The organism is Micromonospora rhizosphaerae (genome assembly GCF_900091465.1).
GTDB classification, from domain to species: Bacteria; Actinomycetota; Actinomycetes; order Mycobacteriales; family Micromonosporaceae; genus Micromonospora; species Micromonospora rhizosphaerae.
The window spans coordinates 166,878-280,601 of record NZ_FMHV01000002.1 but is presented as its reverse complement, the minus strand read 5'-3'; the positions used below and the strand labels follow the sequence as shown (position 1 = coordinate 280,601).

The 113,724-nt window shown below is 73.3% G+C and carries 101 protein-coding genes and 7 pseudogenes (2 of these 108 running past the window's edge); 71 read left to right on the top strand and 37 right to left on the bottom strand.

From position 1 onward, the window contains the following. A protein-coding gene (locus tag GA0070624_RS01420; protein ID WP_176731552.1) for a sugar phosphate isomerase/epimerase family protein crosses the window boundary here: on the top strand, positions 1-727 show its 3' portion. 80 nt of this gene lie to the left of the window's left edge; 727 of the gene's 807 nt are visible here — the last part of the coding sequence; its start codon lies off the left edge, out of view; the stop codon is at positions 725-727. A gap of 102 nt (positions 728-829) precedes the next feature. Here the strand turns inward: GA0070624_RS01420 and GA0070624_RS01415 are convergent, their stop codons facing one another. The 3 genes from GA0070624_RS01415 to GA0070624_RS01405 are packed head-to-tail and all read right to left on the bottom strand — an operon-like array spanning position 830 to position 2,862. Then, a complete protein-coding gene (locus tag GA0070624_RS01415) occupies positions 830-1,405 on the bottom strand; it encodes a CGNR zinc finger domain-containing protein (RefSeq protein ID WP_091335907.1) in 576 nt (191 codons plus the stop codon). Between the two features lie 19 nt (positions 1,406-1,424). Beyond that, positions 1,425-2,591 carry a glutathionylspermidine synthase family protein gene (locus GA0070624_RS01410; protein ID WP_091335905.1) on the bottom strand — a complete coding sequence of 389 codons (1,167 nt, stop codon included), beginning with the start codon at positions 2,589-2,591 and terminating at the stop codon, positions 1,425-1,427. A 1-nt stretch (position 2,592) separates the two neighbouring features. Then, positions 2,593-2,862, bottom strand: a complete 270-nt coding sequence (locus GA0070624_RS01405) for a hypothetical protein (protein ID WP_245718614.1) — start codon at positions 2,860-2,862, stop codon at positions 2,593-2,595. Positions 2,863-3,014: 152 nt separating this feature from the next. On the opposite strand from GA0070624_RS01405, the gene GA0070624_RS01400 reads away from it, so the two are divergent. Further along, positions 3,015-3,935: a proline dehydrogenase family protein gene (locus GA0070624_RS01400; RefSeq protein WP_091347908.1), complete on the top strand. Its 921-nt coding sequence runs from the start codon at positions 3,015-3,017 to the stop codon at positions 3,933-3,935. A gap of 1 nt (position 3,936) precedes the next feature. Here the strand turns inward: GA0070624_RS01400 and GA0070624_RS01395 are convergent. Beyond that, positions 3,937-4,107 (bottom strand): annotated as a pseudogene (locus GA0070624_RS01395) (VOC family protein); the annotation flags it as partial. Between the two features lie 40 nt (positions 4,108-4,147). Here GA0070624_RS01395 and GA0070624_RS01390 point away from each other — a divergent pair. From GA0070624_RS01390 to GA0070624_RS01340, 11 genes are all read left to right on the top strand, one after another. Then, positions 4,148-4,939, top strand: a complete 792-nt coding sequence (locus GA0070624_RS01390; protein WP_091335900.1) for an alpha/beta fold hydrolase — start codon at positions 4,148-4,150, stop codon at positions 4,937-4,939. After that, entirely contained in the window at positions 4,932-5,498 is a 567-nt protein-coding gene (locus GA0070624_RS01385; RefSeq protein WP_091335898.1) for a TetR/AcrR family transcriptional regulator, read from the top strand. The genes GA0070624_RS01390 and GA0070624_RS01385 overlap by 8 nt, the downstream gene beginning before the upstream one ends. Further along, positions 5,498-5,833 carry a YrdB family protein gene (locus tag GA0070624_RS01380; protein ID WP_091335896.1) on the top strand — a complete coding sequence of 112 codons (336 nt, stop codon included), beginning with the start codon at positions 5,498-5,500 and terminating at the stop codon, positions 5,831-5,833. The genes GA0070624_RS01385 and GA0070624_RS01380 overlap by 1 nt, the downstream gene beginning before the upstream one ends. A 91-nt stretch (positions 5,834-5,924) precedes the next feature. Beyond that, complete coding sequence (locus tag GA0070624_RS01375) at positions 5,925-7,232, top strand: hypothetical protein (protein WP_091335894.1); 1,308 nt, start codon at positions 5,925-5,927, stop codon at positions 7,230-7,232. A gap of 52 nt (positions 7,233-7,284) precedes the next feature. Next, complete coding sequence (locus GA0070624_RS01370; RefSeq protein ID WP_091335892.1) at positions 7,285-8,673, top strand: efflux RND transporter periplasmic adaptor subunit; 1,389 nt, start codon at positions 7,285-7,287, stop codon at positions 8,671-8,673. Next, the gene (locus GA0070624_RS01365; protein ID WP_091335890.1) at positions 8,670-9,554 is read left to right on the top strand and encodes an ABC transporter ATP-binding protein; all 885 of its coding nucleotides are present in this window, start codon (positions 8,670-8,672) and stop codon (positions 9,552-9,554) included. The genes GA0070624_RS01370 and GA0070624_RS01365 overlap by 4 nt, the downstream gene beginning before the upstream one ends. Next, positions 9,551-10,735: an ABC transporter permease gene (locus tag GA0070624_RS01360; RefSeq protein WP_091335888.1), complete on the top strand. Its 1,185-nt coding sequence runs from the start codon at positions 9,551-9,553 to the stop codon at positions 10,733-10,735. Before GA0070624_RS01365 ends, GA0070624_RS01360 begins: the two co-directional genes overlap by 4 nt. Positions 10,736-10,957: 222 nt before the next feature. Continuing rightward, positions 10,958-11,167, top strand: a complete 210-nt coding sequence (locus GA0070624_RS01355; RefSeq protein WP_073834429.1) for a helix-turn-helix domain-containing protein — start codon at positions 10,958-10,960, stop codon at positions 11,165-11,167. Positions 11,168-11,375: 208 nt separating this feature from the next. Then, on the top strand, positions 11,376-11,477 hold the full coding sequence (locus GA0070624_RS01350; protein ID WP_007465623.1) for a 30S ribosomal protein bS22: 102 nt from the start codon (positions 11,376-11,378) through the stop codon (positions 11,475-11,477). A 119-nt stretch (positions 11,478-11,596) separates the two neighbouring features. Then, positions 11,597-12,670, top strand: coding sequence for an NAD-dependent epimerase/dehydratase family protein (locus tag GA0070624_RS01345; protein ID WP_091347906.1), 1,074 nt, complete (start codon positions 11,597-11,599; stop codon positions 12,668-12,670). Positions 12,671-12,951: 281 nt separating this feature from the next. After that, entirely contained in the window at positions 12,952-13,827 is an 876-nt protein-coding gene (locus GA0070624_RS01340) for a lysophospholipid acyltransferase family protein (protein WP_091347901.1), read from the top strand. A 97-nt stretch (positions 13,828-13,924) separates the two neighbouring features. On the opposite strand, the gene GA0070624_RS01335 is transcribed toward GA0070624_RS01340, so the two are convergent. The 3 genes from GA0070624_RS01335 to GA0070624_RS01325 form a co-directional block, all read right to left on the bottom strand. Beyond that, positions 13,925-14,800 carry an HAD family hydrolase gene (locus GA0070624_RS01335; protein ID WP_091335886.1) on the bottom strand — a complete coding sequence of 292 codons (876 nt, stop codon included), beginning with the start codon at positions 14,798-14,800 and terminating at the stop codon, positions 13,925-13,927. Between the two features lie 124 nt (positions 14,801-14,924). Further along, a complete protein-coding gene (locus GA0070624_RS01330; RefSeq protein WP_091335884.1) occupies positions 14,925-15,797 on the bottom strand; it encodes a DUF5667 domain-containing protein in 873 nt (290 codons plus the stop codon). A 285-nt stretch (positions 15,798-16,082) separates the two neighbouring features. Continuing rightward, on the bottom strand, positions 16,083-17,099 hold the full coding sequence (locus GA0070624_RS01325) for an ECF subfamily RNA polymerase sigma factor, BldN family (protein ID WP_091335881.1): 1,017 nt from the start codon (positions 17,097-17,099) through the stop codon (positions 16,083-16,085). 554 nt (positions 17,100-17,653) lie between these two features. Here GA0070624_RS01325 and GA0070624_RS01320 point away from each other — a divergent pair. The 8 genes from GA0070624_RS01320 to hemB all read left to right on the top strand — a co-directional run bounded on the left by GA0070624_RS01320 (position 17,654) and on the right by hemB (position 26,314). Next, the gene (locus tag GA0070624_RS01320; RefSeq protein WP_245718612.1) at positions 17,654-19,291 is read left to right on the top strand and encodes an AMP-binding protein; all 1,638 of its coding nucleotides are present in this window, start codon (positions 17,654-17,656) and stop codon (positions 19,289-19,291) included. Then, the gene (locus GA0070624_RS01315; protein WP_091335877.1) at positions 19,281-19,535 is read left to right on the top strand and encodes a glutaredoxin family protein; all 255 of its coding nucleotides are present in this window, start codon (positions 19,281-19,283) and stop codon (positions 19,533-19,535) included. The genes GA0070624_RS01320 and GA0070624_RS01315 overlap by 11 nt, the downstream gene beginning before the upstream one ends. Positions 19,536-19,578: 43 nt before the next feature. Then, on the top strand, positions 19,579-20,229 hold the full coding sequence (locus GA0070624_RS01310) for an HAD family hydrolase (protein ID WP_091335874.1): 651 nt from the start codon (positions 19,579-19,581) through the stop codon (positions 20,227-20,229). A gap of 401 nt (positions 20,230-20,630) precedes the next feature. After that, positions 20,631-21,401, top strand: coding sequence for a redox-sensing transcriptional repressor Rex (locus tag GA0070624_RS01305; RefSeq protein ID WP_091335872.1), 771 nt, complete (start codon positions 20,631-20,633; stop codon positions 21,399-21,401). Further along, a complete protein-coding gene (locus GA0070624_RS01300) occupies positions 21,398-22,771 on the top strand; it encodes a glutamyl-tRNA reductase (RefSeq protein ID WP_091335870.1) in 1,374 nt (457 codons plus the stop codon). The genes GA0070624_RS01305 and GA0070624_RS01300 overlap by 4 nt, the downstream gene beginning before the upstream one ends. Then, positions 22,768-23,736 carry a hydroxymethylbilane synthase gene (hemC, locus tag GA0070624_RS01295; RefSeq protein WP_091335868.1) on the top strand — a complete coding sequence of 323 codons (969 nt, stop codon included), beginning with the start codon at positions 22,768-22,770 and terminating at the stop codon, positions 23,734-23,736. The genes GA0070624_RS01300 and hemC overlap by 4 nt, the downstream gene beginning before the upstream one ends. Then, on the top strand, positions 23,733-25,313 hold the full coding sequence (locus tag GA0070624_RS01290; protein WP_091335866.1) for a bifunctional uroporphyrinogen-III C-methyltransferase/uroporphyrinogen-III synthase: 1,581 nt from the start codon (positions 23,733-23,735) through the stop codon (positions 25,311-25,313). Before hemC ends, GA0070624_RS01290 begins: the two co-directional genes overlap by 4 nt. A gap of 17 nt (positions 25,314-25,330) precedes the next feature. Beyond that, positions 25,331-26,314 (top strand): porphobilinogen synthase, encoded by a 984-nt coding sequence (gene hemB / locus GA0070624_RS01285; RefSeq protein ID WP_091335864.1) that lies wholly within the window; start codon positions 25,331-25,333, stop codon positions 26,312-26,314. On the opposite strand, the gene GA0070624_RS01280 is transcribed toward hemB, so the two are convergent. After that, positions 26,308-27,477: a hypothetical protein gene (locus GA0070624_RS01280; protein WP_091335862.1), complete on the bottom strand. Its 1,170-nt coding sequence runs from the start codon at positions 27,475-27,477 to the stop codon at positions 26,308-26,310. The two genes, hemB and GA0070624_RS01280, sit on opposite strands and share 7 nt — an antisense overlap. Positions 27,478-27,479: 2 nt before the next feature. Then, positions 27,480-28,064, bottom strand: coding sequence for a sigma factor-like helix-turn-helix DNA-binding protein (locus GA0070624_RS01275; RefSeq protein ID WP_245718611.1), 585 nt, complete (start codon positions 28,062-28,064; stop codon positions 27,480-27,482). A gap of 62 nt (positions 28,065-28,126) precedes the next feature. Between GA0070624_RS01275 and GA0070624_RS01270 the strand changes: the two genes are divergently transcribed. After that, positions 28,127-28,423, top strand: a complete 297-nt coding sequence (locus tag GA0070624_RS01270; RefSeq protein ID WP_141714915.1) for a helix-turn-helix domain-containing protein — start codon at positions 28,127-28,129, stop codon at positions 28,421-28,423. 56 nt (positions 28,424-28,479) lie between these two features. On the opposite strand, the gene GA0070624_RS01265 is transcribed toward GA0070624_RS01270, so the two are convergent. The 3 genes from GA0070624_RS01265 to GA0070624_RS01255 all read right to left on the bottom strand — a co-directional run bounded on the left by GA0070624_RS01265 (position 28,480) and on the right by GA0070624_RS01255 (position 34,189). Beyond that, the gene (locus GA0070624_RS01265) at positions 28,480-31,749 is read right to left on the bottom strand and encodes a lamin tail domain-containing protein (protein WP_091335855.1); all 3,270 of its coding nucleotides are present in this window, start codon (positions 31,747-31,749) and stop codon (positions 28,480-28,482) included. A gap of 96 nt (positions 31,750-31,845) precedes the next feature. Next, positions 31,846-32,862 (bottom strand): GNAT family N-acetyltransferase, encoded by a 1,017-nt coding sequence (locus GA0070624_RS01260; protein WP_091335853.1) that lies wholly within the window; start codon positions 32,860-32,862, stop codon positions 31,846-31,848. A 73-nt stretch (positions 32,863-32,935) separates the two neighbouring features. Continuing rightward, on the bottom strand, positions 32,936-34,189 hold the full coding sequence (locus GA0070624_RS01255) for a lytic transglycosylase domain-containing protein (RefSeq protein WP_091335851.1): 1,254 nt from the start codon (positions 34,187-34,189) through the stop codon (positions 32,936-32,938). 56 nt (positions 34,190-34,245) lie between these two features. On the opposite strand from GA0070624_RS01255, the gene GA0070624_RS01250 reads away from it, so the two are divergent. Together GA0070624_RS01250 and GA0070624_RS01245 are read left to right on the top strand one after the other, a co-directional pair. After that, the gene (locus tag GA0070624_RS01250) at positions 34,246-34,467 is read left to right on the top strand and encodes an FmdB family zinc ribbon protein (protein WP_091335849.1); all 222 of its coding nucleotides are present in this window, start codon (positions 34,246-34,248) and stop codon (positions 34,465-34,467) included. 157 nt (positions 34,468-34,624) lie between these two features. Next, positions 34,625-37,390: pseudogene (locus GA0070624_RS01245) on the top strand (ATP-binding protein); the annotation flags it as partial. 204 nt (positions 37,391-37,594) lie between these two features. Here GA0070624_RS01245 and GA0070624_RS01240 read toward each other — a convergent pair. After that, the gene (locus tag GA0070624_RS01240) at positions 37,595-38,134 is read right to left on the bottom strand and encodes a phospholipase (protein WP_091335845.1); all 540 of its coding nucleotides are present in this window, start codon (positions 38,132-38,134) and stop codon (positions 37,595-37,597) included. Between the two features lie 174 nt (positions 38,135-38,308). Further along, positions 38,309-39,970, bottom strand: coding sequence for a glycoside hydrolase family 10-like protein (locus tag GA0070624_RS01235; RefSeq protein WP_091335843.1), 1,662 nt, complete (start codon positions 39,968-39,970; stop codon positions 38,309-38,311). Positions 39,971-40,287: 317 nt separating this feature from the next. On the opposite strand from GA0070624_RS01235, the gene GA0070624_RS01230 reads away from it, so the two are divergent. Beyond that, positions 40,288-41,778 carry an amino acid permease gene (locus GA0070624_RS01230; RefSeq protein ID WP_245719108.1) on the top strand — a complete coding sequence of 497 codons (1,491 nt, stop codon included), beginning with the start codon at positions 40,288-40,290 and terminating at the stop codon, positions 41,776-41,778. A gap of 130 nt (positions 41,779-41,908) precedes the next feature. Then, positions 41,909-42,919, top strand: coding sequence for a LacI family DNA-binding transcriptional regulator (locus tag GA0070624_RS01225; protein ID WP_091335839.1), 1,011 nt, complete (start codon positions 41,909-41,911; stop codon positions 42,917-42,919). A 160-nt stretch (positions 42,920-43,079) separates the two neighbouring features. Here the strand turns inward: GA0070624_RS01225 and GA0070624_RS01220 are convergent, their stop codons facing one another. From GA0070624_RS01220 to GA0070624_RS01210, 3 genes and pseudogenes are all read right to left on the bottom strand, one after another. Continuing rightward, positions 43,080-43,805 (bottom strand): methyltransferase domain-containing protein, encoded by a 726-nt coding sequence (locus GA0070624_RS01220; RefSeq protein ID WP_091335837.1) that lies wholly within the window; start codon positions 43,803-43,805, stop codon positions 43,080-43,082. A 141-nt stretch (positions 43,806-43,946) separates the two neighbouring features. After that, positions 43,947-44,192: pseudogene (locus tag GA0070624_RS01215) on the bottom strand (hypothetical protein); the annotation flags it as partial. Between the two features lie 38 nt (positions 44,193-44,230). Further along, on the bottom strand, positions 44,231-45,868 hold the full coding sequence (locus tag GA0070624_RS01210) for an ABC-F family ATP-binding cassette domain-containing protein (protein ID WP_091335833.1): 1,638 nt from the start codon (positions 45,866-45,868) through the stop codon (positions 44,231-44,233). 89 nt (positions 45,869-45,957) lie between these two features. On the opposite strand from GA0070624_RS01210, the gene GA0070624_RS01205 reads away from it, so the two are divergent. The 4 genes from GA0070624_RS01205 to GA0070624_RS01190 all read left to right on the top strand — a co-directional run bounded on the left by GA0070624_RS01205 (position 45,958) and on the right by GA0070624_RS01190 (position 49,565). Continuing rightward, positions 45,958-46,728, top strand: coding sequence for an ROK family protein (locus GA0070624_RS01205; RefSeq protein ID WP_091335831.1), 771 nt, complete (start codon positions 45,958-45,960; stop codon positions 46,726-46,728). A gap of 89 nt (positions 46,729-46,817) precedes the next feature. Next, entirely contained in the window at positions 46,818-47,186 is a 369-nt protein-coding gene (locus tag GA0070624_RS01200) for a tetratricopeptide repeat protein (protein ID WP_091335828.1), read from the top strand. Positions 47,187-47,294: 108 nt separating this feature from the next. Further along, positions 47,295-47,549, top strand: coding sequence for a Smr/MutS family protein (locus GA0070624_RS01195; protein WP_013736060.1), 255 nt, complete (start codon positions 47,295-47,297; stop codon positions 47,547-47,549). Positions 47,550-47,732: 183 nt separating this feature from the next. Continuing rightward, the gene (locus GA0070624_RS01190; protein ID WP_281180939.1) at positions 47,733-49,565 is read left to right on the top strand and encodes a SpoIIE family protein phosphatase; all 1,833 of its coding nucleotides are present in this window, start codon (positions 47,733-47,735) and stop codon (positions 49,563-49,565) included. A gap of 32 nt (positions 49,566-49,597) precedes the next feature. Here the strand turns inward: GA0070624_RS01190 and GA0070624_RS01185 are convergent, their stop codons facing one another. Together GA0070624_RS01185 and GA0070624_RS01180 are read right to left on the bottom strand one after the other, a co-directional pair. Beyond that, on the bottom strand, positions 49,598-49,960 hold the full coding sequence (locus GA0070624_RS01185; protein WP_218105092.1) for an ATP-binding protein: 363 nt from the start codon (positions 49,958-49,960) through the stop codon (positions 49,598-49,600). Further along, a complete protein-coding gene (locus GA0070624_RS01180) occupies positions 49,936-50,631 on the bottom strand; it encodes a TetR/AcrR family transcriptional regulator (protein WP_091335824.1) in 696 nt (231 codons plus the stop codon). The genes GA0070624_RS01185 and GA0070624_RS01180 overlap by 25 nt, the downstream gene beginning before the upstream one ends. A gap of 189 nt (positions 50,632-50,820) precedes the next feature. Between GA0070624_RS01180 and GA0070624_RS01175 the strand changes: the two genes are divergently transcribed. From GA0070624_RS01175 to GA0070624_RS34525, 3 genes are all read left to right on the top strand, one after another. Then, positions 50,821-51,471, top strand: coding sequence for a DUF2306 domain-containing protein (locus tag GA0070624_RS01175; protein ID WP_176731965.1), 651 nt, complete (start codon positions 50,821-50,823; stop codon positions 51,469-51,471). Between the two features lie 119 nt (positions 51,472-51,590). Then, positions 51,591-53,606: a beta propeller repeat protein gene (locus GA0070624_RS01170; RefSeq protein ID WP_141714914.1), complete on the top strand. Its 2,016-nt coding sequence runs from the start codon at positions 51,591-51,593 to the stop codon at positions 53,604-53,606. Positions 53,607-53,980: 374 nt separating this feature from the next. Next, positions 53,981-54,400, top strand: coding sequence for a DUF2267 domain-containing protein (locus GA0070624_RS34525; RefSeq protein ID WP_176731551.1), 420 nt, complete (start codon positions 53,981-53,983; stop codon positions 54,398-54,400). Between the two features lie 77 nt (positions 54,401-54,477). On the opposite strand, the gene GA0070624_RS01160 is transcribed toward GA0070624_RS34525, so the two are convergent. After that, positions 54,478-55,572 (bottom strand): C40 family peptidase, encoded by a 1,095-nt coding sequence (locus tag GA0070624_RS01160; protein ID WP_245718610.1) that lies wholly within the window; start codon positions 55,570-55,572, stop codon positions 54,478-54,480. A gap of 150 nt (positions 55,573-55,722) precedes the next feature. Further along, a complete protein-coding gene (locus GA0070624_RS01155) occupies positions 55,723-58,101 on the bottom strand; it encodes a M28 family peptidase (protein ID WP_091335814.1) in 2,379 nt (792 codons plus the stop codon). Between the two features lie 288 nt (positions 58,102-58,389). Here GA0070624_RS01155 and GA0070624_RS01150 point away from each other — a divergent pair, with 288 nt between their 5' ends. The 7 genes from GA0070624_RS01150 to GA0070624_RS01120 all read left to right on the top strand — a co-directional run bounded on the left by GA0070624_RS01150 (position 58,390) and on the right by GA0070624_RS01120 (position 67,101). Continuing rightward, positions 58,390-59,640, top strand: coding sequence for a PP2C family protein-serine/threonine phosphatase (locus tag GA0070624_RS01150; protein ID WP_176731550.1), 1,251 nt, complete (start codon positions 58,390-58,392; stop codon positions 59,638-59,640). Further along, the gene (locus GA0070624_RS01145; RefSeq protein WP_091335812.1) at positions 59,637-61,373 is read left to right on the top strand and encodes a sensor histidine kinase; all 1,737 of its coding nucleotides are present in this window, start codon (positions 59,637-59,639) and stop codon (positions 61,371-61,373) included. The genes GA0070624_RS01150 and GA0070624_RS01145 overlap by 4 nt, the downstream gene beginning before the upstream one ends. Beyond that, a complete protein-coding gene (locus tag GA0070624_RS01140) occupies positions 61,370-61,822 on the top strand; it encodes a response regulator (protein ID WP_091335810.1) in 453 nt (150 codons plus the stop codon). Before GA0070624_RS01145 ends, GA0070624_RS01140 begins: the two co-directional genes overlap by 4 nt. Further along, on the top strand, positions 61,815-62,624 hold the full coding sequence (locus GA0070624_RS01135; protein ID WP_091335807.1) for an inositol monophosphatase family protein: 810 nt from the start codon (positions 61,815-61,817) through the stop codon (positions 62,622-62,624). Before GA0070624_RS01140 ends, GA0070624_RS01135 begins: the two co-directional genes overlap by 8 nt. 191 nt (positions 62,625-62,815) lie before the next feature. Beyond that, a complete protein-coding gene (locus GA0070624_RS01130) occupies positions 62,816-63,853 on the top strand; it encodes a coiled-coil domain-containing protein (RefSeq protein ID WP_091335805.1) in 1,038 nt (345 codons plus the stop codon). A gap of 36 nt (positions 63,854-63,889) precedes the next feature. Then, entirely contained in the window at positions 63,890-65,437 is a 1,548-nt protein-coding gene (locus tag GA0070624_RS01125; protein WP_091335803.1) for a fused MFS/spermidine synthase, read from the top strand. Positions 65,438-65,508: 71 nt separating this feature from the next. Next, complete coding sequence (locus tag GA0070624_RS01120; RefSeq protein ID WP_091335801.1) at positions 65,509-67,101, top strand: serine/threonine-protein kinase; 1,593 nt, start codon at positions 65,509-65,511, stop codon at positions 67,099-67,101. A gap of 7 nt (positions 67,102-67,108) precedes the next feature. Here the strand turns inward: GA0070624_RS01120 and GA0070624_RS01115 are convergent. Beyond that, positions 67,109-67,432: pseudogene (locus tag GA0070624_RS01115) on the bottom strand (TrkA C-terminal domain-containing protein); the annotation flags it as partial. A 14-nt stretch (positions 67,433-67,446) separates the two neighbouring features. On the opposite strand from GA0070624_RS01115, the pseudogene GA0070624_RS01110 reads away from it, so the two are divergent. Then, positions 67,447-68,091 (top strand): annotated as a pseudogene (locus tag GA0070624_RS01110) (glycerophosphodiester phosphodiesterase family protein); the annotation flags it as partial. A 105-nt stretch (positions 68,092-68,196) separates the two neighbouring features. Here the strand turns inward: GA0070624_RS01110 and GA0070624_RS35480 are convergent. Next, the gene (locus GA0070624_RS35480) at positions 68,197-68,421 is read right to left on the bottom strand and encodes a hypothetical protein (protein WP_245718608.1); all 225 of its coding nucleotides are present in this window, start codon (positions 68,419-68,421) and stop codon (positions 68,197-68,199) included. Positions 68,422-68,847: 426 nt separating this feature from the next. Beyond that, positions 68,848-69,078 (bottom strand): GntR family transcriptional regulator, encoded by a 231-nt coding sequence (locus GA0070624_RS01105; protein ID WP_091335799.1) that lies wholly within the window; start codon positions 69,076-69,078, stop codon positions 68,848-68,850. 169 nt (positions 69,079-69,247) lie between these two features. Between GA0070624_RS01105 and GA0070624_RS01100 the strand changes: the two genes are divergently transcribed. The 8 genes from GA0070624_RS01100 to GA0070624_RS01070 all read left to right on the top strand — a co-directional run bounded on the left by GA0070624_RS01100 (position 69,248) and on the right by GA0070624_RS01070 (position 75,510). After that, the gene (locus tag GA0070624_RS01100; protein WP_091335797.1) at positions 69,248-69,553 is read left to right on the top strand and encodes a DivIVA domain-containing protein; all 306 of its coding nucleotides are present in this window, start codon (positions 69,248-69,250) and stop codon (positions 69,551-69,553) included. Further along, positions 69,550-69,708 carry a hypothetical protein gene (locus GA0070624_RS34520; RefSeq protein ID WP_176731549.1) on the top strand — a complete coding sequence of 53 codons (159 nt, stop codon included), beginning with the start codon at positions 69,550-69,552 and terminating at the stop codon, positions 69,706-69,708. Before GA0070624_RS01100 ends, GA0070624_RS34520 begins: the two co-directional genes overlap by 4 nt. A 254-nt stretch (positions 69,709-69,962) precedes the next feature. Further along, positions 69,963-71,168 carry a substrate-binding domain-containing protein gene (locus tag GA0070624_RS01095; RefSeq protein WP_091335795.1) on the top strand — a complete coding sequence of 402 codons (1,206 nt, stop codon included), beginning with the start codon at positions 69,963-69,965 and terminating at the stop codon, positions 71,166-71,168. A gap of 3 nt (positions 71,169-71,171) precedes the next feature. Further along, complete coding sequence (locus GA0070624_RS01090; protein ID WP_091335793.1) at positions 71,172-71,915, top strand: ABC transporter ATP-binding protein; 744 nt, start codon at positions 71,172-71,174, stop codon at positions 71,913-71,915. Further along, complete coding sequence (locus GA0070624_RS01085) at positions 71,912-72,640, top strand: ABC transporter ATP-binding protein (protein WP_091335792.1); 729 nt, start codon at positions 71,912-71,914, stop codon at positions 72,638-72,640. Before GA0070624_RS01090 ends, GA0070624_RS01085 begins: the two co-directional genes overlap by 4 nt. Beyond that, the gene (locus GA0070624_RS01080) at positions 72,637-73,527 is read left to right on the top strand and encodes a branched-chain amino acid ABC transporter permease (RefSeq protein WP_091335790.1); all 891 of its coding nucleotides are present in this window, start codon (positions 72,637-72,639) and stop codon (positions 73,525-73,527) included. Before GA0070624_RS01085 ends, GA0070624_RS01080 begins: the two co-directional genes overlap by 4 nt. After that, positions 73,524-74,639, top strand: coding sequence for a branched-chain amino acid ABC transporter permease (locus GA0070624_RS01075; protein WP_091335788.1), 1,116 nt, complete (start codon positions 73,524-73,526; stop codon positions 74,637-74,639). The genes GA0070624_RS01080 and GA0070624_RS01075 overlap by 4 nt, the downstream gene beginning before the upstream one ends. A 124-nt stretch (positions 74,640-74,763) precedes the next feature. Beyond that, positions 74,764-75,510 carry an SDR family NAD(P)-dependent oxidoreductase gene (locus tag GA0070624_RS01070; RefSeq protein WP_091335786.1) on the top strand — a complete coding sequence of 249 codons (747 nt, stop codon included), beginning with the start codon at positions 74,764-74,766 and terminating at the stop codon, positions 75,508-75,510. 71 nt (positions 75,511-75,581) lie between these two features. Here the strand turns inward: GA0070624_RS01070 and GA0070624_RS01065 are convergent, their stop codons facing one another. Beyond that, positions 75,582-76,391 (bottom strand): hypothetical protein, encoded by an 810-nt coding sequence (locus GA0070624_RS01065; protein ID WP_091335784.1) that lies wholly within the window; start codon positions 76,389-76,391, stop codon positions 75,582-75,584. A gap of 143 nt (positions 76,392-76,534) precedes the next feature. Between GA0070624_RS01065 and GA0070624_RS01060 the strand changes: the two genes are divergently transcribed. The 4 genes from GA0070624_RS01060 to GA0070624_RS01045 all read left to right on the top strand — a co-directional run bounded on the left by GA0070624_RS01060 (position 76,535) and on the right by GA0070624_RS01045 (position 82,055). Continuing rightward, the gene (locus tag GA0070624_RS01060; RefSeq protein ID WP_091335782.1) at positions 76,535-78,412 is read left to right on the top strand and encodes a BTAD domain-containing putative transcriptional regulator; all 1,878 of its coding nucleotides are present in this window, start codon (positions 76,535-76,537) and stop codon (positions 78,410-78,412) included. 113 nt (positions 78,413-78,525) lie between these two features. After that, complete coding sequence (locus GA0070624_RS01055) at positions 78,526-80,658, top strand: RecQ family ATP-dependent DNA helicase (protein WP_091335780.1); 2,133 nt, start codon at positions 78,526-78,528, stop codon at positions 80,656-80,658. Between the two features lie 175 nt (positions 80,659-80,833). After that, positions 80,834-81,064 (top strand): heavy-metal-associated domain-containing protein, encoded by a 231-nt coding sequence (locus GA0070624_RS01050; protein WP_091335778.1) that lies wholly within the window; start codon positions 80,834-80,836, stop codon positions 81,062-81,064. A gap of 103 nt (positions 81,065-81,167) precedes the next feature. Then, positions 81,168-82,055 carry a hypothetical protein gene (locus GA0070624_RS01045; protein ID WP_342672737.1) on the top strand — a complete coding sequence of 296 codons (888 nt, stop codon included), beginning with the start codon at positions 81,168-81,170 and terminating at the stop codon, positions 82,053-82,055. A gap of 23 nt (positions 82,056-82,078) precedes the next feature. Here GA0070624_RS01045 and GA0070624_RS01040 read toward each other — a convergent pair whose 3' ends face one another. The 3 genes from GA0070624_RS01040 to GA0070624_RS01030 form a co-directional block, all read right to left on the bottom strand. Continuing rightward, positions 82,079-82,495 (bottom strand): helix-turn-helix domain-containing protein, encoded by a 417-nt coding sequence (locus GA0070624_RS01040; RefSeq protein ID WP_091335777.1) that lies wholly within the window; start codon positions 82,493-82,495, stop codon positions 82,079-82,081. A gap of 131 nt (positions 82,496-82,626) precedes the next feature. Next, positions 82,627-83,781, bottom strand: coding sequence for a class I SAM-dependent methyltransferase (locus GA0070624_RS01035; protein WP_091335774.1), 1,155 nt, complete (start codon positions 83,779-83,781; stop codon positions 82,627-82,629). A 361-nt stretch (positions 83,782-84,142) separates the two neighbouring features. Further along, positions 84,143-85,789: a DEAD/DEAH box helicase gene (locus GA0070624_RS01030; protein WP_091335772.1), complete on the bottom strand. Its 1,647-nt coding sequence runs from the start codon at positions 85,787-85,789 to the stop codon at positions 84,143-84,145. Between the two features lie 304 nt (positions 85,790-86,093). Between GA0070624_RS01030 and GA0070624_RS01025 the strand changes: the two genes are divergently transcribed. Next, positions 86,094-86,747, top strand: a complete 654-nt coding sequence (locus tag GA0070624_RS01025; protein WP_091335769.1) for a ferritin-like fold-containing protein — start codon at positions 86,094-86,096, stop codon at positions 86,745-86,747. A 98-nt stretch (positions 86,748-86,845) separates the two neighbouring features. Here GA0070624_RS01025 and GA0070624_RS01020 read toward each other — a convergent pair whose 3' ends face one another. Further along, the gene (locus tag GA0070624_RS01020; RefSeq protein ID WP_091335767.1) at positions 86,846-87,073 is read right to left on the bottom strand and encodes a DUF3107 domain-containing protein; all 228 of its coding nucleotides are present in this window, start codon (positions 87,071-87,073) and stop codon (positions 86,846-86,848) included. Between the two features lie 65 nt (positions 87,074-87,138). Next, on the bottom strand, positions 87,139-87,777 hold the full coding sequence (locus tag GA0070624_RS01015; RefSeq protein ID WP_091335765.1) for a TetR/AcrR family transcriptional regulator: 639 nt from the start codon (positions 87,775-87,777) through the stop codon (positions 87,139-87,141). Positions 87,778-89,289: 1,512 nt separating this feature from the next. Here GA0070624_RS01015 and GA0070624_RS36700 point away from each other — a divergent pair. The 6 genes and pseudogenes from GA0070624_RS36700 to GA0070624_RS00985 all read left to right on the top strand — a co-directional run. Further along, positions 89,290-90,867, top strand: a pseudogene (locus GA0070624_RS36700) (hypothetical protein); the annotation flags it as partial. A gap of 47 nt (positions 90,868-90,914) precedes the next feature. Next, positions 90,915-91,889 carry an alpha/beta fold hydrolase gene (locus GA0070624_RS01005; protein ID WP_091335761.1) on the top strand — a complete coding sequence of 325 codons (975 nt, stop codon included), beginning with the start codon at positions 90,915-90,917 and terminating at the stop codon, positions 91,887-91,889. A gap of 5 nt (positions 91,890-91,894) precedes the next feature. Then, positions 91,895-92,806: a DUF3152 domain-containing protein gene (locus GA0070624_RS01000; RefSeq protein WP_091347887.1), complete on the top strand. Its 912-nt coding sequence runs from the start codon at positions 91,895-91,897 to the stop codon at positions 92,804-92,806. Between the two features lie 266 nt (positions 92,807-93,072). Next, complete coding sequence (locus tag GA0070624_RS00995; RefSeq protein WP_091335760.1) at positions 93,073-93,825, top strand: DUF3152 domain-containing protein; 753 nt, start codon at positions 93,073-93,075, stop codon at positions 93,823-93,825. A 70-nt stretch (positions 93,826-93,895) separates the two neighbouring features. Then, positions 93,896-95,116 carry an adenylyltransferase/sulfurtransferase MoeZ gene (gene moeZ / locus GA0070624_RS00990; protein WP_176731548.1) on the top strand — a complete coding sequence of 407 codons (1,221 nt, stop codon included), beginning with the start codon at positions 93,896-93,898 and terminating at the stop codon, positions 95,114-95,116. 45 nt (positions 95,117-95,161) lie between these two features. Then, a pseudogene (locus GA0070624_RS00985) lies at positions 95,162-96,055 on the top strand (prenyltransferase/squalene oxidase repeat-containing protein); the annotation flags it as partial. Between the two features lie 264 nt (positions 96,056-96,319). Here GA0070624_RS00985 and GA0070624_RS00980 read toward each other — a convergent pair. Then, positions 96,320-97,561 (bottom strand): glutamate-5-semialdehyde dehydrogenase, encoded by a 1,242-nt coding sequence (locus tag GA0070624_RS00980; RefSeq protein WP_091335758.1) that lies wholly within the window; start codon positions 97,559-97,561, stop codon positions 96,320-96,322. A gap of 10 nt (positions 97,562-97,571) precedes the next feature. Beyond that, complete coding sequence (proB, locus tag GA0070624_RS00975; protein WP_091335756.1) at positions 97,572-98,729, bottom strand: glutamate 5-kinase; 1,158 nt, start codon at positions 98,727-98,729, stop codon at positions 97,572-97,574. A 13-nt stretch (positions 98,730-98,742) separates the two neighbouring features. Here proB and GA0070624_RS00970 point away from each other — a divergent pair, with 13 nt between their 5' ends. From GA0070624_RS00970 to GA0070624_RS00955, 4 genes are all read left to right on the top strand, one after another. Further along, positions 98,743-99,057, top strand: a complete 315-nt coding sequence (locus tag GA0070624_RS00970) for an MGMT family protein (protein ID WP_091335754.1) — start codon at positions 98,743-98,745, stop codon at positions 99,055-99,057. Positions 99,058-99,089: 32 nt separating this feature from the next. Next, positions 99,090-100,586: an MFS transporter gene (locus GA0070624_RS00965; protein WP_425413481.1), complete on the top strand. Its 1,497-nt coding sequence runs from the start codon at positions 99,090-99,092 to the stop codon at positions 100,584-100,586. A gap of 27 nt (positions 100,587-100,613) precedes the next feature. Beyond that, entirely contained in the window at positions 100,614-102,095 is a 1,482-nt protein-coding gene (locus GA0070624_RS00960) for a pyridoxal phosphate-dependent decarboxylase family protein (RefSeq protein WP_091335753.1), read from the top strand. A gap of 179 nt (positions 102,096-102,274) precedes the next feature. Beyond that, positions 102,275-102,586, top strand: a complete 312-nt coding sequence (locus GA0070624_RS00955) for a hypothetical protein (RefSeq protein ID WP_091335751.1) — start codon at positions 102,275-102,277, stop codon at positions 102,584-102,586. A gap of 418 nt (positions 102,587-103,004) precedes the next feature. On the opposite strand, the gene GA0070624_RS00950 is transcribed toward GA0070624_RS00955, so the two are convergent. Next, positions 103,005-104,255 (bottom strand): hypothetical protein, encoded by a 1,251-nt coding sequence (locus GA0070624_RS00950; RefSeq protein ID WP_091335749.1) that lies wholly within the window; start codon positions 104,253-104,255, stop codon positions 103,005-103,007. Then, the gene (locus tag GA0070624_RS00945) at positions 104,248-104,814 is read right to left on the bottom strand and encodes a SigE family RNA polymerase sigma factor (RefSeq protein WP_176731546.1); all 567 of its coding nucleotides are present in this window, start codon (positions 104,812-104,814) and stop codon (positions 104,248-104,250) included. Before GA0070624_RS00945 ends, GA0070624_RS00950 begins: the two co-directional genes overlap by 8 nt. A gap of 125 nt (positions 104,815-104,939) precedes the next feature. Between GA0070624_RS00945 and GA0070624_RS00940 the strand changes: the two genes are divergently transcribed. Next, entirely contained in the window at positions 104,940-105,509 is a 570-nt protein-coding gene (locus GA0070624_RS00940; protein ID WP_091335747.1) for an NADH-quinone oxidoreductase subunit B, read from the top strand. A gap of 36 nt (positions 105,510-105,545) precedes the next feature. Further along, positions 105,546-106,862, top strand: coding sequence for a DUF2252 domain-containing protein (locus GA0070624_RS00935; RefSeq protein ID WP_091335746.1), 1,317 nt, complete (start codon positions 105,546-105,548; stop codon positions 106,860-106,862). A gap of 11 nt (positions 106,863-106,873) precedes the next feature. On the opposite strand, the gene GA0070624_RS00930 is transcribed toward GA0070624_RS00935, so the two are convergent. Both GA0070624_RS00930 and lpdA read right to left on the bottom strand, forming a co-directional pair. Beyond that, a complete protein-coding gene (locus GA0070624_RS00930) occupies positions 106,874-107,917 on the bottom strand; it encodes a glucose 1-dehydrogenase (RefSeq protein ID WP_091335744.1) in 1,044 nt (347 codons plus the stop codon). A 73-nt stretch (positions 107,918-107,990) separates the two neighbouring features. Beyond that, positions 107,991-109,391, bottom strand: a complete 1,401-nt coding sequence (gene lpdA, locus GA0070624_RS00925; protein ID WP_091335741.1) for a dihydrolipoyl dehydrogenase — start codon at positions 109,389-109,391, stop codon at positions 107,991-107,993. Positions 109,392-109,519: 128 nt separating this feature from the next. On the opposite strand from lpdA, the gene GA0070624_RS00920 reads away from it, so the two are divergent. Together GA0070624_RS00920 and nuoH are read left to right on the top strand one after the other, a co-directional pair. After that, positions 109,520-110,356 carry an NADH-quinone oxidoreductase subunit C gene (locus GA0070624_RS00920; protein WP_091335739.1) on the top strand — a complete coding sequence of 279 codons (837 nt, stop codon included), beginning with the start codon at positions 109,520-109,522 and terminating at the stop codon, positions 110,354-110,356. Beyond that, positions 110,356-111,318, top strand: a complete 963-nt coding sequence (gene nuoH, locus GA0070624_RS00915; protein ID WP_091335738.1) for an NADH-quinone oxidoreductase subunit NuoH — start codon at positions 110,356-110,358, stop codon at positions 111,316-111,318. Before GA0070624_RS00920 ends, nuoH begins: the two co-directional genes overlap by 1 nt. 91 nt (positions 111,319-111,409) lie before the next feature. On the opposite strand, the gene GA0070624_RS00910 is transcribed toward nuoH, so the two are convergent. Continuing rightward, positions 111,410-112,456 (bottom strand): glutathione S-transferase family protein, encoded by a 1,047-nt coding sequence (locus GA0070624_RS00910; RefSeq protein WP_091335736.1) that lies wholly within the window; start codon positions 112,454-112,456, stop codon positions 111,410-111,412. A 105-nt stretch (positions 112,457-112,561) separates the two neighbouring features. Between GA0070624_RS00910 and GA0070624_RS00905 the strand changes: the two genes are divergently transcribed. From GA0070624_RS00905 to GA0070624_RS00895, 3 genes are all read left to right on the top strand, one after another. Beyond that, the gene (locus GA0070624_RS00905) at positions 112,562-112,984 is read left to right on the top strand and encodes an ester cyclase (protein ID WP_091335734.1); all 423 of its coding nucleotides are present in this window, start codon (positions 112,562-112,564) and stop codon (positions 112,982-112,984) included. Between the two features lie 65 nt (positions 112,985-113,049). Next, the gene (locus GA0070624_RS00900) at positions 113,050-113,631 is read left to right on the top strand and encodes a NuoI/complex I 23 kDa subunit family protein (RefSeq protein ID WP_091335732.1); all 582 of its coding nucleotides are present in this window, start codon (positions 113,050-113,052) and stop codon (positions 113,629-113,631) included. After that, positions 113,628-113,724, top strand: the beginning of a protein-coding gene (locus tag GA0070624_RS00895; protein WP_245718606.1) for an NADH-quinone oxidoreductase subunit J family protein. It continues 551 nt past the right edge of the window; the window shows 97 of its 648 coding nt (coding positions 1-97); its start codon is at positions 113,628-113,630; its stop codon lies off the right edge, out of view. The genes GA0070624_RS00900 and GA0070624_RS00895 overlap by 4 nt, the downstream gene beginning before the upstream one ends.

Here is a 113,724-nt window from a genome sequence, read left to right as displayed (position 1 = left end):
GGCGCTCGGCTACGACGGCCTCGAGGTGATGGTCTGGACCGACGTCGTGAGCCAGGACCCCGGCGCCCTGCGCGGGCTCTCCGACCACTACGGCGTGCCGGTGCTCTCCGTCCACGCGCCCTGCCTGCTGGTCACCCAGCGGGTGTGGAGTCCGGATCCGTGGGAGCGGCTGCGCAAGGCCGCCGAGTTGGCGGAGACCCTGGAGGCGCCCACCGTCGTGGTGCATCCGCCGTTCACCTGGCAGCGCGACTACGCCCGGAACTTCGCCGACGGCCTCGAGCGGATCGCCGGGCAGTTCGGCGGACTGCGCTTCGCGGTGGAGAACATGTACCCGGTCCGGATGGCGGGACGGCAGTTCGTCCCGTACGTCCCCGGCTGGGACCCCACCGAGACCGGCTACGCCTCCTACACCCTCGACCTGTCGCACTGCGCCGCCTCGCGCACCGATGCCCTGGAGATGGCGGACCGGATGGGCGCCGGGCTGGCGCATGTGCACCTCGGCGACGGCACCGGCGAGGGGCGCGACGAGCACCTGGTGCCGGGGCGCGGCAGCCAGCCCTGCGCCGAGCTGCTCCGCTCGCTCGCCGGCCGGGGCTTCACCGGCTCTGTCGCGGTGGAGGTGACCACCCGGGGCGCGAAGAGCCGCGCCGTCCGTGAGGACGACCTCCGCGAGGCCCTCGCCTTCGCCCGCGCCAACCTGACCGCCCCCTCCCCGGTCGACGCCTGAGCCGGCCGTTTCTCCGCGGTGATCAAGAGGCCTGCGTCCTCCGGACGCCGGCCTTCGGACGCAAACCTCTTGATCAACCGTCTGAACCGCGGGCGGGGCGGGTCAGAGGGCCGGGGCGAGGGAGTCGGCGGTGGCGGCGACGGTGACCTGGTCGCCGATGGCGGCCCGCTTGCGGGCCCGGTGGGCGGCCACGTGGGAGCGGGTGGCGCAGCGCTCCGAGCAGAACCGCCGGCAGCAGTTCGACGAGGTGTCCAGGTAGACGTTGCCGCAGCGCTCATCGGCGCAGACGCCGAACCGGGCGCTGCCGTACTCGCAGAGCCAGACCGACAGGCCCCAGACGGCGCCGGCCAGGAACTCCGCGCTGACCGAGGCGCCCCGGCTGGTCACGTGCATGTGCCAGTCGCTGGAGTCGTGGCCGGAGATGCGCGGCTGCACCGGGAACGACTCGAGCAGCGCGTTCAGTTCCGCCACCGCCTGGGCGTCCCGCCCCGAGGTGCCGTACTCGAAGACGTCGCGCAGGCGCTTCTGTGCCCGCCGGAAGATCGCCAGGTCCCGCTCGGCGACCTCGTCGCGCATCCACGCGTTGTCGTCCGGGAAGAGGGCCCGCAGGTCGTCGAGGTCGTCCAGACGGGCGTTGACGAGATCAACGCCGGTCCGGGCGTACGCGTCGAAGTTCACGACACCAACGGTAGACGACTCACGGGCTTCGCGGCGCGTCGATGTAGTGCGGCAGAAACCGCGCGTAACCGTCCGTGATGAGGCTCTCGCTCTCGCGTACGCCCGCGCCGGCCGACTCGCCGTCGACGATCCAGCTCCCCAGCACCATCCGGCTGCCGGCGAACTCGGGCAGCGCCCGGAACTGCTGGTAGCAGAAGCCCTCGTCGCCGTAGCTCCCCGGATTGGTGATCTCGGTGCCGGACATGACGATCCGCACCGAGCCGCCCTCCCGACCGAGCAGCGGCTTCGCCACGTACTCGGTCATCCCGCGCGGCGAGTCCAAATACGCCGGGAGCAGGTACTCGTGGCCCGGATAGAGTTCCCAGAGCACGGCGAGCAGCGCCTTGTTCGACAGCAGCAGCTTCCAGGCCGGCTCGATCCAGGTGGTCGGGGTGCCCGGCGCCAGCGCCAGCGGCCCGTACGGCTCGGCCAGCATCCACTCCCACGGATAGAGCTTGAAGCAGGTGGTGACCGGGCGGTCGGCGGCGTCGACGAAGCGCCGGCCGTCCCAGCCGATGTGCTGGATCGGCAGCAACTCGACGTCCAGCCCGGCCTGCCGGGCGGTCTCTGCCAGGTAGCCGGCGGTGATCTGGTCCTCGCCGGACTCCTCCTCGTTCGACCAGGCCACATGCACCCGCTTGTCGTGCAGGTCGGCGCCGATCTTCGCCCACGCCCCGACGAGCCGCTCGTGCAGGCTGTTCCACTGGTCCAGCTCGGGCCGGGTGTGCTCCAACCAGTACCACTGGATGATGCTCGCCTCGACCAGCGCGGTCGGGGTGTCGGCGTTGTACTCCAGCAGCTTGGGCGGCCACGAGCCGTCGTACCAGAGGTCGAAGCGGCCGTAGAGGGCCGGCGGCGCCTCGCGCAGCGACCGGGCGACCGCCTCGGCCGCCCAGGCCGGGATGCCGAACTCGGCGTACCGGCCACGGGTCACGATGTGCTCGGCGGCGGCCACCGACATCCGGTGCAGCTCCTCGGTCGCCTCCTCCAGCCGGAGCACCTCGTCCAGCGAGAAGGCGTACGCGGCGGTCTCGTCCCAGTACGACATGATCCCGCCGTCGGGCAGTTCGGTGTCGACGTACACCAGGCCCTGCGAGCGGATGGTGGCGTCCCAGTCCGGGCGGGGGCTGCTCTCCTCGCGCCGCACCTCAGCCGCCGCAGGAGGCCAGGTGGGTGCCGAAGCCGCCGCGCTCGGGCACGGCCGCTGCGACCGGCTCCGGGGCGGCCCGGTCGGCGGCCGGCGCGGGGACGCGCAGCGCCAGCGCGACGCTGTCGCCGCCACCGCCGGCCGGGCCGAGCGCGCAGTCGTCATCGTCGTCGTCGGTCATGTTGCAACCGGAGAGGGCGAGCGCCAGGGCGGTCAGCGCGCCGAGCTGCACGGTGGCCGACCGGAGCCGGCGTCGGGGGCGTCGTTCCACATGATCGTTTGTAGCCGATCCGCGCCAGCCCCCTTCCGCCCGCCAGCGGTGCGGGGCGAAGCCCCCGGTTGACGCATGGCGTTATGAAGGGCCCTCCGCACACCGTCGCCGCCCCCCGGCGCGGGCCCGTGCACGGGCGTTACGCTCGGCTCATGCTCCGTTCCGTCATCCTCGCCGCCTCCCGGTCATCCCGGGTCGAGCGGCTCGTCGCGACGGCCCCGTTCACCCGGGACGTCGTCCGCCGGTTCGTCGCCGGCGCCGGCACCGACGACGCGCTGCGCGCGACCCGCGAACTCGTCGCCGACGGCCTCGCGGTCACCCTCGACAACCTCGGTGAGGACACCGTCACCTCCGACCAGGCGAACGCCACCCGGGACGAATACCTCAAGCTGCTGCGGCTGCTCTCCGCCGCCGGGCTCACCCCGGCCGCCGAGGTGAGCGTGAAGCTCTCCGCGCTCGGGCAGAAGTTCGACGAGCAGCTGGCCTACGACAACGCGCGGGCGATCTGCGCGGCGGCCGACGGGGCGGGGACCACGGTCACCCTGGACATGGAGGACCACACCACCACCGACTCGACCCTGGACATCCTGGCCAAGCTGCGCAAGGACTACCCGTCGACCGGGGCGGTGCTCCAGGCGTACCTGCGGCGCACCGAGTCGGACTGCCGGGAGCTGGCCGGGCCGGGTTCGCGGGTACGGCTCTGCAAGGGCGCGTACAAGGAGCCGGAGTCGGTGGCGTACCAGTCCACCGGGGAGGTGGACAAGTCGTACGTGCGCTGCCTGAACATCCTGATGTCCGGTGACGGCTATCCGATGCTGGCCACCCACGACCCGCGCCTGATCGCCATCGGCGAGGACCGGGCGCGCTGGTTCGACCGCAGCCCGGACCGCTTCGAGTTCCAGATGCTGTACGGCATCCGGCCCGAGGAGCAGGCCCGCCTGGTCGGCGAGGGCTACACCATGCGCACCTACGTCCCGTACGGCGACGAGTGGTACGGCTACCTGATGCGCCGGCTCGCCGAGCGCCCCGCCAACCTGGCGTTCTTCGGCCGCGCCCTGATCTCCAAGAAGTGAGTCAGCCGTTCGACCAGGCCCGGGTGCTCAGCACCAGGCGGTAGCCGTCCGGGTCGGCGAATGTCACCCCCCAGCGGTCCCGGTACGGGCCGGCGGAGACTCGCGTCCCGCCGGCCCGTTCCAGTCGGTCGACCAGTTCGCCGCCGACCGGCCCGTCGAGGTAGAGCACGACCCTCTTGACGCATAAAGCTAATGCCATTAGCCTTATGGCTATGACTGTTAGCCAGGTGCGGCGGGACGGCGGCACGATCGCGTACGAGGTGCACGGTGCGGGACCGCTGGTGGTCCTGTCGCACGGCATGGGGGAGAACCGACGGTCCTTCCGCCACCTGATCCCACTGCTGGTCCGGGCCGGTTACCGGGTGGCCTCGGTGGACGTGCGCGGGCACGGCGACTCCAGCGCCCACTGGCCGTCGTACGCCCCGGCGGAGGTCGGTGCCGACCTGCTGGCCGTGGTCCGGGCGCTCGGCTGCTCGGCCACCCTGGTCGGCAGCTCGTCCAGCGCGGCGGCCGTGGTCTTCGCCGCCGCCGACGCGCCCGACTTGGTTGACGGCGTGGTGCAGGTCAGCCCGTTCGTCGCCCCGCCGAGCCCGAACCTCGTCATGCGGGTGGCGCAGGCGGTGGTGCTGCGCAGCCCGCGCCTGTTCGGGATGTTCCACCGGACGCTCTTCCCCTGCGACCGACCCGCGGACGACGCCGCGTACCGGAAGGAGATGGTCGCGGGGCTGCGCGGCCGGATGGCGGCGGTGCGGGGGGTGATCGAGCCCGTCGAGCCGCACTGGACGGCGCAGGCCGCCGCGGTGCGCCAGCCGGTCCTGGTGCTGATGGGCACGAAGGACCCGGACTTCACGGACCCGGGCGCCGAGGCGCGGGCCGCCCGGCGGCAGTTCGCCACCGCCGAGGCGCGCATGATCAACGACTCCGGTCACTACCCGCACGCGGACCGGCCGGCGGAGACCGCCGCGCAGCTCGTCGACTTCCTGGCGGTGGTGTCCCGTGCCTAGGGCCGGGCTCACCCCGCAGGCGGTGGTCCGCGAGGCGGCCCGTTTGGCCGACGAGGTCGGCTACGAGCGGCTGACGCTGGCCGCGCTCGCCGGCCGGCTGGGTGTCGCGCTGCCCAGCCTCTACAAGCACGTCAAGGGCGCGGACGCGCTGGCCCAACGGCTCTCCGCGCTGGCCACCGCGGAGCTCGCCACCGAGCTGACCACCGCCGCCGCGGGCCGGGCCGGCTTCGACGCGCTGCGCGCCGTCGCGGCCGCCTACCGGGGTTACGCCCGCCGGCATCCCGGCCGCTACCCGGCCACCCAGCGGGTGCCCGACCCCGCCGACCCGGAGCACGTCGCGGCCGGCGAGCGGGCCGTCGGCGCGATCTACGCGATCCTGCTCGGGTACGGCCTGAGCGGCGACGCCGCGGTCGACGCCACGCGGATGTTCCGCAGCGCCGTGCACGGCTTCGTCAGCTTGGAGGCGGCCGGCGGGTTCGGGCTGCCCCGGGACATCGACCGTTCCTTCGACCAGATGGTGGCCGCCCTGGACACCGCGTACCGGGACTGGAGGTCCTGATGATGGCCGTGCTGCTGGCGCTCGCCTTCCTGCTGGAGCCGGCGATGCTCGTCGCCGCCGGCTGGTGGGGCTTCAGCCTCGACGCCGGGCTGGCCGTACGCCTGGCCGCCGGGCTCGGCGCGCCACTACTGATCACGGTGGTCTGGGGCATCTTCTGCTCGCCCAAGGCCAGCGTGCCGCTCGCCGCCCCGGCCAAGACCGCCATCCAGGCGGCCTGCTTCGTGACCGGTGGTCTGCTGCTGGCGCTGGCCGGCCGACCGGTGCCGGGGATCCTGCTGGTGGTTCTCTGGGCGGCGAACACGACGCTGCTCCGCCTGGCGGGCGATCCGGCCTGACCCCGTCGCCCCTGAGGGGCGGTGGCGCCCACCCGCCTCAAAAGCGCGGGTGGCTCTGGCCCGATCGTCCGACGGGTCGTACCCTTCGCCGGTGACCGACGGCCACCAGCAGCCCGACCAGCCGGGCCAGGGCGGAGTGAACCAACCACGACCGCGCCGGCGCTGGGCGCTGTGGGCGGCGCTCGCGGTGGTCCTCGTGGTCCTGACCTGCGGCGTGCCGGCGGTGCTGCTGGTCGGCGTGGTCAGCGACGCGGCCGGGCGCCCGGCCGCGCCCCGATCCGACGATCCCGCCGCCGCGGCCGCCCGCCGCCTCGGCGAGCGGATGGCCGCGCAACTCGACCGCCAGGCGAGCGCGCTGCTCACCGGCGACCGGGCCGGCTTCCTCGCCATCGCCGAGCCGACCGCCCGGGCCGCCCTGACCCGCCGGTACGCCGCGCTGCGAACCTTGCGGGTGACCGTTTGGCGGCCGGAGTCGGACGGCGTGCCGACCCCGGTGGACGGGCAGCCGGGGGAGTGGCGCCTGCCGGTCGCCGTCGAGTACTGCTTCGTCGTGCCCGGCTGCACGCCGAGCACCGTGCTGATCGGCACCCGGTGGCGGGCGGCCGGGGAGCAGCCCCGGCTGGTCGCGGTCGAGGAGTCCCGGTCGACGCCGGCGGGGGCCCGGCCGTGGGAGGTCAGCGACTTGGCGGTGGCGGTGGGGAAGCGCGCGGTCGTCGCCACGACCCCGGCCCTGCGGGCCAAGCTGCCCGGCCTGCTGACCCAGGCCGAGGCGGCGGCGAAGGTCGCCGACCTGTACGCGGTCGGCGGCGCACCTCCGGACCGTTACCTGGTCTTCTACGCCGGGCGGGCGGAGTGGCAGCGCTGGTACGGCGGCGGGCGACCCAAGTGGACCGCCGGGTACGCCGTCGGCGTCGGCGGCGGCCGCCACGACGTCGTGCTAAACGCCCAGAGCCTGGTGCCCGGCGGAGTCGACGACCTGCTCCGGCACGAGCTGACCCACGCCGCCTCGCTGCCCGACCGGGGGTACTCCGACCAGGCCAACTGGTGGCTGGTGGAGGGCCTCGCCGAGTACGCCGGCGCGGACGGCCAGCCGGTGGGCCGCTACGAGGGGCTGGCCGAGGTGCGGAAGCTCGTCCGAGGCGGCTGGAACGGCCGGCTGGACGGGCTGGCGCCGGCCGACGGCGCGGCCGACGACCGGGTCGGCGGCAGCTACGGGGTCGGCTACCTGGCCGTCCGGCACCTGGTGGACCGGTACGGCGAGCAGCGCCTGCTCGACTTCTTCAAGGCCGTGGTGCACGAGCGCAGGTCGGCCGATGAGGCGTCCGAGCAGGTGTTCGGTGAGCGGTGGTCCTCCCTGCACGACGACTGCCTGAGCTACGTCCGCGCCGTGGCCGGCTGAGGCGCCGCCGCTCGGCGGTAGGGACCTCGACGCAGGCTCGTAGCATGGGCCGGTGGCCCGCACCCACTCGCCGCGGCTGCCCGCAGCCCCGCGGCCCCGCCTGCTCATCGCCCTGCTCGCCGTCGTCGCCCTGGCCGGCACCACCGCCGCCTCCTGCGGCGACGAGAAGTCCTCCGTCGCGCTGGCCGAGGTGGGGAGGTCCGCCGTCGCCGAGGTGATCGACGCCCCGGCCACCGTGACCGCCCGGGCCGCCGCGACCCTCACCGCGGCCGCCGACGGCACCCTGGCCAGCCTGCGCGTCCAGCCCGGCCAGCGGGTCCGCCGCGGCCAGGTGCTCGCCGTCATCAGCTCGCCGTCCGCGCAGGACCGGCTCGAGCAGGCCCGGGACGCACTCCGCGCGGCGAAGCGGGCCGGTCGGGGCGTCGGCGTCGGCGACCTGGGCGGGAGCCGGCGCGGCACCGACCGGGCCGCCGCCGAGGCGTTCGACGCGGCGCGGGCCGCCGCCGGGAAGGTCGGCGATCCGCAGCTGCGGTCCGCGCTGCTGCTCCAGGTCGAGTCCGCGCAGCGGCAGTACGAGGCGGCCGCCCGCGCCGCCGACCAGGCGGTCCGCGCGGTGCAGCGCGGGGTGGCCGGGCTGAACTCCGCCGTCGGCGCGCTCTCCAGCGCGCAACGGCTGCAGGCGCAGCAGGCGTACGACCTGGCGAAGGCGACCGTCGACGCGCTCACCCTGCGCGCCCCGATCGACGGGGTGGTGCAGCCCGGCGGCGCCCGGGCCGGCGGCGGCTCGACCGAGCTGGCCGACCTGCTCGGGGCGACCGGCGGCGGCTCCCAGGCCGGCCTGGATCCGTCGGCCTTCGCGCCCACCCAGGCCGGTCCGCCGCCCGGGGTGGACGACGCCGTGCCGGCCGGCGGCCGGGTCAGCGCCGGAACGCCGGTGCTCACCATCGTGGACACCGCCGAGCTCGGCCTGCTCGCCGAGGTCGACGAGACCGATGTGCTGCTGGTCCGGCCGGGGCTGGTGGCGACGGTCGAACTGGACGCGGTGACCGGCGGGACGTACGACGCGAAGGTGCGGTCGGTGGACGTGCTGCCGACCACCTCCGCCCGCGGCGGGGTGACCTACCGGGTGCGGCTCGCCCTCGGCAGGGGCCACCTCGGCGAGGGGGAGGTCGCACCCACTCCCCGCCCCGGCATGAACGCCGTGGTCCACCTCCGGGTACGCGAGGCGACCGACGCCGTCACCGTCCCCGCCTCGGCGGTCTTCTCCGCCGACGGGCGGGACGCGGTCTGGGTGGTCCGGGACGGGAAGGCGGACCGGGCGCCGGTGACGGTGGGTGTGCAGGGGCAGGACCTGGTGCAGATCGTGAGTGGCGTGCAGGCCGGTGACCGGGTGGTGGTCCGCGGCGCCGACCAGGTCCGCGACGGCCAGGAGCTCAGATGACCGTGCCGCTACCCGCCGGGGCGCCGGCGATCGAGGCCGTGGACGTGTCCCGGACGTACCAGCTGGACGGGGTGTCGGTGCCGGCGCTGCGCGGCGTGTCGCTCACCATCGCACCCGGCGACTACGTCGCCGTGGTCGGGCCGTCCGGCTCCGGGAAGTCCACCCTGATGCACCTGCTCGGCGGGCTGGACCGGCCGACCGGGGGTCGGCTGGTGATCGGCGGGCGGGACGTCGCCACCCTCTCCGCGCCGGAGCTGGCGGCGCTGCGCAACGAGACGATCGGCTTCGTGTTCCAGGCGTTCCACCTGCTGCCGCGTACCTCGGCGGTGGACAACGTGGCGCTGCCGCTGGTCTACCGGGGGGTCGGGGCCCGGCAGCGGCGGGAGCGGGCGGCGGCGATGCTCGGCCGGGTGGGGCTCGGGCACCGGCTGGACCACCGGCCCAACCAGCTCTCGGGCGGGGAGCAGCAGCGGGTGGCGATTGCCCGCGCCCTGGTCACCGACCCGGCGGTGCTGCTCGCGGACGAGCCGACCGGCAACCTGGACAGCGTGACCGGCGAGACGGTGCTGAACCTGCTGGAGCGGTTGAACGCCGAGTCCGGGGTGGCGCTGGTGATGGTGACGCACGACCAGGAGGTTGCCGCCCGTGCCCGCCGGCGGATCGCGATGCGGGACGGCCTGGTCCGCTCCGACAGCGGCGGGCCGGCGTCCCAGCCGGACGGTGCCTTTCATGATCGACCCCTGTCCGGGGGCGACGACCGACCTGACACACTGGAGCCCGCTCCCAGCGCGGAGTCCCGGTCCGCGTCCGGAAGCGGCCCGGGGCTCCCGTCCGGTGGCTCCGGTGGCGCCGCCGGAGCCACCGGTGGAGGTGGCGCGTGAGGATCGCCGAGGCGTGGCGGGTGGCGCTGGACGCGCTGCGGGCCAACCGGATGCGCAGCGCGCTGACCATGCTCGGCGTGATCATCGGCGTCGCGTCCGTGGTGGTGCTGGTCTCCATCGGCACCGGCACCAAGCAGAAGGTCGAGCAGCAGGTCGAGGGGCTCGGCTCCAATCTGCTCCTGGTGGTCCCCGGCAAGTTGGACGTGGGCACCGCCCCGGTGGTCTCCCCGATGACTTTGAAGGACGTGGACGCCGTCTCTCGGGTCGTGGGCGACCCCGGCCGGGTGGCGGTCAGCATCGCCTCCGGCGCGACCGCGCGCGCCGGCAACCGCTCCGACTTCACCACCGTGCAGGGCGTGCTGGAGACCACCCCGACGGTCTTCACCCGCTCGCTGGCCCGGGGTCGCTACCTCAGCGGGGCCGACGTGGACACCAGCCGCCGGGTCGCCGTGCTCGGCGCGTCCGTGGCGAACGCGCTCTTCCCCGACCGCGACCCGATCGGCCAGCAGGTCGCGCTGGCCGGCGTTCGGTTCCGGGTGATCGGGGTCTTCGCGCCGCTCGGGCAGAGCCTGGGCGTGGACCGGGACGACGAGGTGCACGTGCCGGTCACCGCGGCCCAGCGGCTCTGGGGCACCCAGCGGGTCGACGGCATCGCGGTCAAGGCGCCGGACCGGGAGCGGATCGGCGAGCTGGGCGACCGGATCGTCGCCGAGCTGTCCCGGCGGCACCCGGACACCGAGTTCAGCGCGGTGACCCAGCAGCAGATCCTCGGCGTGCTCGGCGACATCCTCGGCGTGCTCACCGGGGTGCTGGCGGCCATCGCCGGCATCTCGCTGCTCGTCGGTGGGGTCGGCGTCTCGAACATCATGCTGGTCTCGGTCCGCGAACGGACCCGGGAGATCGGGCTGCGCAAGGCGGTCGGCGCCCGGCCGCGGGACATCGGCGTGCAGTTCCTGTTGGAGGCGGTGCTGCTCACCTCGATCGGCGGGTTGACCGGGATGGCGCTCGGGGTGGGCACCGCGCTGCTGGTGGACGCTGTCTCGCCGATCCCGGCCGCGATCACCTGGTGGTCGTTGGCGCTCGCGTTCGGGGTGTCGGCGGCGGTCGGCATCGTCTTCGGGGTGGTCCCGGCCCAGCGCGCCGGCCGGCTGGACCCGGTGGTGGCACTGCGCGCAGAGTGATCCCCGGCACCTGCCGGGTAGGAACGGGACGACGAACCCAACCGGGCGGAAAACGGCAGGTCAATGCCGGGGAAACGGCGGTCGGCGCATGATCAGTTACAGGAAGGGATCGCGCCGGTCACAGCCGTCCCGCTACCGTACTGGTAACACGCGCGTTGCCTGACCTGGCGGGAGGACCCCGTCCGGTGGCACGCGCCGGGCATGGGAATGGGTCGGTGAGCCATGGCCGGGTCGCAGTCCGACGGTCGACTGTCGGATGTCAGGTTCCTGACCGTCGCCGAGGTGGCGACGGTCATGCGGGTTTCCAAGATGACGGTCTACCGTCTCGTGCACAGCGGCGAGCTGACCGCGGTGCGGGTCGGCCGGTCGTTCCGGGTGCCCGAGCACGCGGTGCACGAATACCTCCGGGGCGCGTTTCAAGAAAGCGCCTGACCCGCCACCGAGTGCGACGTAACGGGCATCGACGGGGGCGCGTTGGTCCTGCTGACGCAGTACGGCTACCCTGGACCCCGACCGTGACCGCACCCCGGTGCGCCCCGCCCACCACGCTGGTCCGGTCCGTTGTCCGCAAGCGGTCACCGACGCCACCCGCGGTGGTGTCACCCGGTCCGCCCCGCACGTTGCATTGAAAGGCTGTCGTATGGGCTCGGTGGTCAAGAAGCGCCGCAAGCGCATGGCTAAGAAGAAGCACCGCAAGCTGCTGCGCAAGACCCGCGTCCAGCGTCGCCGTCTCGGCAAGTGACCGGGCCGGGCCACCGCCCGGCAACCGGCACCACTTGCCAACTGTCGACCCTCGGAGGCTCAGGTGATCAGGCCGTGGACATCTCGGCTCGATCCCGCCTGCCGGACAAGGCGCACGACATGACCCCCGGTGGCACCCCAGGTGCTCCGGGGGTCGTCGTCGTGACCGGGGTCGGCCGCTATCTCGGCGCGCACGTCGCCGCCCGGCTCGCCGCCGACCCCCGGATCGAACGCGTCATCGGGGTGGACCCGGCGACTCCCGGCCCCGAGTTCACCCACCTCCTCGACCGGGTCGAACGGATCCGGATCGACCTCGACTCGCTCGGTGGCCTCCTCGCCGACCTCGACGTCGACGCCGTGGTGCACCTCGCCCTGGTCAGCGCCGCCGACCCGCAGCACGGCGGCCGGGCGGCGATGAAGGAACAGAACGTCATCGGCACCATGCAGCTGCTCGCCGCCTGCCAGCGGGCGCCCCGGCTGCGCAAGCTGGTGGTCCGCTCCTCCACCGCCGCGTACGGCGCGTCGTTCCGCGACCCGGCCGTCTTCACCGAGGAGACCGAGCCGCGCGAGGTGCCGCGCGGCGGTTTCGCCCGCGACATCCTCGACATCGAGGGGTACGTCCGCGGGTTCCGCCGGCGTCGCCCGGACGTCACCGACACCGTGCTGCGGTTCGCGCCGTTCATCGGGTCCACCGCAGACACCACGCTGACCCGCTACTTCTCCCAGCCGGTGGTCCCCACCGTGTTCGGCCGCGACCCCCGGCTCCAGTTCGTCCACTTCGACGACGCGCTCGAGGTGCTGCACCGGTCGATCGTCGAGGACCATCCGGGGACGTACAACGTCGCCGGCCCGGGCGTGCTCTCCCTCTCCCAGGCGATCCGGCGGGCCGGCCGGGTCGGCATGCCGGTGCTGGAGCCGGGCCTCTCCGGCGCCGCCGCGATCGCCCGCAGCCTGGGCTTCGGTCGGTACGGGTTGGACCAGGTCGACCTCTTCGTGCACGGTCGGGTGGTGGACACCACCAGGCTGGAACAGGAGTACGGCTTCACGCCCCGCTCGACGGCGGCCGCCTTCGACGACTTCATCCGGGCCCACCATGGCGGGGTGGTGGTGACCCGGGACCAGCTCGCCGCGGCCGAGCAGCTTGTCCTCGACGGGATCCGGCAGGTCCGGGCCGCCGTGCGGGAGCGGTCATGACCCCCGCCGAGGAGCGCCGCAACGGCGCCGCGGTCAACGGCCGGTACGACGTACCCCTGACCGCCGGGGAAGGGAACGCGGAGCCGGTGCGGAGCAACGGACGCCGCCGGACGACGGCGACCGACCGGCCTCGACGGACGGGCCCGGCCGCGCACGACGAGCCGGACACCGCCGCGACGGACGAGCCGGTCGTCGGGGCGAACGGCCGACCCGGGACGCCCGATGCGGCCACGCCGGACGATGCGACCCCGGGTGACGCCACCTCGGGCGATAGCGGCGTGGTGGCGTCAAGCGGGCCGGCGGTGCCGGACCGGCGGGATCACTGGGACCACAGGGTCGCGGGCGCGCTGGCCTTCCTGCGCCGGCGGCTCTCCGGCGACTACGAGGTGGATGAGTTCGGCTTCGACCGGGACCTCACCGACGCGGTCTTTCACCCGCTGGTGCGGCTGCTCTACCGGGACTGGTTCCGTACCGAGGTCAGCGGCCTGGAGAATGTGCCGGCCGACGGGCCCGGCCTGGTGGTGGGCAACCACTCCGGCACGGTGGCGTTGGACGCCCTGATCCTCTCCGCCGCGCTGCACGATCAGCACCCCGCCCACCGCTACCTGCGGCTGCTCGGCGCCGACCTGGTCTTCCGGATGCCGGTGGTCTCCGAGATCGCCCGCAAGACCGGCGGCACGGTCGCCTGCAACCCGGACGCGGAACGGCTGCTGGGTAACGGTGAGCTGGTCGGCGTCTTCCCCGAGGGGTTCAAGGGCGTCGGCAAGCTCTACTCCGACCGCTACAAGCTCCAGCGGTTCGGCCGGGGTGGCTTCGTCTCGGCGGCACTGCGCACCGGCACGCCGATCGTGCCGGTGGCGATCGTCGGCGGCGAGGAGATCTATCCGATGCTGGCCGACATCAAGCCCCTCGCCCGGCTGCTCAAGCTCCCCTACTTCCCGGTGACGCCCACCTTCCCCTGGCTGGGGCCGCTGGGCATGGTGCCGCTGCCGAGCAAGTGGCTGATCGAGTTCTGTCCGCCGATCCCCACCGCGCACCTGACCGACTCGGCCGACGACCCGATGGTCGTCTTCAACCTCGCCGACCAGGTCCGGGAGACCATCCAGCAGACCCTGCACAAGCTGCTCGAACGACGCCCCGACCCGTTTGGCCCCTGACGCCGTCGGGTCGACCTCCGCACAGCCTCCCGCCCGCTGCTGCCTCCCGCGCAACGGAGCCGGCGGCTTCCCGCAAGCTGCTGCCTCGGCGTGGGCGTCAGTGGGTGCGGCGGCGCCGGTGCAGGGCGAGGCCGGCGGTGACCGCCCCGGCGATCAGCCCGGCGGCGGCCGTCGACGGCAAGGCGATCTTGGCGGCGCGGCGGCCGGTGCGGAAGTCCCGCACCTCCCAGCCGCGCTCGCGGGCCTGCCGGAGCAGATCGGTGTCCGGGTTGATCGCCACCGCGCGGCCCACAGTGGAGAGCATCGGCAGATCGTTGGCGGAGTCGCTGTAGGCGGCGCAGCGGGTCAGATCCAGCCCCTCCACCGCGGCGAGCTGGGTCACCGCCTCGGCCTTGGCCGGCCCGTGCATCAGGTCGCCGACCAGCCGGCCGGTGTACGCGCCGTCGACCACCTCGGCGACCGTGCCGATAGCGCCCGTCAGGCCGAGCCGGGCGGCGATCACCCGACCGATCTCCACCGGGGCGGCGCTGACCAGCCAGACCCGCTCGCCCGCGTCGAGGTGGCGCTGCGCCAGCTTGCGGCTGCCGACCCAGATCCGCGGGGCCATCAGCTCGTCGAAGATCTCCTCGGCGAGCCGTTCCACGTCCTGCACCCGCCAGCCCTCGATGAAGGCGAGCGCCGCCTCCTTGGCCTGCGACATGTCGCCGGCGTGCTCGGTGGCGAGCAGCCGGAACCTCGCCTGCTGCCAGGCGAACCGGGCCAGGTCGCCGGTGGTGAAGTACTTCCGGGCGGCCAGCCCGCGGGCGAACCAGTAGATCGAGGCGCCCTGCATCATCGTGTTGTCCACGTCGAAGAAGGCCGCCGCGGTGGGGTCGGGTGTGGACGTGGCCGGTGGCGCCTGCTCGGTCTCCGCCCAACCGGCGGTGTGGCCGTGGACGTCGGTGCTGACCGTGAGCTTGCGGGTGCGGGCCACGCGACCTCCCTCCGCTCGACGACCGCGACGCGTTGTCCCCCGCGAGCGTAGCCGGAGGCCGGGGACGCCCGGTCGTCCGCGCGGGGAACCGCCTCGCGGACGGCTGCCGCGCCACGATGACCGGTCAGCGACCGGGGCAGGTGCCCGGAGCCGGGCCGAGCGCGTCGCTGACGACCGGCGCCGGCAGGCCGCAGACGATCGCCGCGCGCAGCGCGTCGGAGCGGGTGCGTACTGCGTCGAGCAGGGCGAGCGACCGGTGGGTCCGGTCCCGCTCGACGTGGTCCGTCCGGTCGAGCAGCCCGCTGACCGCCTGCCGCTGGCCGGTGAGGAAGGCGTTGACCGCGTCCAGACCGGCCGGGTCGGCGCGCTGCACCGCGACGGTGGTCAGCAGCCGTACGCCCTGCCGGGTGTCGGCGTCCATGTCGTCCAGGACGGCGCCGAAGCCGAGCCGGTCGCCGTGCACCTTGGCGGCCTCGTCGAGCCGAGTCCGGGCGAAGTCGAGGAAGAGCTGGCCCCGGCTGATGTCCGAGCTGGTCAGGGCAAGCTGGGCCCGTTCCGTGGAGCGCTTCATGCCGTAGAGCGCATCACCGGGCACCGCGTTCTCGCTGGCGGCCGAGATGCCGGAGAGGGCCAGCGCTCCGACGGCCACCCCGACCAGGATCGCGCCCCGGGCGCGGGCCCGCCGGGCGGTGACCGCCGGCAGGAGCGGGCCGCGCGCCGCGCCGGTCGGCGCCGTCGTGTCGGTCTTCGCCGTCGCCGGGGCGCCGAGGCCCTCGCGTTCGGCGGTGGCGACGAGCATGGCCCGGAGCCCGGTCCGGAAGTCCGCGTCGACCTCGACGGTCGGCCGGTCGGTGGTGAGTCGCCGACTGACCGCGACGAGCGTGGCGAGTTCCCGGTCGGCGGGGGAGCGGCCGTGGTGACGCCGGCCGCCGTTTGCCTCCTCGAGAAGCTGCGCGAAGCGCTCGGAACGCCGACGGGAGAAGAGGTCGCTGTCCACCGCAGGCACCTCCTCTCGCTGGTCACGGCCGGTGGGCCGTGGTCGTCACCAGCGACCGGTGGCAGCGTGACGACGACGGACGGCGGCGTGACCGCCGCGTTCACCGAACCGGGTGGCCCGGGGGCGCCGGGACAACCACTGGTCGCACTCGGAGAAACGGTTCGGGGTGGGTACCGGTTACGGGGCCGGCGCAGGCGAAATCACGAAGAGTGATTCTCGTCACGCTGGCACGCGAGCGGCGCGCCCGCCCCCGTTGGTCGGGACGGGCGGGAACGGGCTGCGGGATCAGGGCTGGAAGCCGTCGGGCAGCAGCCGGGCCAGGGCCCGCACCGCCCGGTACTGCAGAGCCTTGATCGCGCCCTCGTTCTTGCCCATGGCCCGGGCGGTCTCGGCGACCGAGAAGCCCTGCAGGAAGCGGAGCACGATGCACTCCTGCTGCTCGGGGTTGAGCTGCTTCACGGCGGTGAGGAGGGCGACGTTGGTGATGTGCTCGACCACCGCCGACTCCGGGCTGCCCTCCGGCCCGCGGTCCTCCCGGTCGGCGTCGAGCACGTCGCCGGTGGTCACCTCGAGCCGGTAGCGGCCGGACTTGAAGTGATCGGCCACCAGGTTCCGGGCGATGGTGACCAGCCAGGCGCCGAGGTCCCGGCCCTGCCAGGTGAAGCTGCCGATCCGCTTGAGCGCCCGGAGGAAGGTGTCGGAGGTCAGGTCCTCGGCCAGTTGCCGGTTGCCGACCCGGAAGTAGACGAACCGGAAGACGGTGTCGACGTACCGGTCGTAGATCAGGCCGAAGGCCTCCGCCTCGCCGGCCTGGGCGCGCTCGACCAGGGCCCAGACCTCCGTGGCCGGGTCGGACGGGTCGGGACGGCTCGGGTAGCCGGTGGCCGGGGCGGCCTCGGCGGGCACCTTGGGCAGCACGGCCGTGTCGGCGGCCGGCACCTTCGGCAGCACCTCCGTGTCGGTGGCCGACACCGCCGGCAGGACGGCGGTCTCGCTGTTCGACGGGTCGCTCATCGCCGGTGCCTCCCCGGCCCGGCGGCCCTGTGACGGCATGGTGGGGCGGGCCGGCGCGCCCACCCGGGCGCCGGCCGGCTTGGCGTTGCCGCCCGGCAGTGCCGGCCGGGGCGGCGCCTCGTTGTGGTGCGACCGGTTGCGCACCCGCCGGGCCCCGTCGCCGCGGACGGCCAGGCTCCACATTCCCTCCGCCGAGTTGCGCGCCGACTCCAGTCGGTCGTTGACCGGCGTCCTCGGCGCCGGACCGCTCAGAGCGGCCGGGCGCTCCGCGTAACCGAAGGTGCTCACCGCGCCTCCCCGTTCCGGACGGGGCGCGGCCGCGCTGGGCGCCGCGTCGCTGTGGCGGGACGGGGTACGCGCCGGTCGGGCACGGCCGGGCCGGGACGTGCCGACGCGCGGCAGATCCCCTTGAGGTGCTGGTCCAATGCGCTCACAGGCACGGGGGCCTCCTCAGGCTGAGGGGTGTCGACTCACGGCAAATCGGGTGAGCCGACCCGAGTGATGATAGGGCCAACGTCACCCGCGCGTGGCAAGTCCGTTACACAGGGCGGAAGTATTTCCTTCCGCGTCGCACGGATGGCGGACCGGTTGTCCGTCGTATGCGGTTGACTTTGACACCGGAAGCTGGTCCGGAGTGGAAAGTCCTGGTCGGAGCGATTTCGTTTTCGCCTTCGGCGTGTCGAGGCGCGCTCCCGCGACCGCCCGCCCGGCGTGTCGCCCGGCGGGTCGGGCGGCAGTGGACGGCTGGAGACGCGTCCCGTCGGCGGGACCGGAGCGCTCGTCCGGGCCGGACGGTCCGCAAGCATGGCCGGGCGGCCGGTGCTGTGCCAGACTCAGCCACCGTGCAGGAAGCAGCCGACAGCTCCGCGCCGAACCTCGCCGACCGGCTCAGCCGGGCGGCCGTCGCCCACGGCGACCGTCCCGCCGTGCACTGGCGGGACCGCACCCTGACCTGGTCTGAACTGGACGCCGCGGTGACTGAGACGGCCCGCGCCCTGGCCGCCTCGACGCCGGCCGGGACGTCCGGGCATCCGCCCCGGGTGGCCGTCTCGTTCGGCAACTCGCCGGACTTCGTGATCAGCTACCTCGCCACGTTGCGCGCCGGGCTCGTCTCGGTGCCAATCAACCCCGGCCTGACCGCCCGGGAGCTGCGGCACGTGCTCGCCGACTCCGGGGCCGCCGTGCTGATCTGCGCCGAGGAGGTCCGCGACCGGGTCGCCGACCTCGCCGCCGAGCTGCCCGCGCTGACCGCCGTGCACACCACCCCGCCGGTGACCGACGATGACGCCACGACGTCTTTCCCGGCCCGGGGCGGCGAGGACCTCGCGGTGCTGCTCTACACCTCGGGCACCGAGGGCCGGCCGAAGGGCGCCATGCTCCCGCACCGCGCGCTGGCCGCCAACCACGAGCAGATCGACCGGATCAGCCCACCGGTGGTCGGGCCCGACGACACCGTCCTGCTGGCCCTGCCGCTCTTCCACGCGTACGGGTTGAACTCGGGGCTGGGGGCCGTCGTCCACCACGGCGCGACCGGCGTGCTCGTCGACGACCTCGGTCCGACCGGGGGGCTCGCCGAGATCGCCCGGCACCGGGTCAGCGTGCTGGTCGGCGTACCGTCGATGTTTCTGGCCTGGGCCGACGCGGAGGGTGAGGCGGTGGCCGAGGCGATGGCGTCGGTCCGGGTCGCGGTCTGCGGCGCGGCGCCGCTGCCGCCGGCCACCGCGGCGCGCTTCACCGAGGTCACGGGCCGGCCGGTGCATGTCGGGTACGGCCTGACCGAGACCGCCCCGGTGCTCACCTCCACCCTGGTCGGCGGGGAGCCGAAGCCCGGCTCGATCGGCCGGCCGCTGCCGGGTGTCGAGGCGCGGCTGGTCGGGCCGGACGGCGCGGAGCTGTGGCGGGACGGCGCGGCCGCGCCGGAGGACGACCCGGACGACCTGGACCTCTCCGACGCAGCGCCGGGCACCGACCCGGGCGAGATCGTGGTTCGGGGTGCCAACCTCTTCACCGGCTACTGGCCGGACGGCCGGGGCGGCCCGGACGACGAGGGCTGGTGGGCCACCGGTGACGTCGCGTACGCCGACGACGAGGGCGACCTCTTCCTGGTCGACCGGCTCGGCGAGCTGATCCTGGTGAACGGCTTCAACGTGTATCCGCACGAGGTCGAGTTGGTGCTCGGGGCGCATCCCGGGGTGGCCGGGTCGGCGGTACTGGGCGTGCCGCACCCGCGCACCGGCGAGACTGTCCAGGCGTACGTGGTGCGGTCGGCGGGCTCGGCGGTGACCGGGGAAGAGCTGCTCGCCCACTGCGCCCGTAACCTGGCCCGGTTTAAGTGCCCGACCGCCGTCGAGTTCGTCGACACGCTGCCGTACTCGGTGATCGGCAAGGTACGCAAGACCCAGCTCCGGCCGGCGGCGCCCCCGGTGCCGTCGCCGGCGCCGTCGACCGACACCCGCACGGAGGTACCCGATGTCCACTGAAGCCCGGCTCACCCTGATCACCCGGCCCGGCTGCCATCTCTGCGAGGACGCGAAGGCGGCGCTGGACCGGGTGGTGGCGGTCACCGGCGACCGGTGGATCGAGAAGGACGTCACGGACGACATCGAGCTGGAACGCGAGTACGGCGACCGGCTGCCGGTGGTGCTGCTCGACGGCAAGGAGCACGGCTACTGGCGGGTCGAGGAGGAGCGGCTGCTGCGGGACCTGACCACCCCGCAGCTCTGAGCGGGATTCCGGCGGCGGCGCCGGCCTGCCTTATGGTGCAGCGATGACCCCTGCGCGGCACCACCTGGTATGGGACTGGAACGGCACCCTGCTCGACGATCTCGACCTGGTGGTGCAGGCCACCAACGTCGCCTTCGCCAGCGCCGGGGGGCCGGCCGTCACCGTCGACGAGCACCGGGCGAGGTTCCGCCGGCCGATCGCCGAGTACTACGCCGAGATGCTCGGGCGGGCGGTCGACGACGAGGCGTTCGGGCGGCTGGACCAGATCTTCCACGACGCGTACCGGGCGGGGCTGACCACCTGCGAGCTGGCGGCCGACGCGACCGCGGCGATCGCGGCGTGGCCGGGCAGCCAGTCGCTGCTCTCCATGTGGTTCCACGACGAGCTGGTGCCGACCGTGCACACCTACGGGCTGACCCCGCACTTCACCCGGGTCGACGGGCTGCGGGACGCGGTCGGCGGGGGCGTCAAGGCCGGGTGGCTGGCGAAGCACCTGGCCGAGCTGGGCCTGGACGGCAGCCAGGTGGTGCTGATCGGCGACTCCCTCGACGACGCCGACGCCGCCGAGTCGGTCGGCGCCCGCTGCGTCCTCTACACCGGCGGCCTCTCCGACCCGGCCCGGCTCCGCGCCTCCGCCCACCCCACCGCCGACACCCTGACGGCCGCGGTAACCCTCGCCACCACCCTCCCCTGATCCTTCGCCGCCGGCTGCGCCCCGCCCTGCGCGTTGATCATGAAGTTGTTTGCCTCCACACCGGCGTGTCGTGGCAACAACTTCATGATCGACTCCGGCGTGTCGCGCCGGAGAGGCGTGACACACCGCTACCGAGCGCGTGCGATTGGTCAGAGAAGTCGGGATTGAGCAATAATCGCCGAGCGGCGCCAACGGTGCGCGCGCAATCGATCTTGTGGAATGGAGGGCAGGTGAAGGCGCGTCGCGGGCCAGCAAGATCGCGATTTGTGCACGTCTTCACAAGCGCCTACTCTGTAATTCCGACGCGCCCTGCTAGCACAGCCGGCAACATCGGTCGCCAGCGGGAGTCCCGAAACGACCGGCCACCGACGCTGGTCGAGGATCGCACCGCACGGAGTCTCATGAGTCAGCACCGTCACCCTGGCGCGCCCGGTCGCGCCGGTGCCGTACCGGCGCTCCCGGACCTGCCCGAGGCGACCGTGGCGCGGCTCCCGGAATACCTCCGTGCCCTGCACAATCTCGCCGACGCCGGCCACGAGACGGTCTCCAGCGAGGGGCTCGCGAACGCGGCCGGGGTCAACTCGGCCAAGCTCCGCAAGGACCTCTCCCACCTCGGGTCGTACGGCACCAGGGGAGTCGGCTACGACGTCGGGCTGCTGATCGACCAGATCGAGTTCGTGCTCGGGCTCACCCAGCGTCGGGCGGTCGCCCTGGTCGGGGTGGGTAATCTCGGTCACGCCCTGGCCGGCTACGACGGTTTCGCCAGCCGCGGTTTCCGGATCGCCGCACTCTTCGACGCGGACCCGTCCCGGGTCGGCGAGGAGATCAACGGCCTGGTCGTACGGCACGTCGAGGAGCTGCCCCGGGTCGCCGCCGAGGAGTCGATCTCGATCGGCGTGATCGCCACCCCGGCCCAGGCCGCCCAGCGGGTGGCCGACCAGCTGGTCGCCGTCGGCGTGACGAGCATCCTCAACTTCGCGCCGTGCGTACTCTCGGTTCCGGAGGGGGTCGACGTGCGCAAGGTCGACCTCGCGATCGAGCTGCAGATCCTGTCCTTCCACGAGCACCGCAAGGCGTCGCTGACCGCGCTTCCCGCCACCGGCGGGTCCGCCCTCACCGCCCTGCCCGGCGGGCTCGCGGCCACCGACACCCAGGAGGCGATCGGCACGTGAAACTGCTCGTCGTCGGCGCGTCCTACCGCACGGCTCCGGTCGCCACGCTGGAGCAGCTGGCGGTCGCCCCGGCCGATCTCACCCGCACCCTGGACCGGCTGGTCGCCCAGCCGTACGTGGCCGAGGCCGTGCTCGTCTCCACCTGCAACCGGGTGGAGGTCTACGCGGCCGTCTCCGGGTTCCACGGCGGTCTCGGCGACATCTGCGCGGTCCTCGCCGAGCAGGCCGGCTCCCCGCCGGTGGCGCTCGCCAACCACCTCTACGTGCACTACGACGCCGCCGCCGTCGACCACGTCTTCCGGGTCGCCGCCGGGCTGGACTCGATGGTGGTGGGCGAGGCGCAGATCCTCGGCCAGCTCCGGGACGCGTACCACTGGGCCAGCGGCGCCGACTCCGCCGGCCGGCTGCTGCACGAGCTGATGCAGCAGGCGCTGCGGGTGGGCAAGCGCGCGCACGCCGAGACCGGCATCGACCGGGCCGGTCAGAGCGTGGTCACCGCCGCGCTCGACCTGGCGGCCGGCCACTTCGACGGCGACCTCGCCGGCCGCCCGGCCATGGTGGTCGGGGCCGGCGCGATGGGCGCGCTGGGCGTGGCGACGCTCTCCCGGCTGGGCGCCGGGCCGCTCACCGTGACCAACCGTGGCGCCGACCGGGCGGTCCGGCTGGCCGCGTCGTACGGCGCCAGCGCCGTCCCGATGGCCGAGCTGGTCGACGCCCTCGCCACGGTGGACATCGTAGTGGCCGCCACGGCGGCCACCGAACCGGTCCTCACCCGCGACGTGGTGACCCGGGCGCTCGCCCGCCGGGACGCCGACCGGGGCCCGCTCGTCCTGCTCGACCTCGCCGTGCCGCGGGACGTCGAGGCGGGCGTCGCCGAGCTGCCCGGCGTCGAGATCATCGACATCGACCGGATGGCCGCCCTCCTCGCCGAGGGGGAGGCCGCCGCCGACGCCGCCGAGGTGGCCCGGATCGTCGCCGGCGAGGTCGAGTCGTTCCTCAGCTGGCTGCGCGGCGCCGACGTGGCGCCCACCGTGGCCGCGCTGCGCGGCCGGGCCGACGACGTGGTCACCGCCGAGCTGCGCCGGCTCGCCCAGCGCCGCCCCGACTTCAGCGACGACCAGCGCGCCGAGGTCGCCCGGACGGTGCACCGGGTGGTGCAGCGGCTGCTGCACCAGCCCACCGTGCGGGTCCGCCAGCTCGCTGCCGAGCCGGGCGGGGACCAGTACGCCGCGCTGCTGCGCGAGCTCTTCGACCTCGAGGTGCCGCAGACCTCCCCGGTCGACACCGTCCCCGACGTGGTGGAGATCGACGCCGCCGGCCGGCCGTCGTTCGACGTCGCCGACGTCCCGTCCACCGGAGGTGAGCGATGACCGCCACCCTGCGCCTCGGCACCCGGGGCAGCGCCCTGGCGATGGCCCAGTCCGGCCAGGTCGCCGAGGCGCTGACCGCGGCCACCGGCCGGGAGGTCGAGCTGGTCGAGGTGGTGACCGCAGGCGACCGCTCCTCCGCCCCGGTGCACCGGCTCGGGGTCGGCGTCTTCGTTTCCGCGCTGCGCGACGCGCTGGCCGCCCGGACCATCGACTTCGCCGTGCACTCCTACAAGGACCTGCCCACGGCGGCGGCGCCCGGGCTGCACATCGCGGCGGTGCCGCCCCGGCAGGATCCGCGCGACGCGCTGGTCGCGCGGGACGGCCGTACCCTCGCCGAGTTGCCGCCCGGCGCCCTCGTGGGCACCGGCGCGCTGCGTCGGATCGCCCAGCTGCACGCGCTCGGAATGCAGCTGGAGGTCACCCCGCTCCGGGGCAACGTGGACACCCGCCTGCGGCGGGTGCTCGGCCCGGACGCCGACCTCGACGCGGTTGTCCTGGCCCGGGCCGGGTTGGCCCGGCTGGGGCGGACCGACGTGATCACCGAGACGCTCGACCCGATGCTGATGCTGCCCGCGCCCGCCCAGGGCGCGCTGGCGGTGGAGTGCCGGCTCGACGACCCGGACCTGGTCGAGCTGCTCTCGGTGCTCGACCACGCACCGTCCCGGGCCGCGGTCACCGCGGAACGGGCGCTGCTGGCCACCCTGGAGGCCGGGTGCACGGCACCCGTCGCCGCCTACGGCGAGCTCGCCGAGGGTGATGCCGGCGTTGAGCTCTACCTGCGCGGGGCGGTGATCAGCCCGGACGGCACCCGTGACCTCCGGCTGTCCCGCACCGGAACGCCCGCCGACGCGGCGGAGATCGGCAAGGCACTCGCCGCCGAGCTCCTCGAACTCGGCGCCGACTCGATCCTCGGCCAAGAAGGACACGCCGGTCCGGGGACCCAGCAATTTGGGAGCACAGAATGACCCGCACCCGTAAGCCCGCAGGCCGTATCGCGTTCGTCGGGGCCGGCCCCGGCGACCCGGGCCTGCTGACCCGCCGGGCGCACGACGCCCTGGTCGACGCCGACCAGGTGGTGTACGACCGGGGGATCCCCGAGTCGCTGCTCGACGCCGTCCGCGCCCAGGCCAAGTCCGACGCCCAGTTCAGCCCAGCCGAGGGCGTACCGGGGGACGTGGCGAAGGTGCTGATCTCCGCGGCCCGCTCCGGGCTGAACGCGGTGCACCTGGTCGCCGGTGACCCGTTCGGCCACGAGTCGGTGGTCAAGGAGGTGCAGGCGGTGGCGCGTACCGCCGCGCGCTTCGAGGTGATCCCGGGTGTCGGCCAGGCCGAGGGCGTGGCCACCTACGCCGGTGTGCCGCTGCCGGGGGTGCGCACCGTCGCCGACGTCGAGGACGTCAACACGCTGGACTTCGACGCGCTCGCCGCGGCCGTCGCCCGGGGCTCGCTGGCGCTGGCCGTGGACGCCGGCGACCTCGCGGCGATCCGGGACGGCCTGCTGGCCGCCGGCGTCGACGGCGGGACCCCCGTCGGGGTGACCGGCGACGGCACCGGCGAGACGCAGTACACCACCACGTCGACCGTGGACTCCTTCGTCGCGGCGGCGCTCGGCTTCACCGGCCGGGTCGTGCTCACCGTCGGCGAGGGCGTCGGCCAGCGGGACAAGCTGAGCTGGTGGGAGAACCGGCCGCTCTACGGCTGGAAGGTGCTCGTGCCCCGGACCAAGGAGCAGGCCGGCGCGATGAGCGCCCGGCTGCGCGCGTACGGGGCGATCCCGTGCGAGGTGCCGACCATCGCGGTCGAGCCGCCGCGTACCCCGGCCCAGATGGAGCGGGCGGTCAAGGGCCTGGTCGACGGCCGGTACGCCTGGGTGATCTTCACCTCGGTGAACGCGGTCCGCGCGGTCTGGGAGAAGTTCGCCGAGCACGGCCTGGACGCCCGGCACTTCGGCGGCGTCAAGATCGCCTGCATCGGCGAGGCCACCGCCGACGCGGTCCGCGCCTTCGGCATCCAGCCGGAGCTGGTGCCGTCCGGGGAGCAGTCCTCGGAGGGGCTGCTGGCCGAGTTCTCGCCGCACGACGAGGTCCTCGACCCGGTGGGCCGGGTGCTGCTGCCGCGCGCCGACATCGCCACCGAGACCCTCGCCGCGGGGCTCACCGAGCGCGGCTGGGAGGTCGACGACGTGACTGCGTACCGGACGGTCCGGGCCGCGCCGCCGCCCGCCGAGATCCGGGACGCGATCAAGTCGGGTGGCTTCGACGCGGTGCTCTTCACCTCGTCCTCCACCGTCCGGAACCTGGTCGGCATCGCCGGGAAGCCGCATGCGCGTACCGTTGTCGCTGTGATCGGGCCCAAGACGGCGGAGACCGCGACGGAGTTCGGCCTGCGGGTCGACGTGCAGCCGCCGCACGCCTCGGTGCCCGACCTGGTGGAGGCGCTCGCCGCCTACGCCGTCGAGCTGCGCGAGAAGCTCGCCGCCATGCCGGCCAAGCAGCGCCGTGGTTCGAAGGTGCAGGGGCCGACCGCCCTGAGGTTCCGGTAGTCGCTAGGGAGGCCCCCATGCCGTACCCCGAGATCCGACCCCGCCGGCTGCGTCGCAACGCGGCCGTGCGGCGGCTGGTCTCCGAGACCCGCGTCGACCCGGCCGAGCTGGTCGTGCCGATGTTCGTCAAGGAGGGGCTGACCGAGCCCCGGGCCATCGCGTCGCTCCCGGGGGTGCTCCAGCACTCCCGGGACTCGCTGCGCAAGGCCGCCGTCGAGGCGGTCCAGGCCGGGGTCGGCGGGATCATGCTCTTCGGGGTGCCGGCCGAGCGGGACGCCACCGGCTCCGGTGCCATCGACCCGAACGGCATCCTCAACCTGGCGATCCGCGACGTGGTCTCCGAGGTGGGGGACGCCACCGTGGTGATGAGCGACCTCTGCCTGGACGAGTTCACCTCGCACGGGCACTGCGGACTGCTCACCCCGGACGGCGCCGTGGACAACGACGCCACCCTCGGGGCGTACGCCGAGATGGCGGTGGCCCAGGCCGCCGCCGGGGTCGGCGTGGTCGGGCCGTCCGGGATGATGGACGGCCAGGTCGGCGTCGTCCGCCGGGCTCTCGACGCCGCCGGCCACCAGGACGTGGCCGTGCTGGCGTACGCGGTGAAGTACGCCTCGGCCTTCTACGGCCCGTTCCGCGACGCGGTGGAGTCGGCCCTGGACGGCGACCGGCGCACCTACCAGCAGGACCCGGCGAACCTGCGCGAGTCGCTGCGCGAGGTCGAGCTGGACGTCGCTGAGGGCGCCGACATGGTGATGGTCAAGCCGGCGCTGCCCTACCTCGACGTGGTGTCGGCGGTCCGGGCCGCGGTGAACGTCCCGGTCGCCGCCTACCAGGTCTCCGGCGAGTACGCGATGGTCGAGGCGGCCGCCGCGAACGGCTGGATCGACCGGGAGCGGGTGATGCTGGAGACGCTCACCTCGATCCGTCGGGCCGGCGCGCAGATCATCCTCACCTACTGGGCGGTCGAGGCCGCCCAGTTGCTCCGCGAGCGCTACTGAAGGCTGACGGTTACCACCCGGGCAACCTCGGACACCGGGTAGACCTTGCGGGGCGGCTCGGGTAGCTGCGCCCAGACCACCCGGACCGTCGTGTCGTCGACCCAGGCGGTGCCCCAGGTCCCGCTGTCCGTGAGGCCGTAGACGACATCGGCCGTCCCGACGCGCTGGTCGGCCCGGCGCTGTCCGGTCGCGGTGTCCAGGATCGCCACTCGGTACTCCAGGGCCCGCCGGCCACTCGGGCGGCGGTAGGGGACCGCGACGAGGCTGCCGTCCGGGGAGAGCCGGATCGACGACGCACACTCCCCGGCCACGGTGGGGCGGGACAGCCGGGTCCCGCCGGCCAGCCGGCGCACGTCGAGCCGGCAGCGGGTCATGTCGGGCGGGCCGGTCACCGACACCACCCGGCCCGCCGCCACGTCGGCGCCGCCGAAGGGCAGTTCGCCGTCGACCTTCGTCGTGACCCGGATCAGGGTCCTCTCCCGGCCCGTGCTCAGCTCGTGGCCCACCAGGCCGATGCCGTCCCGCACCAGGTAGGCGTACCGTGCGTCGGCGCCCACCAGCTTGAGGGCCTGTCCCTTGACCCGGACCTCCCGGCTGAGTTCGACTCGGTCGTCCGCGCCCAGCACCATGAGCCTGATCGACAGGCCCGCCACGTTCGGGCCGTCCCTGCGCTGCACACCGGGCATGAGATCGGTGAGCTTGAGGCCGACCAGCCGCCCGTCGGGCAGGGCCACAGTGCCTTCCCACCCGGCGGGCACCCGGTGCCGGACCACCGTGCCATTGGCCATCACCTCGTCCGCGACACCGCCCACCAGGCCGATCTCCGGTCCGCCCCGCAGCGGCTGGGCAGTGGCGCCGCCTCCGGCGATGATGAGCCGCTGCGCCGGCATGCGGGGTGGTGCCGGCGTGGTGGGGGCGGTGCCGGTCGGCGGGACCGACGGCGCCGACACCGGGGCGGGTGCCCGGCCGTTGCCGGCGAGCAGCGGCACGGCCCCGCCGGCGAGCCCGACCAGTACGACCAGGCCGCCCGCGGCTGCTGCGGCCCGGCGGCGCCGCCGGGCGCGCGCCCGCCGGCGCACGTTCGCCAGGTCCGCCGCGTGCGGCGGGGTCACCCACGCGGCCCGGTGCACCAGGTCCGCCAGGTCATCGGGTACGACGTCCACGATCACTCCTTCTCGGCCAGCGCCACGCGCAGCCCGGCCAGGCCACGGGAGAGGCGGCTGCGAACCGTGCCCTCGGTCAAATTGAGCACCGCGGCGGTCTCGGCGGTGGAGAGGTCCAGCAGGACCCGGCAGACGATCACGGTCCGCTGGCCGGCCGGCAGCCGGTCCAGCGCCGACCGGGCGGCCAGGCCGGCCGGATCGGGGCCCGGCGCCATCGGCGCCTGCCACTCGTCGGCCGGTGGCCGCTCCCGGCGGACCTTCCGCCACCAGGAGGTGGCCCAGTTCAGCCCGACCCGGAACACCCACCCGGCCGGGTTGTCGAGGCGCCGCACCCGGTCCCACCGCGCGTATGCCCGGGCCATCGCCTCGTCAGCGGCCTCCCGCGCCACGGCGACGTCCCCGACGGCCAGCGCGAGCGCCCGATGGATCCGGTCCACGTGGTCCCGGTAGAACTGCTCGAACGGCAGGGCCGGCGGATCGCGTTCCCAGTCGGCGAGGTGGCGCGGCAGCTCCTGCCTGGCATCGGCCGGCGCTGCCGGCTGGCTTCCCATGTCATCTACACGCACGACGACGGCCGCCTGTTCCATCCGTGCACGCTGATTCTTCCGGTGGTCCGGCGGCTGCCGGCTCTGCCCCGCCGCAACCCGTCATGCGCAGCCGCGACCGTGGTGCGCCGCCGCGACCCGTGGTGCGCCACCCCGACCTGCGGGCTTCCGCGCTCGATCCACCGCCGACCGGCCCGACCATCGGCCACTTCCCGCTCGCCGGGCTGGTCCGGCAGGCCCGCCGCACCGCCGGGCTCGGTCAGCGGCAGATGGCCCGCTTCGCCAAGGTGGCGCCGTCGACCGTGGGCCGGGAGGCACGCCGCCGGCGCAGCCAGTGGGAGGTCCGGGTGGCGAAGTACCGGGGCGTGCCGCCCCCGAAGGAGCCGCGGGTCTGGGACTGAAACGGCCCGCCGTCCAGCCGGTGAGCTGGACGACGGGCCGCCTCAAGGAACGACCGTCAGTCGTCGTTGGTGATGGTGCCGACCGCGACCGGGTCGGCCAGCCGCAGGCCTGGCGCGCCCGCCACCAGCAGGGTCAGCTGCTCGTCCGCCTCGACCTTCCGGTCACCGCGCACGGTCACCGGGAAGTCGATCGACGTCTGGCCCGCCGCCAGGGTCCGGCAGCCGACGTACGGGTCGTAGTCTGACCCGGCCGCGGCCGTGGTGCCGTAGGTGGCGGCGCAGATCTGCGCCGGCTCGGAGAGCGGGCGCGACACGGTCACCCTGAACGTCAGGGCGGTGTCGCCCTTGTCGCCCTCGGCCACCGACGCGTTCGCGACGGTCAGCGACGCGCGGGAGCGGAACCGGGCCACCTGCGGGTCGTGGTCGCTGGCCCCGCGGTCGCCGATGCCCTCCGCGTCGGCCGGGTAGTCGGCGTTGATGTGGGCCGAGCGCATCTGCACCAGGTCGCCGTGGAGCTTGTCGTTGGCGAAGAGGTTGTCCAGCGTCTGCGCCTGCCCCTGGAAGGTGTACGAGTACGCCGCCACGGGCACCTCGGCGACCAGGTCGTCCCAGAGGTTGTGCATCCCGGCCTCGTACAGCGGGCCGAGCTGGTCCGACGGGGTCGGGTTCGCGGCGGTGGCGATCGGGTCGTCCGGGCGCGGGAAGACGTTCAGGTCACCGCCGTAGATCACCCGGGCGTTCGGGTCGTTCGCCTCGATGGCCTTGACCAGCGCCGCGCCGTACGCGGCCTGCTCGCGCCGCTGCCCGACCCGCGCATCCGGGGTGGACGAGTAGTGGTTGCTCACCGCCCAGAGCGTGTAGTGCTCGGTCGAGCCGGGCGTCGCCGCCACGGTGAACTTGCCGACCTGCGGGGCGCGGGTGTAGACGTTCGAGCCGTCCACCCCGGTGGTGCGGTCGACGTCGGCCGGCAGTACCGCGTTGAGCGCCTTCGGGTTCTGCACATCGAGGTTGTACGGCAGCCCCGCCGAGCGGTACTCCACCGTCGGGGCGGAGCCCAGCACCGGGTCGGCCGCGGTCGGCTGTGCCAGCTTCAGGCGGTCGGTGCGGTAGAGGAACGCCGACGTGATGCCGCGGGCGTCCGCGCCGTTGCGGTCGTACGCCGCCGCGTAGGCCGGGCCGCCGTTGGCCGCGATGGTGAGCGCCAACTCCTGGATGGTGTCCGGCGCGCCGTCGGCGTTGGTGTCGCCGCAGACCAGCTTGCCGTCCGCGATCGAGCAGATGTCCTGGTCCTCTGCCTCCTGCACCATCACCAGGTCAGGGCTGTGCAGGTCGTTGACGATCTGCCGGGCCTCGGCGCCGAGCCGGGCGGTGTACTCCGCCTCGTCTGCCGGCACGTAGTCGAACGGCGGGTCGACCCCGATGCAGCCGAGGTTGCCGGCGAAGTCGCAGCCGTCGAAGGGGTCGTCCCGGTAGTCGTACAGGTTCTCCACGTTGAAGGTCGCCACCGCGACCTCCTGGTCGCGGTTCGCCGGCTGCGGCGGGTTGTTCGCCGACGGGTCGGCGCCCCCGGTCAGCGTGAGCTGCTCCGGCTGGACGCTGTACTTGCTGAAGCCGTACGAGACGGCGCCGAGGGCGTCCTCGGTGAGCGTGTCGAAGGTCCGGGCCGGGGGCAGCAGCGCGGCGCTGTCACCCTCGGTGGCCTTGACCCCGCCGCCGCCCAGCAGGATCCGCTGGCCGTTGCCGTTGTCGAACCGCTCGCCCGGAACGTCGTCCAGCGGGTGCGAGTCCCGGAACACCCGGCGGGTGTACGGGTCGGTCCGCTGCATCAGCGGGTCCTCCCGGTCCACCACCCAGATCTCCGAGTCGGCGGTGGAGCCGAAGACGTCCCGGGGGCTGGTCACGCCGCTGCCAGCGCGGACCCGCAGCCGGGCGCCCTCGTGCCGCTCCCAGAACCGGTCGGCGGTGGCCGCGTCGGCCGGCGGCGTCGCGTTGTCCACCTGGACGGCGGTGTCGACGTCCAGCCCGGAGTCGAGCTTGCGCACGAGCGAGGCGCTGGAGAGCTGGGTCTGGTTGAAGAACTCGGACACCCGGCCGCGCAGCACCACCTCGTCGCCGACGGTCGGCGCGTAGCCGCCGATCAGCGTGGTGAACGAGCCCATGAAGACGAAGATGCCGTCCGAGCTCAGCGGGTCGCCGTCCTCGGTGCCCTTGCGGCTCTGCACGTAGAAGCCGTGCTGCCGGGCGCCGGCCGAGGAGAGGGTGAGCGACTTCTGCGTGATCACGCCGCGCACGTCGTACAGGGTGGAGCTGGTGCCGTTGCCGCTGGTCGGGGCGAGCGGCGACCGGTCGGTGCGACCGTTCTCGTCATCGCCGGTGCGGCCCTGCACCTGGCCCACCGACAGCACGGTGGTGACCTGCACGGTCAGCGTGCAGCTCGCGGTGCCGCCGTCGGCGTCGGTCGAGGTGAGGGTGACCGCGTACGAGCCGACCGGGAGGCCGGTGGCGGTCACCGTGGCGGTGGCGGTGCCACCGACGCCGGTGGCCGGGCTGAAGGCGGTACGGCTGATCGAGCCGGTCGCCGGCGCGGGGCTCACCGCGGTGACCGCGAGGTCGGTGATCGTGTCGTCCGCGTCGGTGGCGGTCACCTCGCGGGTCGCGGTCGCGCCCGCCTCGACGGCCAGCGGGCCGCCGCAGGTCAGCGTCGCCGGCTGGTCGACCGGGCCGCCGTTGTCGAGGGCGTGCGCGCCGAGGCCGTCGAAGGTGTCGACCGCGAAGCCGACCCACTGGGCGGCCGGGTCGAAGGCGTTGGACGCGTCGGTGTCCCCGGCGGTGACCGAGGGCAGCCGACGCAGGGTGTTGTCGGCGGTGCTGGTGAGGCCGCTGCCCCACTCGGTGCCCGGGTCGAAGCCGACCTGGCCGATCGAGTCGAGCACGGTACCGCCCTTGGTCAGCACGATCGCGTCGTTGCCGTTGAACAGCGAGGAGCCGTACGTCTGGTCCGCCTGGGCGAGGATCGCGGACGCGGCCGACGCGGCTGCGAAGACGAAGACGTCACCGGCGGCGACGGTGCCTTTCAGGGCGATGTTGGTCGAGGTGGCGGCACCGTTGAAGTGGATCTTGAGCTGGTAGTTGCCGGCGGTCAGGTCGACCGCGGCGCCGGTGCCGTTGTAGAGCTCGATCGCCTTGTTGTTGGACGAGCCCTCGACGTACTCGGAGATGAACAGGTCGGTGGGCGCGGCGCTGGCCGCGGTCGGCGCGACGCCGATGGCCGTGGCGGAGACGGCGGCGGCGGTCGCGAGCGCGGCAAGGGGGCGGCGCGGGCGCATTAAGCCTCCACGATGGGTGGACGGGAACAAACGCACGTTAAGGGCCGTTCCGCTGCCCCGTCCATCCCCCCGGCAGTCCGTATGGTGAACTTCCGGTCACCGCGCAGTGTCCAGTCGATGCACCAGCTCGGCGACGTCCACGCTGTACTCGCACCAGTCCCGGTCGGGGCGGTAGCCCAACTCGGCATTGACCTTCAGCATCGCCTCGTTGGCCTGGGCGTTCCAGGTCTGCACCTCGACCAGCTCCGGCTCGGCCGAGCGCAGCTCCAGCAGCATCCGGGCCTTGATCGCCCGGTCGATGCCGTAACCCCGGTGGTCCTGCACCACGATCGTGTCGTACTGGTCGGCCCGGGTGGGGTGCTGGGCCGGCACCACCACCTCGGTCAGCCCGGCCACCTCCCCGGTCTGCTCGTGCCGGGCGAGCACGATGTAGGGCTTCATGCCGCGCCGATGCAGCGTGTCCAGGCTGTCCCGGAGCCGCTGCGGGTCGTACGAGCTGGGGCGCAACTCGCCGTCCTCGACGTCGCGCATCGCCGCCTTCGCCCGCGCGTACGCCTCGATCAGGTCGTCCGGCGGGCCGCCCGGGCAGAACTCCAGGTGGTAGCCCGCGCCGACGCCGGTGGCCATCTCGGCCAGCGTCGGCCAGTCCACCGCGCCCAGGTCGAGCACGCTGCGGGTCTCGACGTACTCCCGGGTGAAGCTGAGCGACTCGTAGAAGGCCACGGCGGGGGTGTCGCCGACCACCTCGACGCCGATCGACTGGAAGCCCTCGTCCCGGATCCGGCGGGCCGCCAGCTTGACCAGGGTGCGGCCGAGCCCGGTGCGCCGGACCGACGGGTGCACCAGCACCTCCAGCACCCCGATGCCGCCGAGGAGCAGCACGTTGACGTGGCCCAGGGTCGGGCCCGGGGTGCCGTCCGCGGCCGGCTCCGCCTGGGCGAGCCAGGAGATCCGCCGCTCACCGGGCATCACCTCGGAGAGGTATTCCCGCAGTGAACTCGCCCGCCAGGGGGGATCCTGCGGGAGGTCGGCCGCCAGGACCGCGTTCAGCGTGTCCAGCAGCGACGCGATCTCGGCGGACGACGCGGCCCGGGGATCCCACTCGCGCACCATCACCCGTCTAGCTTGCCGCCAACGGCGGCCGGGCGGAAGTATCCAGTTCTCCAAATGTATGCGGACGGTCACTTCACGTACGGCTGAGGCGTCCGTACTCGTCCGCCTTGTCGAAGACGTCCTGGGCGTATCGGCGCACGTCGTTGTAGGAGAGGATGGCGCCCCACCAGTCGCCCGGGATGGTCATGTTGCGACCGGCCTTGCAGAGGTATTCGCCGGCGGCGAGGGCGGCGTCGTCGATGTCGTGCGGGTCCTTCACGCCGTCGTTGTCGGCGTCCGCGCCGATCTCGCGCCAGGTGCTCGGGATGAACTGCATCGGCCCGATCGCCCGGTCGTAGACCGTGTCCCGGTCGAGCTGGCCCCGGTCGGTGTCGAGGATCCGGGACCGGCCGCCCTGCCCGTCGAGCCGGTCGCCGATGATCTCCGGCTCGGCCCGGCCGGTGGACTTGAGGGTGGCGCCGTTGGCCGCGCCGTGCCGGGACTCGACGTACCCGATGGCGGCCAGCGTGGTCCAGCTGAGCTGGCAGCTCCGGTGCGTCTCGGCCAGCACCAGCTCGGCGTAGCCGTACGCCTGCATGGCCACCAGCGGGATGCCGGTCCGCGCGCTGACCTGCTGCGCCCAGCCGGCGAGCGCGTCCGCCGGCCGGCCGGTGGGTGCCGGGCCGCCGACCGGCCCGGTGGGCTGCGCCGTGCCGGTCGGCGGGGCAGTGCCGGGAAGCCCCGTCGCGCCGGGCAGGCCCGGGGGCACCACTCCGCCGGTCGCCCCGGGCAGCACGCCACCCTGGGGTACGCCGGTGCTGGTCGCGGTGGCGTCGACGGCCACGGGTTTCGGCTGACGTGCCGTCGCCGGCACCAGCAGCGCGCCCGCCGCCGCGGTGGCGGCCACCAGGCCGAGCAGGAACACCCCGGGCAGGGCGGCCCGGCCGCTGGGGCGGCGGGACCAGGCCCGGGTGGCCCGGGCCGCGCCGACGGCCAACTGCCGGGGCGGTGGCATCCGGCGACGCCGGGTGGCGGCCTTCCCGGTCGGCTCCGGCTCCGCCGGCTCGGCCTTCGGGGCGATGCCGTCCGTCGTCCCGCCGTCGTCGGCTTTCGGGCCGGCGACGCTGTCCGTCGTCCCGCCCCCGTCGGCTTTCGGGGCGGCGGCGGTCTTGTCCACCTTGTCGGCCGCCCGGGCAGCGCCCACGGGCTTGTCCACCTTGTCGGCCGGCGAATCGGCGGTCTCGCCGCGGGGCCGCGGGAGCGGCGGCGAAGGCGGGAGGGCGGACCCGTCGGGCGGCGCGGCCGGTCGCAGGGGCCGAACCCTCGATCTGTCCTCGCCGTCCACCACCCGTCGAGTATCACCCATGTCCCCCCGGCCGTCAGGCCCGGTCGTACGCTGATGGCATGCCCCGGTACGAGTTCCGCTGCCGCGCCTGCGGCGACACCTTCGAGGTCAACCGGCCGATGGCCGAGGCCGGCGAGCCGGCGTCCTGCCCCCAGGGGCACGCCGACACGGTCAAGCTGCTCTCCACCGTCGCGGTCACCGGCCGGGGCGGCGCCGGCCCGATCGGCGGATCGCCCGCCCCCGCCGGCGGTGGCTGCTGCGGCGGTGCCTGCGGCTGCTGACCACCACCGCCGACCTCGTCCCGCCGGTCGGCCGTACCTCGCCGGTGACGAGGTCGAGTGGCACCTTGGGTCGGAATCCGCCCGACCGTTCTCACGATGCGTGATCGCGTGACCATAGGGCAGTATGAGACCGACGTCAGGGGCGGAGGTTCCACGCATGTCGCCACGGATCCACCTCCCGAGCGGGTGGGTGACCTTTGTGTTCACCGACATCGAGGGCTCGACGCGGCTGGCCCAGCTGCTCGGTCCGGGCTACCGCCCGGTGCTGCGGGAACACCGCCGGTTGCTGCGCCGCACCCTGGCCGGGACGGACGGCGCGGAGGTGCTGACCGAAGGTGACTCGTTCTTCCTCGCGTTCGGGGACGCGGCCGCGGCGCTCACCGCCTGCCTGACCGCGCAGCGGGCGCTGGCCAGCCACGACTGGCCCACCCCGGAGGCCGCGCCGCGGGTGCGGATGGGCCTGCACACCGGGTACGCCGAACCCGGCGACGGCGAGTACGCCAGCCCCGAGGTGCATCGGGCCGCGCGGATCGCCGCCGCCGCCCACGGCGGCCAGGTGCTCTGCTCGGCGGCGACCGCCCGGCACGCCGACCCGCTGCCGGACGGGGCGTCCCTGTTGGACCTCGGGCTGCACCGGCTGCGCGGCTTCGACGACCGGGAACGACTCTTCCAACTGATTGCGCCCGGGCTGGAACGGCGGTTCCCGCGGCCGCGTACCGCCGACGCGGTGGCGCACAACCTGCCCACCCAGGTCACCTCGTTCGTCGGCCGGGAGGTGGAGCGGGCCGAGCTGAAGCGGCTGGTCGAGACGTACCGGCTGGTGACCGTGCTCGGCGCGGGCGGCAGCGGCAAGACGCGACTGGCGGTGGAGCTCGCCTCCGGGGCGGTGGAGGCCTACCCGGACGGGGTGTGGTTCGTCGACATCGCCGCGGTGACCGACCCGGGGTTGGTCGCGTTCGAGATCGCCGCCGTGCTCGGCCTCCGCCCGGAGCCCGGCCGCCCGATGGTGGACACCCTGGTCGAGTACGCGGCCGCCCGCCGCATGCTGATCGTGCTGGACACCTGCGACGCCCAGCCGGCGGCCTCGGCGGAGGTGATCTCCCGCCTCCTGGCCGGTGGCCGGGGGGTCCGGGTGCTCGCCACCAGCCGGGAGTCGTTCGGCCTGCCGGGCGAGCTGGTGTGGCGGATTCCGCCGCTCTCGGTGGATCCCCGGCTGGACGGCGTGGAGAGCGACGCGGTGGCCCTGCTGCTGGAACGGACGGCGGCGGCCCGCGGCGGCCGGCCGCCGGACCCGGCCGAGCAGTCCGACCTGCGGCGGGTGGTGCAGCGGCTGGACGGGCTGCCGCTCGCCATCGAGCTGGCCGCGGCTCGGCTGCGGGTGCTCTCGGCCGGGCAGCTCGCCGAGCGCCTCGACGACATGCTCGGCACCCTGGACGCGGGCCGGGACGAGCCCGAGCCCCGGCCGGCGGAGAGTGGCTGGAGCGGCAACCAGCAGGACACCGTGGACCTGGTGGCCGCCGCGGCCCGGATCAGCCCACCCACCCGGGCCAGCCGGGCGGTGCAGCGGTCGGCCAGCGAACGGCACCTCACCATGCAGGCCACGGTCACCTGGTCGTACCGGACGCTGGGGGCGCGCTCGGCGCGGCTGCTGCGCTGGCTGTCGGTCTTCGCCGGCCCGGTCGACCTGCCCACGGTGCAGTGGCTGCTCGACGACGATCCGCTCGACCCGCTCTCGGTCCTGGTGGACAAGTCGATGGTGCTGGCCGAGCCGCACGCCTCGGGCAGCACCTACCGGATGCTCGACCCGATCCGCGCGTACGCGGCCCGGCGGCTGATCGAGGCCGGCGAGGAGCAGACCGCCCGGGACCGGCACGTCGCCTGGTGCAGCCACGCCCTGCAACGCGCCCATCTCGGCCCGGACGGGCGACCGGTGACCCTCTCCCTCTACGCGCTGGACCCGCTCGCCGGGGAGGTACGCGCCGCGCTGCGCTGGTGCGCCACCGGTGGCAGCCCCCGGTCCGGGCTGCGGCTGGCCGGCGGTCTGGATCAGTGGTGGCGGGAGCGGGGACTGGCCCGGGAGGGCCGGCTCTGGCTGTTCCGGCTCTACGGCCGCATCGCCGAGACCGGCGAGGTGATCCCCGAGGCGGAGCTGGCGGCCGCGTACCACATGCACTCGCTGCACGCCGGGGCGGACGGCGAGTTCGGTGAGGAGCTGCGCTACTCCCAGCGCGCCGAGGCGGCCGCGCGGCAGGCCGGCGACCTGGGGCTGCTCGCCCGGGTCCTCGCGGGCCGGGCCGCTCCGCTGGTCGACATGGGACAGTTCGCCGAGGCCGAGCGGGTCTGCCGCGAGGTCATCGACTGGGCGCACGAGCAGGACGTGGTCTCCGACGCGCTGCTCGCCATCTACAACCTCGCCGAGCTGCTCTGGCGGCGGGGTGCCCTGGACGAGGCGGCCGACCTGATCGGCGCGGCCCGTCCGGTGGAGGCGGCCCGCCCGGTCGAGCGGGGCCGCCGCTCGGTGGACATGCTGCTCGGCATGGTGGCGCTGGCCCGGGGGGACCTGGTCGCGGCGCATGAACACCTGCAGGTCGCGCTCCGCTCCCGGATGAGCCACGGCTACCTCGGCCGGGCCTGCGACACGGTGAACGCGATCGCGGTGCGCTGCGCGCTCGGCCAGGAGCCGCTGACCGCGGCCCGGCTCTTCGGGGCCGCGCAGGCGACCCGGGCGGACCTGCGCGCCATCCCGGGCATCTACGGCCCGTACTGGCTGGAACGGCAGGCGGAGCTGCGCCGGGTGCTCGGCGACGCGGCGTTCGACGCCGCGTACGGCGAGGGCGGCGAACTGGGGCTGGAGGAGGCGGCGGCGCTGGCGCTCGGCGTGGAGCACCCCGACCTGGGGGCCGGTCTGGTCCGCTTCGGTGCCGCCGACGTCGACGCCCACCCCGCCGACGCCGCCGCGCCCCGCCAACCCGCCCCCGCCCCGGACCACGACCCCGCCACCCATACGGACCACGCCTGAACCCGCCCCCTCGCCGTCCCGTCCTGGCGACGGGTTGATCAAGAGGCCTGCGTCCAGGCCGAATCCGGACGCAAACCTCTTGATCGACAGAAAGGAGGCGGGAGTGGATCAGCGCAGGGCGGCGCGGCGCTCGGCGTCGGCCTTCATCCGGGCGGCGCGGTCGATGTCGGACTGCTGGACGGCGGCGACGGAGCCGAAGACGCTGACCGCCTCGTAGTACGTCCAGGCCAGGCTGTAGCAGGCCGGCCGGACCACGTAGCTGTACGTCGCGCAGACCCGCTTGAGGTCGGCGTAGAAGGCGCTGTCCAGGCGGGACTTGTTGGCCGAGAACAGGCCCATCGCCTTGTAGTTGCGGTAGCCGAAGTCGTGCCGGTAGCAGGAGAGCGCGAAGTTGAACCCGAGCGGGTTGTCCGGGCTGGAGGAGCAGTAGTCGGTCGACCAGTCGAAGGCGTACTCGGACCAGGCGGCCTTGTTCAGGCGGGCGGCGTTCCAGGCGTTGTAGCTGGTGGCGCTGGTCTGGGTCCAGCTGTAGAGCACGCTCAGCTTCTGCTCCCTGCTCACGGCGGCGGCCGCGGGGGAGGCCACGCCGAGCACGATGAGCAGCGCGAACGTGCCGGAGGCGAGGAGGGTGACGAGGCGTCTGGACACGGGTACCTCCGCGGGGGTGTCTGCGGTACGGCGGTCACCGGCGGGTCACCGGATGTCGATCAGTGTCGATTAATCCCGCGACGCCGGGCGATGGGCGGCGCGAACTGTTGATGACATGCGTCCAAACAGACGAATGCCCCGGACGCCGCGGCGTCCGGGGCATTCGCTCAGCCGTCAGTGCACGAAGTGCGGCGGGCTGACCGGGCTCTCGTTCCACAACCGGTCGAGCGCGGTCACGTAGTAGGTGTACCGCTGCCCCGCCTCGGCGGTGCTGTCCACCCAGGACTGTGCGTCCTCGGCGGTGCCGCGGATCGTGGCGACCAGGTGGGCGGCGTCGGCGAAGTCGCACGTCTGGGCGATGGCGGCCCCGTCGAACCGGTAGATCGCGTACCCCGTGGCGGTGCCGAGCGGGCCCTCGCCGTTCGCCGGCTGCCGCCAGGTCAGGCGTACCCCGTCGGCCTGCCGCTCGGAGCCGGTGACCACCGGGGCGAGCAGCGGCTGAGCCGGCAGGTGCGGCATGGCCGGGACCAGCGCGGGCCGGGAGTAGTGCTCGGCGGCGTAGATGTCCGTGGCGCCGAGCCGGTTCGCCCGCACCTGCACGGCCGAGAAGTGCACGTTGCCGAGCACCTCCGGGTACGACCGGTTCAGCGTCAGGTGGTTCGACAGCTCGTGCGGGTTCTGCCAGAACGGCCCGTACACCGGCTCACCGCTCTTGTAGTCGGCCTGTCCGATGTAGAGCTGGACCCGGGTGCCGCGCACCGTCTCGGCCCACCACGGCACCAGGCGGGCGTAGTCGGCGGCCGGGTACTGGCCGATGTACCAGTAGAGCTGCGGCACGACGTAGTCGATCCACTCCTCCTTGACCCACTTGCGGGTGTCGGCGGAGATGATGTCGTACGACTGGCTGCCGGTGGTGTCCGAGCCGGCCGGGTCCGCGGACTTGTTGCGCCAGATGCCGAACGGGCTGACCCCGAACTTCACCCACGGCTTGGCCGCCTTGATCTTGGCGTTCATCTCCTGGATCAGCAGGTTGATGTTGTCCCGCCGCCAGTCCGCCTGGTTCGTGAAGCCCCGGTTGAACTCCGCGAAGGTGGCGTCGTCCGGCACCTGGTAGGTGCCGCTCGGGTACGGGTAGAAGTAGTCGTCGAAGTGCACGCCGTCGATGTCGTACCGGTTGACGGCGTCCATCATCGCGGTCTGGACGAACTCGCGGACCTCGGGGATGCCGGGGTTGTAGTAGAGCCGGCTGCCGGCGACCCCGGCCGGCGGGTAGGCGAACACCCAGTCCGGGTGCTGCCGGACCGGGTGGTTCGGGGCCAGCTTCGAGATGTCCGCGCCGGCGCCGCTCGGGGCCGGCATGGAGACCCGGTACGGGTTGAACCAGGCGTGGAACTCCAGGTTCCGCTTGTGCGACTCCTCCACCAGGAAGGCCAGCGGGTCCCAGCCCGGGTCCTGGCCGCGCACCCCCGTCAGGTACTCAGACCAGGGCTCGTACGACGACGGCCAGAACGCGTCGGCGGTCGGGCGGACCTGGACCACGACGGCGTTGTGGTGGAGCCTCTGGGCCAGGTCGAGCCAGCCCAGGTACTCCGCCTTCTGCTTGGCGACCTGATCCGGGGCGGTCTGGGAGGCCTTGCTGGGCCAGTCGATGTTCGTCACCGACGCGATCCACATCGCCCGCAACTGACGCTTCGGGGTGGCCGGGTCGGTGGTGCAGGTGGTGGTGCTGGGGGCGGTCGCCGGGTCGGTCTCCGCGGCGCTCGCGGGGCCGGCGGCGACGAGCGCGCCGAGCAGTGCTACGGCGAGCCCGGCGGCTCTGAGCCGAGTTGCCTTCATGCGGTGCGGTCCCTTCGTTGGGGGCTCCCGTGGCGGGGTTCGGACACGACGGACGCCCCGCGCATCCGGCAAGATTCGCCGCAGAGTATCGGTCGCTGGTAGAAAACTTTCACCATTGGCCCGGGTCGCGCAAGACTTCCGGACGGATCGATGGGCAGGTGCGGCCAAACGTCCGACGGTGGGCTCGGCCCCACGCTGCGCCGTGACCTTTTCGACACGATGTGGCATGGTTCGCAACCCGCAGGGCTGGGTAGCTTGGCCGGTCACGCGCCGCCAGCCCGGTGGTCGCGCGGTGGAGAGGGTGATCGCCGTTGTCAGTGCTGCGGACCAAACCGATCAAGGACGTGGTGGCCCAGGGTGCGGCCGACGGCACCGGAGGCCGGCCGGGGCTGCGCCGCCGGCTCCGCGCGGTCGACCTGATGGGCTTCGGGATCGGCATGGTGATCGGCACCGGGATCTTCACGCTGACCGGCATCGAGGCGAAGAACCACGCCGGCCCCGGGGTGGTGGTCTCGTTCGCCGTCGCGGGCGTGGTCGCCCTGCTCGCCGCGCTCTGCTACGCCGAGCTGGCTTCCTGCGTGCCGACCGCCGGCAGCGCCTACACCTACGCGTACGCGACCATGGGCGAGATCGTCGCGTGGATCATCGGCTGGGACCTGCTGCTGGAGTTCGCGCTCGGCTCGGCGGTGGTGGGCAGAGGCTGGTCCGGCTATCTCGCCGAGCTGTTGGACCTGCCCACCGCCTGGTTCGGCGAGGAGGGCAGCATCGTCAACCTCGGCGCCGTCGCCATCGTGCTGATCCTCGGGCTGGTGGCCATCGTCGGCATCCGCGAGTCCGCCCGGGTGGCCAACCTGCTGGTCCTGGTCAAGGTGGCCATCTGCGTGTTCGTCGTGGTGGCCGGGCTGTTCTTCGTGAGGGCGGCCAACCTCAGCCCGTTCATCCCGTCGGCCGAGCCGGCCTCCAGCGGTGAGGACGGCATCCGGCAGCCGGTCACCCAGGCCATCTTCGGGCTGGAGCCGTCGGTCTTCGGCTTCGCCGGGGTGCTCACCGCCGCCGCCGTGGTCTTCTTCGCGTACACCGGCTTCGAGGCCGTGGCGAACCTCGGCGAGGAGACGAAGAAGCCGCGCCGGGACCTGCCGCTGGGCTTGCTCGGCACGCTGGCGATTTCCACCGTGCTGTACATCGGCGTCTCGCTGGTGGTGGTCGGCATGGTGCCGTACACCGAGATCGACGAGGGCGCTCCGATCGCCTCGGCCTTCGAGGCGGCTGGCGCCCGCTGGGCGGCCAACCTCGTTTCCATCGCGGCCATCGCCGGCCTGACCAGCGTGATCCTGGTCGGCCTGGTGGCGATGGGCCGGATTGGCTTCGCCATCGCCCGCGACGGGCTGGTTCCGCCGTCGATCGCCAAGGTGCATCCGCGCTGGGGCACCCCGTACCGGATCTCGGCGATCATGACGGTCGGGGTCGCGCTGCTCGCCGGCTTCCTGCCGCTCTCCGCGCTGGCCGACCTGGTCAGCATCGGCGCGCTCTTAGCGTTCGTGCTGGTCTCCGTCGCCGTGCCGATCCTGCGCCGCAGCCGTCCCGACCTGACCCGGCCGTTCAAGGTGCCGTTCTCCCCGGTGCTACCGATCATCTCGGCGCTGGCCTGCCTCTACCTGATGCTCAACCTGTCCGTGGAGACCTGGATCCGGTTCCTGGCCTGGATGCTGCTCGGCGGTCTCATCTACTTCGGCTACGGCTACCGCCGCAACCGCCTCGCCCGCCGCGAGCACGCCCACCCGGAGGAACCCACCCCCATCGCCCACTGACCCCGACCCCACCCGCCGGGGTGACCGCGGTCGCGCCCATACCACAGGCTCCTACAACGTTGTAAGCAACGTTGTAAAAGGGTACCGACGGGGTACAGTGCCGGCAGTACCGACGCCGGGAGGGTGGGCAGTGCGGCACAGGCTCAAGGACGTCGCCGAGCGGGCCGGCGTGTCGGTGAAGACCGTCTCCAACGTGGTCAACGGGTACCTGCACGTCCGGCCGGACACCCGGGCCCGGGTCGAGGAGGCGATCGCCGAACTCAACTACCGCCCCAACCTGTCGGCGCGCAACCTGCGCAAGGGGCGTACCGGGGTGATCGCCCTGGGCGTTCCCGAGCTGGACATCCCGTACTTCGCCGAGCTGGCCCGGCACGTCGTCACCGCCGCCGCCGAGCACGGCTGGACGGTGCTCATCCACCAGACCGGAGGTGGCCCGGAGCAGGAGCGGAAGGTCGCCTCGGGGATAGGCGACCACATGATCGACGGGCTGATCTTCAGCCCGCTGGCGCTCACCGCCGACGACCTCTCCGGCCTCGACGGCATGCCGATGGTGCTGCTCGGCGAGCGGGTCGACCACGGCCCGGCCGACCACGTGGTGGTCGACAACGTGGCCGCGGCCCGGGAGATCACCGCCCACCTGATCGAGCTCGGCCGCCGCCGGATCGCCGCCATCGGCTCGCAGCGCACCCCCGAGGGCGCCAGCGCCCGGCTCCGCCTGGCCGGCTACACCGCCGCCCTCGACTCCGCCCGCATCGGCTACGACGAGCGCCTGGTGGCGCCCGCGCCGGCCTGGCACCGCGCGGACGGCGCGGCCGCCATGCGCGACCTGCTCGCCTCCGGGGTACGCCCCGACGCGGTCTTCTGTTTCAACGACACCCTCGCCCTCGGCGCGCTGCGCGCGCTGCACGAGGCCGGGCTGCGGGTGCCCGAGGACGTCGCGGTGGCCGGCTTCGACGACATCGAGGACGGCCGCTTCTCGATCCCCACCCTCACCACCGTCTCCCCGGACAAGGAGCGCATCGCCCGGCTCGCGGTCGAGCTGCTGGCCGGCCGCATCGACGGCGATCGCCAGGCCCCACCGAGGGAGCTGACCGCCCCCCACCGCCTCGCCCTCCGCGAAAGCACCCACGGCCGCCCCTGACCCACCCCCGCCCACCGCACGCCCGCCCCGCCCGCCGGCCCCCGCCCGCTGGGCCCTTTTCACGGAAAGAGTGCCTTTCCCGCCGCGGACAGGCACTCTTTCCGTGAATTTGCGCGGATCTTGGGCGCGGATCCTGAACGGGTGGGCGGGGTGGGGCGGGTCAGTCGAAGAAGCGGGAGAGGTGGGTGGGGGTGGGGATCGGATCGTCCGCGTGCAGGGGGGTGAGATCGGCGAAGATCGAGGCGCCGTCGCAGGCGGCGTGCAGGGGGTACCAGCGCGGGGTGCCGGGCGGGCGCTGGCCGCAGATGCCCTTGAAGGTCTGCACGTCGAGCAGGCGTACGTGGGTCGGGTCGGCGACCGCGTTCACGTGCCGCCACCAGGGGCTCATCACGTGCAGCACGCCGTCCGGCCGGAGCGCCCGGTGGCACTCGTCGAGCAGCGGCAGGAAATCGATCAGGTGCTCCAGGATGTGCACCGCGAAGAACACGTCCACCGAGTCGTCGGCGAGCGGCAGGGTGCCGGAGAGGTCGGCCACCGCGTCCACCCCGGGCGCGGGGTAGATGTCCAGCCCCAGGTTGCCCGGCCACTGCTTGGTCGCCCCGCAGCCCAGGTCCACCACGACCGGGTCCCGACCGGCGACGCGTACGTTGCACCAGACGCCGAGCACGCCGGCGAGCCGGCCGACCAGGTCGCGGACGAGCCGCAGCTCGACCGGGGTCGCGACCTCCCCGGTCAGGTGCGCGACGCCCCGGTCGAAGCGCACCTCCACCGTCAGCGGGCGCAGCCGGTCGTCGTGCCGGGCCAGGTCGGCCCACGCCTCGGCGAGGAAAACGTCCACCGCCCGCAGCCGCTCGGCCGAGGGCGCGGCCTGCCCGATCGCCACCATGCGCCACCTCCGGGCCGCGCGATACCCAGATCCCCACCCGATATGCGCGGTCAGCCCCCGGGCGAGCTACCCCGAGATGGTGCGCCGGCCGCCCCGACCGGTGGCCCGGATCCGCTGGCGCGGCGGCGGGGCGGCCGGCTTGGGCCGCTTGAGGTGGTAGCGGTGCAGTTCGTTGTTGCCGGGCAGGGACGGGTCCTCGCTCATCGCCACCAGCTCCCAGCCCTGGTCACCGGCCCGGTTCAGGTGGGCCAGCGCGGTGTCGCCGTACGGAGTGACGTCGACCATCGAGCCCTCCGGGCCGTACCAGATGAAGACGACCTCCCAGCCGATGTCGGTGGTGGCCGCCTGGCGCCGGCGGACCAACAGCGCGTACTCCCACTTGAGCATGGGGTCATTCTCACCCGGCGCGACCGGGCCGGCACGGATCAGTCCTCGGCGATCCGTCCGGCGTCCAGCCGCAGCCGCCGGTTGACGCTCACCGCGTCCAGCATTCGCCGGTCGTGGGTCACCAGCAGCAGCGTCCCCGGGTAGCTGGCGAGCGCCGATTCGAGCTGCTCGATCGCGGGGAGGTCGAGATGGTTGGTCGGCTCGTCCAGCACCAGCAGGTTGACTCCGCGCCCCTGGAGCAGGGCCAGCGCCGCGCGGGTCCGCTCGCCGGGGGAGAGGGTCGCCGCCGGGCGCAGCACGTGCGCCGCGCGCAGGCCGAACTTGGCCAGCAGTGTCCGCACGTCCGCGGGCGCCATTTCGGGTACGGCCGCGCCGAAGGCGTCCACCAGGGGCTGGTCGCCGAGGAAGAGCCCGCGGGCCTGGTCCACCTCGCCGACCACCACGCCCGGGCCGAGCGCGGCGTGGCCCTCATCCACCGGCAGCCGGCCGAGCAGCGCGGCGAGCAGGGTGCTCTTGCCGGAGCCGTTCGCCCCGGTGATCGCCACCCGGTCGGCCCAGTCGATCTGGAGGTTCACCGGGCCGAGGGTGAAGCCGCCCCGGCGTACGACGGCACCGCGGAGCGCGGCCACGACGGCGCCGGCGCGGGGCGCGGCGGCGATCTCCATCCGCAGCTCCCACTCCTTGCGCGGCTCCTCGACCACCTCCAGCCGCTCGATCAGCCGCTCGGTCTGCCTGGCCTTCGCGGCCTGCTTCTCGCTGGTCTCGCCGCGGAAGTGCTTGATGACCTTGTCGTTGTCGCTGGCCTTGCGGCGCGCGTTGCGCACGCCCTTCTCCATCCAGGCCCGCTGGGTGCGGGCCCGGGCCTCCAGCGCGGCCCGGGTGTCGGCGTACTCCTCGTACTCCTCCCGGGCGTGCCGGCGGGCCACCTCGCGCTCCTCCAGGTAGGCCGCGTAGCCGCCGCCGTAGTGCCGCACCTGCTGCTGGTGCACGTCCAGCTCCAGCACCCGGTTCACCGTCCGGGTGAGGAACTCGCGGTCGTGGCTGACCAGCACCGTCCCGGCGCGCAGCCCGGTGACGAACTGCTCCAGCCGCTCCAATCCGGCCAGGTCCAGGTCGTTGCTGGGCTCGTCGAGGAGGAAGACGTCGTACCGGCTGAGCAGCAGCGAGGCCAGCCCGGCCCGGGCCGCCTGGCCGCCGGAGAGGGCGGTCATCGGCTGGTCCAGGTCCACGGTCAGCCCCAGCTCCGCGGCCACCTGCTCGGCGCGCTCCTCCAGGTCCGCGCCACCGAGCGCGAGCCAGCGCTCCAGCGCCTCGGCGTACGCGTCGTCGGCGCCGGCCCCGCCCGCGCTCAGCGCCTCGGTGGCGGCGTCGAGGGCGGCCTGCGCCCCGCTGACCCCGGTACGCCGGGCCAGGAAGTCCCGGACCGTCTCGCCCGGCCGGCGCTCCGGCTCCTGCGGCAGGTAGCCGACGGTGGCGGTGGGCGGGTTGAGCGCGACGCTGCCCAGCTCGACCGGCTGGAGCCCGGCGAGGGTACGCAGCAGGGTCGACTTGCCGGCCCCGTTGACCCCGACCAGCCCGACCACGTCGCCCGGGGCGACCACCAGGTCGAGGTCGGAGAAGAGCAGGCGGTCGCCGTGGCCGGCGGCGAGGTCCTTGACGATCAGCGTGGCGCTCATGAGGAGCCCGAGCCTACCGCCGCGTCCACCTGGCGCCGATCGGATAACCCGGTGCATGCGCGCCACGGACCTGAGGGAGACTCACGGTCGTGGTGACCACTCTGGCGATCGACTGTGGCGGTGGCGGGATCAAGGCGTCCGTGCTGGACGCCGCCGGGACGATGCGGGCCCGGCCGCTGCGGGTGCCCACGCCGTACCCGTTGCCGCCGTCGCTCTTCGTCAAGACCCTGCTGAGCCTCGGGGGTCGGCTGCCGGCGGCGGACCGGCTGACGGTCGGCATGCCCGGGATGATCCGGCACGGGGTGGTGGTAGCCACCCCCCACTACGTGACCAGGTCGGGGCCGCGCAGCCGGGTCGATCCGGCTCTGGTGGCCGAGTGGTCCGGGTACGACGCCCGCAGCGCGCTCGCGGACGCGTTCGGGATCCCGGCGCTGGTGCTCAACGACGCCGAGGTGCACGGCGCCGGGGTGGTCGCCGGGACCGGCTGCGAGCTGGTGCTGACCCTGGGCACCGGGCTGGGCAGCGCGCTCTTCGACGGCGGGATGCTCGCCCCGCACCTGGAGCTCTCGCACGCGCCGGTCCGCTGGGGCACCACCTACGACACGTACGTGGGGGAGCCCGAGCGCCGCCGGCTCGGCGACGCGTTCTGGTCCCGGCGGATCCGGCAGGTGGTGGACGGGCTGCGTCCGGTCTTCCGCTGGGACCGGCTCTACCTGGGCGGGGGCAACTCCCGGCTGATCCGCCCGGAACAACTGGCCCGGATGGGCGACGACGTCGTGGTTGTCCCGAACACGGCCGGAATCGTCGGTGGCGTTCGAGCCTGGGACCTGGTGGCCGACCAGTACGACCCCACCCCCTGACGCAACTTCCATGCGAGGAACACTCGCGGCGCCGCCGTTGTTGTGCCAGCGTCGAAGAAGGGCGGCGCGACACGAGGGGGGTGGGTCGAATGGATCTTCTGGCGGACTACCGGCGGGCGACCATGTTCTTCGAAGCGGGTGACCCGACCGGAGCGGCCCGGCTGCTCGAGCCGATCGTCGAGGCGGAACCCGGCAACCGCTCGGTACGGCAGCTGCTGGCCCGGGCGTACTTCCAGTCGGCCCAGCTGAACCGGGCCGAGGAGCAGCTGCGTGAGCTGGTCGACCGGGACCCGAGCGACCACTACGCGCACCACGTGCTGGGCCGGACGCTGGAGCGGCTGAACCGGCACGTCGACGCGCTGCGGCACCTGCGGATCGCCGCGGCGATGTACTCGACCAACGCCGACTACACGGAGGCGCTGCGCCGGGTGGAGAGCCGGGTCAGCGGCGGCCGCTGATCGCTTGCCGCCCGGCCGCTGTCGGCCGGGGGCATGAACGGGGCAGCTCGAAAGGGCTGCCCCGATGCGTCTCCGGGGACGGACGGCCGACCGGCCTACGATGGAGTCGTGAAGCTCAAGCTCGATCTCCACGACATCTTCAACAAGGGCCACGACATCGACCGGGCGCTGCGCGGGATCATGGACGAGGCGGTGGCGAAGAAGGCGACTCTCGTGGAGATCATTCCGGGCAAGGGCTCCGGCCAGCTCAAGAAGCGGGTGCTGCGCTTCCTCGACCAGAAGGACGTCAAGCAGCTCTACCACCGCGTGGAGAAGGACTCCAAGAACTTCGGCCGCCTCTTCGTGCACTTCCGCTGGAAGTAAGAGCCCCGGCTTCCTCGGTTGTGCCGGATCTGTGCCATCTGATCATGACGATCTGCAAAGACGGCACCTGGTCGTACAACGGCGTGTGCTGGCTCTGAGGCTTGGGTAGGACGTGAGCCTCAGGTATGTTGGCCGACGCCGATCCCGAACGGGCGGCGCACTTTCAGGTGGGCTGGTAGCAGTGTGTTGGACGATGAGTCCCGGCTGACCTCGGTACGCGCGACTGCCCTGGGTGCTGTACCCGACGAGGCGCTAGATCGCTTCGCACGCATGGTCGCCAAGATCGTTCGCGTTCCGGTGGCTCTGGTGTCGCTGGTCGACGATGTCCGCCAGTACTTCCCCGGCGCGACCGGGCTGGACCAGCCTTGGGCTACCACCCGGCAGACTCCCCTCAGCCACTCCTTCAGTCGGCAGGTCGTGATGTCGGCCAAACCTCTCGTGATCACCGACGCTCGCGGCGATGATCGCGTGTGCAACAACCCGGCTATCGAGGATCTAGGGGTCGTCGGGTACGCCGGGTTGCCGCTGTTCGACGACCAGGGCAACATCCTCGGCTCCCTGTGCGCGATCGACACCGCGCCCCGGATCTGGACCGACGCAGAGCTTGATCTGCTGGATGATCTGGCCGCCGCCTGTTCGGCGAAGTTGCGGCTGCGCATCACTGCCACCCGAGCCAAGCGTGAGGTAGAGGCGAGGGTTGCTGCCCAGATCGTGGCCGAGCAGCTGTCCAACCGATTGACCCTTGCCTTCGACCGTGGCCAGGCCCTGCTCGCCGCCAGCACCGCATTTGCCAACACGGAGACCCTCGACGGCGTCGTCGCCGCCGTCAGCAACCTCCTCGGCGGCACCCTCGGCCCGTCCCAGGTCGGGTTGTTCATCCGCGACGACCAGGACCGCATCGAGCTGACCAGCTCCACCCAGCTTCCGCCCTGGCTCGCCGACCGGCGACCCATCTCGCTCACCGACCCGCTGCCGGCGACCGACGCCGTCCGTACCAGCACGCCCGTCTTCCTCGACGACAGACCGGCGATCCTCGCCCGCTACCCGCACCTGGCCGAAGAGATCGAAGCGGTGGGCTGGCACGCCATCGCCGCCGCCCCGTTGCCGGGCCCCGGTCGGACCATGGGTGCCCTGTTCTTCGCCTGGCCGGAGCCCCATCCCCTTGAGATCGACGAACAGGCTGTCATCACCTCACTCGCTGGCTACGTCGCCCACGCGCTACAACGGGCCAGCCACCTTCAGGACCGCGTCTTTGCAGCTGAAACCTTGCAACGGGCCATGCTCAGCCAACTTCCCCCGTTGGACCATCTGGAGCTGACCGCTCGCTACCAGCCGGCGCACCACCGCGACCAGGTCGGCGGCGACTGGTACGACGCGGTAAAGATCGATAAGGACCTCGCGATCGTCATCGGGGACGTCGCCGGACACGACATCAACGCCGCCGCGCAGATGGGGCAGCTCCGTTCCATCCTGCGCGGCTACCTCGTCGACCGGCACGAACCACCGTCGGCCCTGCTGCGGCGACTCGACAACGCCAACCACCTTCTCGGCAACCACTCAATCGCCTCAGTGTGCCTGGCCTACGTCGAAACCACGCCCGACGGCTCCCACCTACTGTGGTCCAACGCCGGCCACCCGCCGCCCGTACTCGTCGGCCCCGACGGCAGCGCACGGACACTGCCCGGCCGCGATCCCCTGCTCGGCGCGAGCCGCCTCCTCGGCCGCACCAACCACCGCCTGCCGCTGTCCCCTGGCTCGACACTGCTCCTCTACACCGATGGGCTGATGGAGCGTCGCTCCGAGACGTTGGAAGAAGGCATCGCGAGGCTGCATTCGTGCCTCGCCGCCCACGCACACCTTTCCCTCGACGAGCTGGTCGACGCTGTCATCGCAGCCGTCCCCGATCCAGGTCATGAAGACGACATCGCCGTCCTCGCGCTCCGCATACCCAGGCACCGCCATCCCCCTCCTGAAACCGGTAGGGACGAACAGCAGCCGGGCCGGGAGGCGAGATGACAGAAGGGGATCATCCCGGTTGGCAGGGCGGTTCAGTGGGAGAAGTACAGCCGGACTCGGGTGCCCGTGTCGCCGGTGGCGACGGCAACGTCGTCCGCGAGGCTCCAGGCGAGCCACATCCCACGGCCGCCCTCCTGGTTGTTGCTTGGCGGGACATAGCCGACGGTCTCGTCGGGCAGCCCCGGTCCCTGGTCGGACACCTCAACCACCAGCGTGTCCGCCTCGGACCAGCAGGCCATCTCGACGGACGCCGAGACGCGCAGAGCGTTGATCACCAACTCGTGGGTGGCGAGAACGGTATCGTCGGCCCTGGCAGCCCAGCCGTCGACCAGCCAGGCCAGAGCGCTGCGGCGGGCTGGCCTGCGGATCGTCAGGACTGGTTGGTGGACGTCCACCCCTGCTGATGGCGCTTTTCGAAGCCGTCGAGCAGCAGGTCGAGCGCGAACTCGAACTCGAACTGGTCGTCGCAGCCTCGGCCCACGACCGACCCTTCGTCGTGGGCGGCCACGGCTATCTCCGCGATGTGGGGATACCTGCCTGCCATCTCGCGGAACATGACTGCCTGCAGCTCCGGGTCGGCGGGCAGCGGTGAGGTAGGAAACAGTTCCTGGGTGAACCCCCACACGCGGCTGCCGAGAGCGTGCATCACGTGGTGGGTGAGGTCGACGGAGAAGCCGCCGGCCCGGAACATGCCGACGATCGAGTTCAGGTAGTCCAGCACCACCAGGGTGGGCTGCGAGCGGGACTCGATCACGCGCGACGCCCAGGGGTGGCGCAGGAGCACACGTCGGGCCGAAAGGATGCGCTGGCGGATCGCGGTTCTCCAGTCGGCATCGCCGGCCGGGGGTTCGATCTCGCCGACGATGACGTCGACCATGCCGTCGAGGAGCTGTTCCTTGTTGGCCACGTGCTTGTAGAGCGCCATCGGCACGACGCCCAGCTCCTGGGCGAGGTTACGCATGCTCAGCGTGTCGATCCCCGCCTCGTCGGCGAGCGCGACGGCGGCGCGCAGCACGCGGTCCCGGTTGAGAGGCGCCCGGCGCGTGTCGTCTACCTGCTGGACCATCTCGACCGCCTTCCTGCGGACAGGTGCAGACCGGTACCCCGCTCTTGACGGTGTACGGCGTACACCCTACCCTGATCGACAGGTGTACGCCGTACACCCAAAGTCGTCTTTCAGCGGCCGGTCAGCGGACGCGACCTGAACGAGAGAAGGGACTCCGGGGTGACCGTCTCCGCCAAGCGAGAGTGGCTGCTGCCAGTCGGGCTGATCGTGCTCAGCGCCGCACCTGTGATCGCCGGCGCCGCCCGGGTTGCCGAACTCACCAGTGGTGCGACGGTCACGCAGGACAACGCCCGGTTCTTCGCCTCGCCGGTACCGGTGCTGGTGCACATCTTCAGCGTCACCCTGTACTGCCTGCTGGGAGCGTTCCAGTTCGCCCGTGGCCTCCGCCGCCGCAGACCCGCCTGGCACCGCACCACCGGGCGGCTGCTGGTCCCCTGCGGGCTCGCCGCGGCGCTGTCGGGCCTGTGGATGACGCTGTTCTATCCCCGCCCTCCCAGCGACGGCGAGCTCCTGACCGGCTTCCGGCTCGTCTTCGGCTCAGCCATGGTCGGCTGCATCGTCCTCGGCTTCGCCGCCATCCGGCGTCGGGACATCGCCCGCCACCGCGCCTGGATGGCCCGCGGCTACGCGATCGGTCTCGGCGCGGGTACTCAGGTCCTGACCCACCTGCCCTGGATCCTGCTGGCCGGTCAGCCGCGAGGCCTCGGCCGGGCGCTGCTGATGCTTGCCGGCTGGTTGATCAACCTTGCCGTGACCGAATGGGCGCTCCGCAAGGGGCCGACCAAGCCAACCCCGAGCCTCGGCCTTACCGAGCCTCGCGTGGGCGCTCTTGCCAGCTGAACCGCCCTGGGTTCGGCCGGGGTGATCCCTGCCCGGTCGCGGAAGTCGCTCCCCGGGTGCAGCCACCGAACCGTAGGTGACGTAAATGCGCCACGGCACAGTTCGGACAGCATCGAACAGTGGCGAACAACTGGCGTCTGCCTGAGGCTCCGTCCATGCACCTCACCACCATGAAGCGGACCCTGCTCGCACTGGGTCTGAGCACCGCCCTCACCGGGGTCGCGGCCATGCCCGCCTCGGCCGAGACGGGCACATCGAACACCGCCAGCGCGGCACAGTGGCAGTCGATGGGCCCCAACGCCAGCGGTGGCTATCTCGCGTTCACGCCAGCCATGCCGTCCCGGGTGTATGTGCTGCCTGACCGGGGCGGACGTGTCGACCGGAGCGACGACCACGGTCTGACGTGGCTGCCGCAGGCCAAGTTCGGGATCCCCGATGGCAGAGGAACCCATCTGGCAGCCGATCCCCATGACCCGGACGTCGTCTACGTAGCGGGGATCGTTGCGGGCACTGGGCAGGGCTTTCTGCTGCGCAGTGACGACGCCGCCCGGACGTTCCAAACGGTGCTGGACAGTCCCACCGAAATGTCCGATGTCGTGGTGTCGCCTTCAGGGCAGTACGTATTCGCGGCCGGTGACGCGGGAGTCTTCGTCAGTTCGGACCAGGGCATGCACTGGCTGGCGCTCCCCGGCTCGCCGAACGCGGCGACCCGGCTCGCGCTCGAGGGCGACGACTTGTTCGTCGGCACCCGCGAGGGGATCTACCTCGTCGAGGACGCGCTCGGGACCGCCGGCCCGGCCCGGAAGCTGCCGGTTCCGGGCGATCTCTGGGTGGAGAAGCTGTCGGTCCGCGGGCCGGTCCTGGTCGCCTCCAACCAAGCCCGCGGCGCGGTCTTCTCCACCGACCGCGGCCGCAGCTGGACCCAGCTGTCCGGGCCGTGGGGTGCCGGCGATTCGATCTACCACACCGGGCTGACCGCGACCGGCGAGCTCCAGGTGCAGACGGGCGAGGTGTCGGCCGACGGAACGGGCAAGCAAAACCTGTGGGTGAGCAGCGATCTCGGCCGGACGTGGACCCCCAAGCCGAAAGCGACCAGCGCGCTCGACAACTACAACGACACCGGCAGCTTTCCGGACCGCCCGTACGAGCAGGTCGTGTCGGCGGGTGGCACCGGGATCTTCACGACTCGGGACTCGACTCGCTTCCAGCGCATCGGCGTGCCGGACGCCCAGGTCAACACGCTGGCCGTCGCGGGCTCCGCGCTTGTCGCCGGTACGGCCTACGCGGGTAGCTACCGTTCCACGGCACCCCTGACCGAGAACCTCCAGCCCGGCTACCAGGAGTGGGGGTGGACCGGGCAGAGGACCCCCATCTTCGGCAACGAAATCGATGCGCTGGCCGCCGTACCGGGCGAGCGGGGAGGCGTGCTGAGGACGCGCGGCGGCCTCTGCGGGGGCGACTGCTTCGCCCTGGAGCGCTCGACCAACGGCGGGGCGAGCTGGCGGACTCTGAATGTCGTGGGCGGCGTGTCATGGTCGCTTGCTGTTGACCCCCGCGATCCGTCGAAGGTCTATGCCGCGTCCGTGTACCCCGCCGTAGGCGTGTACTCCAGCCAGGACGGCGGCGCGACCCTCACATTCCACCAGTATCCGGGGATGGAAAGCGTGGGGTCGGTCGCCATTGACCCCCGGACCGACGGAGCCTTGTGGATCGGTGACGCGACCGGCCTCTACCACAGCACGGATTCCGGGTCAACCGCGGACAAGGTGTTCGACGGAGTGGTGATCCGGGTTGCGATCGACCCCACCGACCCCAACCACATCGTGGCCGTCGGACGCAACATGATCAAGGTGAGCCACGACGGCGGCGCGTCGTTCAGCGACGCCGCCGACATCCCCGGAGTGTTCTACAACGACGTCACCTTCGCCCCGGACGGGACGCTGTTCGCGGCCTCGCGTGACAAGTATGAGCCCGGTCAGGGCGTGTTCCGCAGCGACGACGGTGGCCTGCACTGGAGCAACAGTGTCTCCGCGCAGCTCGTCGACCCTGACGTGCACTCGGTGCTGGTCTCGCCCGACGGGCACTGGCTGTTCGCGGGCACGGGGAGCGGCGTGTACCGGCTGGCACTGCGCTGACTCACCGCGCAACAACGGCGCGCGCCGGACCCCTCCCGTCCACTGCGGACGGGAGGGGTCCGGCCCCTCGTCAAGTGGCGGTAACGGCCCGCAACGAACGCGGGACCGCCGCGCCAGGTCACCACCCGCCACTACGCCCGTCCGATCGATGGCCGAGACGCCGAGGTCGCCCGCCACCTCGACCAGTTCGGCACGCGCACGGAGCGACGATCGGGCACGCGAGCGGCTGCTTAGCCGGCGCGGCGGATCGTGACGTTCCGGCCCGAAGGTTTCGATCTTGTTCTCGGGTAACTCAGTCCGTGCCGGACCTAGGAGGCCGTTTCACCGTGAGGGGCGCGGGTAGACGGTGGCTTCATCGGGGAGGAGGCTTCGAGGTGAACTACGCCGATTTCATAGAGGTCGTGGCGAGGCGTGCCGGGGTGCCGTCGGAGAAGGCCGAGGCAGTCAGCCGCGCGACATTGGAAACGTTGACCGACCGGATCACCGCCGGTCAGGCGAGCCATATCGCCGGGCAGCTTCCGGTAGAGCTACGGCAGAATCTGCACAAGACCACCACGGCTATGGGGGCACAGATCGCCGAGTCGTTCGAGCTCGACGAGTTTGTCGAGCGGGTGGCGGCCCGCGCCGGGGTCGACGTGGCGATGGCCGACGCCGGCATGCGGGCCGTGCTCAGCACCATCGGTGAGGTCGTGAGTAAGGACGAGTTGCAGGACCTGGTTTCGCAACTCCCGAAGGAGTTCTGGGAGATCATCCAGGCCGGCGCGCGGGTCGAGGTCAGGCCGCGCAGCGCATAGCGGAGGGACCGCCTCGACCAACGCCCCGTCACGGGTGAGCAGGTATCCGGTGGGCAACAGCCGCGGTGAGCGGGTCGTCAGCCGGGGCGGCGAGCACCGGCATAGGGCATGTTCGACAGCTCGGCCATCCGAACCACGTCACCGGTGTGCGGGGCGTGGACGATCAGCCCGTTGCCGACGTAGATGCCCATGTGATGCACATCGGAGTAGAAGAAGACGAGGTCACCCGTACGGAGATTTTCTCTGCTCACCGGCGTTCCCTCGTTCCACTGGGCGCCCGTGTAGTGGGTCAGGCTCACTCCCGCTGACTTCCAGGCGTACTGGGTCAGGCCGGAGCAGTCGAAGGAGTCCGGGCCGTCGGCACCCCACACGTACGGCTCGCCGATCTGAAGGCAGGCCGTCTTCGCCGCGATGCCACCATCGCCGCTGATCGGGACGGCCGGGCACTGGCCACCGATGAACAGCGAGCTGGTCGACTTGATCGGTGACGTGCTGGACGCGGTGGCGGCGGCCTGTGCGTCGGCCGCCGCCCTGGCCGCGGCGGCCCTGGCGGCGGCGGCCTTGGCAGCGGCGTCCGCCTCGGCTGCGGCGACCTGCTTCTGCAGCGCCTCCAGCCGCTTGATCTCCGTGTCGATCGTCTTCTTCTTGGCGGCGAGGTCGGCCTGCTGGCGCTCCTGGCGCGCGATCAGCACGTCGATCGTCTTCTTCTCGGCGTCGTACGTCGCCTGCTGGCTCGACAGGGAGGTGATCTGTCGCTGTTCCGAGTTTGCCAGGCGGTCCAACATCTCCAGGTTGTCCGCCAACGCCGTCGGCGAGCCGCTGGACAGCAGCGCGTTGAGCGTGGAGACCGAGCCCCCCTTGTAGTAGCGGGTGGCGATCTCCTGGACGCGGCCCCTGGTGACGTCCACGGTCCTGCCGAGTGGCTCGATCTTCGCGTTCAGTTCGGCGGACTTCTTCTTGTTCACCGCCAACTCGGCGCGGACCTTGTTGTACTGCTCGATGACCGGTTCGAGTTTCTGCCAGGCCGCGTCGATCTGGTTCTGCACCTCGGCGGCCGAGGGGGCGGCGTGCGCGTTGGCCGCCGGCAGGATGGCGACGAGGGCGGCCATCACGGCGGCGAGGATCCGGGCGAGCACACGCGATCGGGGCGGGGTTGCCGGCGGGGGTGGCACGGGTCGACTCCTTCGGCGGTTGCTGTCCCCGAGCCCCCACACCGGGACGGACGCTGACCAACACTAGGGAAGGCGGTCTGACCAAAGCAAGGCACCGGTAACGCCCAATTCGCCTCGCTGTCAGCCGGGCACCTTCTGTTAAGCGCCGGGTCAGAGCTGGTAGGTGCGGGCGACGGCGAGCATCTCGGAGCTGTGCGAGCCGACGATGCCGACGTCCGGTGGGCGGGGGCGGAAGCCGGGGAGGCCGGCCAGGTCGTCGCTGGCGTCCATCGCCCGCAGCCCCACCCTCTCCGCCTTCGGAGTCACGGTCAGCGTCACCTCGATCCCCTCCGGTGGCGGGGCGTGGAAGACGATGCCGAAGCCCCACCGGCCCTCCCGCGCCTGCACCGGCACGTCCCGCCCGGCCACCCCCGCCGACTTCACCGTGGCGGTGGACGAGTCGACGTGCAGCGAGGCGAGCCGGACCGGGCGCTGCGGGACGAGCCGCACCCGCAGAACCCGCTGGTCGCCGGCGCGGGTATCCGAGATCACCTCCAGCTTCGGTGCGGGCAGGTTCGCCGCCGGAGCCGGCCCGGCGCGGAGCTCGCCGTCGCCGAGGCCGGGGAAGTCATCGACCACCGAGACCTTGCCCTCGACGTACCCGTCGGTCCAGGGCTGTGGGTCGTCCTCGTGGCTGAGCCAGCGGGCCTGGCCGGTGCCGGCGTCCAGGGCGTACATCAGGTGGGTGGGCACCGGGTGCGCGGCGTCGAAGCGGTCCACGCGGAGCCCGACCCCGGCGAACACCACCGCCGCGAGCCCGGCGGCGAGCGCGGGCAGCGCACCCAGCCGGCGGGCCTGGAGCGCGACCAGGCCGCGCTGCCCGCCGGCCTGCGGGTGCAGCAGGTCGACCACCGGCAGCGCGGCCAGGCCGAGCAGCACCGAGACGAGCGCCGCGACACCGCCCATCGCCATGCCCAGCGCGGGGAAGAGCAGCGCCACGGTGGGCAGCAGGATCACCACGCCGACCGCGCCGGCCAGGGTCACCGCGAGCACCGGCCAGGGGCCGTCGAGCCGGGTGGCCAGCGCGATGACGCCGGCGAGCGCGCCGGCCAGCGCCGGCAGGGTGGCGAGGTACGCCCCACCTGGGACCAGCACGGCGAGCAGCATCCCGAACAGGGCCAGCCAGGCCAGCCCGCCGAACGCGAGGGCGGCCGGGCCGGCCCAGCGCCGGGTGAGCGCGTACCAGGCGAGGAGGACCGCGGCGGCGAGCGCGACCACGGCGAGCCGGTACCAGGTCGGCCGGTACGGGTCGAGCAGTTCGGCGTAGCCGGGGCGGAGGGTGGTGACCGCCGCCCAGAGCAGCGACGCGCCGACTGGGGCGGCCAGGATCGGCGGCAGCGTGAGCCCGAAGCCGGCGACGAGCCGGCCGGTGGTGACCCGGCCGTGGCGCCGGAGCAGCCAGCCGAGGACGCCGACCGTGCCCACGGCGAGCAGAGCCAGCGGCAGGGTGAGCCAACCGGGGTAGCGGACCAGCCCGCCCGGCACCGGGAAGTACGTGGCGTCGTGGTCGGAGCGCAACGCCTTCAGATCGGTACGGCCGAACTCGCGGGCGAGCCCGAGCGCGTTGTCGCCGTGCTGCTGGAGGCTGCGCCGGTCCATCGCCGCCGGCGTGTCCAGCGGCGTGTGGTAGACCGCGCCCCCGTCGATGTACGCCGAGTTCAGCCCGACGAAGTCCCGGTCCAGGAAGGCGGTGAAGTCGGTGTCGTTCGGCAGCGCCCGGTAGATCTCCACCGCGAACGAGGTGCCGACCGGGTGCGGCGCGGCCCGGCCGAAGACGTCCACCAGCTTCGCGTTGTTCCGCGACGTCTCGAACATGATCACCGGGCCGGTCGAGCCGCGCGCCTCCAGGTTGAGCACCACCCCACCGTCGGCGGCCAGCGGGTGACTGGACGCGAACGCCGAGGCGCCGCAGAGGCACGCCTCCTCCGCGTCGGTGAGCACGAAGACGATGTCGTTGCGGGGCCGGGGCCCGGTGGTCAGCGCCCGGGCCACCTCCAGGATGGTGGAGGTGCCGGCTGCGTCGTCGTTGCCGCCCGGCCCGGACTGCACCGAGTCATAGTGGGCGACCAGGAAGACCCGCCCGGTCGGGTCGCTCCCGGGCAGCCGGGCCACCACGTTGCGGACCCGGGCCAGCGTGGCCCCGCCGGCGGCCCCGCTGAGCTGCCCGGCCTCCGGGGCGACGGTGTCCTGCACCTCGGTCTGCAGGCCCAGGCCGCGCAGCACGCCCGCGACGTGCTCGCGGACCTGGTCGTTGGCCGCGCTGCCGGCGACGTGCGGCCGGGCCGCGATCACCCTGACGTTCTCGTACGCCCGGTCGGCGCTGAACTCGGAGGCCGGGGCGTCGGTAGGACGGGGCGCCGGGGTACGCAGGTCGAGCAGCACGCCGGCGCCCACGGCGAGCAGCGCGGCGAGCGCGGCGACGGCGGCGGGCAGCCGGCGGCGCGGCCGGGCCAGTGCCCGGTCCGCGGGGCGGGCGAGGGGTGCGCCCACGGAGACTCCTCGGGGGGTGGGGTCAGGGTGGGATCATCCTGCACCGCCGTGGTCCCCGAGCGGGACTCCGCCCGGCTCGGAACGCGCCCGGAACTGCTGCGTCCGGTACCGGAAGTCGATCCCGGCGTAACATCTGCCGTCCGCTTTGTCGCTCACGAAGCGGTAGGCCCGCGCGTCCCGCCCGCTCCGACGCCGCTCGTGTTGTGTGCGACCGTTGTCTGATACAGGATCAGCAGGGCACTTGGAAGGAGCCCCGACATCACCAGCGATCTCCCGCGTCTCGCGGCGGTGACCCGGCCGCACCGGGGGGCCGGCCTGCCCGGTTCCTCCGTCGTGCCCCAGGCCCTTCCGCACAGCGGCATGGGGCACCACGCCAGCCTGCCGCCGGGGGAGCGGCTGCGGGTCCTGCTGGTCGAGGACGACGAGGGCGATGCCTTCCTGGTCGGCGAGCTCCTCGCCGAGACCAACTCCATGATCGACCTGTTGGTCGCGACCAGCCTCTCCGAGGCCAGGCAGCGGGTGATGGGCGTCGACTGCGTCCTGCTCGACCTCGGCCTGCCCGACGCGCAGGGCCTGGACGGGCTGCGCCGGGCGCTGGAGATGGCCAGCGGCGCCGCGGTCTGCGTACTGACCGGCCGCTCCGACGAGCACCTGGGCATCGTCGCGGTCGCCGAGGGCGCTCAGGACTACCTGGTCAAGGGTGAGGTCGACGGGGTCCTGCTGACCCGGGCGCTGCGCTACGCGGTGGAGCGCAAGCGGGCCGACGAGAACGCCCGGCGACTGCGCGAGGTCGAGCTGCGCCAGGCCGAGTCCGCCCGCCTGGAGCGCGGCCTGCTGCCCCAGCCGCTGATGACCACCGACCAGGTGGCGGTGCACACGTTCTACCGCCCCGGCCGGCACGCTGCCCTGATCGGCGGCGACTTCTACGACGTGGTGCAGACCCGGCCGGACCGGGTCGACCTGATCGTCGGCGACGTCTGCGGGCACGGTGCGGACGAGGCCGCGCTCGGTGTCGAGTTGCGGGTCGCCTGGCGGGCCCTGATCCTGGCCGGAGTGCCGGACGACGAGGTGCTGCCCGCGTTGGAGCAGGTGCTGATGAGCGAGCGCCGGCTCCAGGAGATCTTCGCCACCGTGGCGACCACCCGGCTGTACCTCGACGCCAACCGGGCCACCGTGCGACTCGCCGGTCATCCGCCGCCGCTGCTGCTCAGCGGGGGTAAGGTCGCGCCGGTGCCGGCCGGGGGCGGCCGGCTGCTGGGGGTGCGACCGCGCCGGCCCGTAGCCTTCGACCTGGAGTTCGACACCGATGACTGGTCCCTGCTGATGTACACCGACGGCCTGATCGAGGGACGGGTGGGCACCGGCGACGAGCGGCTCGACGTGCCGGGGCTGACGGACCTGCTCGCCGACCCGGCCGGCCAGGCGGTGCCGCTGGCCGAGCTGCCGGCCTGGCTGGTCGGCCGCGCCGAGCAGCTCAACGGCGGCGCGCTCGCCGACGACGTCGCCATGCTGCTGCTCGCCCGGGGCGGTGGCCGGTGAGGGCTTACGGGCAGGGCTGGACACTGCGCCGCCGAGTCCTCGCGCTGCTGGGCGTGGTCCTGGTGCTGCTGCTCGGGCTGGCCGCCGCCGAGGCCGCGGTGGCGGCCAGGAATCGGCAGAACATCGACGCCGTCCTGCTCCGGACCGGCCCGCTTCAGGTGCAGGCGCAGGAGCTGATGAGCGCCCTGCTCGACCAGGAGACCGCCGTCCGCGGGTACGCGGTGAACGGCAACCGCAACGACCTGGCCCCGTACCAGGGGGGCCTGCAGCGCGAGCAGGACACAGTCGCCTCGATGGAGAAGCTGGCCGCCGACTACCCGGACGTCCTGCGTGCGTTGCGGGTCGTCGAGCAGCGGGCGGAGCAGTGGCGCCGGTCGGTCGCCGAGCCGGTGATCGCCACGATCGAGCGCAGCGGCCCGGCCGCCGGACAGGCGTTGATCACCGACCAGACGCGGCAGCACTTCGACGGCATCCGGGGCTCGGTGGACACCCTCCAGGGGGAGATCCTCACCGTCCGGAAGCAGACCGCCGCCAAGGTCAACCAGACGGGCAACGTGCTGGTGGTCCTGTTGATCGGCGCGGCCCTGGTGGTCGCGGTCGCGGGCGCCGTGATGCTGCTCTCGCTGGACCGGATCCTGATCCGGCCGCTGGCCGCGCTGGTGGAGCAGGTGCGGGCGGTCGCCGACGGCGACTATCAGCACCACATCGAAGGCTCGGGGCCGCCGGAGTTCCGCCGGCTCGCCGACGACATCGACGGGATGCGGCAGAAGATCGCCCGGGAGCTCGCCGAGGTACGCGAGGCCCGGGAGCGGATCGAGTGGGTCAACAGCCAGCTGCAGAAGCAGGCCGAGGAGCTCACCCGTTCCAACCGGGACCTGGAGCAGTTCGCCTACGTCGCCTCGCACGACCTGCAGGAGCCGCTGCGTAAGGTGGCGAGCTTCTGCCAGCTCCTCCAGCGGCGGTACGCCGGCCAGCTCGACGAGCGGGCCGACCAGTACATCGCCTTCGCCGTCGACGGCGCCCAGCGGATGCAGCGCCTGATCAACGATCTGCTCGCGTTCTCCCGGATCGGCCGGCTCACCACCGGCTTCACGGAGGTCGACCTCAACAAGGTGATGGGCGACGTGGCCGGGCAGACCGAGGCCGCCCGGCAGTACTCCGACGCCGAGCTGACCTGGGCCGAGCTGCCGGTGATCCGCGGCGAGGAGCCGCTGCTGACCAACCTGCTGGCCAACCTGGTCAGCAACTCGATCAAGTTCCGCCGTCCCGACGTACCGCCGCGCGTGCACGTCTCGGCCCGGCTGGTCGGCGACGAATGGGAGATCAGCTGCCGGGACAACGGCATCGGGATCGAGCCGGAGTTCGCCGACAAGATCTTCGTGATCTTCCAGCGGCTGCACTCGAAGGACGCGTACCCGGGCACCGGCATCGGGCTGGCGATCGTCAAGAAGATCGTGGAGTACCACGGCGGCCGGGTCTGGGTGGACACCGGCGCCGACGAGGGCACCGAGATCCGGTTCACCCTCCCGGCGCTGCCCGAGGACGTCGAGGCGGCGGCCGAGCAGCGGGCCGCCGAGGACCAGGAGAACTCCGACGCCGAGGCGGAAGCGGCTGGCGACAGTGCCGCTCCGGGCGTGCCCGAGCAGCCCGCGGACCGAGCGTCGATGGCGGACCGCCCCGACGGGGCGGCCGGGCGCGATACAACAGGTGGCATGAAGGAGACGGTGGGATGACGGCGCCGGCAGACGGCAAGAGCCCGATCGAGGTCCTGCTGGTCGAGGACGATCCCGGCGACGTGCTGATGACCCAGGAGGCGTTCGAGGAGCACAAGCTCCGCAACCGGCTGACCGTCGTCTCGGACGGCGCCGAGGCCCTGGCCTACCTGCGTCACGAGGGCCAGTACGGGGACGCGGTGACGCCCGACCTGATCCTGCTCGACCTCAACCTGCCCCGCCGGGACGGCCGGGAGGTGCTCGAGGAGATCAAGAAGGACGAGGAGCTCTGCCGGATCCCGGTCGTGGTGCTCACCACCTCGCAGGCCGACGAGGACATCCTGCGCAGCTACCAGTTGCACGCCAACGCCTACGTGACCAAGCCGGTGGACTTCGAGCGCTTCATCTCCGTGGTCCGGCAGATCGACGAGTTCTTCGTCAGCGTGGTCAAGCTGCCGCCGCGTGGCTGACACCCTGCTGGACGACGTCTGCGGGCTGCTGCGGGAGGCCGCGGCGAAGGTCGTGGTGCCGATGTTCCGCCGGCTCGACGACGCGGAGATTTCCGAGAAGGCACCCGGCGAGGTGGTCACGGTCGCCGACCGCGAGGCCGAGCAGATGATCTCCGCCGGGCTGCGGCGGTTGCGCCCGGGCTCGGTGGTGGTCGGCGAGGAGGGGGTCGCCGACGACCCGGAACTGCTCCGGCACGTGCGCGGCGCAGGCGACGTCTGGCTGGTCGACCCGATCGACGGCACCTCGAACTTCGCCGCCGGCCGGCGTCCGTTCGCGCTGATGGTGGCGCTGCTTACCGACGGTGAGCTGGTGGCCTCCTGGGTGTTCGACCCGCTCGCCGGGAACCTCGCCGCCGGCCGGGTCGGTAAGGGCGCGTGCCTGGACGGGGAGGCGGTGCGGACGACCGGGCCAGCGCCGGCGCTCGGCACGCTGCGCGGCACCGCGAACACCCGATTCCTGCCGCCGGACACGCGCCGGGCGGTGGAGGCGGGCGGCGAGCGGATCAGGGAGCTCCTCCCCGGACAGCACTGCGCCGGCCGGGAGTACCTCGACATCCTCACCGGCGCACAGCAGTTCGTCCTCTTCTGGCGGACCCTGCCCTGGGACCACGCCCCGGGCGCGCTGCTGGTGCGGGAGGCCGGCGGGGTGGCCCGCCGCTTCGACGGCAGCGACTACCACCCGGCGGACGACGGCCAGGGTCTGCTGGTGGCGGCGAACGAAGCGGTCTGGAATGAGGTCCGGGCCGCGTTGCTCGACGGCTGAACCAGCGCTCCGCGACCGCCCCGGCACGCTGCGTCGACAATCGACATCGGCCGAGGTCGGGGGCCTGGCGCGACGCACGCGGTCCGGTATCGTGACCGGCGGTCTCCGCCAGCAGGCCGCCGTCCGGGGCCGGTGGAGCCGCCGCCGCGCAGTGGTCGAACGGGGGCCGGCGGCTGACGGAAGGACGCTTCGTGCCCAGGACCAGGCTCATCCGGCGGCCCGCCCGCCGGTCCCTGCTCGCCCTGCTCGCCGCGGCGGCGCTGCTGCTCGGCGCCGGCCTCGCGCCGGCCAGTGTCGCCGCCGCCGCACCGAACCCGAGCGCGCCGAACGAGGGCGGGACCAAGCAGCTCCGGCAGGCCCTCGCGGCGGCCGCCAAGGGCCACATCGAGGCGAAGGCCCGCCTCGACAACTCCAAGCGCCGGCAGGTGGCGCTGAACGGTCAGCTCAAGCAGATCGAACTCCGGCTGGTCGGGTTGAACTCGCAGGTCGGCGAGGTGGCCGCGCAGTCGTACCGGATGGGCCGGCTGACCCCGGTGTCGATGCTGCTGAAGAGCGCCGACCCCGGGTCGTTCCTGCAGCGGGCCGCCGAGCTGGACCTGATGGCCCAGCGGGACGGCAAGCGGCTGCGCGAGCTCGCCGACGCCAAGGCCGAGGCCGCCCGGGCCAAGGCGGCGATCGACGGCGAGGTGCGCGAGCAGCAGAAGCAGCTCGCCGTGCTGGCGAAGAAGAAGCGGGACGCGGAGCGGGCGCTGGCCGCGGTCAGTTCGGGCAGCGGCTCCGGCTTCGGTGGCCTGTCGGCCACCGCCAAGCCGGCCCCGCGCAACCCCGACGGCTCATGGCCGTCGGAGTCCTGTTCGGTGAACGACCCGACCACGTCCGGCTGCATCACCCCGCGCACCCTGCACATGCTCGAGCAGGCCAAGGCGGCGGGCTACAAGCGGTACGTCTCCTGCTACCGCAGCGGCGGCGACGGCGAGCACCCGAAGGGGCGGGCCTGCGACTTCTCCGCCGCCAGCGGCGGGTTCGAGAACGTCTCGGCGACCGGCGGCGACAAGGCGTACGGCGACAGCCTGGCCAACTGGGCCAAGAACAATGCGAGCCGGCTCGGCATCATGTACGTGATCTGGTATCGGCAGATCTGGATGCCGAACACTGGCTGGCGGTCGTACAGCGGCGGCGGCAGTCCCGCCGCCGACCACACAAACCATGTTCATATCTCGATGTACTGACCCGGAGCGCCGGGAACGCTGCGTACCATCGCCACGGTGAGCAGTTCATCGTCCGACGTCGTGGTGGAGTCCGCGCCAGGCGCCCCGCCCCGGGCCCTGCCGAACGGGCTCGCCGCGTTCCTGGTGTTCCTCTCCAGCGGCGCCGTGCTGGTGTTGGAGACCGTCTCGCTGCGCCTGGTCGGCCCGTACGTCGGGGTGACCCTCCAGGTCACCAGCTCGGTCATCGGCATGGCGCTGGGCGCCATCGCGTACGGGGCGTGGATGGGCGGGTGGCTGGCCGACCGGCGGGACCCGCGCACCCTGCTGGCCCCGGCTCTGGTGCTGGCCGGCATCGCCACCGCGGTCACCCTGCCCGTCGTCCGGTACGCCGGGGAGGCGCTGCGCGGCGGCGCGGCGAGCGCGGTCCTGCTGCTCACCGCGCTGGCGGTGCTGGCGCCGGCGGCGCTGCTGGCCGGGATAACCCCGCTGGTGGTCAAGCTCCAGCTCGCCGACCTCGGCCGGACCGGGCAGGTGGTCGGGCGGCTCTCCAGCATCGGCACCCTGGGCGGGATCACGGCCACCCTGGTCACCGGCTTCGTGCTGGTGGCGGCGCTGCCGAGCACGGTCATCGTGATCGGGCTGGCGGTGCTGCTCGGCGCCACCGGGCTCGGGCTCGGGGCGTACCTGCGGCGGCGGGCCGGGGCCGGGCTTCCCGGTCCCGCGCGGACGAAGGCCGCCCTGGCGGTGCTCGGCCTGGCCGGCGCCGGGCTCTCCGCGGTCGCCCCCAACCCGTGCGACATCGAGACCGCGTACCACTGCGCGAAGGTCGAGGTCGACCCGCAGTGGGTGAACGGGCGGACCCTCTACCTCAACTCGGCCGAGCACTCCTACGTCGACCTGGCCGACCCGACCCACCTGAAGTACGCGTACACCCAGTGGATCGGGCTGGTGGCCGACGCCGCCGCGCCGCAGGGCCAGCGGCTGGCGGCCCTGCACCTCGGCGGCGGCGGCTTCACCATGCCGCGCTACCTGACCGCCACCCGGCCGGGCACGGACAACCTGGTGTTCGAGATCGACGGCGGCCTGATCGACCTGGACCGCCGTGAGCTGGGCGTGCGCACCGGCCCGGAGCTGCGCGCGGAGGTCGGGGACGCCCGGGTGCTGGTCGGCGGCGAGCCGACCGACAGCCGGGACCTGATCATCGGCGACGCCTTCGGCCACCTGGTGGTGCCCTGGCATCTGGCCACCCGGGAGATGGCCGCCGAGATCCGCCGGGTGCTCCGGCCGGGCGGGATCTACGTGCAGAACGTCATCGACTACCCGCCGGGCCGCTTCATCCGCAGCGAACTGGCCACCGTCGCGGCCGAGTTCCGGCACGTCGCGTTGGTCGCCCCGCCGGGCGCGATCACCGGACAGCACGGGTCCAACTTCCTCATCGTCGGCTCGGACGCGCCGCTGCCGTTGGCCGCGGTCCAGGCCGGGCTGCACACCCTGCCCGAAGCGGCCGCCCTGCTCTCCGGCGCGGAGCTCACCGCCTTCGTCGGGGACGCACTGGTGCTGACCGACGACTACGCGCCGGTGGATCAATTGCTCGCGACCGCCTGATCGGGTGACTTTGCTGACCGATTCCGACCCTTCAGGTGTAGCCGGGATGACCTCGGGCAACAACACCGACCATGGGTGGAGCGGTCAGGAACGGCACGCAGCTGCTCGGTGAGCGGTACCGGCTGGTCGAGCAACTCGGCGCGGGCGGCATGTCCGTGGTGTGGCGCGGGTACGACGAGGTGCTCGGCCGCCAGGTCGCAATCAAGGTGCTCGCCTCGCGACTGGCCAGCGACAAGGCCTTCCGGCATCGGATCCGGATCGAGGCGCAGGCCGCCGCGCGGCTCTGCCACCCCAACATCACCAACGTGTACGACTACGGCGAGTCCGAGCAGGTCGGGCTGACCGTGCCGTACGTCGTGATGGAGCTGGTCGACGGCGGCTCGCTGAGCAGCCGGCTAGCCCGCGAGGGGCAGCTGCCCTGGCGCGAGGCGCTGATCATCGGCGCGGAGGTCGCCTCGGCGCTGGCCGCCGCGCACGCCCGGGGCGTGGTGCACCGAGACGTCACCCCCGGCAACGTCATGCTCACCTCGACCGGGGTGAAGGTGGTCGACTTCGGCATCTCGGCGCTGGTCGGGGAGAGCGAGAAGGGCCCGGACGGCGCGCTCCTCGGCACTCCCGCCTACCTCGCCCCGGAGCGGCTCGACAACGGCCAGGTCTCCCCGGCCACCGACGTGTACGCGGTCGGCCTGCTCCTGTATCGGATGCTCACCGGCCGGCTGCCCTGGCGGGCGAGCACCACGACGGAGATGCTCCGGGCGCACATGTACAACGACCCGGATCCGATGCCGTCGGTGACCGGGCTGCCCGCCGAGGTCGGCGAGCTGGTCCGGCGCTGCCTGGCCAAGCGCCCCGGGGACCGCCCGCCCACTGCGGACGTGGCCCGCACCCTCGCCGACGCGGCCGGCATCGCCGCGATCGTGCCGGTCTCGCCGGCGGTCGGGCAGGTCGACCCGGGGCTGGTGGAGAACGCCAGCACCACCATCCTGCCCTGGAGGTCCGACACGGACGCCCTGCCCCTCTCCGGCATCCGTACCCGCACCCGGCTGGCGACGATCCGGCGGCGCAAGGTCGAGGCCGGGGTGGCCGCCGCCGGACTGGTCGCGGTGACGGCGACCATGTGGGGGGTGACCTCACGGAGCCCGGCCAGCGGGGGGATTGAGCCCACCGAGGCCCGGATGGGTATGGCCGAGCCGGTCCCGTGCGAGGTCGACTACGTGCTGCGCCGGGACACCGGCCGGGACTTCGCCGCAGAGCTGACGCTGAGGAACACGGGCACCCGGGAGCTGCGCGACTGGACGATGAGCTTCACCTTCCCTGGTCAGCAGACGGTGACGAAGGCCCAGCCGGCGGTGCAGCAGCAGGGGCGGACCGTGCTGCTCCGGCCGCCCGCCACGGACCCCTCGCTGGCGCCGGGCGCCGCGAAGAAGGTCGCGCTGAGCGGTCGCTACACCGGGAGCAACCCGCTGCCGGTGCAGTTCCGGGTCGGCGACACCACCTGCGGCGTGCAGGTCGCCGGGGTGGCCGGGTCGACGCCGGCGCCGACCACCAAGGCGCCCACGAAGAAGACCACCGCGAAGGGCGGGGGCGGCTCGCACTCCTCGGACGACGGTGGCGGCCGCGACAGGAGCGGCAACGGCAAGGGCGGCGGCAAGGGGAAGAGGTGAGTGACGCTCAGCCGAGCGCGGCGAAGCGCTGCACCTGGTCGATGCTGCCCTCCACGATGAGCACGGTGCGTGGCGCGAGCACCGTGTCCGGCCCGACGTAGCGGAAGCGTTCACCGGGCAGCTTCGCGCCCACCACCCTCACCCCGTACCGGTCCGCCGGAGCCAGCTCGCGCAGCGATTTGCCGACCATCCCCTCCGGTACGCGTACCTTGGCGATGGCGAAGTCGTCGCCGAATTCCATGAAGTCGAGCATCCTGCTGACGATCAGGTGGGCCACCCGCTCACCGATCTCCGCCTCGGGGAAGATCACGTGGTGCGCGCCGACCGAGGACGAGCGGCTACCGCCGGGAGCACACGCTGGAGGCCTACCGGCTGGCGATCCGGATGGGCGCCGACTACATCGAGCCGGACCTGGTCTCGACGAAGGACGGCGTGCTGGTCGCCCGGCACGAGAACGAGATCTCCGGTACGACCGATGTGGCCGCCCACCCCGAGCTCGCTGCCCGCAAGGCGACGAAGATCATCGACGGGGTGCCGGTCACCGGCTGGTTCACCGAGGACTTCACCGTGGCCGAGCTGAAGACGCTGCGGGCCAAGGAGCGGCTGCCCCAGGTGCGGGTGGCCAACACCGCGTTCGACGGGACGTTCCAGGTGCCGACCTTCCAGGAGGTCATCGACCTGGCCCGGACCGAGGGGCGCAACCGGGGGCGGACCATCGGCGTCTACCCGGAGACCAAGCACCCCAGCTACTTCGCCTCGATCGGGCTGGCGCTGGAGGAGCCGCTGGTCGCGGTGCTCAAGGCCAACAACCTGACCCACCGGAACGACCCGGTGATCATCCAGTCCTTCGAGACGGCCAACTTGCGCAAGCTCAACGGAATGATCGACGTCAAGCTGGCCCAGTTGCTCGACGCCCCGACCTGGCCTCCGCCGCCGGCCTGGCCTGGATCGCCGAGTACGCCGACGGCGTCGGCGCGCACAAGAACCTGATCGTGCCGCGGGACGCCGCCGGCAAGCTGCTCGCCCCGACCACCCTGATCCGGGACGCCCACCGGGAGGGCTGGTCGTGCACGCCTGGACGTTCCGCGCGGAGAATCAGTTCCTGCCGGCCGACTTCCGGATCGCGCCGACCCGAACGCCCGCGGCGACATCACCGCCGAGTACGAGCTCTTCTTCAACCTCGGCCTGGACGGCGCCTTCGCCGACCAGCCCGACACGGCGGTCGCGGCCCGCGCCGGTCTCGCCGAACGCTGACCGCTGCCGCCCGGCAAGCTCGGGCCTGATCCACGCCAAGTCGCCGACGTGGGGTGTCCGGTTCATCCGGACACCCCACGTTCGCCTTCCGGCATGGCAGCTGTGCCCCTATGACGCTACGAACCTGATGACGTCAATGAATCGGCCTGGCTGGCGCCCGTGGGAGCTGGCTAGGTGGGCCGTGTTCCGAGTCGCGAACCGGGTCTGCGCAGTACTCCCTTTGGAGCTGCCCCGTCCGTGCGCCCGCCCGAGTTCGGTGCCGGCACTGTCGGAGGGGGGCTGCATGCCCCGTTGATGAGGGCAGCTCCAAAAGGCGCTAGCAGCCAGACCCGGTCGGCGTGCTGGTTCGGTCCCACGTCGGGCTCATCCTCGCGACGGTCGCGAGGCGGGGTGGTGTGTCGGTGCCTTAGGAGCTGATGTCGTAGACGATTCAGCCGGAGTGTCGGCCGCCTGATTCGTTCACGACATCAGTTCGAAAGGCGGGATGGGGTACTACCGAGGCGAGCGCTCGGCGACGTAGGTGCCCCGTCCGGGCTGGCCGGTGATCAGTTCACGGTCGTGCAGCAGGGACAGCGCTCGCGAGGCGGTGTTCATGTGGACCTTGTATGCCTCGGCGAGCTCCCTCGTGGAGGGCAGCTTGTCCCCGGGCTTGAGCTCGCCGCTCCTGATTTTCGCGGTGAGATCGTTGGCGATCTGGCGGTAGGGGGGTTCGGCTGTGGGCATGGTGAGGACTCCGGTTGGTTCGGCAGACCCTCGGAGTTCGGACCCAGAGGTGGGCTCCGGGGTCGTACCGCCGATGAGGGCTGCGGTCGCGGGGCCGGCGGCCCGGTCCGCGTCCCCTTTCCGTGGACCGGGCGGCCCTCCACGCCGGACAGCGACGAGGAAGGTGGCCATGGGCAATGTGCTGAACCTGTTCCGGGCCGTGCGGAAGCGGGGCGGCCCAACCTCTCCGCCGACCTCCGGGTGGTACCGCTCGGAGTCCTGCCGGCCGCTGACCGCGGGGCAGATCCGGGACCGGCAGTTCCGCAACGTGCGGCGTGGCCTCGACCCGGCCGAGGTGCACGCGTTCCTGCACCGGGTCGCCGGCGAGTTGGCCGCGACCCGGCGCGAGCAGGCCCGGACCGCCGAGGAGAACGTCCGGATCAAGCGGGCGCTGCGAAGCTGGCAGTCGGGGTTCGCGCCCGGGGTGCGCCGGTGAGCCGCGAGCGCTTCGTCGTGCACCTGCCGGTGCTCGCCACCGACCTGGCCGCGGCGAAGCGGTTCTTCTTCTGCGACCGGTTGCTCGACGGTCGCCGGCGCTGTCCGCTCCCGGCCGACCACGTTGGTGAGTGCGGGCCCAGCCGGCACCGCTAGGCGACCCGATCACCGAATCGGGCTGCTGCTCAGGACCGCAGCGATGGCGGGGCGCGACACACTCCCCAGTCGATGGATGGCGGCGCGGGCCACCGGCGGTCACCGCCGTTACGGCGGGGGGTTGAGCGCTGTTACGGTTGGCCACCCCGTCCCGATCACTTGTGTGCTTCGGCTACATAGCTCGTGCGTGACGTCACTTCTAGCGTGAGCCGACAAACGATTTCCCTCCCTCCGAGTCCTCACCTGGAGTCGCAATGACGGTCCGGACGACGCGGCGGGTGTTCCTCTCCGCCGCCACGATGATGGCCGCGGCAGTGGCGGCCACGGCCTGTGGCAGCCCGCAGGACACCGCCTCCGGCGGCGGCGACGGCGCCGCACCGGTCAAGGTTGGTCTGGTGTATTCCCAGTCGGGCCCCCTGGCCAGCTACGGAAAGCAGTACATCGAGGGGTTCAAGGCCGGCCTCGACTACGCCACGAAGGGCACCGGCAAGGTCGGCGACCGGAAGATCGAGATCACCGAGGCCGACGACGCGGGCGACCCGGCCAAGGCGGTCTCCGCCGCCAAGGACCTCATCGGCAAGGGCACGAAGATCATCGCCGGCTCCACGTCCTCCGGTGTGGCCCTGCAGGTCGCCCCGATCGCCGCGCAGAACAAGGTTCTCTTCATCTCGGGGCCGGCGGCCACCGACGGGGTCACCGGCGCGAACAAGTACACGTTCCGGTCGGGCCGGCAGTCGTACCAGGACGTGGTGACCGCGAAGTCGTTCATCGGCGACGCGACCGGCAAGAAGGTGGTCGTCTTCGCCCAGGACGGCGCGTTCGGCGACGCGAACGAGGCCGCGGTCAAGAAGGTGATCGGCGGTGCCGGCGCGACCGTCAGCAGCGTCCGGGCCCCGGCCAGCGCCACCGAGTTCACCCCGTTCGCCAGCCAGATCAAGGCCGCCAAGCCGGACCTGCTCTTCGTCGCGTGGGCCGGCACCACCGCCCCCGCGATGTGGCAGACCCTCGACCAGCAGGGCGTGCTCTCCTCCACCACGGTCGTCACCGGCCTCGACATCCGCGCCTCCTGGCCCACCTTCGGCGCCGCCGGCAGCAAGATCTCCTTCCTGTCGCACTACTTCGACGGGGCCAGCGACACCGAGGCCGCCAAGGCGGCCAAGGCCAAGATCCCGGGCGGCACGCTCGACCTGTTCCACCCGGACGGCTTCACCGCCGCCCAGATGGTCGTCCGCGCCGTGCAGGAGGGGGGCGACGACGTCGAGAAGATGGTCAAGGCCCTCGAGGGCTGGAAGTTCGACGGGATCAAGGGCGAGATGACCATCCGCGCCGAGGACCACGCGCTGCTCCAGCCGATGTACCAGGCCAAGCTCAGCGGTAGCGGCACCGCCTTCACGGCGACCGCGGAGAAGACCCTGACCGGTGACGAGACGGCGCCGCCGGTCACCCCGATGAAGGGCTGACCAGTGCTCGCCACCCGCGGTCTGACCTGGCGGATCGGTGAGGTCGCCATCGTCGACAACGTCTACCTCGACCTCGCGCCCGGGGAGTTCCTGGGCGTGATCGGGCCGAACGGTGCCGGCAAGACCTCGCTGTTCAACCTGATCAGCGGCCTGCGCCGGCCCACCGATGGGCGGGTCCTGCTGGACGGGGAGGACATCACTTCCCTCCCGCCGCACCGGCGGGCCCGGCTCGGGCTGGGGCGTACCTTCCAGGCGTCCTCGGTCTTCGGCTCGCTCACCGTGCAGGAGAACGTCCGGCTCGCCGTACAGGCGCACCGGGGTGGCTCGATGAAGCTGTGGCGGCGGGCGGCGGCCGACCGGGAGGTGGCCGCCGCCGCCGACGCGGCGCTCGACCGGGTGGGCCTCGCCCACCGGGGTACGGCGCTGGCCGGCACCCTGGCCCACGGCGAGAAGCGCAAGCTGGAGATCGCCCTGCTCCTCGCCGGGGAGCCGCGGGTGATGCTGCTCGACGAACCAATGGCCGGGGTCAGCGCCGAGGACGTGCCCGAGCTGGTCGCGGTGATCAAGTCGCTGACCGGGGACAGTGGACGGTCGGTGCTGATGGTGGAGCATCACATGGACGTGATCCTGGAGCTGGCCGACCGGATCGCCGTGATGCATCACGGCGCGCTGCTGGCCTGTGACACCCCGGAGACGGTGATGGCCAACGCCACCGTGCAGGAGGCGTACCTGGGGGAGTCGCTATGAGTGAACCCGTCCTCGCGGTCGAGGATCTGTCGGTGCGGATCGCCGGCCTGCACATCCTCCAGGGGGTGTCCTTCACGGTCGCGCCGACCGGGGTGACCGTGCTGCTGGGCCGCAACGGCGTCGGCAAGACCACCACGCTGCGCGCCATCGTCGGCCTGACGCCGCGTAACGGCGAGATCCGCGGCACCATCCGGATGGGCGCGCGGAGCCTGCTCGCCCGCCCCACCCACCGGCTGGTCCGCGACGGGCTCGGCTACGTGCCCGAGGACCGCTGCGTCTTCGCCGGCCTCACCGTCGCGGAGAACCTGCGGCTCGCCGAACGGCGGGGCACCACCCCGGCGTACGACAAGGTCTTCGCCCTCTTCCCCGAGCTGGAGCGGCGCGGACGGCAACGGGCCGGCTCGCTCTCCGGCGGCCAGCAGCAGATGCTGGCGATCGGCCGGGTGCTGCTCAACGACAACCGGCTGCTGCTGATCGACGAGCCGACCAAAGGGCTGGCGCCGAAGGTGGTCACCGAGGTGGCCGAGGTGCTGGAACGGGTGGCGGAATCGGTGCCGGTGCTGCTGGTCGAGCAGAACCTGGCCGTGGTCCGCCGGCTGGCCCGGGACGCGGTGGTGCTCTCCGCCGGCCGGGTGGCCTGGACCGGTGACGCCCGGGAACTGCTGCTGGAGACCGCGCTGACCAAGTCGCTGCTCGGCGTGGGTGCCTCGGAGGTGCATTCATGAGCGCGGTCATTCTGCTGACGCTGACCGGGCTCGGCCTGGCGGCGCTCTACTTCCTGGTCGCGTCCGGGCTCTCCCTGGTCTTCGGCCTGGCCGACGTGCTCAACTTCGCGCACGGGCTGTTCCTCGGCGTCGGCGCGTACGCGACCTGGTGGGCCGCCGGGAACCTGCCGGGGGCGGGCTCGGACGGGTTCGGGTTCGTGGTGGCGGTCGCCTTCGGCGTGCTGGCGGGGGCGCTGGTCGCGGTGCTGGTCGAGTTGGTGCTCATCCGGCCGCTCTACTCCCGCACCATCGAGCAGGTGCTGGTCACGGTCGGCCTCTCGCTGGCCGGCGTGGCGCTCCTCCAGGCCACCTGGGGCGCCGACCCGCGGCCGTTCCCGCGTCCGGCGTGGACCCGGGACGTGACCTCGGTCCTCGGCGCGAACGTGCCGAACGCCGGGCTGCTGCTGATCGTCGCCGCGGTGCTGGTGCTCGGCGCGCTGCTCGCCTTCCTCCGCTGGACCCGGTACGGCCTGGTGATCCGGGCCGGGGTGGAGAACCGGGAGATGGTGACCGCGCTCGGCATCGACGTCCGCAAGGCGTTCACCCTGGTTTTCGCGATCGGCGGGGCGGCCGCCGCGCTGGCCGGCGCGCTGGGCGGGGTCTACTTCGGCACGGTCTCGCCCGGACAGGGCGGTTCGCTGCTGATCTTCGCGTTCATCGTGGTGGTGATCGGCGGGATGGGCTCGGTGGTCGGCTCCGCGTACGCGGCGGTCGCGGTGGGGCTGCTGCAACAGTTCGTCAACTACTACGGCACGTCCGGGCTGGGCGACCTCTGCGTGGTCGGGCTGCTCGCCGTGGTGCTGCTGCTGCGTCCGCAGGGCTTCGCCGGAAAGGTGGCAACGGCATGACCGAGGTCAAGAGTCCGGAGCTTCCGGCGCCGCCCGCGGCGGTGCCCGACGAGCTGACGCCGGGGCGCGTCCGCTGGCACGGGCTGCGGCCGTACCTGCCGCTGGTCGCGCTGGTGGTGGCCGCGATCGTGCCGTACTCGACGGTGAACCTGCCGGGGATCTTCGAGGGGCCGCTGAACTCGCCCGGCACCCTGCAACTGCTCGCCATCTGCCTGGTGTTCGGCGGCCTGGCCGCCGGCTACGACCTGCTCTTCGGGCGGACCGGGATGCTCTCCTTCGGGCACGCCCTTTACTTCGCCGCCGGCGTGTACGGCACCGACGTGCTGGTCACCAAGGCCGGGCTGCCGCTGTGGCAGGCCGCGCTGCTCACCGTCGTCGGCGGGACGATCCTGGCCGCGCTGCTCGGGGCGGTCGCGCTGCGCACCGTCGGCATCGCCTTCGCCATGGTGACGCTCGCCTTCGCCCAGGTCGGCGCGATCCTGGTGGCCCGCAACTTCGGCGGGTGGACCGGCGGTGAGGAGGGGCTGCCGCTGGACGTCTCCGGGCTGCCGACCGCCCTGGTCGGGGTCGCCAACACGGTGAACCTGTACTGGCTGGCGCTGGCGTACCTGGCCCTGGTGGTCTTCGTGGTGCACCGGGTGAGCGGCTCGCCGACCGGGCGGGTGCTGGCCGGGTTGCGCGACGACGAGCGGCGGATCGGGGTGCTCGGGCTCGACCCGTACCGGTTCAAGCTGGTCGCGTTCACCCTGGCCGGCGGCCTGGCGAGCGCCGGCGGGGTGGTCTACTGCCTGATCGTCGGCGGCGCCTCCCCGCACGTCACCTCCTCCGAGCTGACCCTGTCGCTGCTGGTCATGGTCGTGCTCGGCGGCCCGGGCACCCGCTGGGGCCCGGTGCTCGGCGGCATCCTCTACATGTACCTCGACCACCGCCTCACCGCCTTCGGTACCTCGGACGCGGTGAACTCCCTGCCGGCGGTGCTCAGCCGCCCGCTCTCCCAGCCCCTCTTCGTGCTGGGCACGGTCTTCATCCTGGCGGTGTACTTCTTCCCCGGTGGCCTGGCCAGCCTCCGCACCCGCCTCACCCCCGTCCTGACCGCCCTCCGCCGCCGCTGACGTGTCCCCCCGCCCCGGCGGCCGCCCGGGGCGGCTGGCTGATCATGAAGTTATTGTCACGACACGCCGTGGTTGATGGCGATAACTTCATGATCGGCGAGGTTTGAGCGACAGGGGAGGCGGCATGGGGGAGCGGTTGGCGGTTGTCAGCGGTGGAGGGACCGGGATCGGGGCCGCCGTCGCGCGGGGGCTTGTGGCCGACGGGTACGACGTCCTGATCGTCGGGCGGCGGGCCGATGTGCTGCTCGCGACCGCCGAGCGGATCGGGGCGGAGTGCGGGCGGGCGGACGCGGTCAGCGCAATGACCGCCGACCTGACCGACCCGGCGCAGCTCGCCGGGGTCGTCGAGGCGGTGGGCGACCGCTCGGTGGACGCGGTGGTCAACAACGCCGGCGGCTACCTGGGCGGGGACACCGCCACGCTGGCCGGGACCGCGGCGTGGTGGCGGGCCAATTTGGACGTCAACGTGCTCACCGCGGTGCTGCTCACCGAGGCGCTGCTGCCGGCCCTGCGCCGCCCCGGCGGCTGGGTGATTCTGCTCAGCTCGATTGCCGCCCAGCGCGGCGGGGGCGGTCCCTACTCGGCGGCGAAGGCGGCGCTGCACGGCTGGGCGTACGACCTGGCCGGTCAGCTCGGCAAGGAGCAGATCACGGTCAACGTGGTCAGCCCCGGCTACGTCGCCGATACCGAGTTCTTCGGCGACCGGATGACCCCGGAGGGGCACGCGGCCCGGGTGGCGGCCACGTTGGTCGGCCGGGTCGGCCAGCCCGACGACATCGCGGCGGCCGTCCGATATCTGGTCAGCCCCGCCGCGGGCTACGTCACCGGGCAGGTGCTCGGCGTCAACGGCGGCTCGGTCCTCGGCCGCTGACGTCGAACGACGGAAACGACACAGGGGTGGCGACCCCCCGTGCGGCCGCCACCCCTGGAGTCCGTCCTGGGTCAGCTGTTCAACATCTCGTACGCCATCGCCGGCGCCTTCGTCGCCGCGCTCCCGGTCGGCACGGTGATCTTCGGCGTGCTGCCGAAGTCGGCGTACGTGACCACGTACTGATACGCCTTCCGCTCGCCGGCGGCCGGGATCTCCAGCGTCAGCGAGGCGAGGTGCTCGTCGGGGCCGACCAGCGCGGTGAACGGCACCTTCTTGCCGACCTCGCCGAGCGCCGCCGCCTCACCGTCCTCCAGCGCCTGCGCCGCGTTGCCGCTGGTCACATCGATGAAACCGACGTACTTCCCGGGGCCCTGCTCCTCGACGGAGGTGGCCGCCTCGATGAGCGGGCCGGCGTTTCCCTGGTCCGCACCGTCGAAGGTCGGCACCGACCCGCTGTCGGTGAGCTTCGACCGGTCCAGCTCCATCCACTTGTTCGGGAACTTCGGCAGCCCCGGGTGGCCGGTGAGCTTCGCCTTCATCCAGAGCCGATCCTCGATCACCAGGAACGACATCTTCACCGTGATGCCGTCCTTGTCCGGCGGCATGGCGGTGTTGATCTCGAAGGCCTTCGACTCCGGGTCGATTCGGCCGGTGAGGGCGCTGGACGCGTCCTTGCCGGTGAACCGGAACGCCCCCTCCGTACCGTCGGGAACGGCCTCGAGGAGACGCTCCTTCGGCGTGGCGCTCGGGCTCGTCCGCGGCGCTGCGGTCGGGTCGCTCTTCGGGCCGCAACCCCCGATCAGGGCCGTCGCGGCCAGCATGGCGGCGACCGTGCCGACCGCCCGTACGAAGGTGCGGGCGGTGCCCGTTGCCTGTGTCATCGCAGTTCTCTTTCTCGCTTGCCTGGCTCCTGCCGATGACGATGCTGCGGGCCGACACGGCGGAATCGCTGCCGATATGCTGCGGTCCGGCTGCCGGCCACTGCCGTCCGGCGACCCATGGAGGTCTCAGGAGCGGAACAGGCATGTCAGGAACGCTGCGATTCGAGATCCTCGGTCCTCAGCGGGCCTGGTACGCCGACCGGCAACTCGACCTCGGCCCCGGCAAACAGCGCGCCGTACTGGCCGTGCTGCTGCTCTCCGTCGGCCGCCCGGTGCCGACCGGGCAGATCGTCGAGGCGGTCTGGCCGGAGGAGCCGCCCGCCAACGGCCCCAACGTCGTGCAGAAGTACGTCGCCGGGCTGCGCCGGGTGCTGGAACCCGACCGCTCTCCGCGTACGCCGGGGCAGGTGCTGACCCTGACCGACGCGGGCTACCTGCTCCGGGTCGCGCCCGAGGCGGTGGACGCCGTCCGCTTCGAGCGCGCCGTGCACCGGGCTCGACAGCGGCACGCCGGGGGCCGGACGGCCGAGGCGCTCAACGAGTTGAAGGTGGCCCTGGAACTCTGGCAGGGCGAGCCGTTCACCGGGTTCGCCGGCCCGGTCTTCGAGGCGGCCCGGCACCGGCTGGTGGAGCTGCGCGCCGTCGCGCTGGAGACCCGGGTCGAGTTGGAGCTGGAGACCGGGCGGCACCGCGATCTGGTCGGCGAACTGGTCGAGCTGGTGGCCGATTTCCCGGTCCGGGAACGGCTGCGGCACCAGCTCATGTTGGCGCTGTACCGCAGCGGCCGGCAGGCGGAGGCGCTCGCCGCGTACCGGGAGTTCGACGACCTGCTCCGCGGGGAGTACGGCATCGAGCCCGGCGAGGCGCTCCGGGACCTGCACCGGCGCATCCTGCGCTCCGACCCGACGCTCAGCCCGGCCCTGCCGTCCCCGGTCGAGCCGGCCGCCAGTGACCGCCCGACGGCCGGCGTGCCGACACCCGCTGTGCCCGCCCAGACCGGTCCGGCCGGGCCAGAGGAGGCAGCGTCGGGCGTGCCGGCGGATCCGGCCGTGCCTGGTCCGGTCACTCCCGCGAGCACACCCGACCCGGCCGACGCGCCGGCCGGTCGTCCGCCCCCGGTCACCACCGGCCTTGCACCCTCGCCGGTCGGCGGGTTCGCGCCCACGCCGCCGTCAGCCGTCGGATTCCCGCCCGGACCCGTCGGGTCGCCGGTCGCCATGCCCGGGCCATCGGCCGGCCCTGGCTTCGTCCCGCCCGCGACGGTCCTGCCGCCACCGCCGTACGAGCCGGTCGCCGGCCCGCCGTCCCAAGGGGTGCCGCGCTGGCTGAGCGTCGGCGCGACCGTCCTGGGCGCGCTCGCCGCGCTGCTCTCCTTCGGCTTCCTCACCTGGCTGGTGGTGCTCGTCTACGGGATCTGGCGGCGGAGCTGGCGCAACGCGCTCGCCGCCGTCGGCTACCTGTCGTTCGCCGTCACGTTCTTCGTCGTCATCGGCAGCAGCGACCCGGACGCGGAGATGAGCGACCCGGAGGGGTTCCTCTTCCTGGGCTGGGTCCTCGCCTGGATATTCGGCGTCCTGCACGTGGTCCTGCTCAACGGGAGCGTCTGGGCGGCGATCACCGGGGGCACCGGCAAACCGGCGGCACCGGTCGTCGACGACCGACGGGTCCGCCGTGAGCAGGCCCGTTACCTGCTGTACCACTACCCGGCGGCCCGGCAGGAGCTGCACATCGGGCGGCCGGACCTGCCCCGGACCTTCGACGACGGGGGCCTGGTCGACATCAACGCGGTGGGCGAGAAGGTGATCGCCGGGCTGCCCGGGATGACCGCCGAGCAGGGCCGGCAGGTGGCGATGGACCGCTGGCTGCGGGGCCCGTTCGGTTCGATGGAGGACCTGGCCGCCCGCTGCCTCCTCCCGCCGATGCTGACCGACTCCCTCCGCGACCTCCTCGTCTTCCTCCCCCCGCTCCCCGGCGACCCCCCACCCACCACCCTCGACCCGACCCCGCCCCGCCCACGTTGATCAAGAGGTTTGCGGCCCGCAGGAGGCCGGATGGTGACGTAAACCTCTTTATCACCGGCGTCCGGCGGCGGCGGGGAGCGGTGGCGGGGAGACGGCGCTGGTAGAAATGCCGGATGGGTCAGGATCGGGCGGCGGTGCGGGAACGGGCCGAGGCGGTGCTGCGCCGGTTGGCCGGTGAGCACGCCCGGCTCCGCGAGGACCAGTGGCGGGCCATCGAGGCGCTGGTGGTCGATCGGCGGCGGGTGCTCTGCGTGCAGCGCACGGGTTGGGGCAAGTCGGCGGTCTACTTCGTCGCCACCGCCCTGCTGCGGCGGGCCGACGCAGGCCCGGACACGGCCGGACCGACGGTGATCGTCTCGCCGCTGCTGGCGTTGATGCGCAACCAGGTGGAGTCCGCGGCCCGGGCCGGCATCCGGGCTCGCACCATCAACTCGGCCAACCTCGACGAGTGGGACGAGATCACCGCCGAGATCCACGCCGGCACGGTGGACGTCCTGCTGATCAGCCCGGAACGCCTGAACAACCCGGACTTCCGGGACACGGTGCTGCCGAGGCTGGCCGCCACCACCGGCCTGCTGGTGGTGGACGAGGCGCACTGCGTCTCCGACTGGGGCCACGACTTCCGGCCGGACTACCGCCGGCTGCGTACCTTCCTCGGCAACCTCCCGGAGCACACGCCGGTGCTGGCCACCACCGCCACCGCCAACGCCCGGGTCACCGCCGACGTCGCCGAGCAGTTGGGCGACGCCCTGGTGCTGCGCGGCACCCTCGACCGGGAGTCGCTGCGGCTGGGCGTACTCGATCTGCCGAGCCCGGCCCACCGGTTGGCCTGGCTCGCCGACAACCTGGACCGGCTCCCCGGCTCGGGGATCATCTACACCCTGACCGTCGCGGCGGCCGGGGAGACCGCGGAGTTCCTCCGCTCGCGCGGCTGGTCGGTCGCCGCCTACAGCGGGCAGGCCGACGACGCCGACCGCCGGGCCGCCGAGCAGGACCTGCTGGACAACAAGATCAAGGCGCTGGTCGCCACCTCCGCGCTGGGCATGGGCTTCGACAAGCCGGACCTCGGCTTCGTGGTGCACCTCGGCGCGCCGCCCTCGCCGATCGCCTACTACCAGCAGGTCGGCCGGGCCGGCCGGGCCGTCGAGCACGCCGAGGTGCTACTGCTGCCCGGCGTCGAGGACGCGGCCATCTGGCGCTACTTCGCCTCGCTCGCCTTCCCGCCGGAGGAGCAGGTCCGGGCCGTGCTCGCCGCCCTGCACACCGACCGGCCGCTCTCCACCCAGGCCCTGGAACCGATCGTCGACCTGCGTCGGGCCCGACTGGAGCTGATGCTCAAGGTGCTCGACGTGGACGGCGCGGTCCGCCGGGTCCGCGGCGGCTGGCTCGCCACCGGCGAACCCTGGGTCTACGACGAGGCCCGGTTGCGCCGCGTCGCCCAGGCACGCACCGCCGAGCAGCAGGCCATGATGGAGTACGCGGCCACGCCCGGCTGCCGGATGCGCTACCTGCGGGAGTGCCTGGACGACACCGGGGCGGGCGACTGCGGCCGGTGCGACCGCTGCGCCGGGCCGCTCTTCACCCCCGAGGTCTCCGCCGCCGCACTCGCCGCCGCGCAGACCTTCCTCGGCCGCCCCGGCGTGGAGATCGCGCCGAAGAAGCTCTGGCCGACCGGGCTGGAGGCGGTGGGCGTACCGCTGAAGGGGCGGATTCCCCCCGGGGAGCAGGCGCGGCCCGGGCGGGCCGTGGGTCGGCTCTCCGACCTCGGCTGGGGCGGGCGGCTGCGCGGCCTGGTCGGGCCGGAGACGGCGGACGGCACGGTCCCCGACGACGTGGCGGCGGCCGTGGTGGAGGTGCTCAAGGCCTGGGCGCACGGCGACGACCCGTGGCCGCGCCGCCCGGTCGGCGTGGTCGCGATCGGCTCCCGTACCCACCCGACCCTGGTGAAGTCGCTCGCCGAGCGGATCACCACCGTGGGCCGGCTGCCGCTGCTCGGCCGCGTGGTGCCGACCGGCCCGACCGATGCCGGCCGGCCGCGCGGCAACAGCGCCCAGCGGGTACGCACGCTGCACGACGCCTTCACCGTCCCCGACGAGCTGGCCGACGCCCTCGCCGGGTTGGCCGGGCCGGTGCTGCTCGTCGACGACCTGGTCGACTCGGGCTGGACCATGACGATGGTGGCGCGGCTGCTGCGCCGGGCCGGGGCTCCCGACGTGCTCCCGCTCGCCCTCGCCGTCGCCGGCTGATCCGCTCTCCCGCCCCCGCTCGGATCCTCAGCTCTCCCGCCCCCGCGGAGTCGGGGTCGGCCGGTGGCGGTCGTCCGACGGGCGGGAAAAGTTCCCGGGTGGGCCGGATTGCGACCGTCGCCACCGTCACCGGGCGTGCCCGGGCCGGCACCCGCTCCGGCGGTACCGTGGGCGCATGACCGAGCAGCGACCCGTCGTCCAGACGTACGCCGTCACCGGGATGACCTGCGAGCACTGCGTCCGGGCGGTCACCGAGGAACTCTCCGCCCTGCCCGGCGTCGAGGAGGTCCGGGTCGACCTGGCCCGCGGCACGGCCACCGTCGCCAGCACCGAGCCGCTGCCGGTGGAATCCGTCCGGGCGGCGGTGGACGAGGCGGGCTACGAGCTGGCCGGCGGCATTGCCTGAGTCGTCGCCCTGCGCAGCCGCGCCTCCCGCCGGGCCTCCGCTGTCCGGGGGGCCGGAGCTGTCGGCCGGGCCGGAGCTGTCGGCCGGGCCGGACCGGAGCACGGTGCGGTTGGCGCTGGTGGTGGGCGGGCTGGTGCTCGCCGTACTGCTCGGCTTCGGCCTCGGCCGGCTGAACCCGCCGCCGAGCGTCCCGGCCAGCGCTACTCCGGCCTCCGGAGGGCACACCCACCCGCCGGGCACCGGCGCGCACTCCCACGGCGGGGCCCCGGTCGACCAGGCGGGCAGCGCGGACGCGGCCGGCCTCTCGGTCACCGCGGCCGGCTACACCCTCACCCCGTCGAGCGTGGACTTCCCGGCCGGCCGGGCCGGTGAGCTCCGATTCCAGATCCGGGACGAGCGGCGGCGGGCGGTCATCCGGTTCGCCGTGGTGCACGACAAGCCGATGCACCTGATCGTGGTACGCCGCGACCTGACCGGCTATCAGCACCTGCACCCCACCATGGCGCCGGACGGCACCTGGTCGGTACCGCTGACGCTGCCGCAGCCGGGCGTCTGGCGGGCGTACGCGGACTTCACCGCGGTCGCGGACGACGGCCGGCAGACCGCCGTGACCCTCGGGGTCGACCTGACCTCGCCGGGCGGCTACGCACCCCGTCCGCTGCCGGCGCCCGCCACCTCGACCACGGTCGACGGGTTCACCGTCGGCTACGAGGCGACCCCGAAGGCGGGGGAGTCGGTGCCGTTGCGCTTCCGGGTCCGCACCGACGGCGGGGCCGCGCCGCTGGAGCGCTACCTCGGCGCGTACGGCCACCTCGTCGCGCTCCGCGAGGGGGACCTCGGCTACCTGCACGTGCACCCCGAGACCGGGCGGGACGGGGACGTGGTGACGTTCTGGCTGACCGCGCCGGGCCCCGGGCGCTACCGGATGTTCCTGGACTTCCAGGTGGCCGGGGTGGTGCGGACCGCCGCCTTCACCGTGACCGTGCCCTGACCGGCCCGCCCGCGAGCGGTCGATCAGCCGGCCCGGCGGACCGGGCGGCGGGCCAGGTAGCGGAGCAGGTCGCGGATGTGGTGCTTCTCCTCGGCCGGAACGCTCGGGTCGGCAAGCCGCTCCAGGATCACCCGGACGTCCGCCTCCACCGGAGCGTCCTCGGCACGGCGGCGCGGGGCCGGCCCGGCGTCGGGCAGGCCGAGGGCCCGGAAGGCGGCGGCGACGGGCAGGTCGAGGGCGGAGCAGAAGCCGCGCACCTTGGCCAGTTCGGGGTAGTCCTGCCAGTCTCCGGCGAGCCAGCGGAACACGGTGGACCGGCCCACCCCGGTGTGCGTGGCCAGGTCGGTCACCGTCCAGCCGCGCTCTTCGCGGGCGTCGTCGATGGCGCGACGTACGAAGCGCGCGAAGGCCATCTGCGGTGATACCTCTGCGGAACCCATCCCTGCGGGGTCTTCCCTTTCCGGCCGGAGCACCGGACGGTGCGCCTTCCGAGGGTAGTACGGCCGGGGCCCGGAGCAATTGACCGATCGGCCCGTGCGTCGCGAGAAGGGAACCGGCCGGGCCCGCGCCACTAGCCGGCCCGCTCCTCCGCGAGCAGCGACTCCAGCCGGGGCGTGATCGGCCACTGGTCGAGCAGCTCCCGGTACTCCGCCCGCTGCTCGGCGGTCGGGGCAGCTCCGGTCCGGCGGGCCCGGATCAGCAGGTTCCGCGGGGTGTGGCGGGAGTCGACGAACTCGACCACCTCGGTCCGGTAGCCGTGCAGCCGGAGCAGCCCGGCCCGCAGCGCGTCGGTCAGCACGTCCGCGAAGCGCTCGCGCAGGATGCCCTGCCGGGTGAGCAGCTCGTACGGCGCCGGGGCCGGCCGGGATCGCAGCTGGGCCGCGACGTCGTGGTGGCAGCAGGGCGCGGCGAGCACCCACCGGGCGCCCCACCGCACCGCGCGGGAAAGCGCCTCATCGGTGGCGGTGTCGCAGGCGTGCAGTGCCAGCACCAGGTCGGGCGCCGGCTCGACGACCGCGTCGGCGATGGTGCCGGCCACGAAGCTGACCCGGTCCGCCCAGCCCAGCCGCTCGGCCAGCTCGGTGTTGCGTCGACGCTGGTCCTCGCGGACGTCCACCCCGACCAACTCCACGTCGAGGCCGCGCTGGGTGAGGTACCGGTGGGCCGCGAAGGTCAGGTAGGCGTTGCCGCAGCCGAGGTCGACCACGCGCAGGGGGCCGGTCAGGTCGTCCGGCAGGGTCGCGGCCAGTGCCCGCAGGAACGCGTCGACCTGGCGGCGCTTGGCCGCCGAGCCGCCGATCTCCGCGAAGATCGGATCGCCCGGGTCGAGCAGGTAGTCCTTCGCCCGGTCGTGGCCGCTCGGCTGCGTTGCCGGCCGGTTCGCCGCCGCCCGGTGCACCTGCGCCTCGCCCGACTTGGTCACCCGTAGCTGGAGCGTCGCCTCGGCGGTCTCCACGTGCCAGTTCCCGAAGGGCTCGGCGAGCAGCGCGTCGACCGCCGCGTCGGCCTCGGCGCCGGGCGCCACGTTCCGGGTGTACGGCCGGGCGCCGTCCGACGTCGAGATCTGCAACCGCGGGCCGGCCTTGAGGGTGACCGGCCGCAACTCGGCACGGACCACGGAGGGGCGTTGCCCCCGGCGTCGCCCGGCGGCGACCGCCCTGGTCAGGGCGGGGTCGAGCAGCAGCGTCCGCACCTCGGTCAGGGCGGCGTCCAGCGGTTCCGGCATGACTCCATCATCCTTCTCGGCCTCCGGCTCCCTGGACGGGCCGGCTCCTGAGTATCTGTGCGGCCCGCTCCGCGCGGGCTGGCTCGGGGCTGTCCTCGACCGGCAAAGCGAGCGGGAAAACCTCGGTCCGCCGCAGGCGATCGCGTTCCGCCCGCCGACGCGCGCCTTTCGACGGCCGCGGCCGCCGCGAGGTAGCTGAGTGCGGGTGCGCCTTCCGGCCGCCACCCGCCGCGGGCCGTGGCTTCCCGCCCGGCCACCGAGCCGAGGTCACCGGGCCGAGGTGGCCCGGCTGCGGCCCGGCCCGGAAAGCGACATCCCCCGGGACCAGGGAGCGGTGCGGGGGATGTCGAATGTCGCAGCGTCAGTCGGCGGTCGCCTCGGCCGGCGTACCGGTGCCCGAACCACCACCACCACGGCGGCGCCGGCGGCGGCGGGGCTTGGGCGCGTCGCCCTCGGCGGCGCTGGTCGCGACCGACTCGGTGGCCTCGGCGGGGACCACTGCGGTCGGCTCACCGGCCACCACCTCGCCGGCCCTGCGGCGACGCCGGCGGCGCGGGGTGCGGGTGCCCTCCTCGGTCGAGGCCTCGGCGGGCGTCTCGGTGCCGGGCGCGTCACCGCCGCCCCGGCGGCGCTCGCCCCGGCCGCGGCCGTCGCCGCGGCGGGAGCCGCGGCCCTCGCCGCGCCGGGACCGGCCACCGCCGAGGTCCTCCTCGACCTCCGCCGCCAGGCCGGCGCGGGTGCGCTCGGCGGTCGGCAGGGTGCCGGTGACGTCACGGGAGATGTCCAGGTCGGTGTAGAGGTGCGGAGAGGTGTGGTACGTCTCCGGCGGCTCCGGCATCTCCAGGCCCAGCGTCTTGTCGATGATCCGCCAGCGGGGCATGTCGTCCCAGTCGACGAAGGTCACCGCCACGCCGGTCGCCCCGGCCCGGCCGGTACGACCGATCCGGTGGGTGTAGGTGTCCTGGTCCTCGGGGCAGTCGTAGTTGACGACGTGGGTGACGCCGGTGACGTCGAGCCCGCGCGCCGCCACGTCGGTGGCGACCAGGATGTCGATCTTGCCGGCGCGGAACGCCCGCAGCGCCCGTTCCCGGGCGCCCTGGCCCAGGTCACCGTGCACCGCCGCGACCGCGAAGCCGCGGAAGTCGAGGTCCTCGGCGACCCGGTCGGCGGCCCGCTTGGTCCGGGTGAAGATCATGGTGAGACCGCGCCCCTCGGCCTGGAGGATCCGCGCCACGATCTCGATCTTGTTCATCGAGTGGGTGCGGTAGACCAGCTGCTGGGTCTGCGGCGACGGGCCGGTCTCGGCGGTGTGCCCGGCGTGGATCGTCACCGGGTGACGCAGGAAGCGCCGGGACAGGGCGACGATCGGGTCCGGCATGGTGGCCGAGAAGAGCATCGTCTGCCGGTCCTCCGGCAGCATCGCCAGGATCTTCTCGACGTCGTCCAGGAAGCCCAGGTCGAGCATCCGGTCGGCCTCGTCGAGGACCAGCGCGTGCACCCGGTCGAGCCGGAGGTGCTTCTGCTTGGCCAGGTCCAGCAGCCGGCCCGGGGTGCCGACCAGGATCTCGACGCCCTTGCGGAGCGCCTCGATCTGCGGCTCGTAGGCCACGCCGCCGTAGATCGGCAGCACTCGGACCCCCCGGGTGCGACCCGCGGCGGCGAGGTCCTTGGCGACCTGGATGCCCAGCTCGCGGGTGGGTACGACGACCAGCGCCTGCGGCACGCCGTCGCTGCCCTCGCCGGGCGCGAAGACCCGCTCCAGCAGCGGGACGCCGAAGCCGAGGGTCTTGCCGGTGCCGGTCGGTGCCTGGCCGATCAGGTCGGAGCCGCGCAGCGCGATCGGCAGCGCGTACTCCTGGATGGCGAACGCGCGGGTGATGCCGGCGGCGGCCAGCGCCTCGACCGTCTCCGGACGGGCGCCGAGCGCGGCGAAGGTGGGAGCCTCCGGACGGACCGGAGCGGTAGGGGCCAGTACCTGGCCCGTGGTGCCTTGAATCTGCTCGCTCATATGGATTTAGGGGTGCCCTCTCGTGGTGCGCCCCTCATGTCCTCAGGGCGCGATCGGTATGGCGCGGGCCACACGGTCCGGGGCGGAAACGCCGAGCCGGGCCGGGCCGCACGCGCGCCGCGGGGCTGCTGTCGATCAGATCGGCACCCACGGCAACTGTTCCATACTACCTGAACAGCCCCTTGGTCGGTCTGATTCCGCTGATGAAGCGGCGTCCGGACGGGACGGGTGTGACCTGGACCACGCAAGCGGTGACGACCGTCGCGGCCCCCCGCGTCGCACCGCGGAACGGTAGCCTGCGCTCGTGTCCGCCCCGACCGCCCCCGATTCCGCCCTCGTCGATCTGCTCGGCCTGGTGGCGTACGGCGAGCTCCTCGCCTTCGACCGGCTGGCCGCCGACGCCCGACTCGCGCCCGACCTACGGCGCCGGGCCGCGCTGAGCGAGATGGCGGCCGCCGAGATCGGCAACTACCGACGGATCGCCGACCGGATCAGCGTCCTCGGCGTGCTGCCCGACGACGCGATGGCACCGTATGTCGAGGCGCTCCAGGCGTACCACGACTCGACCGAGCCGAAGGACTGGCTGGAGGCGGTTACGAAGGCGTACGTCGGCGACGGCATCACCGACGACTTCCTCCGGGCGATCGCCGGCGCGCTCGACGAGCCCGACCGGCAGCTCGTCCTCGACGTCCTGCACGAGTCCCGGTACGCCGAGTTCGCCGCCGCCGAGATCCGGGCGGCCATCGAGGCGGACCGTCGGGTGGCCAACCGCCTCTCCATGTGGGCCCGGCGGCTGGTCGGGGAGGCGCTCTCCCAGGCCGGACGGGTCGCCGCCGCCGACCGGGGCGCGCTCACCGCGCTGATCGCGCGGCGGGAGGGTGTGGAGGTGCCGGCGCTGTTCCGGCGGCTGACCGCCGCGCACACCGAGCGGATGGCCGCCGTCGGGCTGAACAACTAGTCGACGGCCGGACCGGGCCGGCCGAGGGGGTGCCGGGCCATTGCCCGGCACCGTGGCGGGGGCACCTCGGTCACCCCGCCACGCGAGCCGGAACGGGTTCAGCGGACGGTGAAGCCCACCGCGCGAGGTGCCGCCTCCGCGATCTCGACGTAGGCGACCTTGTTGACCGGCACGATCACCCGCCGGCCCTTCTCGTCGGTCAGGGTGAGGCTGCCCTCGCCCTTGGCGAGAGCGTCGGTCACGATCTGCTCGATCTCGGCCGGCGACTGCGCGCTCTCCAGAACCAGCTCGCGGGGCGCGTACTGCACGCCGATCTTGACCTCCACTGTGCCTCCTCGTCAGGGCGAAAGAGCCGCCAATGGGAAGGCTATCCGATCTCGGGGCCCGATGTTCAGGCTGACTCACCTTGCAGGGGGAAGCTGGCGATGCCACGCCAGGAGAGCGCGGCCACCAGCGCCTCGGCCTCGGCCTTGGGCACCTGCCGGCCGCCGGCCAGCCAGAACTGCGCCGCCGTCTCCGCCGCCCCGACCAGGCCCGAGGCGAGCAGCTCGGCGTGCTCGCGGCTGACGCCGGTGTCCGAGATGATGGTGTCGGTGATCGCGGCGATGCAGCCCTGCTCGACCCGCTCCACCCGCTGCCGTACGGCCGGATCGTTGCGCAGGTCCGACTCGAAGACCAGGCGGAACGCCTCGCTCTCGTGGTCGACGAAGTCGAAGTACGCGCGCACCGACGCGCTGACCCGCTCCTTGTTGTCGTTGGTGCCGCGCATCGCGTCGTGCACCTTCGCCACGATCGCGTCGCAGTGGGTGTCCAGCAGCGCCAGGTAGAGCTCCATCTTGCCCGGGAAGTGCTGGTAGAGCACCGGCTTCGAGACCCCCGCCCGCTCGGCGATGTCGTCCATCGCGGCGGCGTGGTAACCCTGCGCGACGAACACCTCCTGGGCGGCGGCGAGCAGCTGCTTGCGCCGCGCCGAGCGGGGCAGGCGGGTGGGCCGGCCGGCGGTCTGTGCACCGTTCCCCACAGCGGTCATGGGAACCTCCGAGTTTCTTCGTACGAGCCGGCACTTATCACCCGAACCGGCCGGGGTACGTGAACCCCGTTCCGGAATTGGCCCGCCGCTGTAACTTATCGCCACTGTCACCACACGGTAGCCTCAGCGAGGGCGACCAAGGAGCGCGCGGTGAGTGAATCAGGGCAACCCGGAGCCGCCACCCCGGGAGAGCACGGCGACGGGACGGGTCAGCACGACGACCTCGCCCGTTCCGCCAGCGGGTGGGCGCCCTCGGCGACCGGATGGTCGCGGGGCGGAGAGACGGGCCGCGAGCGGGTCCCCGCCTGGCGTCGTTCCGACCGTACCGCAGGCTGGGGCGCCTCGTCGCCCCACCATGGCGACCTGCCGGCCCCGGTGCCGGGCCTGCCTACCGAGGAGTCGTCGGCCCGGGTCAACGGCCATTCCCACGTCAACGGCGTGCACCAGGCCGGGGAGGAGACGCCCGTGGCCCGTCAGGCGCCGGTGAGTGCCCCACCCGCCGACGAGCAGCGCCGGGGGAGTGACAGCGACCGGCTGGCCGTACCTGCCCAGCGGCCGCGGCCGAGCGACGACCAGCCGTCCGCCGAGGTGGGGTCCGGCCCGGCGCGCCACTCCTCGGACGACCCGCCGGCCACCCGCGCCTCCCGCCGGTCGGAGGGGGCGGTGCCGTCCTCCGCGCCGCCGCCCCTGCAGGTCCCGCCCGTCGGCGCCGCCGCCTCCGGCTTCGAGGTGCCGCCCGGCTTCCACGCCCCGACCGTCGACCGCTCCGCCGCCGAGCCGGCTCCGTCCGTGTCGCGCGGCTTGGCAGACCGGTTCCCGACCGAGCCGCCCGCCGAGCCTCTCGCCACGCCGGCCGACGAGCCGGAGTGGCCGGGCCCCGACTGGCAGCGGCCAAGCTGGGAGGGGGGCTGGGCGCCGACCTGGTCGCGCGACGAGGAGCCGGTCGGCCGCCGCGCCCGCGAGGAGCGGGCCGGCGAGTGGGCGCCCGAGCCAACGCCGCCGTACGAGCCGGCGCGCGCCGAGCCAACGCCGCCGTACGAGCCGGCGCGCGCCGAGCCAACGCCGCCGTACGAGCCGGCGCGCGCCGAGCCAACGCCGCCGTACGAGCCGGCGCGCGCCGAGCCAACGCCGCCGTACGAGCCGGCGCGCGCCGAGCCAACGCCGCCGTACGAGCCGGCGCGCGCCGAGCCAACGCCGCCGTACGAGCCGGCGGCGCGGGAGACGATGGACCGACCCTCCTGGGCGGCCGGCGCTCCGGCCGCCACCCCGTTCAGCCCGCCGACGTACGCCCCGCCCACCAGCGCCCCACCGGTTCCGCGCGGGGCGCCGACGAGCGCCCCGCCCGTCCAGCCCGCGGCGCCGGCCAGCGCCCCACCGGTTCAGCGCGAGGCGACCGCCAGCGCCCCGTCCCACATCGCTCCGGCGAGCGCCCCGCCCCGCACCGCTCCGGCGAGCGCCCCGCCCGCCGCATACGATCCGTCACCCGGCCTGGCCCCCGACGCGTCACCCGCGGATGCCTCGCGAGCGGCGGAGGGGCGGGGCGGCGCCCCGTTCCGCCTGCGCCAGGTGGCCCGGGAGGCCTCCGCGACGGCTCCCGCCGAGGTTGCCGGCCACCCGCCGACCCACGCCGCCACCGGACCCGCCCCCGTCACCGGCGGGGTGGCCCACTTCGATCGCACCCCCGCGCCCGCCCCGACGAGCGCACCTCCCTACGCGGCCCGCCGGTCCGCTCCCGAACCGGTGCCGACGGCCGAGCCGGTCGCCGACACCCGGCCGACGGAGCGTGGGTCGGCTGTGCTGCCGCAGCGCGTCCCCGCCGAACCGGACGTGCCCGTCGTGCCGGAGCCGCCAGCCGTGGAGCCATCCGCCGAAACCCCGGAGCTTGCCCGCATCGCCACCCACCTGCGCCGTGACGACGAGCCCGCGCCGCTGCGGGAGCGGCCCGAGGGGTTCGACGTCAACGCCATCCTCGACGCGGTCCGGGAGGTGGCCGGCGTCCGGGACGCGGCCCTGCGCCGGACCCCGGCCGGTGCGCACAGCCTCCGGCTCGACCTGGCCGACGGCGCCGACCCGGCCGAGGTGAGCCGCCAGGTGGCCCGCCTGCTCCAGGAGCGGATGGGGCTGGCCGCCGCTCCGCAGAACCTGCCGGGGACGCCGGCCGCGCCGCCGCCCCCGGTCCGTCGCCGCTCGGCCGAGGCCCGTGACCGGAGCACCACCGAGGCCCACGATCGGAGCGCCGCCGAGGCTCGCGCCGACCGGAGCGCCACCCGCGCGGACCGCAGCGCCAGCGAAACCCGGGCCAACGAGGGCCGGGTCGGCGCGCCGCGCGCCGGTGAGGCCCCGGACGCGCGGACCGCCGAGGGCCGCGCCGGGGAGAGCCGCTTCGCGCCGGGGCGGCAGCCCGAGGGGCGGGCCGGGCGGCGCGCCGAGGCGGGCGTGGTCGAGGGCCGGGAGGCCGAGGCCGCGACGGCCCGGGTCGGGTCGCCTACCGAGACGGAGCCGCCGCGGCGGCGGCGACAGGCGACCCACCGCGGGCGAGCCGCCGTCGAGGAGACCTCGCTCGCCACCGCGCCGGCCGGTACGCCCACCGGCAGCCCGGTCACGCTCGGCACGTCGTACTCCGGTGGGCAGATGACCGCGACGGAGACGGCGCCGTCGCGACCGCTGGACACCGGCGGCGCGGCGGGCCCCCGGGTGGTGATCGACCACGTCCAGGTGAGCACCTTCGGCCTGGACGCCACCGTCGAGGTGCGCCTGATCGCCGGGACCGAGACCGCGGCGGGCCACTCGACCGGCCCCGCCGTCGACGGCTACGTGCTCCGGCTCTGCGCGGTGGCCGCGGCGGCGGCGGTGGACGAACTGCTGCGCGGCGCGGCCCGGCCGTCGGACCGGGGGCGCTGCTTCGTGGAGCACGCCGCGGTGGTGCCGTTCGGCAACTGCGAGGTGGCCACCGTGGTCGTGCTGCTGGTCTGCGACGGATGGGTGGAGCAGCTCGCCGGCTCCGCGCTGGTCGCCGGCGACCCACGGCAGGCGGTGGTCCGCGCGACGCTGGCCGCGGTGAACCGCCGGCTCGAGGCACTGCTGGCCTGACCGCCGGACCGGGTGTCGGCCGGGGGCGGGCCGGGAAGAGTGTAGGCATGAAGCGCGCCACGCTCTGGCCGGACCACCTTCTGCCCGCACACCACGTACCCCCGCCCTGGCCCGGCCGCGAGGTACGCCTCGACGGCGCCGTCACCTACGTCCGGGAGACCCCGGCCACCGGGCCGGACGCCGAGCCGGCGCTCTACGTGCACGGCCTCGGCGGTTCGTCGCACAACTGGACCGACCTGGCCGGCCTGCTCGCCGACCGGCTGGACGGCCAGGCCATCGACCTGCCCGGCTTCGGGCGCAGCGAGCCGGGCCGGCGCTACACCATTCCCGCCTTCGCCGATCGGGTGGTCCGCTGGATCGAGCACCGCGACCGGGGACCGGTGCACCTGTTCGGCAACTCCCTCGGCGGGGTGATCTCGGTGCGGGTGGCGGCGCTGCGGCCCGACCTGGTGCGCACGTTGACCCTGGTCTCCCCGGCGCTGCCGTTCCTCGACTTCCGCCGTTCCCTCCAGGGGCGGATGCTGCCCCTGCTGGCGATCCCCCGCGGCGAGCGGCTGGCCGCCTGGCGGCTGGCCCAGCTCGCCCCGGAGGCGATGGCCCAGCAGGTGATGGAGGCGTGCATCGCCGACCTGACCCGGATCAGCGAGCAGCGCCGGCAGGAGACGATCGAGGAGATCCGGATCCGCTACGAGGCGGCCCACTACGCCGCCGCGTACGTGCGTACCTTCCGCGGCCTGGTCTCCAGCTTCCTGCTGTCGTACCTGCCCGGGTCGGGCTCGCTGTGGCGGCTGGCCGCGGCGATCCAGGCGCCCACCCTCGTCGTCGGCGGGCGGCAGGACCGGCTGGTCGACATCCGGGTTGCGCCGCAGACCGCCCGGGTCATCCCGGACAGCCGCCTGCTGATGCTCGACGGCGTCGGGCACGTGGCCCAGCTGGAGGTGCCCCGGACGGTGGCGCGGGCGGTGGTCGGGCTGCTCGTCGAAACGGCGGAGCGCGCGCGGCGTCGCGACATGGCAGGGTGAGCCCGATGCCCGCCTCCCCCCGTCCGCGCGCCGGCTCCGCGCGGCCCACGCCTGCCGTCCCCTCGACCGGCCGATCCGGCACCCGTCGGTGGCGGGGCCTGATCGTGGTGCTCGCGTTCCTGGTCGCCGCCGGCGGTGCCGTCGCCGCGGCGGTGCAGCGCCCGTCGGCCGGTGTCGAGGTGCTGGTCGGCGAGCGGTCGGCCAGCCACCCCGCCGCGACCCCGTCGGAGACGGCCCCGGCTGCGACGCTGACGCCGTCGCCCACACCCACCGTCGCGCCCACGCCGGTTCCGACGCGCCCCCAGCCGGTACTGGCCCTGCCCGGGCCGGTGCCGAGCGCCGGTCGCGGCAGTTTCGCGTACGACAACCGGCAGGGCGAGGTGCTGGGCCGGGCCGGCGTGCTGCGCCGCTTCCGGGTGGCCGTGGAGAACGGCTCGGGTGAGGACGTGTACGCCTTCGGCGACGCCGTGCAGCGGGCCCTCGCCGGTCCGGGGAGCTGGGTGGACAGCGGTCGGTTGCGGTTGCAGCGGGTGGCGCCCGGCTCCGGGTTCGACTTCACCATCTATCTCGCCACCACGATCACGGCCGGGCGGTTGTGCCTGCGCGGCGGGATCGACATCCGGGTGGGCGGGCGTCCGTACACGTCCTGTCGGGTGTCGGGCAAGGTGGTGATAAACCTGGACCGGTGGCGTACCTCCGTGCCGCACCTGGTCCGAGAGGGGCTGCCGCTGGACACGTACCGGCTCTACGTGATCAACCACGAGATCGGCCACCAGTTGGGGTACCGCCACGAGCGCTGCCCCGGCGTGGGCCGGCCGGCCCCGGTGATGCAGCAGCAGACGCTCCGCCTCGACGGCTGCGTCGCCAACCCCTGGCCCTACGTGGAGGGGCGACGGTACACCGGGCCGCCGGTCTGATCATCCCTATCGCGTCGATGAGACGCCTTTGGTGGGAAGGGCGCTAAAAGCGGCTTAACGCCCAGATTGCATGGCACGCTGGTGCCATGCCGCCGTCGTCCCCTTTCGACCCCGAGGCCGGTCGGGCACCGGCCCACCCCGGGACAGGTCGCGCGCATGCCGACCTCGGGACCGGTCGCACGCGCCTCGATTTCGACCGCAGGCCGGCCCACCCCGGGTCCGGCCCGCCGACCCACCCTGCGCCGGTCCGGCCCAGCCTGCGGCGGATGCGGCGTCGTCGTCGCCGGGCGCTCCTGCTGCTGCTCGCCCTTTTGGGGGTGGGCGCGACCGCCGTCGGCCTGACCGACCTGGTCCACCGGTCCGCGGACACCCCGCCGGCCGCGTCCGGCCATCCGCAGCTGGCGCAGCGGATGGGGCCGGGTGCGCGGGTGGCACCCGACGCCTACCCGATCGAGGGCTCGGGCAGCTTCGCCGCGGCGGACGGCCGCTCCCCGGTACGCGGGTCCTCCGGGCCGCTGCGGCGCTACCGGGTCGCCGTCGAGCAGGGCACCGGGCAGGACGTCGACGCCTTCGCCGCCACCGTGGACGAGGTGCTCGGCGACCGCCGCGGCTGGATCGCCTCCGGTGAGCTGCGGGTGCAGCGGGTGGCCGAGGCGGTCGCCGCCGACTTCACCATCTACCTCGCCACCCCGGCCACCTCTGAGCAGATGTGCGCCGAAGGCGGCCTGATCACCGAGCGGTACACCTCCTGCCGGCTGCCCGGCCGGGTGATCATCAACCTGGCGCGGTGGATGGAGGCGGTCCCGGACTACGGGGCACCGCTGGAGGTGTACCGGACGTACGTGATCAACCACGAGGTCGGGCACGAGTTCGGTGAGGAGCACCAGGCGTGTCCCGGGTCCGGGCGGCCGGCGCCGGTGATGCAGCAGCAGACGTACGGGCTGGACGGCTGCGTCGCGAACGCCTGGCCGTACGTCGACGGCTCGCGGTACGAGGGCCGTCCAATCGCCGGCGTCTGAGTTATTCCCGCTCCCGCATGTCGGGCTACGTGTCGCTCATCATGGCCGATTGCTGCCCTGCCGAGCGACAATGGCGCGGTTCACCAACGCCGATCCCGGGGAGTCCACCGTGTCGTTGCCCCCGCTCGTCGAGCCCGCCGCCGAGCTGACCGTTGACGAGATCCGCCGCTACTCGCGCCACCTGATCATCCCGGACGTCGGTGTCGAGGGGCAGAAGCGGCTGAAGAACGCTCGGGTGCTCTGCGTCGGCGCGGGCGGTCTCGGCTCGCCGGCCCTGATGTACCTCGCCGCCGCCGGCGTCGGCACGCTCGGCATCATCGACTTCGACACCGTCGACGAGTCCAACCTCCAGCGGCAGATCATCCACGGCGTCTCCGACGTCGGCCGGTCCAAGGCCGAGTCCGCCGCCGCGTCGATCCGCGAGATCAACCCGCTGGTCAAGGTGGAGATCCACAACACCGCGCTGGACCGGGACAACGTCAAGGAGATCTTCTCCCAGTACGACCTGATCGTCGACGGCACGGACAACTTCGCCACCCGCTACATGGTCAACGACGCGGCGGTGCTGCTCGGCAAGCCGTACGTCTGGGGGTCGATCTACCGCTTCGACGGCCAGGCTTCGGTGTTCTGGGCCGAGCACGGCCCCTGCTACCGCTGCCTCTACCCGGAGCCGCCGCCGCCCGGCATGGTCCCGTCCTGCGCCGAGGGCGGCGTGCTCGGCGTGCTCTGCGCCTCGATCGGCTCGATCCAGGTGAACGAGGCGATCAAGCTGCTCACCGGCATCGGCGAGCCGCTGGTCGGCCGGCTCATGGTCTACGACGCCCTGGAGATGAGCTACCGCAAGATCAAGGTTCGTAAGGACCCGAACTGCGTGCTCTGCGGCGCGAACCCGACGGTCACGGAGCTGCTGGAGGACTACGAGGACTTCTGCGGCGCGGTCTCCGAGGAGGCGCAGGAGGCGGTGGTCGACTCGACCATCACCGCGCTGGAGCTCAAGGAGTGGCAGGACGCCGGCAAGGACATCTTCCTGGTCGACGTCCGCGAGCCCGCCGAGTACGAGATCGTCCGGATCCCCGGCTCGACCCTGATCCCGAAGGGCGAGATCATCTCGGGCGAGGCGCTGGCGACGCTCCCGCAGGACCGGCAGATCGTGCTGCACTGCAAGTCGGGCGTCCGCTCCGCCGAGGCGCTCGCCGCGCTGAAGGCGGCCGGTTTCCGGGACGCGGTGCACGTCCAGGGCGGCGTGCTCTCCTGGATCAAGCAGATCGACCCGTCGCTGCCCGCGTACTGAGTCGTCGAGAAGGGGCCCGCTCCTAACCGGACGGGCCCCTTTTCGCTGCCCGGGGTGGGCCGGGTCATCTCGGCCGAGCTACCGAGGCGTAACCACGTTTGCGCCGGTAGCGTGTCCGCCGTGGTGGACTTGGACGCTGCGATCGGCTTCGTCGTGGCACATGGGGACGCGGTGGACCGCGCGCGCCTCTCCCGGCTGCGCACCGGTGCGCCGGTGCCGGCCGAGCTGCTCGACGCGGCCGAGACCGGGCAGGCGCCGGGCGGCGGGTGGCCGGCCACCCTGGGATCGGACGTCGCGTCCGTCGACGCGACCTGCTTCCGCCTGTCCGAGCTGGACGACCTCGGCGGGCTCGGCCGCCCGGCGGCCCGGCACGCGCTGGACTGGCTGGCGGCCCGACAGCTCCCCGACGGCGGCTGGGACGAGGACCCGTCGCTGGCCGGTTTCGCCCCCGAGTGGGCGCAGCCGGGTGACCCCGAGGCCCGGTACTACCTCACCGCCAACGTCGCATTCTGGCTCGCCGTCGGGGGCCTTGACGCCCGCGCCGCCGGTCCGCTGGATCACCGCGTCGGTGGCGCCTACGCGGGCGTCCTGCACGCCGCCGCGCAGTCGCTCGCCGGCGGGCTCAGGTCGGACGGCAGCTGGCCGTCCTTCCTCCCCGCGGGCTGGCTCAGCGCGGCCGTGCTGCACGGCCAGCAGATGTACTACGAGTCGGCGCGGATCCAGGCCGTGCTGGCCGAGCGGATCCCGGAGATGTCCCCGGCGGACGTGGCCTGGCTGGCCGCGACGTTGCGCCACGTCGAGGTGGGCGAGGAGCAGTGGCTGCTGGTCTCGGCGCGCCGGCGGCTCGCCGAGACGCAGCGCAGCGACGGTGGCTGGGACAGCGACGACGGCCATCAGTTCGACGTGCACACCACGCTCCGGGCGATCCGGGCCTGCCGGCCCACGACGCCCGAGGCCCCGGGGGCCGGGACGTCGTTCGTGCTGCCGCAGCCGGCCGCGCTGCCGTCGCCGACCGTGGTGCCGGCACCGCGCCCGGCGCCCGCGTCCGAGGTGGTGCCTCCGCTCGTACCGCCGCCGACCGTGCCACTCCCGCGGCAGGAGCCCGCCGGGCCGTCCGCCCCGCCGGAGCCCGCGCCGCCCGAGCCGGCGGCGCCGACCGCCTGAGCGGCGCCGAGCCACCCGGTGCGGGGCCCCGGGTACCGCTCAGCGCAGGTGACCGTCCCCGGTGACCACGTACTTGGTGCTGGTCAGCTCGGGCAGCCCCATCGGGCCGCGGGCGTGCAGCTTCTGGGTGGAGATGCCGATCTCCGCGCCGAAGCCGAACTCGCCGCCGTCGGTGAACCGGGTGGAGGCGTTCACCATCACCGCCGCCGCGTCGACCCGGGCCACGAACTCCCGGGCGGCGCTCGCCGAGTCGGTGACGATCGCCTCGGTGTGGCCGGTGCCGTACCGCCGGATGTGCGCGACCGCCGCGTCGAGCGAGTCGACGACGGCGACCGAGATGTCGGCCGACAGGTATTCGGTGGCGAAGTCCTCGTCGGTGGCCGGGACGACCGCGTCGGAGTACGCGGCCACCCGGGCGTCGCCGTGCACGGTGACCCCGGCGTCGGCGAAGGCGGCCAGCATCGCCGGTAGGAACGCGTCGGCGATGCCCGCGTGGACCAGCAGCGACTCGGCCGTGTTGCAGGTGGAGAGGCGCTGCGTCTTGGCGTTCAGGGTGATCGCCACCGCTTTGGCCGGGTCGGCGGCCGCGTCGACGTAGACGTGGCAGTTGCCCACCCCGGTCTCGATCACCGGCACCGTCGACTCCTCGACCACCGTGCGGATCAGCGACGCGCCCCCGCGCGGGATCAGCACGTCGACCAGGCCGCGGGCCCGCATCAGCTCCTTGACCGAGTCGCGCGACGTGGCGTCGAGCAGCTGCACCGCGTCGGCCGGCAGGCCGGCCCCGGCCACCGCGTCCCGGAGCACCGCGACCAGCGCCGCGTTCGAATTCGCGGCCGAGGAGGAGCCGCGGAGCAGCGCGGCGTTGCCGGACTTCAGGCAGATCCCGGCGGCGTCCACCGTCACGTTCGGCCGGGCCTCGTAGATGATGCCGACCACCCCGAACGGCACCCGGATCTGCCGCAGCTCCAGGCCGTTCGGCAGGGTCGAGCCGCGGACCACCTCGCCGACCGGGTCGGGCAGCGCGGCCATCTGGCGCAGCGCGTCCGCGATGCCGGCCACCCGTCCCGCGTCCAGGGCGAGCCGGTCCAGCACGGCCGCGCTCAGCCCCGCCTCGCGCCCGGCCGCCAGATCCCTCGCGTTCGCGACCAGGATCTCCGGCGTACGCGCCACCAGCGCGTCGGCCATCGCGCGAAGCGCGGCGTCCTTGGCCGCACGGGTGGCGACGGCCAGCGCCTCCGCGGCGTCCCGGGCTCGCCGGGCCTGCTCGACGACGCTCATCGTGCACTCCTCACAGCAGTACGAGGTCGTCGCGGTGGACAACCTCCCGTTCGTACGCCGGGCCGAGCGCCGCGGCGAGTTCCGAGGTGGAGCGGCCGAGCAGTCCCGGCAGCTCCACCGCGTCGTAGTTGACCAGCCCGCGGGCGACCGACGCGCCCTCGGTGTCCACCAGGTCCACCGGGTCCCCGGCTGTGAACGCGCCGTCCACCGCGGTGATCCCGGCGGGGAGCAGCGACTTGCGCCGGCCCACCACGGCCTGCACCGCCCCCGCGTCCAGGTGCAGCCGGCCGCGGGGCGTGGTGGCGTGGGCCAGCCAGAAGAGCCGGGCGGCGGGGCGCTGCCGTTCCGGGTGGAAGAGCGTGCCGACCGGCTGGCCGGCGAGCGCCTCGGCGGCCAGCGGGGCCGCGGTGAGCACTACCGGGATGCCGAAGCCGGTGGCGATCCGGGCCGCCTCGACCTTGGTCACCATGCCGCCGGTGCCGACCCCGGCGCGCCCGGCCCCGCCGATGTCGATGCCGACGAGATCCGCCTCGCCGTGCACTTCGGCGATCCGGTGGGACGCCGGGCGGGCCGGGTCACCGGTCCAGAGCGCGTCCACGTCCGACAGGAGAACCAGGAGGTCGGCGTGGACCAGCGCGGCCACCAGCGCGGCGAGCCGGTCGTTGTCGCCGAACCGGATCTCCTCGGTGGCCACCGTGTCGTTCTCGTTGACGATCGGCACCGCCCGCAGGTCGAGCAGCTTGCGCAGGGTCCGGTACGCGTTGCGGTAGTGCACTCGCCGGGTCACGTCGTCGACGGTGAGCAGCACCTGCCCGACGGTGCGGCCGTGCCGGGCGAAGCTGGTCGCGTACCGGCCGATCAGCAGGCCCTGCCCGACGCTGGCGGCGGCCTGCTGGGTGGCCAGGTCGCGCGGGCGTCGGGGGAGGCCGAGCGGGGCGAGGCCGGCGGCGATCGCGCCGGAGGAGACCAGCACCACCTCGCGCCCGTCGGCGGCCAGCGCGCCGAGCGTGTCCACCAGCTCGTCCACCCGGGCGTCGTCGAGCCCGCCCGCCGCCGTGGTCAGCGAGGACGAGCCGATCTTGACGACGATCCGCCGGGCCGTCGTGACTGCTTCGCGCACCCGACCATTCTGCGCGGTCGGGTCCGCCGCACCCGCCAGCGTTCCCATATCGTGGCAGCTCGTGACACCTGACGAGTACGTCGAGGCGGTGCTCGACCTGGTCGAGCGGATCCCGCCGGGCCGGGTGATGTCGTACGGGGCGGTGGCCGACGCGCTGGCCGAGCGTTCGGGACGGTCGTCGGCGCGGCTGGTCGGCTCGATCATGGCACGGCACGGGGGCGGGGTGCCCTGGCACCGGGTGGTGAACTCGGCCGGCCGGCTGCCCCCGGGGCACGAGATCGAGGCGCGGGCCCGGCTGCGGGCCGAGGGCTGCCCGTTGCGCGCCTCCGGGGTGGACATGGCGGCGGCGGCCTGGTCGCCCGACGAGGGGATATGACCCGGGCCATAGCCTGAGTAGCATTCCGCGCCATGGACGTGCCGGAGAGGTCGTCGAATCGCGCCGCCGGTCCGTCCCGGGCCGAGGCGCCCGCCGTGCCCGGGCCGCGGGTCACCGCCGACCCGGTCGGGCGGGTTCCGGCCGCCGGCCCGATGCCGCCGGACCGCCTGCCACGCCGGGTGCACGCCGGCTACGCGCTGGGGTCGCTGGCCACCGGCGCGTTCGGGACGGTGCCGGGGCTGCTCCTGCTGCCGTACCTGACCGACACGCTGGGCGTGGCGGCGGGCGTCGCGGCGCTGCTGGTGCTCCTGCCGAAGGCGTGGGACGTGCTGATCAACCCCGTGGCCGGGCGGATCTCCGACCGCACGCGGTCCCGCTGGGGCGCCCGCCGTCCGTACCTGCTGGTCGCCGGGCTGGCGCTGGCCGTGCTCTTCGCTGGCATCTTCGCCGCCCCGTTCGGCGCCGGGCCGGCTGCCGGGGCGTACGTGGCGGTGGCGTTCCTGGCCACCGCGACCGCGTTCGCCTTCTTCCAGGTGCCCTACGTAGCCATGCCGGCCGAGCTGACCGACGACTACGCGGAACGTACCGGGCTGATGAGCTGGCGGATCGCGGTGCTGGCGCTGGCCATCCTGGTCTCCGGTGCGGTGGCGCCGATGGTGGTGACCATCGGCGGAGAGGGCGTGGCGGGGCACCGCTGGATGGGGCTCTTCGTCGCCGCGCTGATCATGGCCGGCGCGGTCGGCGCCTTCCTCGGCACCCGGTCCGCCCCGACCGGCGCGGTCGGGGAGAGCGAGCCCAGTCTGCGGGCCCAGCTCGCGGTCGCTGGCCGGAACCGGCCCTTCCGGGCCCTGCTGGTCTGCTTCGTGGTGCAGTCCGCCGGCGTGGCGACGATGCTGGCGGGGGTCAGCTACTTCGCCGACCAGGTGCTGCGCGACCCGCAGACCGGGCCGACCCTGCTCTTCGCCTGCTTCGTCGGGCCGGCCCTGCTGGTCATGCCGCTCTGGACCCGGGTCGGCGCCCGGATCGGGAAGCTGGCCGCCCTGGTCGCCGCGTCGGTGAGCTTCGCGCTGGGCGCGGCGGCCCTGGTTGCCGCGCCCGCGGCCCCGGCCGCCGCGGTCTACCCGCTGGTGGCGTTGGTCGGCGTCGGGTACGCCGGCCAGCAGGTCTTCGCGCTGGCCATGCTCCCGGACTGCATCGCGTACGACACAGTGCGCACCGGTCGGCGGCAGGCCGGCGTGCTCACCGGCCTCTGGACGGCGGGGGAGACATTCGGGCTCGCCCTCGGCCCCGGCATCTACGGCCTGGTCCTCCAGCTCACCGGCTACACCTCGTCGTCCACCGGAGTGGCGGCCGCCCAGTCCGGCACCGCCCGCCTCGGCGTCCTGCTCGGCTTCACCGTCCTCCCCGCCCTCTTCGTCGCCGCCCCGCTCCCCCTGCTCCGCGCCTACCACCTCACCCCCCGCCGCCTCGCGGCCGCCGTCTCCCACCGCGTCGATCATGGAGTTGTGGCGGGGGATGAAAGCCGCTGACCCGTACGAGAAGGGCGCCACAAGTACATGATCGACGAGGAGAGGGCGGGCGCGTTGCCCGTGGAGGGAGTGCCCGCGGAGCAGGTGTTGGACGAGATCCGGGGGCTGCGGGCGGGGGACCGGCCGACCCACGGCGGACGGTTGTTCGCGTACGTGTACGACCCGGGGGTGCCGGGGCTGGACGAGCTGGCTGCTGCCGCGTACGCGGAGGCCGCACACGTCAATGGGCTCGACCCGACCGCCTTCCCGTCCTTGCTGGCGATGGAGAATGCCCTGGTCGCAGCGGCCGCCCGGCTGCTCGGGGGTGGGCCGGGGACGAGCGCACCGGCGGTGGTCGGCAGCGTCACCGGCGGCGGGACCGAGTCGCTGATCCTGGCCGTGAAGGCGGCCCGGGACGCCCGGCCAGAGCTCGTCGAGCCCCGGATCGTGGTGCCGGTCAGCGGGCACGCCGCCTTCGCCAAGGCGGCCCACTACCTGGGGGTGGCGCTCGACCCGGTGCGGGTCGACCCGGCCACCCTGCGCCCGGCCGCCGCCGACGTGGCCGCCGCGATCCGCCCGGAGACGGTGCTGGTCGCCTGCTCCGCCCCCTCGTACGCGCACGGCGTGGTGGATCCGGTCGCGGAGATCGCGGCCGTCGCGGCGGCCGCCGGGGTGCGCTGCCACGTGGATGCCTGCTTCGGCGGCTGGACGCTGCCCTGGCTGCGGCGGCTCGGCGAGCCGGTGCCGCCGTTCGACTTCACTGTCAACGGGGTCACCTCGATCTCCGTGGACCTGCACAAGTACGCGTACGCCCCGAAGGGGGTGTCGGTGCTGCTGCACCGGGATCCCGCGCTGCGTGCCCCGCAGTACTTCGCGTACGCCGACTGGCCCGGGTACACGATGGTCAACCCGGTGATCTCCTCCACCCGCTCCGGCGGCCCGATCGCCGCCGCGTACGCCACACTGCGCCACCTTGGCGAGGACGGCTACCTGGAGCTTGCCCGGCGGACCCGGGACGCGGTCCGCGCCCTCGCCGAGGCGGTCGCAGATGTGCCGGGGCTGCGGTTGATGGCCGAGCCGGAGTCGACCGTGGTCTGCTTCACCAGCACGGATCCGGAACTCGACCTCTTCGTGCTGGTTGACGAGCTGACCGCGCGCGGCTGGCACACCCAGCCCCAGCTCGCGTACGCCAACCTGCCGGCCAGCGTGCACCTGACGGTGACCGCGGCGGTGGCGCCCCGGGTGGCCGAGTTCGGGCCGGACCTGGCCGACGCCGCGTCGGCGGCCCGGGTGGCCGGGCCGGTGCGGCTCCCGCCGGAGCTGCTGGCCCTGGCCGGGAGCCTGACGCCGGAGGCGCTCACCCCCGAGCTGATCGCCGGGCTGGCCGCCGGCCTCGGCCTCGGCGGCGGTCCCGGTCCGCTGCCGGACCGGATGGCGTCGGTGAACGCGCTGCTCGACGCCGCGCCGGTGCGGCTGCGGGAACGGCTGCTGGTGGAGTTCGTCGGCCTGCTCCAACGCCCGACGTGGTGACCCCTGGCGACGAAGGCCCGGAACCGCGGCGGTTCCGGGCCCTCGCGTTCGGGAGGCGATCGAGCGACCGCCGTCAATCGACGTATGTACCAATATACATGGATAAATGGAGGTTATGGGGCATCCCCATCGTGCGTAGCGTTCCTGCCAACGGAACGACCGACACGGGAGGAAACGAAATGAACGTACGGAAGATCGCCATCGCCGGAGCGGTGAGCCTGGCGGGTCTGGCCCTCGGCCTCGGTGGCGCGGCCGCCGCCGTCTCGGCGATCGGCCCTGGCCCGACGGTCGCCGACCCGATCGGCCCCGGCCCGGGCGTCGTGACGGCCTGGATCGGTCAGACCGTGGCGAAGGCGGCGATCGGGCCGGGCCCGTCGATGCTGACGGCGGCGATCGGGCCGGGCCCGTCGATGCTGACGGCGGCGATCGGGCCGGGCCCGTCGGTGCTGACGGCGGCGATCGGCCCGGGCCCGACCGTCGACCAGGCGTGACACCTCGCGTCGCCCGGCCGGGATCCTCCGGCCGGGCGACGCCGTCTCGTGGGTCACCCCGGCGTCCACCGCGCTGATCGGAGCGGTGCATCGTCGTCTGTCGGTGGTGGACCGGCTCCGTGCGGGACCGACCGGCAGCCCTGGAGGCGATGTCGCATTCGGCCGGGCGGCGGGCGCAGGGCCGCGGCCCGGCCGGTATCGGGCCGGCCGGGCCGGGCCAGTGCCGAGGCGGCGCCCCGGCGGCACGGAACTGGTCGGCCGTCGGCCCACCTGCTGACGGAGCCCCCGCCGCAATCCCGGCGAGGTGGCGCCGTCAGCCCCCGTTTGTGCGCCCCGAGCCGCCGAGTATCGACCGCTTGGCGAACAAACACGTCCGTTGGCGTCTCCTGGTTGCGGCGGGAGCCGGGAAAGTTCCGGATCATCCGCCGAAGGAAACCTCCACATTGAGCGTCGTGGCCGTGCCCGGTACCGCCGACCCGGTCTCCCCTTGGCCGGCCTCGACGATCACCGTCAGCTCGTGATCCGGCCCGTCCGCCACGGTCGTGAACGGCAATTCCACCTCACCCTGCCCGCCCGCCTCCACCGGCTGGGCCAGGCAGGTGATCCGGTTTCCGTTGCGGAAGAAGTTCCAGCAGCTCTGCGCCAGCGCCTCCGCGAGCTGGTCGTCGCCATTGGCTACGTAGCTCACCATCGGGTACTCGACGGCACTCCTGCTGGTGTTCTCGAACGTGACGGAGGTGCTACCGCCACGCCGGCCGCCCGCGTCGCGCGGCCCGTACACCACGTTCGACGCGAGGACGGCGAACACCGGCGGTGCCGACGGCCTCGGTGGGGCGGTGACCGCGCCGCCGGTGCCGCCCGCGTTCGAGGTGGGGGAGAAGCTCAACGGCCCGTCCGTCTGCACGAAGTCGCTGCCGTTCCACCGGAAGCCGCGCCATTGTCGGTGCGACTCGTCCGGAACCCTGCCGTCGACCGGGACCACGTCCGTCACCTCCACCCGGACCAACCCGTCCGGACGGACGCTGAGCGAGTACAACCACTCCGGCTTCTCCTGATCCGACCGGAAGATCCGGCCGAGCACGACGACCCGCCCGGCCGCATCCCGGTCGAACGCCACCACCTGCTCGGGATAACTGCCCTTGCTGACCAGGCAGCGGATCAGGGCGACGGGCTCCTTCACCCCGTCCCGGTCGACGTCGCCGTAGGCACCGACGAAGCCCGAGAGGATGACCTCCCCGGGCCGACCCGGTGGATCGGTCAGGGGGGTGGGACCCGACGCGCACGGCGCGCCCGCGGGCCACTCCGGCACGTCGACAGTGGCGGCGAGCAGGTCGGCCCGGCTGATCGGCCGCTGCGCCCCGCCGGTCGCGGTGGGGGAGGGCATGGGCGTGGCCGTCGCGGTCGGAGATTCGGTGTCCGTCGGGACCGGGGGCAGGGTCCCGGTCGGCGTGGGTGGCCGGCCCTGGTCCCGCCCGATCGTCGCCCAGCCGACCACCGGGATGGTGAGGGTGAGCACCGCCACGGCGGCGGCCGCTGCCGCCGAGCGTCGGCGGCGCCGACGGGCCGTCTCCCGTGCGGCGGTAGGCCCCGCCGGGTGGACGGCCGGCAGCAGGGTTTCGCGGTACGCCGAGAACTCTCCGCCGAGCAGCGCGTCGTCGGGCTCAGCCATGGTCGGTCACCTCGTTCGTGGTGCTCAGATGGTTGGCCAGCGCCGTGCGGCCGCGGTGCAGCCAGGACTTCACCGTTCCCATTGCCACCTGTTCCTGCTTGGCGATCTCGGCGACGGACAGATCGGCCAGGTAGTGCAGCACCACCGCCCGGCGATGGTGCGCGGGCAGCAGCGCCAGCGCCGTGTGCAACGCCACCCGGTCGGGGCTGGGACCGGGGACGTGCTCCTCGCGCTGACGCCGCAGGAACGACTGTGCCGTTCGCAGGCGCCGCCACCGACTCGTGGCGAGGTTCCAGGCGACCCGGCGGACCCAGGCCACCGGGTCGTCGTACCGGGAAACTTGCGACCAGCGGACGAAGGCGCGGCAGAATGCCTCCTGCGCCAGGTCCTGGGCCAGCGAGAGGTCGCCGCAGTACGCGGTGAGCGGCACGGTCAGCGAACGGAAGTGTGCGTGGTACACCTGGTCGAAGTCGGCCGGCTCCTCCGGGTCGCCGCTGGGCTCGTGCCCGACCGCATCCGGCGGGGGTTCGTCGAGCAACGCGTCGATGCTCACCGTCACCTGCCACCTCCCCGTGCGGACCGGTAACTCTTCCTCACACGCCTCGAGACCCGGACCGGTTGCGCTGATCGCTCCACCAGTCCTGTGGTTCACTGTCAGATCGGAGACAGCGAGGGAGGCCTGACGTGCAGTTGCCGGCCGTGCTCGGCGAGCCGATCCGGTTCGTGCTGAACTGGGGGCGCCGCTACTCGCTCTGGGTGTTCAACTTCGGGTTGGCCTGCTGCGCCATCGAGTTCATCGCCACCAGCATGGGTCGGCACGACTTCATCCGGCTAGGGGTCATCCCGTTCGCCCACGGTCCACGGCAGGCCGACCTGATGGTGGTCTCCGGCACGGTCACCGACAAGATGGCGCCGGCGATCAAGCGGCTCTACGACCAGATGCCGGAGCCGAAGTACGTCATCTCCTTCGGCGCCTGCTCCAACTGTGGCGGCCCCTACTGGGACTCGTACTCGGTGACCAAGGGGGTCGACCAGCTCATCCCGGTCGACGTCTACGTGCCCGGCTGCCCGCCCCGGCCGGAGGCGCTGCTGCACGGCATCCTGCGCCTGCAGGAGAAGATCGCCGCGGAGCAGTCCGGCCTCGGCGGGGTGACCCGCCCGGACCGGCTGGCCCCGCCGGCGGACGCCGCCGGGACCGCTCCGCGCCCGGTCGAGTCGCTGACCGCGCCACCGGTGCGTCCCCCGGCCGGCTGAGGTGACGGGTGGCGATCGGGGGCTAGCCTGCGGATCATGACCGAGTCCGTGGACAGGCGCTCCGCTTTCATCATCGACGTGCTGACCGAGGAGTTCGGCACCTCGATCGCGCGGGACCCGGCCGCCTTCCGGCGCAAGTTCCGCAAGATGGCCGCCTCCCCGTTCGCTTTCTACCGGGGCAGCGCGTCGCTGTTCTACGCCGACCAGCGCGGCGACTTCGCCGACGACCGGTTCCTCGACGACCGGACCAGCCGGGTCTGGATCCATGGCGACCTGCACGCGGAGAACTTCGGCACCTACATGAGCGGCTCCGGGCAGTTGGTGTTCAACGTCAACGACTTCGACGAGGCGTACGTCGGGCCGTTCTCCTGGGACCTGAAGCGCTTCGCGGCCAGCGTTGCGCTGCTCGGCTACGCCAAGGCGCTCTCCGACCAGGTCATCGGCGACCTGGTCGCCGGGTTCGCCCGGTCGTACCTGACCGAGCTGCGGGCCATCGCCGCCGGCGGGGACGACGCGATCGGCTCGATCACGCTGGACAACGCCGACGGGGTGCTGCGCCGGGTGCTCCAGCAGGCCCGGCTCAACACCCGGGTCGACCTGCTCGCCACGCAGACCAGCATCGACAACTACGAGCGCCGGTTCTCCCTGCGCGACGGGGTCTTCGAGATCGACCGGGCGGTCCGGGACGAGGTCTGCGGCGCCTTCCAGGAGTACCTGGGCACCCTGCCGCAGGCCACCGCCCGGCTCCGCCCCGTCGAGGCGCGGATCAAGGACGTGGTGCTCCGCAAGGGCGTGGGGATCGGCTCGGCCGGCCTGCCGTCGTACAACCTGCTGCTGGAGGGGCACACCCAGGCGCTGGAGAACGACGTGGTCATCTACATGAAGCAGGCCCAGGTGCCGGCGGTGGCGCGGTACATCGACGACGAGGGGGTCCGCAGCTACTTCCAGCACCAGGGGCACCGGACCGCCGAGTCGCAGCGGGCGCTGCAGGCGCACGCCGACCCGTGGCTCGGCTTCACCGAGCTGGACGGGGTCGGCCAGCTCGTCGCCGAGGTCTCCCCCTACGCGGCGGACCTGGACTGGGCCGACGTCAACGAGCCGGAGGAACTGGCCGGGGTGATCACCGACCTGGGTCGGGCGGTGGCCCGGATGCACTCGGTGGCCGACGACGAGTCCAGCCACGACCTGGTCGACTACTCCACCGAGGAGGCGATCGTGGCCGCGGTCGACGCCGACGCGGACGGCTTTGTCGGCTACCTGGTCGACTTCGCGCACGCGTACGGGCTGCGCGCCCGGGAGGACCACCAGCTCTTCGTGGACCTGTTCCGCAACGGCCGGCTGCCCGGCAGCTGACCGTCGAGCCGTCAGGCGGTGAAGTCCAGCACCACCTTGATGTCGTTCTCCTGGGCGGTGTAGGCCGAGGCGTACTCCGCCACCGGTACCCGGCGAGTGATCAGCGCGGTGAGCCAGGAGTGATCGGCGCGGTCCAGCGCCGCGGCGGCCAGGTCCCAGTGCCGGCGGTTGGCGTTCACCGACCCGAAGACGACATTGTTCTCCAGCACCAGGGTCCGGTTCAGTGCCCCGGCGTCGAAGTCGATCGTCCGCCCGCCGGAGACCCCGGCGAGGCAGACGATGCCGTTCGGCGCGGCCTTGCACATCACGGCGAGCACCACCACCGGCGCGCCGGTGCATTCGACCACCACGTCCGGTTCGAAGTCCAGGTCCTCGACCGGCACCGAGTGGTAGGTCGCGCCGAGCGCCCTGACCAACTCGGGTTTCGGGCCGCTCTTGGCGAGGTCGAGCACGTGCACGGAGAGCCCGCGCTGGACGCCCAGCAGCGCGGCGAGCAGGCCGATCGGGCCGGCGCCGGTGACCAGGACGGTCTGCGGCTGCCACTCGGCCCGGTGCCCGATCCGCTCGATGTGGTCCCACGCCTTGGCGACCACGGTGGTCGGCTCCAGCAGCATGCCCACGTCGGCCAGCTTCGGAGGCAGCCCGACCGCGAACCGGGGTTCCAGCCGCCACCGGTCCCGCGCGAAGCCGGGCAGTGCCTTGATGCCGTGTTCCGTGAACCGCCCGTTGCGGCACATGTCCCACTCGCCGACCGCGCAGTTGGGGCAGGGCACCGGGTCCGGGTGCCGGACGATCCCCGCCACCAGGTCACCCGGTCGCAGCGTGCCGGACGGGTCCTCCAGCACCCGCCCCAGCGCCTCGTGCCCGAGCACCAGGCTGTCCTCGCCGGGCGGCGCCTGGCCGAACTGCCCGGCGATGATCTCGTGGTCGGTGCCGCAGATGCCCACGGCAATGGCCTCGACCAGCACGTCGCCCTCGTCCGCGGCCGGCTCCGGCCAGTCCGGAACGCATCGCAGCGAGTTCGGGGTGCCAGGTGTGACGGTGACAGCACGCACCCCGTTGATTCTTCCCGCCCGGACGGCCGGCCGCGCGGAAACAGCGCATCCGCACGGCCGACACGCGGGCCACCTACATGTTGATCATGTGCCCGGCGAGCCCGTGCAGGGCGTCCTTGACGGCCTCGCTGAGCGTCGGGTGCGCGTGCACGTTGCGCGCCAGCTCGTGCACGGTCAGGTCCCACTGCTGCGCCAGCGTGAGCTCGGGCAGCAGCTCGGTCACGTCCGGTCCGATCAGGTGCCCGCCGAGCAGCTCGCCGTACCTCGCGTCGCTGATCAGCTTGACGAAGCCCACGGTGTCGCCAAGGCCGTGCGCCTTCCCGTTCGCGCTGAAGGGGAACTTCGCCACCCGTACGTCGTGACCCCGCTCCCGGGCCTGCGCCTCGGTCAGCCCGAAGCTCGCCACCTGCGGCTGGCAGTACGTCGCCCGCGGAATCATGGTGTAGTCCAGCTCCATCGTCTCCGCGCCCGCGATCGTCTCGGCGGCCACGATGCCCATCGCCTCGGCGGTGTGCGCGAGCATCAGCTTCGCGGTCACGTCGCCGATCGCGTACAGGTGCGGCACGCTGGTCCGGCACCGGCCGTCGACGTCGATGGCGCCCCGGTGGGTGAGCCGGACCCCGGTCTTCTCCAGGCCGTAGCCGTCGACCCGCGGCGTGAAGCCGATCGCCTGGAGCACCTTGTCGGCCTCCAGCACCCGCTGCTCGCCACCCTTCGACACGGTCACCCGGACCCGGTCGCCGCTCTCGTCGATCGACTCCACGCGGGTCGACGTGAGCACCTCGATGCCGAGCCGCCGGTAGCGACGGGCCAGCTCGGCGGAGACCTCCTCGTCCTCGAGCGGCAGCATCCGGTCGAGGAACTCGACGATCGTGACCCGTACGCCGTAGTTGTGCAGCACGTAGGCGAACTCCACCCCGATCGCGCCCGCCCCGGCGATGACGATGCTCTCCGGCAGCTCCGGGGCGAGGATCTGCTGCTCGTACGTGACGACCCGGTCGCTGAGCGAGGTACCCGGCAGCAGTCGGGTCGTCGCGCCGGTGGCGATGATGCACTGGTCGAAGGTGACGGTCTCCGTGCCGCCACCGTTGCGGGCCACGGTCAGCGTGTGCGGGTCGGTGAAGCCGGCCCGCCCCTCGTACTCGGTGATCCCGTTCTTCTTCATCAGGTACCGGACGCCCTTGGCGCGCCCGTCGGCGACCTTACGGCTTCGCTCGAAGGCGGCCCGGTAGTCGAAGCTGACCTGTCCGTCGACCTGGATGCCGTACGTCTTCGCCTCGTGGGTGAAGAGGTGGGCGAGTTCGGCGTTGCGCAGCAGCGCCTTGGACGGGATACAGCCGACGTTGAGGCACACCCCACCCCAGTACCGCTCCTCGATGATGGCCGTCGACAGCCCCAGCTGTGCCGCGCGGATCGCGGCGACATAGCCTCCTGGACCGGCGCCGAGCACCACCACGTCAAAGTGTGCAGACATGTCTCGATCCAACGTGCCGGCCGCACCCGCTGTCGATGGCGCTGGTCGGGGTGTGGCGACGATCTCCGTCATGGAGGGGCCCTCCACACGCGAGGTCGGGAATTCGGACGGGCCATAGGATCGGCGGCATGACTGGCGATGAGGTCGGTGCCCGGCTGGCCACCCTGTTGGGCGGGGTCGAGGTGACCGTCAGCCTTTCCGGTGGCCAGGCCCACGCCCGGGCCACCGTCGACGTTCCCCCGGCGAGCTGGCGGGATGCGCTGCGCGCCGCCCGGGACGACACCGAGCTGAGCTGCGACTTCTTCGACTGGCTCTCCGCCGTGGACGAGTTGGCCGACGGCTTCGACATCGTCGCCCATCTCTGGTCGACCGCCCACCGGCACGGCCTGCTGCTGCGCACCCGGGTGCCCCGGGACGCCGCCGTGGTGCCGTCGGTGGTGGCCGTCTTCCCCGGCGCCGCCTGGCACGAGCGGGAGACGCACGAGATGTTCGGCATCGGCTTCGACGGGCACCCCGACCTGCGTCCGCTGCTGCTGCCCCCGGAGTTCGAGGGGCACCCGCTGCGCAAGGAGTTCGTCCTCGCCTCCCGGGTGGCCAAGCCCTGGCCGGGCGCGAAGGAGCCGGGCGAGTCCGAGGCCGGCGGCGGACGCCGTCCCATCCGACCGCCGGGCGTGCCGGCGCCGGGGGAGTGGGGCACCACGCCGACGCCCGGCGGAGCGGCCGGGGTGGGCGAGGGCCCGCGCGGCGGCACTCCCGCCCGCCCGGCCCGGGAGCGCCCGGCTCGACCCGCCCCGGGCGAGCGTGCGGCCCGCCCGGCCCCCGGCGAGCGCCCGGCGCGTCCGTTGCCCGGCGAGCGCCCGACCGGGCCGAGTCGGCCGGAACCGGCGGACGCGGACCGCGAGCGGCGAGCGGCCGGCCAGGAACCGACACCCGGCGAGGAACCGACGTCCGAGGGAGGCAGCTGATGCCCGTCTGGTTGGAGCTGATCCTCCGGGTGGCGGGCGTGCTGGTCGCGTTCCTCACCCTGCCGCTGCTGGTCGGGCAGGCCGAGCACAAGGTCATGGCGCACATGCAGGGCCGGCTCGGCCCGATGTACGCGGGCGGCTTCCACGGCTGGGCGCAGCTGATCGCCGACGGGATCAAGTTCGTGCAGAAGGAGGATGTCACCCCGCGCGACGCGGACCGGCCGGTGTTCCGGCTGGCCCCGGCGGTCGCCCTGGTGCCGTACCTGCTCGCCCTGCTGGTGATCCCGCTCGGCCCGGACGACCTGGTCGGGCAGCCGCTGGACATCGGCCTCTTCTTCGTCCTCGCCGTGGTCGGCATCGGCGTGGTGGCGGTGCTGATGTCGGCCTGGGCCTCGGCCAACAAGTACAGCCTGCTCGGCGGGTTGCGCGGAGCGGCCCAGCTTCTCGGCTACGAGCTGCCGTTGGTGCTGGCGGCCGCGTCGGTGGCGATGGCCGCCGGCACGCTCAGCCTCTCCGGCATCGTCGAGGCGTGGCAGCCCTGGTGGCTGCTCTGGCAGGCGCCCGCGATGGTCGTCTTCTTCGTCGCCGGACTGGCCGAGATCCGGCGGCCGCCGTTCGACATGCCGGTCGCCGACTCCGAGCTGGTCTTCGGCTACATGACCGAGTACACCGGCCTCCGCTTCGCGTTCTTCCTGCTCGCCGAGTACGTCGGCATCGTGGTGATCGCCGCGCTGACCACGGTGCTCTTCCTCGGCGGCTGGCAGGGCCCGTTCGGCGATGACTACCTCGGCTGGCTCTGGACCCTGCTCAAGGTCTTCGCGGTCGCGTTTGTGATCATCTGGCTGCGGGTGTCGTACCCGCGCCTGCGCGAGGACCAGCTCCAGCGCCTCTGCTGGCTGGTCCTGGTTCCCCTGGCCCTCGCCCAGCTCGTCCTGACGGCCGCCGTCCGCCTCGCCCTCTGAGCACCTGCGGCCCGCGGCCGGGAGGGTTGCGGCGTGTCGCGGTATCCGGGCAGGCGGACAGCGCGACATGCCGCAACCGGCGTGAGACCGGTCAGCGCAGCGGGGTGTGGGCGGGGTCGACGCGCTCGGCCGGGGGCGGGGGCGGTGGGGGAGTGCCGTCGCCGAACGGGCGGCCGCCGAGGGCCTCCCGGCCGTGCGGGGTGAGCCAGCCCGACAGGTCGGGGCCGAGGGGGACGATGCCGGTCGGGTTGATGTCGCGGTGCACCTGGTAGTAGTGCCGCTTGATGTGGTCGAAGTCGATGGTGTCGCCGAAGCCGGGGGTCTGGAACAGGTCCCGGGCGTACGCCCAGAGCACCGGCATCTCGGTCAGCTTCTGCCGGTTGCACTTGAAGTGGCCGTGGTAGACCGGGTCGAAGCGGGCCAGCGTGGTGAAGAGCCGCACGTCCGCCTCGGTGATGGTGTCGCCGACCAGGTACCGCTGCCCGGCCAGTCGCTCGCTCAGCCAGTCCAGCCGGTCGAAGAGCCGGTGGTACGCCGCCTCGTACGCCTCCTGGGTGCCGGCGAACCCGCACCGGTAGACGCCGTTGTTCACGTCGGCGAAGACCACCGCGTTGACCTCGTCGATCTCGTCCCGCAGCCGCTCCGGGTAGAGCTCGGGCGCCCCTTCCCGGTGGTACGCGGTCCATTCGCTGGACAGGTCCAGGCTCATCTGCCCGTAGTCGTTGGTGGCCACCTGCCCGCTCGGCACGTCGACGATCGCCGGCACGGTGATGCCCCGGTCGTACTCGGGGAACCGCTTGTAGTACGCGTGGGCCAGCCGCTCGATCCCGAGCACCGGGTCCCGGCCGCCCGGGTCCAGGTCGAAGGTCCAGCTCCGGGCGTCGTGCGTCGGCCCGGCCACCGCCATGGAGATGGCGTCCTCCAGCCCGAGCAGGCGGCGGACGATGACCAGCCGGTTCGCCCACGGGCAGGCCCGGCTGACCGCCAGCCGGTACCGGCCGGGCTCCACCGGCCACCCGTCCCGGCCGTCCGCGGTGACCCGCGTGGCGATGTAGCGCTGGTCCCGGGTGAACTCGCCGCCCGGCTCCACGTACTTCCCGCCGGTCCGGGCCTGGATCTCGTCGCCGGTCTCGCTCACGCCGCCTCCTGCGTTGTCGTCCCGGTCCCATCATGGTCGTTCCGGCGGCTGCCCACAGGCCGAGCCGGTGACTGGGGATTCTTCGCCGGCCGCTACCCTGCCGCGGTGACCGATGTGGAGGCGGCGGCCCGACGCTTCATCGCCGACGTGTGGAACGCCGCGCGCGAGGAGTCGGCGTACGAACTGATCGCCGAGGACTGCCCGGGGCTGGGCGGGACCGGGCCGGCGGCGACGCTGGCCTGGCACCGGGACCGGCGCGGCGCCTTCCCGGACCTGCGCTACAAGATCGTCGAGGTGGTGGCCTCCGGGGACCGGGTGGCGGTGCACTGGCGGGCCGCGGGCACCCAGGCCGGCCAGTTCGGCCCGGTGCCGCCGACCGGCCAGGTGGTCAGCTACTCCGGGGCGACGTTCCTGCGCTTCGACGAGACCGGCCGGATCGTGGACGTGTGGAGCGTCAACGAGCTGTTCCAGCTCCTTCAGCAGCTCGGCGTCGAGATGCTCCCGCCAGCCCCCGGCAACGGCGTCTGATCCACCCGGGCCGATCCGCAGGGTGGTGGTCGCGCGCGCCGGGGGCACAGGGCAGGATGGGCGGCATGACCGAGCGCAGTGGCATTCCCGGCGAAGGGCTGGCGAAGGGGCTGGCGGTCACGTTGCGGACGATGACCCGCCGCTCGACCACCCAGCAGTACCCGGACGTCGCCCCCGAGCTGCCACCCCGATCCCGCGGCGTTATCGCGCTGCTGGAGGAGAACTGCACGGTCTGCATGCTCTGCGCCCGGGAGTGCCCGGACTGGTGCATCTACATCGACTCGCACAAGGAGGAGGTGACGGTGCCCGGCGCCGCCCGCCCCCGCCAGCGCAACGTGCTCGACCGGTTCGACATCGACTTCTCGCTCTGCATGTACTGCGGCATCTGCGTCGAGGTCTGCCCCTTCGACGCCCTCTACTGGTCGCCCGAGTTCGAGTACGCCGAGTACGACATCAAGGACCTGCTGCACGACAAGGACCACCTCGGGGAGTGGATGGGCACGGTCCCGCCGCCGCCGGCGCACGACCGCAACGGGGAGCCGGCCAAGGAGGAGACCTCGGCCGCGCGCAAGGCCACCGCCCCGGCTCGCCCCACCGCGGTACGCCCCGAGCGTGGCCCCGCCGCCGGTGGAGGTACGAACCCATGACCGGGGCGGACGTGCTGCTGCTCGCCCTCGGCGCGGTGGCGGTCGGCGCGGGGGTGCTCGTGGTGAGCACCCGGCACCTGGTCCGGGCCGGTC

Bases quoted from the DNA above. Each gene is read 5' to 3' on its own strand.
- GA0070624_RS00920 (WP_091335739.1), top strand. From the start codon at position 109,520: ATGACTGGCGATGAGGTCGGTGCCCGGCTGGCCACCCTGTTGGGCGGG.
- GA0070624_RS01275 (WP_245718611.1), bottom strand. From the start codon at position 28,064: ATGGAACAGGCGGCCGTCGTCGTGCGTGTAGATGACATGGGAAGCCAG.
- hemC (WP_091335868.1), top strand. From the start codon at position 22,768: ATGACCGCCACCCTGCGCCTCGGCACCCGGGGCAGCGCCCTGGCGATG.
- GA0070624_RS01365 (WP_091335890.1), top strand. From the start codon at position 8,670: ATGACCGTGCCGCTACCCGCCGGGGCGCCGGCGATCGAGGCCGTGGAC.
- GA0070624_RS01055 (WP_091335780.1), top strand. From the start codon at position 78,526: ATGGGTCAGGATCGGGCGGCGGTGCGGGAACGGGCCGAGGCGGTGCTG.
- GA0070624_RS01235 (WP_091335843.1), bottom strand. From the start codon at position 39,970: ATGAAGGCAACTCGGCTCAGAGCCGCCGGGCTCGCCGTAGCACTGCTC.
- proB (WP_091335756.1), bottom strand. From the start codon at position 98,729: ATGGGAACGCTGGCGGGTGCGGCGGACCCGACCGCGCAGAATGGTCGG.
- GA0070624_RS01380 (WP_091335896.1), top strand. From the start codon at position 5,498: ATGATGGCCGTGCTGCTGGCGCTCGCCTTCCTGCTGGAGCCGGCGATG.
- GA0070624_RS01220 (WP_091335837.1), bottom strand. From the start codon at position 43,805: ATGGTGGCGATCGGGCAGGCCGCGCCCTCGGCCGAGCGGCTGCGGGCG.
- GA0070624_RS01035 (WP_091335774.1), bottom strand. From the start codon at position 83,781: ATGCCGGAACCGCTGGACGCCGCCCTGACCGAGGTGCGGACGCTGCTG.
- GA0070624_RS00995 (WP_091335760.1), top strand. From the start codon at position 93,073: ATGCGGCGTCGTCGTCGCCGGGCGCTCCTGCTGCTGCTCGCCCTTTTG.
- GA0070624_RS01355 (WP_073834429.1), top strand. From the start codon at position 10,958: ATGGCCGGGTCGCAGTCCGACGGTCGACTGTCGGATGTCAGGTTCCTG.
- GA0070624_RS01400 (WP_091347908.1), top strand. From the start codon at position 3,015: ATGCTCCGTTCCGTCATCCTCGCCGCCTCCCGGTCATCCCGGGTCGAG.
- hemB (WP_091335864.1), top strand. From the start codon at position 25,331: ATGCCGTACCCCGAGATCCGACCCCGCCGGCTGCGTCGCAACGCGGCC.
- GA0070624_RS01305 (WP_091335872.1), top strand. From the start codon at position 20,631: ATGAGTCAGCACCGTCACCCTGGCGCGCCCGGTCGCGCCGGTGCCGTA.
- GA0070624_RS01260 (WP_091335853.1), bottom strand. From the start codon at position 32,862: ATGGTGCGCGAGTGGGATCCCCGGGCCGCGTCGTCCGCCGAGATCGCG.
- GA0070624_RS01180 (WP_091335824.1), bottom strand. From the start codon at position 50,631: ATGGTCCAGCAGGTAGACGACACGCGCCGGGCGCCTCTCAACCGGGAC.
- GA0070624_RS01100 (WP_091335797.1), top strand. From the start codon at position 69,248: ATGGGCAATGTGCTGAACCTGTTCCGGGCCGTGCGGAAGCGGGGCGGC.
- GA0070624_RS01350 (WP_007465623.1), top strand. From the start codon at position 11,376: ATGGGCTCGGTGGTCAAGAAGCGCCGCAAGCGCATGGCTAAGAAGAAG.
- GA0070624_RS01065 (WP_091335784.1), bottom strand. From the start codon at position 76,391: ATGACACAGGCAACGGGCACCGCCCGCACCTTCGTACGGGCGGTCGGC.
- GA0070624_RS01270 (WP_141714915.1), top strand. From the start codon at position 28,127: ATGCGCAGCCGCGACCGTGGTGCGCCGCCGCGACCCGTGGTGCGCCAC.
- GA0070624_RS01290 (WP_091335866.1), top strand. From the start codon at position 23,733: ATGACCCGCACCCGTAAGCCCGCAGGCCGTATCGCGTTCGTCGGGGCC.
- lpdA (WP_091335741.1), bottom strand. From the start codon at position 109,391: ATGTCTGCACACTTTGACGTGGTGGTGCTCGGCGCCGGTCCAGGAGGC.
- GA0070624_RS01095 (WP_091335795.1), top strand. From the start codon at position 69,963: ATGACGGTCCGGACGACGCGGCGGGTGTTCCTCTCCGCCGCCACGATG.
- GA0070624_RS01085 (WP_091335792.1), top strand. From the start codon at position 71,912: ATGAGTGAACCCGTCCTCGCGGTCGAGGATCTGTCGGTGCGGATCGCC.
- GA0070624_RS01310 (WP_091335874.1), top strand. From the start codon at position 19,579: ATGACCCCTGCGCGGCACCACCTGGTATGGGACTGGAACGGCACCCTG.
- GA0070624_RS00960 (WP_091335753.1), top strand. From the start codon at position 100,614: ATGATCGACGAGGAGAGGGCGGGCGCGTTGCCCGTGGAGGGAGTGCCC.
- GA0070624_RS01140 (WP_091335810.1), top strand. From the start codon at position 61,370: ATGACGGCGCCGGCAGACGGCAAGAGCCCGATCGAGGTCCTGCTGGTC.
- GA0070624_RS00965 (WP_425413481.1), top strand. From the start codon at position 99,090: ATGGACGTGCCGGAGAGGTCGTCGAATCGCGCCGCCGGTCCGTCCCGG.
- GA0070624_RS01030 (WP_091335772.1), bottom strand. From the start codon at position 85,789: ATGAGCGAGCAGATTCAAGGCACCACGGGCCAGGTACTGGCCCCTACC.
- GA0070624_RS01060 (WP_091335782.1), top strand. From the start codon at position 76,535: ATGTCAGGAACGCTGCGATTCGAGATCCTCGGTCCTCAGCGGGCCTGG.
- GA0070624_RS01390 (WP_091335900.1), top strand. From the start codon at position 4,148: ATGACTGTTAGCCAGGTGCGGCGGGACGGCGGCACGATCGCGTACGAG.
- nuoH (WP_091335738.1), top strand. From the start codon at position 110,356: ATGCCCGTCTGGTTGGAGCTGATCCTCCGGGTGGCGGGCGTGCTGGTC.
- GA0070624_RS01265 (WP_091335855.1), bottom strand. From the start codon at position 31,749: ATGCGCCCGCGCCGCCCCCTTGCCGCGCTCGCGACCGCCGCCGCCGTC.
- GA0070624_RS01120 (WP_091335801.1), top strand. From the start codon at position 65,509: ATGGGTGGAGCGGTCAGGAACGGCACGCAGCTGCTCGGTGAGCGGTAC.
- GA0070624_RS01050 (WP_091335778.1), top strand. From the start codon at position 80,834: ATGACCGAGCAGCGACCCGTCGTCCAGACGTACGCCGTCACCGGGATG.
- GA0070624_RS01210 (WP_091335833.1), bottom strand. From the start codon at position 45,868: ATGAGCGCCACGCTGATCGTCAAGGACCTCGCCGCCGGCCACGGCGAC.
- GA0070624_RS01345 (WP_091347906.1), top strand. From the start codon at position 11,597: ATGACCCCCGGTGGCACCCCAGGTGCTCCGGGGGTCGTCGTCGTGACC.
- GA0070624_RS01080 (WP_091335790.1), top strand. From the start codon at position 72,637: ATGAGCGCGGTCATTCTGCTGACGCTGACCGGGCTCGGCCTGGCGGCG.
- GA0070624_RS01040 (WP_091335777.1), bottom strand. From the start codon at position 82,495: ATGGGTTCCGCAGAGGTATCACCGCAGATGGCCTTCGCGCGCTTCGTA.
- GA0070624_RS01315 (WP_091335877.1), top strand. From the start codon at position 19,281: ATGTCCACTGAAGCCCGGCTCACCCTGATCACCCGGCCCGGCTGCCAT.
- GA0070624_RS01075 (WP_091335788.1), top strand. From the start codon at position 73,524: ATGACCGAGGTCAAGAGTCCGGAGCTTCCGGCGCCGCCCGCGGCGGTG.
- GA0070624_RS01000 (WP_091347887.1), top strand. From the start codon at position 91,895: ATGCCCGCCTCCCCCCGTCCGCGCGCCGGCTCCGCGCGGCCCACGCCT.
- moeZ (WP_176731548.1), top strand. From the start codon at position 93,896: ATGGCGCGGTTCACCAACGCCGATCCCGGGGAGTCCACCGTGTCGTTG.
- GA0070624_RS00980 (WP_091335758.1), bottom strand. From the start codon at position 97,561: ATGAGCGTCGTCGAGCAGGCCCGGCGAGCCCGGGACGCCGCGGAGGCG.
- GA0070624_RS00955 (WP_091335751.1), top strand. From the start codon at position 102,275: ATGAACGTACGGAAGATCGCCATCGCCGGAGCGGTGAGCCTGGCGGGT.
- GA0070624_RS35480 (WP_245718608.1), bottom strand. From the start codon at position 68,421: ATGAACCGGACACCCCACGTCGGCGACTTGGCGTGGATCAGGCCCGAG.
- GA0070624_RS00950 (WP_091335749.1), bottom strand. From the start codon at position 104,255: ATGGCTGAGCCCGACGACGCGCTGCTCGGCGGAGAGTTCTCGGCGTAC.
- GA0070624_RS01200 (WP_091335828.1), top strand. From the start codon at position 46,818: ATGGATCTTCTGGCGGACTACCGGCGGGCGACCATGTTCTTCGAAGCG.
- GA0070624_RS00900 (WP_091335732.1), top strand. From the start codon at position 113,050: ATGACCGAGCGCAGTGGCATTCCCGGCGAAGGGCTGGCGAAGGGGCTG.
- GA0070624_RS01005 (WP_091335761.1), top strand. From the start codon at position 90,915: ATGAAGCGCGCCACGCTCTGGCCGGACCACCTTCTGCCCGCACACCAC.
- GA0070624_RS00935 (WP_091335746.1), top strand. From the start codon at position 105,546: ATGACCGAGTCCGTGGACAGGCGCTCCGCTTTCATCATCGACGTGCTG.
- GA0070624_RS01250 (WP_091335849.1), top strand. From the start codon at position 34,246: ATGCCCCGGTACGAGTTCCGCTGCCGCGCCTGCGGCGACACCTTCGAG.
- GA0070624_RS01105 (WP_091335799.1), bottom strand. From the start codon at position 69,078: ATGCCCACAGCCGAACCCCCCTACCGCCAGATCGCCAACGATCTCACC.
- GA0070624_RS01070 (WP_091335786.1), top strand. From the start codon at position 74,764: ATGGGGGAGCGGTTGGCGGTTGTCAGCGGTGGAGGGACCGGGATCGGG.
- GA0070624_RS01015 (WP_091335765.1), bottom strand. From the start codon at position 87,777: ATGACCGCTGTGGGGAACGGTGCACAGACCGCCGGCCGGCCCACCCGC.